This window comes from Octadecabacter temperatus (assembly GCF_001187845.1).
GTDB lineage: Bacteria > Pseudomonadota > Alphaproteobacteria > Rhodobacterales > Rhodobacteraceae > Octadecabacter > Octadecabacter temperatus.
This window is the reverse complement of sequence record NZ_CP012160.1, coordinates 165,810-276,610: the sequence shown is the minus strand read 5'-3', so window position 1 is coordinate 276,610 and position 110,801 is coordinate 165,810. Positions and strand designations below refer to the sequence as shown.

Below are 110,801 nucleotides of genomic sequence, written 5' to 3'. Positions count from 1 at the left end.
CACATGGCGTTCAGGCCACGTGCAAGACCGATTGGTGTGTTCTCACCAATGTTCTTTTCAAACAGCTCACCGTAGTTGCCGCCCGCCATGATAGCGTTCTTAGCCCAGTCAGCTTCGAGGCCGAGCATCGCGCCCAGTTCACCTTCAGTGCCCAAGAGACGGTTGATCTCTGGGTTGTTGGTGCCAGCAGACAGTTCTGCGATGTTTGCAGATGTCACGCCGAGCTCTTCAGCTGTGATCAAAGCGTTCAATGTCCAACGTGTCACGTCAGCCCATTCGTTGTCGCCGTGGCGAACAAGTGGACCGAGTGGCTCTTTGGAGATGATTTCTGGCAGCAGAACGTGGTCGCCAGGTGCTTCGAACGTTGCGCGTGTCGCAGCAAGGCCGGATGCGTCAGTTGTGTAAACGTCACATGCGCCAGCAAGGTACTGCTGCTGAGCTTCTGCGTTCGTTTCGATAGGCACTGGCTCATAGGAGATGTTGTTGGAACGGAAGAAGTCCGCCAAGTTCAGCTCTGTTGTTGTACCTGTCTGAATGCAAACAGTCGCGCCGTCGAGATCCTTAGCGGAAGAAACGCCGAGGTCACGTGGAACCATGAAGCCTTGGCCGTCATAGTAGTTAACGCCTGTGAATTCGAACTTCAGGTCGACGTCACGGGAGAATGTCCACGTTGTGTTACGTGCGAGGAAGTCGATTTCGCCAGATGCGAGCGCTGTGAAGCGAGTCTGACCAGTTGTTGGAACGAATTCCACAGCCATTGGGTCGCCGAGAACAGCAGCCGCAACAGCGCGACATACGCCAACGTCAAAACCTTCCCATACGCCATTGGCGTCTGGAGCAGCAAAACCAACGAGACCAGTCGTCACGCCGCAGTTCAATGTGCCGCGCGCTTTAACATCGTCAAGCGTGCCAGCAGCAGCTGCGCCAGCAGCAAGACCAGCAACGGTCAGTGCGCCGAGGAGTACTGAATTTTTCATTTATATACCTTCCTGAGTTTCCCTGCGTGAGCCACAGAGATTTTTTGTTCTGCCCAGTTGGACAGGGGCGATACACGCGGGCAAGCCTGCGCAATAGATGGAGAGTGCGGGGATTCCTGCAAAGACGTCAAGGGGCCGCCTGACAATTCCCACCAAAAACAACAGGACAATCGGAAAGTCTATCGCAAAATCACGGTCGATTTACCTGCGAGCGTCTATGTTCGCCATTTGGTAGAAATCTGCTGCGTGAAAGAAAGCTGTTCGTTTGATTTCAGCAACTTGTGTCGCATCATCATCGACACCCCATTGCTCTTCCTGCCATTTTTCGTCGATTCGGGACAAATCCCAAGCGTCAGATGCAGTTAAACGACGTTGCGTCACTGCTAGGGCAATTACCAAAGAACCGGACATCGCTATCAAATCATGCAAGGCAGCCAATTCGAACGGTGACGCTGAAAAAAGTGGCGTCGTGAGCGCTTCCAAGGCAGTTTCATTCTGCGTGATTGGCATAATCCCCTGCGTCGGCACTAACCGCCCACCAAAGATCTTGTCTGCCCAATCTATCAACGGATCCCATCCGTTCGCCTGCCGCGCGACCAACTTTTGTGGCGAGTCGGCGCGGTAACACAGCAAATCACTTCCACCATATGCCGCGAGCATCTCTGCGACTTCGTTGAATTGCACGGAAACCTTATCGATCGCAGCGTTGGCTGATCGGGTAAATGACATCACGCTCGGGTCGATTTTCTCGACAACAGCGCGCCATTCCTCCGCCACCGCCTCGCCCATTTCGCGGCTTGGCACCACAAGCGGTGCTTTTGCCGGCGTTTTAACCGGACGCGTGTCGAGCTGGACAGCAAAGCCACCCTCTTGCTCAACGACATTCACATCTGTCCAAAACCGTTTCGCGACCCAGTTACTCATGTCCGTTGCTCACAATAGCCCTTCAAATGGATTGTCCGGCGCATGGGATTCGGCCCAGCCGAAGAAATTCCATGATTTTTCCATGTGCGGCGGCAAGGACGCTTTGATCCAAAGCTCTTTACCCGTCTCAGGGTGTTCGATCCGCAAAGACCGCGCGTGCAGGTGAAGCTTACGGCCGATTTCTTCGCCCATACCGGCACCCCAGCCATCGCCAGGGTTGTCCTGCACCGCCGCTGAGCCGTATTTGCCGTCCCCGATAATTGGATGCCCGATCTCAGCCATGTGCGCGCGAAGCTGGTGCGTGCGGCCTGTTACTGGCGTCATCGCAACCCATGCTGTGCGGTCAGCCAATGAGGTCAGAACGGTATAATCCGTATGCGCACGTTTCGCGCCGAAGGTTTTGTCGACATCTTTGGGGTGAACGCATTTCATGCGTTCGTTGTCACCCTTCGCACCATGTCCGCCTTGTTTAACGAGGCCGTACTTGATCGAACCAAGTTTCGGGATCGGCACGCCCGCGACAAGGGCCCAGTAAATCTTTTCGGTGTTGCGGTGACGGAAGGCTTCGGTCAGTGATTTTGCAGCCATGCGCGTGCGCGCAAGGATCAGAACGCCAGAGGTATCTTTGTCCAAACGGTGAACAAGACGGGGTTTTTCATCGTACCCAAACTTCAGCGCTTCAGCGAAACCATCGACATGGCGCAACTGTTTGCTGCCACCCTGCGTTGGCAGGCCGGCGGGCTTGTTCAACGCGATGACGTGGTCATCTTTGTAGATCACGCAGCCTTGGATCAGTTCGATATCAGCCTTCTTCATATCGCGTGGACGGCTTTCGACTTGGTCGGCATCTGGCAGCGGTGGAATACGCACGCTTTGCCCAACTTCGACCCGCGTGTTGGATTTCACCCGTCCGCCTTCAACACGGATTTCACCCTTGCGGCACATCTTCTCGATGCCACCCTGCTGAAGGTGGGGGAAACGTCGCTTCATCCAGCGATCAAGGCGCTGGTCGCCCTCATCGGGGCCGACAGTCAGAATTTGAACACGGCTCATGCCAGCACTCCTCGCATGATTAAAATTCCCGCGACGAGTGCCGCGATGGATAGAACGACGGATAGGATAACGTAGGTTGCCGCTTGGCCAACCTCGCCACGCTCAAACAGGGTATAGGCCTCGAGCGAAAATGCCGAGAACGTTGTGAAGCCGCCCAAGATACCCGTCATCAAAAACGGGTTAAGGTGGCTCAGCATCTTTTGCCCCAGATAGACGACAGCGACACCCATCAAGAACGAACCAATGATGTTCACAGCCAAGACACCAAGCGGGAAACCACCGCCCGGACGGAACAAGGCCACGCCCACGCCGTAGCGGGCTGCGGCACCGATGGCACCGCCAAGGGCGACTTGAAGGACAGTTGGTATCATCGGGGCGTCATATGCGCTCAACGCACAGAGTCAACCGTTGCGCTTGTCACGTAGCTTGGCGAAATAATCCACGCGCTTCTTTAAATCACGTTCAAACCCGCGATCAACAGGCAGGTAATAGACGCCACGTTTCATGCCATCGGGGAAGTAGTTGGCACCGCTGAACCCGTCTTCAGCGTCATGGTCATAGGCATAGCCATCCCCATATCCGATGTCCTTCATCAGAGACGTTGGCGCATTAAGGATATGTTTGGGCGGCGGTTCCGACCCCGTTTGCGTCGCCGCATTCATCGCCGCCTTATACGCGACATAAACAGCGTTGGATTTCGGGGCGAGAGCGAGATACGTCAGCGCCTGCGCAAGGGCGAGTTCCCCTTCAGGGCTGCCCAGACGTTCGTAGGTTTGCCAAGCTTGCAGGCAAACATGTTGCGCCTGTGGGTCAGCCAATCCGATATCTTCAACAGCCATGCGCGTAATCCGTCGCGCAAGAAAACGTGGGTCTTCGCCGCCCTTCAGCATCCGCGCAAACCAGTAAAGCGCTGCATCTGGGTCGGACCCGCGCACAGACTTATGAAGGGCGGAGATAAGGTTGTAATGCTCGTCACCTGACTTGTCGTAACGCGCTGCGCGTTTCATCAGACGGGTCGTCAGGGCATCGGTGTCGAGCTTGCCGTCCACCTTCCACGCCGCGACCTGTTCAATCAGGTTCAAAAGCGCGCGCCCGTCCCCGTCCGCCATTTCCAACAGATTTTCACGCGCGGGACCATCCAATGGCAGCTTACGGTCAAGCTCAGCCTCGGCGCGTTGCGCCATGCGTTCAAGGTCCGCCAGAGACAAGCGCTCGAGGACCAATACCTGCGAGCGTGACAAAACCGCAGCGTTCAGCTCAAAGCTTGGGTTTTCCGTGGTGGCGCCGACAAGCAAAATGGTGCCGTCCTCCATGTGGGGCAGAAACCCGTCTTGCTGAGCTTTATTAAAACGGTGGATCTCGTCGACGAACAGCAATGTACCCTTACCGTTTTGACGGCGTATCTTAGCGGCCTCGAATACTTTGCGAAGCTCAGGCACACCCGTAAAAATCGCGCTGATCTGGATGAAGTGCAGATCGGTTTCATCCGCGAGCAATCGCGCGATTGTCGTTTTTCCAACACCGGGCGGCCCCCAAAAGATGAGCGACGACAATGATCCGGAAGCCAGCATCACGCCGAGCGGAGCCTCAGGGCCGAGAACCTGCTCTTGGCCGATCACCTCACCCAAATTGCGCGGACGCAGGCGGTCAGCCAACGGGCGCGGTGCAGTTTCGGGAACGGATGCTCCGGTGTCGAAAAGATCAGCCATGCTGCAACGTAGGCTCCTAAACCAAGTGGTACAACGCGAAAGGCCCGCCTGAAACAGACGGGCCTTCGCTAAATCTATTTGGGTCGCTTACGCTTCTGCGGCTTCTTCAGCAGCAACGCGGGCTTTGTCGCCTGCGCCTTTTGCGTCAACGTCGCGGTCTACGAATTCGATGATCGCCATTGGCGCCATGTCACCGTAGCGGAAGCCGGCCTTCATAACGCGCACGTAACCACCTTGGCGGTCTTTGTAGCGTGGGCCCAAGATGTCGAACAATTTCGCGACATACTTGTCTTGCTTCAACTGTGCGTTTGCCTGACGACGTGCGTGCAGATCGCCGCGTTTCGCCAATGTGATCATCTTTTCGATGATTGGGCGCAGTTCTTTTGCCTTAGGCAACGTTGTTTTGATTTGCTCATGTTCGATGAGCGAGCCAGCCATGTTAGCCCACAAAGCCTTACGGTGTTCGTGAGTACGGTTTAGGCGGCGGTAACCTTTTGCGTGACGCATGTGTCTTCTCCAATAATGTGCCCTCTACGGGCTGTTTTGCTTTGTCTGGCACCCGATGCGTGTCGAGTACTCTCATTGGGTCATGTGACCAAGGTCGTTAGCGGGGGGCCATGTAGCCCCCCAGCCGTATTCTTTAGAAGGAGTCTTCGAATTTCTTCGCAAGATCTTCGATGTTGTCCGGTGGCCAGTCCTCAACGTCCATGCCGAGGTGCAGACCCATCCCTGACAGTACTTCTTTGATTTCGTTCAAAGACTTACGGCCAAAGTTCGGTGTACGTAGCATTTCTGCTTCGGTCTTCTGAATGAGATCGCCGATATACACTATATTGTCGTTCTTCAGGCAGTTCGCGGAACGAACAGAAAGCTCAAGCTCATCAACCTTCTTCAACAGAAGCGGATTGAACTCGAGGCCATCGTCGTCGTTCGCAGCTTGTGCGGACTCAGGCTCATCGAAGTTCACGAAGATGGACAGCTGGTCCTGCAGGATGCGTGCAGCGAATGCTACAGCGTCGTCCGGCGTGATAGAACCGTCTGTTTCGACCTTCATGGTCAGCTTGTCATAGTCCAGAACCTGACCTTCACGTGTCGGCTGAACGTCATAAGAGACTTTCTTGACAGGTGAGTAGATCGCATCAATCGCCATCATGCCGATTGGCGCATCTTCTGGCTTGTTCTTGTCTGCTGCAACATAGCCGTTACCGGTGTTTACAGTCAGTTCCATGTACAAGTCAGCGCCATCGTCGAGGTGACAGATGATGTGGTCTTTGTTCAGGATTTCGATGCCCGCGGATTCAGAGATGTCACCAGCAGTAACAACGCCAGGACCCTTAGCTTGCACTTGCAAACGCTTCGGGCCTTCAACTTCCATACGGATCGCAACGCCCTTGAGGTTCAGAACAACGTCAGTGACGTCTTCGCGAACACCAGAGATGCTGGAGAATTCGTGCAGCACGTTGTCGATCTGAACAGCAGTGATGGCAGCACCCTGAAGGGAGCTCATCAAAATGCGGCGCAGTGCGTTACCAAGTGTCAGACCAAAGCCACGCTCAAGCGGTTCGGCAATCACTGTTGCCTGACGCGCAGGATCGTTGCCTGGCTTAACTTCCAATTGAGTTGGCTTAATCAACTCAGCCCAGTTCTTGTGGATCATGTGTCCCTCCATTCTTGTCTGCCTTTCATGTCCAAAAAGGCAAACGCCCGAGGTTAAAATGACGGATTGGGGCCGCAGACGAACTGCGAACCCCAAGGCGTTAGGATAGTTTAGACGCGGCGACGCTTTGGTGGGCGGCAGCCGTTGTGCGCCATTGGTGTAACGTCACGGATAGATGTGATGTTGAGACCAACAGCAGCCAATGCGCGCAATGCGGATTCACGACCGGAGCCAGGACCCTGCACTTCGACTTCCAGCGTCTTAACGCCGTGTTCTTGTGCTTTCTTAGCCGCATCTTCAGCAGCCATCTGTGCTGCATAAGGTGTGGACTTACGTGAGCCCTTGAAGCCCATTGTACCAGCAGACGACCAAGAGATCGCGTTGCCCTGTACGTCGGAAATCAGGATTTTTGTGTTGTTGAACGAAGAATTCACGTGAGCAACGCCAGCGGCGATGTTCTTGGAGACCTTCTTCTTGGTGCGTTTAGGTTCGCGTGCCATCAGTTTAGCCCTCCCTTATTTCTTCTTACCAGCAATGGCCTTTGCAGGGCCTTTGCGAGTACGTGCGTTTGTGGATGTACGCTGACCGCGAACGGGCAGGTTACGACGGTGACGCAGGCCACGGTAAGAACCGAGATCCATAGCGCGCTTGATGTTCATCTGAACTTCGCGGCGCAGGTCGCCTTCTACTGTGTAGTTTGCGTCAATGTGCTCGCGGATCGCGAGAACTTCGGCGTCGGACAATTCGTTAACGCGACGTGTGAGGTCGATCTTAACGGCTTCGCAAATAGCTTTTGCGGAGGTGTTACCGATTCCGGTGATGTAGGTTAAGGCAATAACAGCCCGCTTTGCAGTCGGGATGTTTACGCCGGCAATACGTGCCACGTGTGCAATTCCTTTTCGTTGCGGGTCCGTCATTCCAGACCCTTTTTTCACAACGTAAGGCCGGAGCGTATTGCTGCCGACCTTAAGTCATATCGAGGTGTTTCGCCTAAGAGCGACTCAGGCGCGTTCCTTGTGGGAACGGCGCTGTTTAGGAGGGTTAAGAGAGTGCGTCAACCCCTGTGAGATTTATCCCAGAACGCCAGCAATCTCGGCAGCGACGCCGTCCATCGTTCCCAGACCATCAACAGACCGCAATTTGCCCTTTGCGTGGTAATAACCGATCAGCGGGGATGTCTGTTTGTAGTAGGCCATGAGACGAATCTTGAGCGACTCTTCGTTGTCGTCCGCACGCGCTGTTCCACCAGCTGCAACAGCGTCAGCAGCGCGACCCAAGATGCGCTCAACGAGAACGTCATCATTCACAGCGAGTTCAATTGCGTGTTCTAGCGTCTGGTCAACTTCCTCAAGCAGCGCGCCCAATGCATCAGCCTGTGCCAAAGTGCGTGGGAAGCCATCAAAGATGAAGCCACCGTGATCGCCACCTGCTTCAAGCTGTTCGCGGATCAATCCGATGACGATCTCATCAGTAACCAATTCTCCACGGTCCATAACACCAGCAACCATGTTGCCCATTTCAGTGCCGGATGTACGTGCCGCGCGCAGCATGTCACCAGTACTCAACTGCACCATGCCACGTTCATCAACGAGCTTTTGTGCTTGAGTGCCTTTGCCGGCTCCGGGTGGTCCGAGAAGAATAATATTGATCATTTGCGCTGAGGACTCCGCTTCTTGCCACCACGCTTACCGCGCAGTTGGGATTTTTCGATAAGGCCTTCGTACTGGTGGGCAAGCAGATGGCTTTGGATTTGTTGGATCGTATCCATACCAACGCTCACAATAATCAGCACCGAAGTACCACCAAAGTAGAACGGGATGGAAAACTGGCTACGCAGGATTTCAGGTAGCAAACAAACGAGAGCAAGGTAACCGGAACCAAGCACCAAGATACGTGTCACAACGTAATCAAGGTATTCCTGCGTACGCTTACCTGGGCGAATACCCGGAACGAAACCATTCTGGTTTTTCAGGTTGTCGGCAACTTCATCCGTCTTGAACGCAACTTCACGTGTGTAGAAGTACGTGAAGAACACGATCATCGCTGTGAAGAACACGAAGTATAGCGGCTGGCCGGGGCCAAAGTACGCAAGGATCGTGGACATGATCGGGCCAGATGCCTCACCGCCAGAGAACGTAGACAATGTCGTCGGCAACAGCAGCAACGCGGAAGCAAAGATCGCTGGGATAACACCGGCTGGGTTAACCTTGATCGGCAGGTGGGAAGACCCGCCATCAAACACCTTCATGCCGACCTGACGGCGCGGGTATTGAATGTGGATCTTACGCAGCGAGCGCTCCATGAAGACAACGAATGCAAGGATCGCGATGACCATCGCAAACACCCCAAGGATAAGACCCCAGTTGTTTGTTTCCTGACCTTGGGCAAGGAAGCCTGCCAGTGCGGCTGGAACTTCGGCAATAATACCAACGAAGATGATCAGTGAAATACCGTTACCAATGCCGCGTGCAGTGATTTGCTCACCCAGCCACATCAGGAACATCGTGCCGCCAACAAGCGTAATTACGCAAGCGACCTGGAAATACAGGCCAGGATCGGTGACGAGCCCACCTGCTTCAAGGGACTTTGCCATCCCGAACGCTTGGAACGTCGCCAGCACCACGGTGCCGTAACGGGTGTATTGGTTCAACTTCTTGCGGCCGACTTCGCCCTCTTTCTTGAGGTTCTTCAGCGGTTCCCACATCGCGCCAAGCAACTGCACGATAATGGACGCCGAGATGTAGGGCATAATGCCGAGCGCAAAGATGCCCATGCGGGACAACGCACCCCCCGTGAACATAGACAGGATACCACCGATACCCGCAGCCGCCTCATCCATGAAGGCGCGGAGCTGGTCAGCGTCGATGCCAGGAACCGGAATATATGTCCCGATGCGGTAAACAATGAGAAGACCGAGCGTGAACAAGATGCGCTGACGCAGTTCTTTGGCTTGGCCAAAGGCGCTCCAGCTTGTGTTCGCGGCCATTTGCTCTGCTGCTGATGCCATTGATTTGTTGCCTATCTATTCGGGTGAACCACGCGGGCTCGATCTAATTATGAAAACGCCGCCAGCAAGGGTGACCAAGCGGCGGCGTCTAAGTCGATTAACGATGTAGTGGGCGTTGCCGCCCCTCACAAGGTGTTATTCCGCCGCAGCAGGTGCCTTAACGGTCAATTTTCCGCCAGCTTTCTCAACTGCAGCAACCGCACCAGCGGATGCACCAGTGACTTCAATGCTAACTTTTGTTGTGATTTCGCCCTTAGCAAGAACGCGAATACCGTCGAGCTTGCGGCGGATAAGACCGGACGCAACGAGTGAATCTTCAGTGATCACTTTACCGTCGAGTTTCTTTTCGTCGATGAACTTTTGGATCAGACCAAGGTTCACAACTGCAAATTTCTTGCGGTTCGGCTTGTTGAAGCCGCGCTTTGGCAGACGTTGGTACAAAGGCATTTGGCCGCCCTCGTAGCCGCCAATAGCAACACCGGAACGGGATTTTTGACCTTTGATACCACGGCCACCCATTTTACCGGTGCCGGAACCCGGGCCACGACCAACGCGCTTGCGTGGTTTCGTTGCGCCTGGATTGTCGTGAAGTTCGTTTAGCTTAACCATGTCGCTGTCTCCTTGCCGGAAGACCTATCCCAGCGACGGAATAGGCACGCGGCGTTAATGTGAATCAGTGGACACAAATGTGACCACTGGCGGCGTATAGACCTGCGCGGTTTGCCGGTCAAGCATTGCAACCCAGAAACGAACTAGCAAAAACGCTCTTTCTCTGACACGTTGAAGGCGATCTCCCTAGCATTGGTCAGTACCGTTTTTGATACCGTTACATTCAACACAAGACCGAAAGGTGCCGACCTATTTCGGGTGGATAGACGCATTACGCGGTATTGCTGCGATTTGCATCGCCGTTTTTCACTATACCCGTTTCTATATGCCGAGTGCGGACGTTCCGGTTATACCCGTCGCCGTTGAAAGCGTGCCTTACACAACATTCCTCTGGCCCATCTATCTATACGGAGAAGAAGCTGTTCGGCTGTTCTGGGTCATTTCAGGTTTTGTATTCGCCCATGTCTATTGGTCACGAGGCACGGATTTCAGGCAGTTTGCAGTCGCGCGGTTTGCACGACTGTACCCGCTGCATTTCGTAACGCTGATTATCGTCGCGGCTCTGCAGATCATCAGCCTAAAGGGCACTGGGCATTGGCAAATTGTGGGTAACAACGACCTAAAACACTTTGTTCTTCAGGTTTTCATGCTGGATACCAGTTTAAACCTATCAGACGGGAACAGTTTCAACGCCCCAATCTGGTCGGTCTCTGCCGAGATTTTCGTCTACATTCTGTTTTTCGCAACGCTTCCACTTACAAAGCGCAATCCGTTGATCATGAGTTTACTGTTATCCGCCGCGTCCTACGCCGCCCTAACAGTTCGGCCCGAAGCATTCATTATCGGACAATGGGTGTTTGTGTGTGCGGTATTCTTTTTCGCTGGTTCCGCATGTTTTGCCGCCTTTCGCGCCTTTGGCGGGCAATCCTCAAAGGTCGGGCTTCTTTTAGTCGGGCTGATTGCGTTTGGGTGGTTTGGGTTTGTGAACCAACAACACAATGCCTTTCTGATTTCGGCCTGCTGTAGCGTGGTTCTAGCAATGGCAATGCTAGAAAACCACGTCAGCAGAACCGGCAGCGTCGTGCGGTTTTTGGGCGATATCAGTTACAGTCTTTATCTGGTCCACATTCCGCTTCAGATCTTCGTGTTGATCATCGTGGACGTCGCGTTCGGTGGCGATCGCAGTTTTGCAGGGACTTACTGGGCTTTGCCTGCGTTTTTGGCTGCCAGTATTGGCGTGGCCTATCTTACAAACCGATATTTTGAAAAACCTGCAGCGCGGTGGCTTCGTCTTAGGTTTGCTAAGCCCTAAACGCCGCTATCCGTCCGCACCTTGAACCCCTGCCCGCGAAGGGTGGCGACGATGGCCTCGACGTGCCCGATGTCACGTGCTTCGATCACCACGTCCAGCTCCGCCTGTTTCAACGACACCGATTGCATCATGCGTTGGTGGATAACTTCAACGACGTTGGCGCCCGTTTCACCGATGATGCGCGAAATGTCCGCCAACTGACCCGGAGTGTCATCGATTTCAAATGTTAGGCGGGTGATGCGGCCATCGCGCACCAAACCGCGTAGGATGAGAGTCGACAATAAGCGACTGTCGATATTCCCGCCACAGATCACAAGACCAACCTTTTTGCCCGCATATGCCGCAAGATTGTTCTTGATCACAGCCAGCCCTGCCCCGGGGGCACCTTCGGCAACCAATTTCTCAGCTGACAACAGATCAAACACCGCGTCTTCAATTTCTGCCTCACTCGCCACATCAATTCGATCCACCAAGGATTTGATGATCTCAACATTGGCGGCGGCTGGTGCCTTTACGGCGATCCCTTCCGCAAGGGTCGCGCCCGCGAAATGGTTCGGGGTCCCGTCGACTGCGGATTTCACGGCATCAAAAATTTCCGCCTGCGCGCCAATGATCTGAACATCTGGCTTCACGGACTTCGCCGCGACAGCCATCCCCGCAATCAACCCACCACCGCCAACAGGAACAACGATGACATCAAGGTCCGGCTGGTCCTCGAGCATTTCAAGCGCGACGGTCCCCTGCCCTGCAGCCACCACCGGATCATCGAACGGATGAATGAACGTCAGCCCATCCTTCGCCGCAAGGTCGAGCGTAAATTGCACAGAGTCGTCAAAATCCGTGCCGTGCTGGATTACCGTCGCACCAAAATCTTCAGTGCGTTTGACCTTATTGAAGGGCGTGCCTTCAGGCATAACGATTGTGCTGGCAATGCCAAGGCGAGTCGCGTGATAGGCCACACCCTGCGCGTGGTTCCCAGCGCTACATGCAATCACACCCGCTTGTTTTTGCGCTTCCGTCAGCGTCAGCAGCTTTGCCAAGGCTCCACGGGCCTTGAACGCGTTGGTGTGCTGGAGGTTCTCAAGCTTGAGGTACAGATCAATCCCAAGCTGCATCGACAAACGCGTCGCATGGATGGTCGGCGTGCGAATAGTCGCATCGCGGATCGCGCTGTAGGTTTGCTGGATCAGCTCAGGGGTCAGGGTCACACGGGCCATTTTGGCGCATCCTTTTGCGAAACGGTCCGTGGACTTTCGGTTGTCACCCTGCCCCTGTCAACGCGCGTCAGCCGCGCTTTTGATCCGGATGCAATGATGTCGCCAGAATGTGGTCCGTTTGATGCAGCACATGGCTTGCTTGCCCGACAATTTTGCCATCCGGCTGACCCACAATGTCGTGGTCCTTTTCAGGGTAGTCCAGGTTGGCCAGGAAGTGGCGCATGCAAGCAAGGCGGGCACGTTTCTTGTCGTCAGACTTGATCACGGTCCAAGGCGCATCGGCGGTGTCTGTGTAAAAGAACATCGCCTCTTTCGCTTCAGTATAGTCTTCCCATTTATCAAGGCTCGCTTTGTCGATCGGGCTCAGCTTCCAGCGCTTCAATGGGTCAGTTTCACGTGACTTAAAGCGTTTCGCTTGTTCCTCCTGAGTGACCGAGAACCAGTACTTATAAAGTTTGACGCCGGATCGTGTGAGCATGCGTTCAAATTCTGGCGTCTGGCGCATGAATTCGAGATATTCATGCGGCTCGCAGAACCCCATGACCCGCTCAACGCCGGCACGGTTGTACCAAGAACGGTCATAGAGCACGATTTCACCGGAGCTGGGGAGGTGTTTGATGTATCGCTGGAAGAACCACTGCCCGCGCTCTTCGTCTGTGGGTTTGTTCAGCGCGACAACGCGGGCGTTTCGCGGGTTCATGTGTTCGGTGAACCGCTTGATCGCACCGCCCTTACCAGCCGCATCGCGACCTTCAAACAGCATCACAAACCGCTGACCCGTCTCGGCGGCCCAGTGTTGGACCTTAAGGAGCTCGGCCTGAAGGTCGGCTTTCTGTTTCTCATACTCGCCTCGCTTCATGCGATCTGAGTATGGGTACTTGCCTTTTTCAAAGCCGATGAGCGTCGCGCCGTTCGTTGTATCCGTCATGTGATGCCTCTTTATGTGATGCCTCTTTTGTTCACATACGGTTAATCAAGTTAGCGGAAACACGTCTCTGACTCAGATCAAACTAGGACTAGAATAGAAAACTTCCCCCGAAATGAAGCGTATTGGTTTGCCGTAGGTGCTCGATCTTGAGGTGCTGATCGACTCCCCGTTGCATCGAAAAGCGCGTGGTGTGGTTGATCGGCGAACAAATGGTCGCGTCGTTGATCACGGCTTAGGTCTGCTGGATCAGGCCGGGGGTCAGGGTTATTAAGTGATCCGAAGTTTTCGCGCCGCTTGAACGCCCTCAGTGTCATTCAACAAAGTGGGTCATTCTAGTTTGGCTCAATCGAACAATCACCCAGATTACCAATGCTTTCGAACATGAATATTTGTCCGTAGAGGGCCCGGCCATTGCAGTTCGCTTCATCAGGTAATTCTTCCGACTGAGAATTGGCCAAAACTATCGTACTCCTCTCCGCTTGTAGCGGGAACGCACGAAGCGAAATGGTCAATGCGGCTGAGTCAATTCTTACAAAGCCTGCCCCGCTATCCAAGAACGATGAAATAGTCTCGGTAGTAACGAGGTTGGTCCCAACCAAAGCGGCAACTTGCGATTCGTCCTCCCCGTTGTTTAGGATTCCTACAAAAACGTCAGTTTCCGAAAGCCCTGCAATTGGTTTCTGCGATATGAAAGGTCGGGGCTGTGAGAAGTAGCCCGCTGTGAAATCCGACGTCTCGAAAAAGATCCCTTGTGTCCAGAAAACGACCTGAGCAGGAGCAACAGTGTAGATACCGCGTTGCAGGGCAGGAAATCTCATAGCAGCGAGTTGCAAAAAGAAGACGCCCAGAATTATTGCAAAATAGCCGATGAGACCAAACTTGAGAACTCGTCTAAATTGCATGAGCGTTCTCCCGCTATTTTATCATCTCTCGTAACGCTAAACAAAAAACGCCCCGCCACAAGGCGGAGCGCTTTCAATTCAGTCTCGAAGTTAAGCGTTAGCCCTTCTCTTCGATGATCTCCACCATGTGGGAGATCTTTTCGACCATGCCGCGAATGGAAGGTGTATCTTCCAGTTCACGTGTTTTGTGCATTTTGTTCAAGCCAAGACCGATAAGCGTTTGCTTTTGGTCTGCGGCGCGACGGATCGGGGAACCGATCTGTTTTACAACGATAGTTTTAGCCATGATTAGGCCTCCTCAACTTCAGCTGCTGGCGCGTCGTCGCGCTTAGGCAGGATGTCAGCAACTTTTTTACCGCGACGCTGAGCAACAGAACGAGGGGATGCCTCTTTCTTCAGGCCGTCAATCGTAGCGCGGATCATGTTGTATGGGTTGGACGAGCCGATGGACTTCGCAACGATGTCCTGAATGCCGAGCATTTCGAACACAGCACGCATTGGACCACCTGCGATAATACCAGTACCCTGTGGAGCAGTACGCATAACAACGCGACCAGCGCCGTGGCGACCGTTCATGTCGTGGTGCAATGTGCGGCCTTCTTTAAGCTGCACGCGGATCATCTGACGCTTGGCTTGCTCAGTGGCTTTACGGATCGCTTCAGGAACTTCCTTAGCTTTACCTTTGCCGAAACCGACGCGGCCTTTTTGGTCGCCGACAACTACGAGTGCGGCGAAACCAAAGCGCTTACCACCCTTAACGGTCTTGGACACACGGTTGATCGCGACAAGGCGATCCTGAAATTCTGGTGTTTCTTCGCGACGGTTGCCGCCACGGTTATTCTGTTCACGAGCCATGTGGCCCTCCTTGATTTGGGTGGCGCATCAGCGCCGTTCATATCAATCCTAGTGAGCAATGCCCCTGGATCATCGGAAGGGCCACACGTTGCCGTGCAGCCCTTCTCAAGTCGTTTAGATCTTCAAACCACCTTCACGCGCAGCTTCGGCCAAGGCCTTCACTTTGCCGTGGAACAAGAAACCGCCACGGTCGAAGTAGGCTTCGGTCACGCCGGCCTTCTTCGCTCGTTCTGCGATTGCTGTGCCGATTTTGGCAGCAGCTTCGACGTTGTTCTTGCCAACGACGCCCAGGGACTTCTCGAGAGAAGACGCTGAAGCGAGCGTTACGCCGTTCACATCGTCGATCAGCTGTACGCTGATGTTCTTGGAGGAGCGGTGCACGGAAAGACGCGGACGTCCTGCGTTTACCTTGCGAAGTTTGTTCCGAACGCGCAGGCGGCGTTTGATGAACAATTGACGTTTTGTGTTTGCCATTGTTCTTACCTCTTACCTTCTTTGCGGAAGATATACTCGTCCACATATTTGATGCCCTTGCCTTTGTAAGGCTCAGGCTTGCGCCATTCGCGGATGTTTGCAGCAACTTGGCCAACTTGTTGTTGGTCATTGCCTTCCACGATGATGATCGTTGGCTTTGGAGCTGTGACGGTTACGCCAGCAGGTACTTCAAAGTCCACGTCGTGGGAGTAACCGAGGTTCAGCTTCAGGGTGTTGCCCTGCATCTGAGCACGGTAACCAACGCCGTTGATCTCAAGCTCTTTTTTGAAGCCAGTCGTCACACCCGTCACGAGGTTCTGAACCTGTGTACGGGACATGCCCCACTGCTGCTTTGCACGCTTGGACTTGCCACGCGGCGTTACAGAAACGGTGCCATCTTCAACTGCCAATGTGACATCGTCAGATGCTGTGAAGCTGCGGGTGCCTTTCGGCCCCTTAACTTCTACTGTTTGGCCGGACACAGATGCAGTTACGCCATCTGGAAGTCCAACCGGTTTTTTACCAATACGAGACATCGTTTTCTCCTTAGAATACGGTGCAGAGCACTTCGCCGCCAACATTGGCCGCCCGTGCGTTTGCATCCGACATCACACCCTTTGGGGTGGAGACAATCGACACACCCAAGCCCTGACGGACCTGTGGGATGTCATTAGCGCCCATGTAAACGCGACGGCCAGGTGTAGAAACCCGCTTCACTTCACGAATTACAGCTTCGCCCTCGTAGTACTTGAGGCTGATGTCGAATGCCGGGTGGCCGTCAGCGCCAGTCGTGGCTTCGAAGCCGCGAATGTAACCTTCGTCCGCCAGGACTTCGAGCACCCAGCCGCGCAGTTTGGAAGCGGGTGTTGCCACCACAGACTTACCGCGCAATTGGCCGTTACGGATGCGTGTCAGCATATCACCGATAGGATCGTTCATAATATGTGCTCCTTACCAGCTAGACTTGACCATACCGGGAATTTCGCCATTGGAACCTAGGTCCCGAAGTGCGATCCGGCTGATCTTAAGCTTACGGTAGTACGCGTGCGGACGACCTGTGAGCTGGCAACGGTTGTGCAAACGAACTGGCGCAGAGTTGCGTGGCAGTTTGGCAAGCTTCAGACGAGCAGTGAACCGCTCTTCCATTGTCTTGCTGTCATCATTTGCGATTGCTTTGAGTTCTGCGCGCTTAGCTGCGTACTTTTTTACGAGCTTCTCACGCTTAACTTCGCGGGCGATCATGGATTTCTTAGCCATACTATCTGTCCCCTTTAGCTGTTGAACGGCATGTTGAAATGCTTCAACAGCGCTTTTGCTTCTGCATCGTTTTCTGCAGTTGTGCAGATGACGATATCCATGCCCCAAGCAACGTCGACTTTGTCGAAGTTGATTTCCGGGAATACGATGTGTTCCTTCATGCCCATAGCGTAGTTGCCACGGCCATCGAACGACTTGCCAGAAATGCCGCGGAAGTCGCGGATACGTGGCATGGCGATCGTGGTAAGACGGTCAAGGAATTCAAACATACGGTCGCCACGAAGTGTAACCTTCGCGCCAAGTGGCATGTCTTCACGAACGCGGAAACCAGCGATGGATTTCTTTGCTTTCGTGACAACGGCCAACTGACCAGCAATCGCAGACAGATCTTCCTGAGCTGACTTAGCTTTCTTGGTGTCGTTCACAGCTTCGGAACCACAGCCGATGTTCAGAACAATTTTGTCCAAACGTGGCGTCTGCATAGCGTTCTTGTACTTGAACTCTTCCATCATCGCAGCGCGGATGGTGTCGTTGTACATCGCCTTGAAACGAGGTGTGTAGTTTGCAGTATCGAGCATTAGATCACATCCCCTGTTGTCTTAGCGACGCGAACTTTTTTGTCGCCTTCGATTTTGAAACCGACGCGTGTCGCTTTGCCGTTCTTGTCAACGAACGCGAGGTTGCTGAGCTGAATTGGCATCGCTTTAGGTGTACGACCACCTTGCGTTGTTTGGGATTGCTTAACGTGGCGAACAGCAATGTTCACACCGTCTACAACTGCTTTGCCAGCCTTAGGGTCAACAGACGAGATTTCGCCAGTTTTGCCTTTGTCTTTGCCAGCAAGCACGATGACCTTGTCACCTTTGCGGAGTTTAGCAGCCATTTTACAGCACCTCCGGAGCGAGCGAGATGATCTTCATGAAGTTCTTCGCGCGAAGCTCACGAACCACTGGCCCGAAAATACGGGTGCCAACAGGCTCGTTGCTTGTGTTGAGGATGACAGCAGCGTTGCTGTCAAAACGAATTGCCGTACCGTCATCACGACGGACTTCCTTACGTGTGCGTACGACGACGGCCTTACGGACGTCACCTTTCTTTACGCGACCACGTGGAATGGCCTCTTTCACCGATACGACGATGATATCGCCGACCGATGCGTAACGACGGTGGGAACCGCCGAGGACCTTGATACACTGAACACGGCGAGCGCCGCTGTTGTCAGCCACATCAAGATTGGTCTGCATCTGGATCATTTAGACTTCTCCCGACCTATAGGGTTTTCCCCGATTCTGACCGGGCCCCTAGGGTTTCGTTAAATAGGTTGTGGCTGCTTACGCAGTGATCACTTCCCAGCGTTTGGTTTTAGACTTTGGCGCACATTCTTGGATGCGGACTTGGTCGCCCACGTTGAATGTGTTGGCCTCATCGTGCGCCCGGTATTTTTTGGACTTACGAATTGTCTTCTTAAGAACTGGGTGCGTGAAACGACGTTCTACGGACACAGTTACGGTCTGTTCGTTCTGGTTGCTTGTGACAACACCAGTCAGGATACGCTTAGGCATCTATTAAGCCTCCGTCTTGGCGGCATCAGCCGCTTTTTCGTTCAGGATGGTTTTAACACGGGCTGCGTCACGCTTAACTGTGCGCATACGAGCTGTGTTTTCCATTGCGCCTGTCGCCTGCTGAAAACGCAGGTTGAAGGACTCTTTTTTCAGGTTGGACAGCTCATCACGAAGCTGATCCGGGGTTTTATCCCGTAGTTCTTTCGCGTCCATTGGACGACTCCTTTTGCAACATCATCGGCGAGCGGTTCATACAGAGCGCACAAACGTAACCCGAATCTCCGATGGAGTGGGTAGATTGGGGGCGTATAGGGGGTGTTTAGGTGTGTGGCAACCCCTTGTAGCAACGAGTTTTGCAACGCAAATTCAATTGTCACAGGTAAAAATTCCTGTTTCTCTACAGTAGCACAGGAGACGCGACTATGACCACTTACCTCGCCCAAGAAATGCCGTTCCCAGATACGCTCCCTGAGGGATTTGCTGCACTCACGAATGAGCCTGTTTTTGATCCAGTCAAGCACCTGCAGCTTGAAGCGCCAGCCGAAGTCTATTCACTTGCCGATCTCGGTTATTCTGACACCGAGATCGCCGCCTGCCCCACCTCATTTGGTGCAACATCCGTGTTTCGCATTCTGTCAGACGAAGGTGCTGCAGCATTGTTAGAGGTTGCCCACCTGCTTGAGGCTTTCACCACATCCAATGCGCGGATCGCTCGAAATGTCCGCGGCGGCGCTTATCGGTCCAAATTTCTACGCGATCTTTGCCTGCACCCAGAGGTTACGAAATTCATGTCGGGTATTTGCGGTATTCCGCTGTTGCCCCACACAATCCCGCACCAGCTTGGACACCTGAACTACAACCCAGAGACTGTTGGTGAAAATGTCGACAAATGGCACGTAGATACGCTGCGCATTGATTACGTAATGTTTGTCACAGATCCTAAATCGGTAGAGGGTGGCGAGTTTCAATATTATCGCGGCACCAAAGATGAATTCCTAGCGCGCAAAAAGGCGGGTGAGCCGCTGGACGAATCTAAAGTTGTTTCACCCGATATGCCTGGCCCCGGGTACGCGATCTTGCAGCAAGGCAATATGGTTGTGCACCGCGCTAAAGGCCTTCAAGCAGCAGGCGAGCGGATTACGATGGTGAACGGTTATGTCCCGCGCGACGTGCGTTTTCCCGATTTCTCACGCTTTGATCAACTGTCACTGGTCGATCCAACGCATGTTGTTGGCGCGGAATACTTGCGCCACCGGCAATGGATGATGCGTGAACGACTTGCGGCTGAGATCGCAGGCTTCACATTTCACACAGACACCGATGCAATGGCCGATAACCTTAGTGACATGGCAGATGACATGTCAGACGTCGCGGCACAGCTGCGCGCTGCGGGCCAGGCTGAAATCGAACATTTTGGGGATGGTTGAAGTTACGTGAAGGGCTTAATTGAGAAGTATGACCAAAATCAAATCCCTCTTCGCCACCCGCCTTTATCAATCCACGCTGGGCCCCATCGACCCCGATGAGCTGCGTGCGTCTTGCTATTCCATTGCCGAGGATGACGATGCAGGCAATGAGTGGTGTGAGGCCAATGATTTCCCCGGCTACACGTCCTATGCCTCGCTGACCGATCTGCCGTGGCGGTTTCCGATCTTTCAGCAAGTCGTCAATGCGCTCGACGCCCATGTCGCGGCGTTTGCCGAGGATTTGGAGTTCGATCTAGATGATCGCAAGCTGGTGCTGGAAGATATCTGGATCAACATCCTGCCCGAGGGCGGCATTCATACGTCCCACATACACCCCCATTCCGTCATTTCCGGCACGACCTACGTGAAAATGCCCGAGGGCGCCTCTGCGCTAAAGCTGGAAGACCCGCGCGCACAGATGATGATGGCCGCGCCGTCGCGCAAGAAAGACTGCCGCGAGGAGCTGAAGCAGTTCGTCTACGTGAAGCCCGCCGTTGGCGATGTGTTGCTCTGGGAAAGCTGGCTGCGCCACGAAGTCCCGATGAACATGTCCGAGGACGACCGGATTTCCGTAAGTTTTAATTACAAATGGGAATAGTTTTCCAACGCCCCTGAAACCAACCGTCAACGATTAACCATCATACCCGCCCTGAACTCAGAAGGGGTGCGGTTTTATGGTTCGGATATGGTTGGTGTCTATAATGGTCTGCTCGGCGCAGGCCGCCAGCGCGGAATTGAGCTCCCTCTTCCCACGCGCAACTGCCGCCCCCGAAATCGCCACCCGCGCCAGCCTGTTTGCATCTGATCCGCAGATTGGCTTCTTCGCCCCCCGACCCGAACCGAGCTTGGAAGTTGCGCCAAAGGTCGGAACGGGGAGTGATCCTGTCGACCACCTGCTCAGCCTCATCGCCCGCGCTGAAGCGGGGTCCGCAGGATACGATGCCGTGCAACACGGCGCACGTGTGAAGCCAGCGCATCGGCCCACGGACATGACACTGGGCGAAATCTATCAATGGATCGCCGACACCCCCGGCCAACCGCACGCGATCGGGCGTTACCAGTTCATCCCGAGCACGCTACGGCGCGTGGCTGATGTTCGCGGGTTCGGCCCAGAAACCCCGTTCACTGCTGGCGTGCAAGACGCACTGGCATTGGTGTTGCTGGAAGACGCAGGGCTGTCACGGTTCCAAGCGGGTGAGCTAAGCAGGCGAAGGTTCATGCATAACCTAGCTCAGATATGGGCAGGATTACCGCTCCCCAATGGGCGGTCGTACTACGAAGGGCACGCAGGTAATTCCGCGACCATGACCTGGGCAACGTTTGATGGCGGGATGGCGCGGATTTGGGGAGGTTGAGGCGTCTGTGATTTATTTTGCGGCACCACATCCAGAGTCTTCGAACCCGAATGCCTCGAAGACAAAGCTCCCGATTATTCCACCGCTCTTCAATCGAACGCCAATAAAGTCAGCCTCCAACTGCGGGTTTTGTTCTAGAATAAGCGGTACAACCTCAGGCGAAAACTGATCGCATAGCGCTTTTAGGAATTCATCGGGCACATCTCGAACCCGCGCTCCTCGAATTTCAAACTGCATTTCAATGCCTGTCCCGTGCAGAGAATGCTCTGCAATTCCAGCATCCGCGAGCCTTACTTGTATATCCTGTGCCAGAACGGGCATCGCGCCAATCCAAAGCAAAGTAACGCTCACGAAAATTCTAAACATGTTGTGTTTTCAACGCCCCTAGCACTGCGATCCAAGGTAGGTTGATGTTCGGAAGAAGAAAACCCCCGCCGATTTCTCGGCGGAGGTCTAATTCTTTGAACCGGTGTGGCGCCGCAATTGACTAGGTCAATCGCTTACCGCCACTCCGCGAATTCGCAGATGCGAATATCGCGAATCACCAGTCTTCGCGAAGAACTGTGCGTGTTTTCACAGGCAACTTCATCGCAGCGAGGCGCAGGGCTTCGCGGGCGATGTCTTCGGAGACACCATCAATTTCGAACATGATGCGGCCAGGTTTGACCTTACATGCCCAATAATCAACGGAACCTTTACCCTTACCCATACGAACTTCGACGGGCTTGGATGTGACAGGTACGTCCGGGAAGATGCGGATCCAAACACGACCTTGACGTTTCATGTGACGTGTCATCGCGCGGCGTGCTGCCTCGATCTGACGTGCAGTCACACGTTCCGGTGTCGTCGCCTTGAGACCAAATGTGCCGAAGTTCAGGTCGGAGCCACCTTTGGCTTCGCCCTTGATGCGGCCTTTGTGCATCTTGCGGAATTTAGTGCGTTTTGGCTGAAGCATTGTTTAATCCTTTCAGCGATCACGGCCACCAGGACGTGCGCCGCGCGGGGGCGGACCATCCTGAAGCTCTTGAAGTTTACGATCATGTGCAGACGGATCGTGCTCCATGATTTCACCTTTGAAGATCCAAGTCTTGATCCCGATGATACCATAAGCAGTCTGTGCTTCGACGTGCGCGTAATCGATGTCAGCACGAAGGGTGTGGAGTGGCACACGGCCCTCACGATACCATTCAGTACGCGCAATCTCTGCACCGCCAAGACGGCCAGCGAGGTTAACGCGGATACCGAGGGCACCCATACGCATTGCGTTCTGTACCGCACGCTTCATAGCGCGACGGAAAGAAACACGACGCTCGAGCTGCTGAGAGATACTCTCACCAACCAAGACAGCGTCCAGCTCTGGCTTGCGAACTTCAACGATGTTGAGGTGCAATTCAGATTCTGTCAGCGCGGCAAGCTTTTGGCGAAGCGTCTCGATGTCCGCGCCTTTCTTACCGATGATGACGCCAGGACGTGCAGTGTGAATAGTTACGCGGCACTTCTTGTGCGGACGCTCGATGATGACACGGCTAACACCGGCTTGTTTACATTCTGTCTTGATGAAGTCCTTGATCTTAAGGTCTTCGAGCAGAAGGTTACCGTAGTCTTTCGTGTCAGCGTACCAGCGGCTGTCCCAGGTGCGGTTGACCTGAAGACGCATGCCGATCGGGTTTACTTTGTTACCCATTATGCTTGCTCCTCAACTTGGCGTACCAGGATTGTGATTTCAGCGAACGGCTTGACGATTTTACCGAAACGGCCACGTGCACGAGGACGTCCACGCTTCATTGTCAAGTTTTTGCCCACATAGGCCTCAGCAACGATGAGCTCATCGACGTCGAGGTTGTGGTTGTTCTCTGCGTTGGCAATAGCGGACTGAAGGCATTTCTTCACGTCCAGCGCGATGCGCTTCTTGGAGAACGTCAGGTCCGTAAGGGCCTTGTCCACCTTTTTGCCGCGGATCATACCGGCCAACAGGTTAAGTTTCTGCGGGGACGTCTTCAGCATGCGCAGTTTTGCACGTGCTTCGTTGTCTGCCACGCGGCGGGGATTCTTATCCTTGCTCATGACTTATTTCCGCTTCGCTTTTTTATCAGCCGCATGGCCATAATAAGTCCGAGTTGGTGAGTACTCACCAAACTTCTGACCGATCATGTCTTCGGTGATCGTGATTGGGATATGCTTACGGCCGTTGTAGACACCGAATGTCAAACCAACGAACTGCGGCAAGATTGTCGAACGACGGGACCAAATCTTGATAACGTCATTGCGGCCGGATTCTTTGGCAACTTCGGCTTTCTTAAGCACGTAGCTGTCAACGAATGGACCTTTCCATACTGAACGAGCCATTCTTAACGACCCTTCTTCTTGGCGTGGCGCGACCGGATAATCAGGCGGCTAGACGCTTTGTTCTTGTTGCGAGTTTTCGCACCCTTTGTTGGCTTACCCCAAGGAGTAACCGGGTGACGACCACCGGATGTACGACCCTCACCACCACCGTGTGGGTGATCGACAGGGTTCATAACAACACCACGAACAGATGGGCGCTTACCGTAGTGACGCATACGTCCGGCTTTACCCATGTTCTGGTTGGAGTTGTCAGGGTTGGACACGGCACCAACGGTGGCCATGCATTCCTGACGCACGAGGCGCAATTCACCAGAGCTCAGACGGATCTGAGCGTAACCACCGTCACGACCTACGAACTGTGCGTAGGTTCCAGCTGCACGGGCGATCTGGCCGCCTTTGCCTGGCTTCATTTCGATGTTGTGAATGATTGTACCGATTGGCATGCCAGAGAACGGCATTGCGTTGCCTGGCTTGATGTCTGCCTTAGCAGAAGCAATGACCTTATCGCCAACAGCCAAACGCTGTGGTGCGATGATGTAGGCTTGCTCGCCATCTGTGTACTGAACGAGCGCGATGAATGCGGTGCGGTTCGGGTCATATTCGATCCGAGCTACAACAGCTTCCATGTCGAGCTTGTTACGTTTAAAATCTACGATGCGGTAAAGGCGTTTTGCCCCACCACCACGACGACGTGATGTGATACGTCCGGTGTTGTTCCGTCCGCCCGATTTCGTCAGACCCTCTGTGAGGGCCTTAACTGGGCGACCTTTCCAAAGCTCCGAACGGTCAATCAGCACCAACCCACGTTGGCCAGGCGTCGTCGGTTTATACGACTTGAGTGCCATGTTTGCTACTTCCGTTTGCTTGGCGGACCACTCGCGTGGCCCTGATGTTTATAGGCCCCCGTAGGTGCCCGATGATATGTCTCTGCAGACAACAACAAAGCCCCAGACGAATCTGGGGCTGTGCCGATGGGGTCTGATAGGGGGGATGGGGGTAGAGGTCAAGCGCTTCAACAGCAACGAACTAGCCCACGTTAGTTAAGAACAATCTCATGAAAAGAAGCGTTTTCTAAATTCATGCACAAGTAACCAAGGCCTAAACCGATGAATGGCTCGGTGACAATTAGGGCAAAGCATTTTCAAGTCCCCGACCTTTGTAGTTCCAGTGTGCTCTGGAGCGCACAGAGGGACGTCATGGTGAGCCTCAATTATGGTGTCCTTAAGTGACGCAACCCCAAATGCTGCATCAGGTCGCCATCCACAAGCTTCGCAGAAAAGCGCTCCTTCGCGATGAATAAATCCTTCCTTTGCTTTTCGGATAAGGGCTCCGTCCCGCTCTCTTACACGATGAACCTTTTCAACCATGCCTCCTTCTGGGAAATCTGAACTTCGTTCTTCGGCGACCGTCGAACTCGAAGATGTCAACGATCTTAATGCTTCATATTGAGTGCGTGTCAATTTGTTGAGCTGATAGCGCTTGTAATTCAAGCCGATAACCTGACTTGGAATTAATATCGGGGTGTCCAAAATCAAAAGATCATTTGGGGCAACCGAGACCCATGCCGCCTCGTTCTCATCCTCTAGTGCGCGAGCGATGTCGTCTATATTAGTCAAGGCGCTGTAAACTCCCGCCAGACTATCTTCTTTTTTCAAATCCAAGATATTTCTTGCGCGCCTTAGCCAAACTTGGCGCTCTAACGTGCTAATTCCAAATTCGACGTTCTCAGCAAACCCTACGAGTACATGGCCAGCCTCCGTTCTATCACCGAGCGCGATACAGAAGCGTTTTGACCGATCCGTTTTACTCGGCCTTTGGCGTAGATAGAGGTGGCAGCGCCCATCTTGCCAAACATCTCTAGAGAAATTCCAGTCTTCATGCCCGAAACCGTTTTCGCCAAGATAATCATGCGATTTCCCTAAGCGGCCAGAGTTCGGCTTTCTCCATTCGTGCGTATTTGGAGCCATGCGGTGATATCTATATTCCATAACTCACGATCCCTCTGTTTCACTCAATTGAAAAGGCCCCGCAGGCTTTCTTCACGTCTTTACGTGTGCCGTGGGCGTTGCAATGTTTAACGGATCCGGTGCAAACTTATGAAAACAACTCGAGCAGCCCATGTCTATTTTTCTACGCGAGCCCATCTTTTACGCTGTCATTGCGACGGTTCTTTATGTCCTTTACTCGGGGGCGAGTGCCGCGCTGATGATTACGCCGCTAGTTGCGGTCATCGCGTATGGGGTCAGTTGGGTTCTGATTAAAGGTCTCAAATAAGCCATACCAAAAAAGGCCCCACAGTTCACACTGCGAGGCCTTCTCAATTCTCAAACGTAACCGCAGTCCTTACAGACCGGTGCTCACGACGATTGTGTTGCCTTCTTCGAGCGTCACATAGGCTTTCTTGACGTCTTTGCGTGTGCCGAGTTGGCCGCTCAACACTTGCGATAAGGCGCGGCGTTGCTTAAGACGCGTAAAGCCTAAAACTCAACTTGGATATCGGGGATACGCCATGCCAATGACGCAAGACGATCTTATCGCAGCACGCACCGCTTGGGGTGATGAACTGCTCGCCATCGCAAAAGCCTTTGAGGACGGGGGCATTGATGCCGCGCGGGCCGTGGCAAACGGTGTTTTAGATGAAGCCTATGGCTATGACCTTGGCCCTGTCTTGTTCAAACCCACGCTCAGCGGTGGGCCGCAGACATTCCGCACCACCAAGGCGGGCGCGTTGTCCTATTTCGTGGCACATGATGACACCTACCCCGACGACACGGGCTTTGCGATACGGCCTTGGCGCGATGTTCAGTATAAGGAAGCGGCCAGTTTCATTGAAGGCGATGTCGGCATGTGGATGGGCTCGGCGTTTTTCACCGACAAGGATGGCAACGTCACGCAAGCGGACAAGACGTTTGGCTACAAGAAAGATGCGGACGGCAATGTGAAGGTCGTGCTGCACCACTCATCCCTGCCCTACGCGGCCTAAGGCACCCCAGAGATCAGAAACGACAAAAGCCCGACAACCAAAGGCTTTCTGAAACAAATGTAAAAGCATTCCTTACAGTCCGGTGGAAACGTCGGCCTATGTTGCCTTCCACAAGCGTAACATAATCTGTCTTCACGACTTTAGATATGCCGATCTGGCCGCGCTCCGACACCTACCCCTTCGGATAGCGTCGCTACACCAACGCCTCGTAAACTACCCGCTGTAGAGCACCACCTCCGCTCCTTCGCCCGTCATAACAGAGGTACATTATGATTTAGACGGGAGAAGAAAATGAAAGGTCAAACACTTTTGATGAAAGCACGCGCTGGCCGCATTGCTGCATTGTCACAACGTATCGAGCAGCCACGCAGAGCCAATGTCCGAGGGTTGTCCACATCGTATCGAGGACCGCGCCTAAGCCAAGACGTCGACGTTGTTGACCGGTTGTTTTCCAATTTGGATTTTACATTCAATGCGGGTCGATCCGCCTAACACTTCCGAAATCTACCACTTCGGTCTGAAACTCAGCGTTCCTCAATGAGGCGCTGAGTTTTCGCGTCTTGGGCACGGACAATCCGGCGCAGCGCAAAAGCACGACCTACCCCATTGTATAGGTGACCCACACCAAAGCGCGGTCGGCTATTCTATTGCCACAGGACTTCGTCGTCTCCGCATGCGAAACATTCATCGAACAGAAGCTCAGGAGGAAAGCACATGAACCATCACTCAGATACTGCGGAGACATCGTCGCAGGCTCTGATGTCGGATTCAAAACCCTGTGCCAATCTGCATGTCGGCTTAACTCACCGATATGTGGCTCCGATCCAGTCGCTCAAGATTTTGCAGCTACATGTGACGGGTGCCTCTGTTCCATTGACCTAGTGCCGCGTGGCGTGACACCTTGCCCCCCAGTTAGGATTACATCACAAGCGCACTCCACTCTCAGTTGGCCCGTCGTAGCAATACGGCGGGCCTCATTCGTTTCAACAGCACACCCATCGCCTGACCCAGAAAAGGCCTTCCGTCTCGCATTGGGTTTCTTGTTGTCATTGCGCGCAACGATCCATGCACGGCGTAACCCACGGATTCGCTGAGCGATTCTCAGGCCTTTTCCCCTTACAGAGAATGTAGGTGGCAATCTCACAACCGAATCCTGTCCTTTGGGACAGTTTCCCCAGCGTCAATTCTCGTGTCTTAGTCAGTTCGCCTCTAACTTGTATGGGAGGCCTCTGATGTAATTAGAGGCAGTAATTGTAAGTAAGCCGAGGGGGCGCGTAATGAAGTTTGGAAACAACACACTGAACACTGAAAGAACCTCGAATGTTAGAGGCTTTATCTCGGCTCTCATCCGGCATCGCAATGCTCGTGTTTCAGTTGAGCCGCATGCCGTCGCTGTCGAGCGGTTGTTTGAGCAGTACGACGAAATGGCGAAAAGTAACGATCGCTCTGCGGCCTAATCCGACCTGACCCAATAAGGTCACCCAAATAGTATTGTGTAGAAGGCCCAGCATTACAGCGTGGGCCTTTTTCGTTTTGCAGTTTAGCTGCCGAGGAGCCACACATTGGGAGGGTGCTTTTGATTGCTACCCAGTCCCGCTGCCTGACGATTTTGCAGATACATCCCTGCAAAAGAAAAAAGGCCCCTCGCTTTGCAGCAAGGGGCCTTTCTAATTCTCAACCGTGTATCTTAACCCTTACGGGCCCGATCTATTTAAAGACCTGTAGATACGTCGATTGTGTTGCCTTCTTCGAGCGTCACATAGGCTTTCTTGACGTCTTTACGCGTACCAAGCTGGCCGCGGAAGCGCTTTACCTTACCTTTAGTGATCGTAGTGTTGACCGCTTTGACCTTTACACCGAAGAGAGCTTCAACAGCTTCTTTGATCATTGGCTTGTTGCTGTCGATTGCCACTTCGAAAACGACGGCGTTGTTTTCAGACGCCATTGTTGCTTTCTCGGTGATGATCGGCTTGCGGATCACGTCGTAGTGTTCTGCTTTGGTGGTCATGCTAAACGAGCCTCCAGTGCTTCGACACCAGCCTTGGTCAACACGAGTGTGTCAGACTTCAGGATGTCATAAACGTTCGCGCCCATAACAGGCAGAGCGTTGATGGATGTGATGTTGCGTGCTGCAACGGCGAAATCTTCGTTCACAGTCGCATCGATGATCAAGCAACGCTTCCAACCCAATGCGCCGACCGTTTTGGCCAATGCAGAAGTCTTTGCGTCTTTCACGTCGATGTTGTCCACGATGACCAACTCACCAGCTGCAACTTTTGCAGACAGTGCGTGGCGAAGACCGAGCTTGCGGAACTTCTTAGTCAACTCGTGGCCGTGGCTACGTGGTGTAGGACCTTTGTAGATACCACCACCGCGGAAGATCGGAGCAGAACGAGCACCGTGACGAGCGCCGCCAGTACCTTTCTGACGATAGATCTTCTTTGTGGAGTACTTAACTTCGGACCTTGTCTTCACCTTGTGTGTGCCAGCCTGCGCGTTGTTGCGCTGCCAACGGACCACACGGTGGAGAATGTCCACGCGCGGCTCAAGACCAAAGATTGCGTCGTTAAGATCGACGGAACCAGCGGCTTTGCCGTCAAGTTTGATTGCTTCAGCTTTCATCGGAGGAACCCCCATCTGCTTCTGCTGCGTCCGCTGCTGCCTGTTCGGCTTCTGCGGCTGCGGCTGCTGCTGCTTCTTCTGCGGCGGCTGCTTCGGCTGCTGCTGCTTCTGCCATCTTCTCGGCTTCGGCTGCGGCGGATGCCAATGCTGCTGGGTAGATCACGTTGTCAGACGCTGGCTTCTTAACCGCATCCTTGATTGTGACCCAGTTGCCTTTGGAGCCAGGTACGGCACCCTTAACCATGATCAAGCCACGATCCGTGTCTGTCTTAACGACAACAAGGTTCTGTGTTGTGATCTTGGCGGCACCCATGTGACCAGCCATTTTCTTGCCTTTGAAAACCTTACCGGGATCCTGACACTGACCAGTGGAACCGTGCGAACGGTGAGAGATCGAAACACCGTGTGTCGCGCGCAAACCACCAAAGTTCCAGCGCTTCATCGCACCAGCGAAACCTTTACCGATAGACGTACCAGATACGTCAACGAATTGGCCTTCGAAGTAATGCGAAGCGATGATCTCTTCCCCAACAGGGATGAGGTTCTCTTCTGCAACGCGGAATTCAGCAACCTTACGCTTAGGTTCTACCTTTGCAGCTGCAAAGTGACCGCGCATGGCAGCAGATGTCCGCTTGGCTTTGGCTGTACCAGCGCCGAGTTGAACAGCTGTGTAGCCATCCTTTTCAGCAGTACGTTGTGCCACAACCTGCAGGCTTTCGAGTTGTAGAACGGTGACAGGAATCTGACGGCCGTCCTCTTGAAAAAGGCGGGTCATGCCAACCTTTTTAGCGATTACACCAGAGCGCAACATATCATCCGCTCCTTATACTTTGATCTCGACGTCAACGCCGGCAGCGAGGTCGAGCTTCATCAGCGCGTCCACAGTCTGTGGTGTTGGGTCGACGATATCCAGCAAACGCTTGTGCGTGCGGATTTCGAATTGATCGCGGGATTTCTTATCGATGTGCGGTCCACGAAGAACTGTGAACTTTTCGATTTTGTTTGGAAGCGGGATTGGACCCCGAACCGATGCACCTGTCCGCTTGGCAGTGTTGACGATTTCCTGTGTGGACGCATCCAGCACACGGTAGTCAAACGCCTTGAGACGGATGCGAATATTCTGGCTAGCTGCCATGTTCATCACCCATACTTTGGGGCTTAGATCGGAGAGGACGACCCACGCTCATCGCAGGCCCTCATCGCGTCTTTATATCCCAACAGAAAAGGGCACGCCGTGGCGCACCCGTGTTGGATTTGGGCCGTATAGGGGGAGTCGGCGTTTGTGGCAAGGGCCGAGTTCGCATCGGAACAGGTTTTATTGCCCTGCCCTACACGTGTGTTGTTACCCGCCCCAAAGCCCTAGTTGCGGGTCATAAACTGTGGATTGACCACACCTTTGAAACAGCGTGGGTAATACGGATAGCTGTCGGTCGCAAAGTAAGTGTAGGTCCCGTTGACCAGTGCACCATTGCATTCATCCAAAGTCCCGCTTCCCGCACTGAATTCGAAGTCTTGCTCAAAGGTGCCGTCATGCGCGCCACCTGGAGGCGTTGAGCGTGTGCCGGTCTTCAACTGCCATGACGATGTCGCGGATGTAGGGCTATATCTGATTTCAAAACCGTCGGGCGCATACCCAATCAGCGAACCACCTTGTGAGGCCAAAAGATCAGAGGAGACCGCGTGATAGTGATACAGGCCGGACCGATCGACATGGGCGTTTTGATCATCCATCCCTAAACGTCGCGGGTTGTGCATGGCCTGTTGACGCCAACCGCTAGACGGGTCCTGACTGAAGCCCTGCCGCCCGTTGGGATCATAATAGCCTGCTGTATAAGGTCTGATCGGTACGCCTGTGGCTGACACCCCCACCGTCATCAATCCTGTGGTAACGGTCATCGCCATTCGCGGCGACGTCGGAAAACAAAATGTCAGATCTTGCTCACGAAAGGCATTCGGGTTTGCACGATTAGGAAACCGCCCCATGTCATGGTTCGGTGCACCATTCGAATGGATGCAGGTCATATCCCCGCTTACTGCGGTGGAGACCTCATTCTCGTGGGCTAGTGCGCTGCTTCCACTGATAGCAAACACCATCGCCGCTGATCTGAGTAAGTTCATACTTGGTCTCCAATGGATCGAGTTCTTATTGATACGCATGAGCGGACCAATTCCGTCGATCTATTCCGAAATCATCTGGACCAACCTTACAGCGCCCGCTCAAACGTGGAATAAATTGCCGACGCCATAGGCTAACCCTGCTGCGGCGCCACCAATCAACATCGTTTCAGCGGCCGAGCGCCACCACGGAATAAGGGACCAGTGGCTTTTGAGGGCGCCGATGCCGAAGAACGTCGCCATCGTCATCCAAGCGGAAAGACAAAAGGCATTTTCAAGACCAAATAGAAACGGAAGGACGGGGATCATGCCCGCCGCGAGGAAGGCTAAGAACGTGGTGAGTGCGGCGCGCAATGGTCGCGGATCAATTCCGCCTAACCCGTATTCGCCCTCCATCATGAGCGCGATCCAGTTTTCCCGATCCTGCGTTACTGCGTCTGTCGCTTTATCAAGAACCTCACCATCTAGCCCTTTGCGCGACAAGATTTCACGTACTTCAAGCCATTCACCCTTAGGGTAGTCGCTGATGTGACGTTCTTCGATCGTACGGATACGTTTGTAATTGTCCTGTTCCGCCTTGATCCCTGAATAGTTCGCCGCCGCCATGGAAAAACCGTCAGCTAGGACGTTGGCCAACCCCAAAACGACAACAACAAAAGGGGAAAGCCCGGCCCCTGCGACGCCCGCAACAATCGCGAACGTCGTGACGGTTCCATCAATCGCGCCATAGATCGCGTCACGCAGCACGCCGCGGCCTTGCGGTGCACTAATGCGTTTCGAAATTTCCTGTGGTGTATGGGAATGGTCTGCCATGATGTCCGCCTTTCAGTGCCAGTAAAGCGTATCACCAAAAGAATGCATTGAGATGGATCAAGCAGATGTTCCAACGCAAAAGGCCGCCCCATTTGGAGCGGCCTTTCGTTAGTCGTTTCGATTAATCCGAAGTGGATTAGGCGATGATCTTGGATACAACACCAGCGCCAACAGTGCGGCCGCCTTCGCGGATCGCAAAGCGCAGGCCGTCTTCCATCGCGATTGGTGCGATCAGCTCAACTTCGAACTTCAGGTTGTCGCCTGGCATAACCATTTCAGTGCCGGATGGCAGCTGAACTGTGCCCGTAACGTCTGTTGTACGGAAGTAGAACTGTGGACGGTAGTTCGCGAAGAATGGTGTGTGACGACCGCCTTCTTCTTTCGTGAGGATGTAGGCCTCAGCTTCGAACTTCGTGTGTGGCTGAACAGAACCTGGCTTACACAGGATCTGGCCGCGCTCAACGCCGTCACGGTCAACGCCGCGAAGCAATGCGCCGATGTTGTCGCCAGCTTCGCCGGAATCCAGCAGCTTGCGGAACATTTCAACACCAGTACATGTTGTCTTTGTTGTGTCGCGGATACCGACGATTTCGATTTCGTCGCCAACGTTGATCACGCCACGCTCAATACGGCCAGTTACAACTGTACCACGACCAGAGATCGAGAACACGTCCTCAACTGGCATCAGGAACGGCTGGTCAACAGCACGTGCAGGTGTTGGGATGTACTCGTCAACAGCCGCCATCAGCGCGCGGATGGAGTTTTCACCGATTTCAGCATCGCGGTCTTCCATAGCTGCCAGAGCGGAGCCAGGGATTACTGGGATGTCGTCGCCAGGGTACTCATAAGAGGACAACAGCTCACGGATTTCCATTTCAACCAGTTCGAGCAACTCTTCGTCGTCAACCTGGTCAACTTTGTTCATGTAAACAACCATGTACGGGATACCAACCTGACGGCCGAGCAGGATGTGCTCACGTGTCTGTGGCATTGGGCCGTCTGCTGCGTTCACAACCAAGATCGCGCCGTCCATCTGAGCAGCACCAGTGATCATGTTTTTCACGTAGTCGGCGTGGCCTGGGCAGTCAACGTGCGCGTAGTGACGTGCTTCAGTCTCGTACTCAACGTGCGCTGTGGAGATCGTGATGCCACGTGCTTTTTCTTCTGGCGCGCCATCAATCTGGTCGTACGCTTGGAAATCACCGAAGTACTTCGTGATCGCCGCTGTCAGTGTCGTCTTGCCGTGGTCAACGTGGCCAATTGTGCCGATGTTAACGTGCGGTTTATTACGTTCAAACTTTTCCTTAGCCATGATGGCCTCCTTAATAAGAGCGGGTGGGCTGACGCCCACCCTAAGATTTGTGATGATTTAGGCGAATTTCGCCTGAATTTCTTCAGAGATGTTGCTTGGTACCGGATCGTAGTGGTCAAACTGCATCGAGAACTGCGCGCGGCCCGAAGACATGGAACGCAATGTGTTGATGTAGCCGAACATGTTCGCCAGTGGCACCATTGCTTCGATTGCAATGGCGTGGCCACGTGTATCTTGACCCTGAACCTGACCCCGACGGGATGTCAGGTCACCGATGATACCACCTGTGTATTCGTCAGGCGTGATCACTTCGACCTTCATGATAGGCTCGAGCAATTTCGCCCCAGCTTTACGCATACCTTCACGCATACACATACGTGCAGCGATTTCGAATGCCATGATGGATGAGTCAACGTCGTGGAACTTACCGTCAAGCAGAACCACTTTGAAATCGATCACAGGGAAGCCAGCCAAAGGACCGTTGTCCATAACGGACAGGATGCCTTTTTCCACGCCTGGGATGTATTCCTTAGGAACGGAACCACCGACAATCTTGGATTCGAAAGAGTAGCCTTCGCCAGCGACAGTTGGGATGATTGCCATCTTCACTTCGCCGTACTGACCGGAACCACCAGACTGTTTCTTGTGCGTGTAAGTGTGCTCAACTTCGTGACCAATGGTCTCGCGGTAAGCAACTTGTGGAGCACCGATGTTCGCTTCGACTTTGAATTCACGCTTCATGCGGTCAACAAGGATGTCGAGGTGAAGTTCGCCCATACCCTTCATGATGGTCTGACCTGATTCCAGATCAGTTTCCACGCGGAAGGATGGATCCTCGGCGGAGAGACGCTGGAGCGCGATGCCCATCTTCTCTTGGTCGCCTTTTGTCTTCGGCTCAATCGCGATCTCGATCACAGGATCAGGGAACGTCATTGTTTCGAGGACGACAGGTTCCTGTGGGGAACACAGCGTGTCACCAGTTGTAGTGCCCTTAAGGCCACCCAACGCGATGATGTCACCAGCGAATGCTTCTTCGATCTCTTCGCGATCGTTGGAGTGCATCATCATCATCCGGCCAACACGTTCTTTGTTGCCCTTGGTCGAGTTCATCAGGTTGTCACCCTTTGACAGCGTACCAGAGTAGATACGTGTGAATGTCAGTGTACCAACAAACGGGTCGTTCATGATTTTGAACGCAAGACCAGAGAACGCCATTGAATCGTCAGCACGACGCGCGATGTCACGAACTTCGTCTTCGTCGCCAGGCTTAAAGCCCATGTAGTCAACCACGTCGAGCGGGCTCGGCAGGTAGTCTACAACAGCGTTGAGCAGTGGCTGAACGCCTTTGTTCTTGAACGCAGAGCCGCCAAGGACAGGAACGAAAGACAAGGACAAACATGCCTTACGGATCAGAACGCGCAAAGCAGCTACGTCTGGCTCAGTGCCTTCGAGGTAGGCTTCCATAGCATCGTCGTCCTGCTCAACAGCAGCTTCAACGAGCTTTTCACGCCATTCAGCAGCCAGATCAGCAAGTTCAGCGCGAATTGGCGCTTTGATCCATGATGCACCAAGGTCTTCACCCTGCCACAGCCATTCTTCCATCGTCACGAGGTCAACAAGACCTTCGAGCTCTGTTTCCGCACCAATCGGGAACGCAACTGGCAGCGCGCGCGCACCAGTACGGTCTTCGATCTGACGAACACAGTTGAAGAAGTCAGCGCCGATTTTGTCCATCTTATTGACGAAAACCATACGCGGAACTTTGTAGCGGTCAGCCTGACGCCAAACAGTTTCAGTCTGTGGTTCAACACCAGCGTTGGCGTCGAGAACACAAACCGCGCCATCGAGAACAGCCAAGGAACGCTCAACTTCGATTGTGAAGTCAACGTGGCCTGGTGTGTCGATGATGTTCATGCGGTGCTTAGGAGAGTCGGCTTCTGTGCCGTTCTCAGTGCGCTCCCAGAATGTCGTCGTCGCAGCGGAAGTAATTGTAATACCCCGTTCCTGCTCTTGCTCCATCCAGTCCATAGTCGCAGCGCCATCATGCACTTCGCCAATGTTGTGGGATTTACCCGTGTAGTACAGGATGCGCTCGGAACATGTGGTTTTGCCCGCATCAATGTGAGCAATAATACCAAAGTTCCGGTACAGTTCGAGGGGATAATCGCGTGCCATATTCGGTGCTTCCTCTTACCAGCGGTAGTGGCTGAATGCTTTGTTAGCATCGGCCATCTTGTGTGTGTCTTCGCGTTTCTTAACGGCAGTGCCGCGGCCTTGAACCGCATCCACGAGCTCGCCTGCAAGACGCTCTTCCATTGTCTTTTCGTTGCGGTTTTTCGCAGCAGCGATCAACCAACGAATAGCCAATGCCTCACGGCGCTCAGGGCGAACTTCGACGGGTACCTGGTAGGTAGCACCACCGACGCGACGCGAACGTACTTCGAGGTTTGGTTTGATGTTTTCAAGTGACTCATGGAAGACCTCAAGTGGGGCCTTCTTGAGCTTATCTTCAACGCGATCGAATGCGTTGTAAACGATACGCTCAGCGACGGACTTTTTACCGTCGATCATGAGGTTGTTCATGAACTTGGAGAGAACCTTATCACCGAACTTTGCATCGGGAAGGATCTGGCGCTTTTCAGCGGCGTGACGACGTGACATATGCTGTTTCCCTTACTTCGGCTTCTTGGCGCCGTATTTCGAACGACGCTGCTTACGGTCTTTAACGCCTTGCGTATCAAGAACACCGCGCAGAACGTGGTAGCGAACACCTGGAAGATCTTTTACTCGGCCGCCACGGATCAGAACCACAGAGTGCTCCTGAAGGTTGTGGCTTTCACCGCCGATGTACGAAATAACTTCGAACCCGTTTGTAAGGCGCACTTTGGCAACCTTACGCATCGCGGAGTTCGGCTTTTTCGGTGTCGTTGTATAAACCCGAGTGCAAACGCCGCGCTTTTGCGGGTTGCCTTCTAGGTGGAGTGATTTTGACACTCGACGTTTTGGCTGCCGGGGTTTCCGGATCAACTGCTGAATAGTTGGCATTAGGTTTTGTCCTACTTCCTACACATGTGTAGCGAACCGTGTGGCCCGCCGATTTAAATTCTCAAGCGCCTCTTGCGTCCAAAAAGCGCAAAAAACCCGCTGTCGTAGCCTTACCGGAGCTACGGAGCGGTTGGGTTACAGAGGATCGGACCAATAGTAGGTCGGATCTTGACCACGACGATTATGATACCGAGCAGCAGACATAGCTGTGCCAAGTCCGCGCTCTATAGGATGACTCGTTTTAGCTGTCAACAGCGCCTAGCGGACACGCAAGCCGATGGAGGGTTTGCCGGCTGTTGCGCGTTCCCGATAAATCGTGAAAAGTCCCGTCGTGACGACGATACCAGCCCCAACCATTGTCCAGAAATCCGGCCATTCGTTAAAGAACACCAGTCCAAGGAACAGCGCCACAATAAGGGACGTATAACGGAACGGTGCGACGAACCCGATCTCTCCTAAACGCATCCCCGCAACGGCAGAAATATACCCCACCATTAGGCAAACGGCGGCCCCAAGCAAAAGCAGGCTTTCATGTAGGTTAGGCAGAACCCAAACCTCTTGTTCAATGACGGACCCAACACCGGCCATCAATGTCACACCAATCGCAGCGGACAGCGCGACGCGGCTAGAGGGCACCGCCTTGGACAGTTTGCGAGCAGCCAAATCGCGGAACGTCACTGCGATGACTGCGGCGACCCCGTAAAGTGCATAGATGCTAAACCCGCCCGCTTCGGGGCGAATGATAATCGCAACACCGACAAACCCGATCAAGATCGCAACGATCCGTCGCCATCCAACAGGTTCGCCCAAGAATACAGCGGCCGCCAACGTCACGGTCAGCGGCAGGGCCTGAAGAATCGCCGACAAGTTGGCGATAGGAATGCTGAACAATGCCGTTAGGAAGAATACCGTGCCAACAGCCTCGGCCAATGTGCGCAGGGCGGTAAGCAGTCTGTCTTTGCGGTCAGGCTTGAACCGCAAATGCCCCCAAATCGCCGCCAAAATGAACAACCCGATTGTGATCAGCGCACCACGCATGAAGATTTGCTGAAAGAACGGCAGGTTCGGCGAGGCAAGCTTCATCAAAGCATCATTCACCGTGAACGCAGCCATCGAAGCCATAATAAGAAGCGCCGCGCGCATGTTGTCGGAAAGGGTCATGGGGATGGTGTGGCATGGCACAGCTTACGGTGCGAGTGCATTTGCGACAACTTGGGTCGGTGAAAGACGTCAGCCGATTTCGGTGCCATCGGACGCTTTGCGGGACAAAGCTGCTGTTCACAATGTTGTCTAATTCTTCACATATGAGGGGTTCAAGATGACGAGTGGGTTTAGGATCAAAGATGAAACTCAAAGCTAAGGTGATCGGGGTAGTTCTCGTCGTAGGCTTAGCCTTGGCCGCGACCTACTTCCGATCAACGGACGAGGGAGTCACACCGCTGATGATTGCGTCCCATGAGGGTAACAGTCTTAGTGTAGAACGCCTTATATCCGCAGGTGAGGATTTGGATGAGATAAGTGCCTATGGGTGGACAGCCTTGATGTTCGCTTCGATGCAAGGCAACGAAGACGTTGTACATCTGCTTGTTGACGCTGGCGCTGATCTCGACATCATATCTAGAGAAGTTCCACAAATGGGCTTCCTAGAGAGATGGGGTGGCTACTCAGAGACAACTGCCCTCTATGAAGCGATAATTAACGAGAACTTATCTATCGCTGAATATCTGCTTGATCAGAACGTCTTTGTATCACAGGAGGCATTTACTGTCGCTGGCTCTCGTGGGACGCCCGCATTATTGGAACTAATGGTCAACAAAGGCGCTCAAATAGACCCAGTTTCGACAAGTTTAATTAGTCGAACAGCTTTGACGGAAGCAGCCCGAAGTGGGTAAATAGAGAACATGATTTGGTTGCTAGATAATGGTGCCGATCCCAACCTCCCCCTTCATTATACCTCTAACCTGATGACGGCTACATCGGCGTTACATCCGCAGGCAGTCGCGTTGTTAATAGAGGCTGGCGCGGACGTTGATGCGGAGATCGGAGGTATGCAAGATACGGCACTTCGAACCGCAATCTATAAATCTCAGACCGGCCAACAAGATCAACGTGTTCAGATTGTAGCGATTCTACTCGAAAATGGGGCCAATCCTAACCAGCTTCCTGACGACGAACGGGCACGAACGTTGATCGAGCAAGTGAAACTCGATATCGAAGTAGGAATAGACGGAAGTCTTAACCAAGAACTCCATGCAGACGTTCGAGATAGCTATCGTCGTTCTGTCGCAGCCAATCGCGTAATTTTAGATCTCCTTCAGCCATATGGAGGCATCGAATAGCGTTCAACTTGCACACAAAGCTGGGCGTAGCTTTGGGCTCAAAGCCGACCTTAACCCCAAAATCAAAAAAGGCCCCGCTGTTTCCAGCGAGGCCTTTTCCAATTTCTAGACGTCGATTTTACTCGTCGCGGCTTTCGGTGTTGCCTTCGATGATCGTATCGAATGCGTCACCACCAACAACGTCGTCTGCCATTGCTTCAGGTGCGGCGAGCGCAGCTGCGGCTTCAGCTTCTTCACGACGCGCCTGAATGACAACGTTGTCACGCTCAGTTGCGATACGTGTGACGCGCTGTGTGGCACCACCTGTACCCGCTGGGATCAAGCGACCAACGATGACGTTCTCTTTGAGGCCGACCAGTTTGTCCCGCTTGCCCTGTACGGAGGCTTCCGTAAGAACGCGCGTTGTTTCCTGGAAGGACGCCGCAGAGATGAAGGAACGTGTCTGCAAGGACGCCTTGGTGATACCAAGCAAGATCGGCTCACCCTGTGCTGGACGACCACCGCGGGCAACTGCCTTAGCGTTGGCTTCGTCAAACTCAGCCTTGTCGACGTTTTCACCCTTAAGCAGTGTTGTTTCACCGCTGTCGGAAACTTCCCACTTCTGGAGCATCTGACGAACGATAACCTCGATGTGCTTATCGTTAATCTTAACACCCTGCAGGCGGTAAACGTCCTGAACTTCGTCGATCATGTAATCCGCAAGCGCTTCAACACCCATGATGGCGAGAATGTCATGTGGGGCTGGGTTGCCGTCCATGATGTAATCGCCCTTTTGCACGAAGTCGCCTTCTTGCACTGGGATGTGCTTGCCCTTTGGAACCATGTATTCAACCTTGGTATCCGGATCATCCGCGTTCTCGATCGCGATGCGACGCTTGTTCTTGTAGTCTTTTCCGAAGCGAACATAGCCGTCGTTTTCTGCGATGATTGCGTGGTCTTTAGGGCGACGTGCCTCAAAGAGCTCAGCAACACGTGGCAGACCACCTGTAATATCCTTGGTCTTGGCGCCTTCACGCGGGATACGCGCAACGACGTCACCAGCTGCGATCTGCTGACCATCTTCGATGGACAGAACCGCATCAACGGACATTGGGTAGGTCACTGGGTTACCAGCATCGTTACGAACAGGCTCGCCATCTGCACCAATGATAAGGATTTCTGGCTTCAGCTCGTTGCCCTTAGGCGCGGAACGCCAGTCGGTAACGATCTTCTGGGTCATGCCTGTCGCGTCATCGGTGTCTTCGCGGATTGCGATACCGTTGACGAGGTCAACAAACTTAACTGTACCAGCCTTTTCAGCGATGATCGGCAATGTGTACGGATCCCATTCGAACATTTTGTCGCCACGGGCAATCTTTGCACCGTCTTTGACAAACACTTTGGAACCGTAGCCAACCTTGTGGTTCGCACGCTCTTCACCGTTTTCGTCCATGATCGCGAGGACCATGTTGCGGCCCATGACAACCTGCTCACCGAACTCGTTCTCGAGGATTTGCGCGTTACGCAACTCGACAACACCGTCGACGGAGGATTCAAGGAAGGACTGTTGGCCACCCTGCGCAACACCACCAATGTGGAACGTACGCATTGTCAACTGTGTACCAGGTTCACCGATGGACTGCGCCGCGATGATACCAACAGCTTCGCCGATGTTTACACGTGTACCGCGCGACAGGTCACGACCGTAACACATTGCGCAAACGCCATCTTCGGCTTCACAGGTCAGCGGGCTGCGGATGCGCATCTTAGCAACACCAGCTACTTCGATCATGTCGGCTGTGCGTTCGTCGATCAGCTCACCCGCTTTAACGAGAACCTCGTCCGTACCTGGCTTAAGAACGTCATCAGCAGAGACACGACCAAGAACGCGCTCGGACAATGAGGAAATAACCTCACCATCGTTGACCGCGGCTTCAGCAGTGATTGCCATTTCCGTTCCACAATCCACTTCGCGTACGATGCAATCTTGTGCAACGTCCACCAAACGACGTGTCAGGTAACCAGAGTTCGCAGTCTTCAACGCCGTATCCGACAGACCCTTACGAGCACCGTGGGTAGAGTTGAAGTATTCGAGAACCGTCAGGCCTTCTTTAAAGTTCGAGATGATCGGTGTTTCGATGATCTCGCCGTTCGGCTTGGCCATCAGACCGCGCATACCACCCAGCTGTTTCATCTGCGTAACAGAACCACGCGCACCAGAGTGAGCCATCATGTAAACAGAGTTAGGTTCGTTCTCAGAACCGTCATCCGCACGACCAGTGGTCGAGATGGTTGTCATCATCGCTTCGGTGACTTTGTCGTTCGACTTTGACCAAGCATCGACAACTTTGTTGTACTTTTCGCCCTGAGTGATCAGGCCGTCCATGTACTGCTGTTCGAAGTCTTTAACCTGATCGCGTGTGTCGTTGACCAGTTCCCACTTGGTGTCAGGGATAACCATGTCGTCCTTACCGAACGAGATGCCAGCCTTGAACGCTTCGCGGAAGCCCATGGTCATGATCTGGTCACAGAAGATGACGGACTCTTTCTGACCACAGTAACGGTAGACCGTATCAATGATCTGCTGAACTTCTTTCTTACGCAAAAGACGGTTCACGAGTTCAAACGGTGCTTTGTTGTTCAATGGCAAAAGTGAACCTAGGCGAACACGACCTGGGGTCGTTTCAAAGCGCTGCATGACTTCATTCCCTTCCGCATCGATCTGCGGAATACGGGCTTGAATGTTAGCGTGTAGGTGAACTTCACCTGATGCCAAAGCGTGTTCAACTTCTTCGATGTCGGAGAAGACCATGCCTTCACCCTTCATGCCTTCACGCGCGATTGTCGTGTAGTACAGACCCAAAATCATATCCTGTGAAGGAACGATAATCGGCGCGCCGTTGGCAGGCGACAGAACGTTGTTCGTGGACATCATCAGAACGCGTGCTTCAAGCTGTGCCTCAAGGGACAGCGGCACGTGAACAGCCATTTGGTCACCGTCGAAGTCAGCGTTAAACGCAGAACATACGAGCGGGTGCAGCTGGATAGCCTTACCTTCGATCAGAACCGGTTCGAACGCCTGAATACCAAGACGGTGCAACGTAGGCGCACGGTTCAGCATGACAGGGTGCTCACGGATCACTTCGTCCAAGATGTCCCAAACTTCAGGACGCTCTTTTTCAACGAGCTTCTTGGCTTGCTTCACTGTGGAAGACAGACCCTTCGCTTCGAGGCGGGAGTAGATGAACGGTTTGAACAGTTCGAGCGCCATCTTTTTGGGCAAACCACACTGGTGCAACTTCAGTTCCGGACCGGTCACAATGACCGAACGACCAGAGAAGTCGACGCGCTTACCCAAAAGGTTTTGACGGAAGCGACCTTGCTTACCCTTCAGCATGTCAGACAGTGATTTCAACGGACGCTTGTTGGCGCCAGTGATCACGCGACCACGACGGCCGTTGTCGAACAACGCATCCACAGATTCCTGCAACATACGCTTTTCGTTGCGTACGATGATGTCAGGTGCGCGCAGTTCGATCAGACGCTTAAGACGGTTGTTTCGGTTGATCACACGACGGTACAGATCGTTGAGGTCAGACGTTGCGAAACGACCACCATCCAGCGGCACCAGTGGGCGCAGTTCTGGCGGGATCACAGGCACAACAGTCAGGATCATCCATTCAGGACGGTTACCGGACTCGATGAAGCTTTCAACGATCTTCAAACGCTTGATGATCTTCTTTGGCTTCAATTCGCCAGTCGCAACCTTAAGCTCTTCGCGCAGCTGGTCAGCTTCGCCTTCGAGGTCGATTGCAGCCAGCATTTCGCGGATCGCTTCAGCACCGATGTTCGCTGTGAACGCGTCCATGCCGTAGGCGTCTTGTGCGTCGAGGAATTCTTCCTCGGTCATCAGGGCACCGTATGCGAGGTCTGTAAGACCCGGTTCGATCACAACGTAGTTTTCGAAGTACAAGATGCGCTCAAGGTCACGCAAAGTCATGTCCAGCATCAGGCCGATGCGGGATGGCAGGGACTTCAGGAACCAGATGTGCGCAACAGGCGCAGCCAGCTCGATGTGGCCCATACGCTCACGGCGTACCTTTTGCAGCGTAACTTCAACACCACATTTTTCGCAGACAACGCCGCGATACTTCATGCGCTTATATTTGCCGCAGAGACATTCGTAGTCTTTGATTGGGCCAAAGATACGTGCGCAGAAAAGGCCATCACGCTCAGGCTTGAACGTACGGTAGTTGATGGTTTCCGGCTTTTTGATCTCACCAAAGGACCACGAAAGGATCCGTTCTGGAGAGGCCAAAGAGACCTTGATTTCGTCGAACGTTTTCGCCGGTGTGAGCGGGTTAAACGGGTTGTTTGTCAGTTCCTGGTTCATCTTCAATTCCTTGAATAGGGTGCGTTAAGAGGGTGGTGAGGAATAGGGCCGAGGCCCTATTCGTCGTCCTCCGCGGCATCCAGGAGTTCCATGTTGAGGCCGAGGCCCCGTACTTCTTTCACGAGAACGTTGAACGATTCTGGCACGCCAGCTTCGAAGTTGTCTTCGCCTTTAACGATGCTTTCGTAGACCTTGGTGCGGCCAGCAACGTCATCAGACTTAACAGTCAACATTTCCTGCAATGTGTAAGCGGCGCCGTAAGCTTCGAGAGCCCAGACTTCCATCTCACCAAAGCGCTGACCACCGAACTGTGCCTTACCACCCAGCGGTTGCTGCGTGACGAGGGAGTACGGACCCGTGGAACGGGCGTGGATCTTGTCATCGACAAGGTGGTGCAGCTTAAGCAGGTACTTCACGCCAACAGTAACCTTACGGCTAAACTGTTCGCCTGTGCGACCGTCAAACAAGACAGACTGACCAGACGTGTCGAACCCAGCGCGTGTCAGCGCATCGTTCACGTCAGCTTCTTTCGCGCCGTCAAAAACAGGCGTCGCGATTGGAACACCACGTGTGACGTTACCAGCAGCTTCGATCAGCTCATCGTCCGTCATGTCAGCCACGCCTTCGGAATAAACATCCTCGCCGTAAGCAATCTTCATGGCTTCTTTCACTGGTGAGAGATCACCGTTGCGACGGTATTCACCGAGCGCTTCGTCAATCTCAATGCCGAGACCGCGTGCGGCCCAACCCATGTGAGTTTCCAGAATCTGACCAACGTTCATACGTGATGGAACGCCGAGTGGGTTCAGACAGAAGTCGACTGGTGTACCGTCCTGCAAGAACGGCATGTCTTCCATTGGTACAACCTTGGAAATAACACCTTTGTTGCCGTGACGACCCGCCATCTTATCGCCAGGCTGAAGCTTACGCTTCACCGCAACGAAGACTTTAACCATCTTCATCACGCCTGGTGGCAGATCATCGCCGCGACGTACTTTTTCGACCTTGTCTTCAAAACGTGCATCGAGAAGCTTTTTCTGTGCTTCGTACTGCTCGTTAAGGGCTTCAACGATCTGTGCGTCACCCTCTTCTTTAAGGGCGATCTGCCACCAGTGGCTGCGTGGCAGTTCTTCAAGCATAGCGTCGTCAATTGTCGCGCCTGTCTTGATGCCCTTTGGCCCTTTAGCAACAGTCTTGCCGCCCATCATTGTGCGCAGACGCGCGTAGATGTTGCGATCAAGGATCGTCATCTCATCGTCGCGGTCACGTGCAAGACGTTCGACTTCTTCACGCTCGATCTGAAGCGCACGTTCGTCTTTTTCAACGCCGTGGCGGTTGAACACACGAACTTCAACGACCGTACCAAAATCACCCGGCTTAACGCGCAAGGATGTGTCACGAACGTCAGACGCTTTTTCACCAAAGATGGCGCGCAGAAGCTTTTCTTCCGGCGTCATCGGGCTTTCGCCTTTTGGTGTGATCTTACCAACAAGAATATCACCCGGTTCAACTTCTGCACCGATGTAAACGATACCCGCTTCGTCGAGGTTGCGTAGGGCTTCCTCACCGACGTTTGGAATATCGCGTGTGATTTCTTCTGGGCCGAGCTTCGTATCACGAGCAGCGACTTCGAATTCTTCGATGTGGATTGAAGTAAATACGTCGTCACGTACGATGCGTTCGGAGATCAGAATGGAGTCTTCGTAGTTGTAGCCGTTCCAAGGCATAAACGCGACGACCACGTTTTTACCAAGTGCGAGTTCACCGATGTCCGTGGATGGACCGTCAGCAATAACTTCGCCTTTAAGAACAGTATCACCAACTTTAACCAACGGACGCTGGTTGATGCAGGTGTTTTGGTTGGAACGCTGGAACTTGCGCATGCGGTAGATGTCAACGCCAGGGTCACCAACCGTAAGGTCGGACGTCGCGCGAACAACGATACGTGTCGCATCGACTTGGTCGATGATACCGCCACGTTTCGCCATGATCGCAGCGCCGGAATCCCGAGCAACGACTTCTTCGATACCAGTACCAACCAGCGGAGCCTCAGCCTGAAGCAATGGAACCGCCTGACGCATCATGTTCGAACCCATCAGGGCCCGGTTCGCATCGTCATTTTCAAGGAACGGGATCAAAGACGCAGCTACGGAGACCAGCTGCTTTGGCGACACGTCGATCAAATCGACAGTGCTGTTTTGCGCCAAAGTGTATTCGCCGTTCTGACGTGTCGACACGAGGTCGTTCACGAAAGACATGTCTTCGTTCAGGTTCGCGTTGGCCTGCGCAACAGTGTGGCGCATTTCCTCAGTCGCGGACATGTAGTGCACTTCGTCCGTAACTTTGCCGTCTGTGACAACGCGGTACGGTGTCTCGATGAAGCCATACTTGTTCACACGCGCGAAGGTTGCCAGTGAGTTGATCAGACCAATGTTTGGGCCTTCCGGTGTCTCAATTGGACACATGCGGCCGTAGTGTGTTGGGTGAACGTCACGTACTTCAAAACCAGCACGTTCGCGTGTCAGACCACCTGGCCCAAGCGCGGAAAGGCGACGCTTGTGCGTAACTTCCGAAAGCGGGTTGGTTTGGTCCATAAACTGCGACAGCTGCGAGGAACCGAAGAATTCACGTACCGCAGCAGCGGCTGGCTTCGCGTTGATAAGGTCTTGCGGCATAACCGTGTCGATCTCAACGGAAGACATACGTTCCTTGATGGCGCGCTCCATGCGGAGCAGACCAACGCGGTACTGGTTTTCCATAAGTTCGCCAACGGAACGCACACGACGGTTACCAAGGTGGTCAATATCGTCGATGTCGCCTTTGCCGTCGCGCAGTTCAACCAGCGCTTTGATGCAGGATACGATGTCTTCCTTGCGCAATGTGCGCATGGTGTCTTCGGCATCCAGTGCAAGACGCATGTTCATCTTTACGCGACCAACAGCAGAGAGGTCGTAACGTTCAGAGTCAAAGAACAGGCTGTCGAACAATGTGGACGCGGCATCAACGGTCGGTGGCTCACCCGGGCGCATAACGCGGTAGATGTCCATGAGCGCTGTTTCGCGACCCATGTTCTTGTCTGCCGCCATGGTGTTGCGCATGTACGGGCCAACATTGATGTTATCGATGTCGAGAACCGGAATGGTCTTCACACCAGCGTCGATGAGTTCTTTCAGCGTACCGCCGATCAGCTCGTCTGCTTTGTCGTACTCAAGCGTCAACTCATCACCGGCTTCGACGTAAATCGCACCAGTTTCTTCGTTGATGATGTCGTTCGCTGCGAATTTGCCAACGATCTGCTCGTATGGGACGAGCAATTCGGTGACCTCACCGGCGTCGATCAGTGCCTTAACAGCGCGCGGAGTGACCTTCTTGCCAGCTTCGGCAATCACTTCGCCAGTCTTGGCGTCTACCAGATCGAACAGTGGGCGAGTGCCGCGCACGCGCTCTGGGAAGAACTTGGTTTTCCAAGCCTTCGCTTTTTTGTCGAATGTGTAATCAACGTGGTCGTAGTACGCATTCATGATCGTTTCTTGATCAAGGCCCAGCGCATAGAGCAGTGTTGTTACAGGAAGCTTGCGACGACGGTCGATGCGGCAGAACACAAGGTCTTTCGCGTCGAATTCGAAGTCCAACCAGCTACCGCGGTATGGGATGATGCGGCAAGCGAACAACAATTTGCCCGAGCTGTGCGACTTACCTTTGTCGTGGTCAAAGAACACACCAGGCGAGCGGTGCATCTGGGAGACGATCACCCGCTCGGTGCCGTTCACAACGAACGTACCGTTTGGTGTCATCAAAGGCATATCGCCCATGAATACGTCTTGTTCTTTGATGTCCTTAACGGACTTCGCGCCTGTATCTTCATCGATATCAAACACGATAAGACGGAGCGTAACCTTAAGCGGAGCGGCATATGTCATGTCGCGCTGCTGGCACTCTTCAACGTCGTACTTTGGCTTCTCAAGCTCGTATTTTACGAACTCCAGAACCGATGTTTCATTGAAATCTTTAATCGGGAAAACCGATTGAAAGACGCCCTTGATGCCTTCACCGTCAAGCGGTGTGTCGCTGTCGCCGGAGCGCAGGAACAGGTCATAGGAGGACTTCTGAACCTCGATGAGGTTCGGCATGTCGAGAACTTCGCGAATTTTACCGTAGTATTTGCGCAAGCGTTTCTGGCCGAGGAATGTTTGAGCCATGTGCGTTGTCACCTTTCAAATCTCTATGAACACAACACCGTTGGGCGACGGCGGAGTGCCCCATGAGAACAGATTGAATTCGGCCAATTCTTGGCACCCATCCCACTGGGCACCTCCCGACCATTGAACCAATCTAAATAAAGGCTTTTTGAACAAAGCCCTTATTAAGACGGGTATGGCTGGACCCGCATTTTCAGCGGATCCAGCCAGATTTGGTTAACAGCAGGTTAGGCACTTAAGCGCCCCGCCCCGCTATTCAAGACAGGCTTAGGCTACTTCGACTTCTGCGCCAGCTGCTTCCAGCTTGGCTTTCACGTCTTCTGCTTCTGCTTTGTCTACGCCTTCTTTGATCTTGCCACCGGCTTCGACCAGGTCCTTAGCTTCCTTCAGGCCAAGACCTGTGATGCCGCGAACTTCTTTGATGACGTTGATTTTAGATGCGCCAGCATTCTTGAGAACGACGTCAAATTCAGTCTTCTCTTCTGCAGCCGCGCCGCCAGCGTCGCCGCCGCCAGCCATCATAACAGCGCCACCGGCAGCTGGTTCGATGCCATACTCGTCTTTGAGGATGGTTTTCAGTTCTTGTGCTTCGAGAAGGGTAAGACCTACGATCTCTTCAGCAAGTTTTTTCAGATCAGCCATTTGCTTTTCCATTTCTAAGTTTGTGTTCCAACGACAGGGGCATTCCCTACGTCAGCCATTCAAGTTGCTTATGCAGCTTTCTCTTCGATCGTTGAGAGAACGCTAGCGATGTTAGAAGCAGGCGCGCCAATTGCGCCGGCGATGTTGGAGGCAGGTGCACCGATGCAGCCAACGATAGAGCTGATAAGCTCTTCGCGGGATGGCATTTCGGACACTGCTTTAACACCAGCGACGTCAAGTTCCGTCTCACCCATAGCACCACCAAGGATAACGAGCTTTTCGTTATCTTTAGCGAAACCCTGAGCAACCTTGGCAGCAGCCACAGGATCCTCAGAATAGGTCAGAACGGTCATGCCTGTCAGGTGATCAGCGATGCTTGCGCAAGGCTTACCTTCAAGGGCAATTTTGGCGAGCTTGTTCTTGGCAACGCGTACAGATGCGTCAACTTCACGTGCACGGGCACGCAGGTCTTGCATCTCAGCAACTGTCAGGCCTTCGTAGTGGGCAACCACAACGACGCCAGAGCTTTCAAAGATTTGGCCGAGATCTTCGACCAATTGTTCTTTTTGTGCTCTATCCACAGTTTCACTCCAATTTTGGGAATTTCTTCCCGGCTCAGTGTACCGGATTGCTCCGGCGGTTGGGTCCAGTCTACGGGACGCCCGAACCGCCAAAAGCCGAAGCCCAAGGAAATTTGGTCTACCCGTCTCAGGCAGGAATTAAAGGGATCGGATGATCTCAACCCACCGTCTAGGACGAAACAAAACAGCGCACGACGAATCGCACGCTGGTTTGCAAGAGTTCATGTAGAGGGGTTAGGTCGTTTTGTGAAGAGGGAGAGTTTAACGAAACGACAATTTAGCCAGTGAGAACAGAGAAACTGCAGCCATCGGCGATTATTGAACCTCTTGCACCGCAATCTGTGCCATTTCCATAATCGCATCGCGTGAATTAGCAACCGCAATGAAGCGCGCGTTGTGGCAGAATTTTGCGCCCTTAACGCCGCTGGCCGCTTCCAGCGCCTCGTCGGTCAGACCGGCCCATGCCGCGGGCAAATCTGCGCGCTGATCGAACGTATCGCCAGACAGCTTGATGCCCCCCAACGTCCAGTCTGCGCCACGTGGGATTACAACAAACAAGATATGATCGGCCTCTGCATCATCGAGCGCGGATCGAAAGGGCATGCCCATAGGGAGTTCAAGAATAGGTGACGTTCCGGCCTCGGCAATCGATTGATCCACGATCTGACGTGACCGGAACTTCGCCGCGAGATTGCGGATTTGCGCTTCGACAAAGCTGCGCGCGATGGGCAAGGCGGACATGAAGGCGTCATCATCAGCGGTTGGCGATGGATCATCAAAAACTGGCTTTAGGCTGCCCAGAAGCGACGGCAAGGTCAGAACGGAAAGCGGCCCGGCAACAGATGGCTCCATCGCGCCGTTGTCCAGCAGGTCGATTGGCAAAACAAACTTGGTATCAAACTTTAGATGGATCGCCTCGATATCGTCTGCAGGCACATCCAGCGCCGTCAGGTAATCCCGCCCGTAGTGCGCCCATATCAAACCAAAAGAGCTAAATGGCTGGCCATCGCTACGTTCCGGCCCGGGACGTTGGTGGTGGTCAAAAATCTGCGCCTCACCATCATATGCCCCACCAACATCGTAGATGATCTTGTCAGCCGCAGGCGCGATCATCTTCTTGTCACGGGTGCGGACAAGTTCCGCATCCGGAAACAGATGCGTCAGCACAACGGAGGACAGCAGCTCATCTGCGTGAAAGCCACCGGAATGGGTGACAAGGTGGGTGATCGTCATAGGGGCTCTCCGAAGAATGAAGCTTGGCCGCACAGGGGCGGGTTTAGACAGCCATGTGTCAAAGGTATCGCGACAGTTCAAGACCTAGCAGTCAGGTGAGACGATGACGTGAATACGGTAAAACGAAAAAGGCGCCCCTTTTGGGACGCCTTCCTCAATTCTTTTGGTCGTAAGCCGCTTTCGCGTGCTTAGTTACCAGTCGCGTTGTCGACGTTCAGTGTAACGCTTGGGCCCATTGTAGAAGTCAAAGAGATCTTCTTCATGTATGTGCCCTTGGAGCCAGCAGGCTTAGCCTTCTGAACTGCGCCAACGAATGCCAGAACGTTCTCTTCCAGCTTTGCAGCTGTGAAGGACGCTTTACCAAGACCAGCGTGAACCACACCAGCTTTTTCGACTTTGAACTGAACTTCGCCGCCTTTAGCAGCTTCAACAGCGGCTTTGACGTCCATCGTAACCGTACCGATTTTCGGGTTCGGCATCAGGTTGCGTGGGCCAAGGACCTTACCAAGACGACCAACGATAGGCATCATGTCAGGTGTCGCGATGCAACGATCGAATTCGATCTTGCCGGACTGAACTGTTTCCATCAGGTCTTCTGCGCCAACAATGTCTGCACCAGCCGCTTTGGCTTCGTCAGCTTTGTCGCCACGTGCGAAGACTGCGACGCGCATTGTTTTGCCTGTGCCGTTTGGCAGGGCAATCGTACCGCGGACCATCTGGTCAGCGTGACGTGGGTCAACACCCAGAACAACAGCGATTTCGATTGTCTCGTCGAACTTCGCCTTAGCGTTGTCCTTAACGAGAGCCACGGCCTCAGCCACTGTGACGTCAGATTTGCCAGCGAATGCTTCGCGAGCGGCGGTTGTGCGTTTTCCGAGCTTTGCCATCTTACTTCACCTCAATGCCCATAGAACGGGCAGAACCCATGATGATCTTCATAGCACCTTCGATGTCGTTTGCGTTGAGGTCCTTCATTTTGGCCTCTGCAATCTCACGAACCTGCTTGGATGTCACAGTACCAACAACTTCACGAGAAGGTGTCTTAGCGCCGGACTTAACCTTGGCAGCCTTCTTAAGGAAATAGGACGCTGGTGGCGTCTTGATGTCCATAGAGAAGGATTTGTCTTGGTAGTACGTAATCACAGTCGGGCAAGGCGCACCTGGCTCGAGGTCAGCTGTCTTAGCGTTGAACGCCTTACAGAATTCCATGATGTTGATACCACGTTGGCCCAATGCAGGACCAACAGGTGGGGATGGGTTGGCTTGGCCAGCTGCAACTTGCAGCTTCATAGTGCCAGCGACTTTTTTAGCCATTTGGCTTCTCCTTTTGTCCGGTCACAGGACGCGTTCCTGTCACCTATGTGGATGTGGTCTGGTCTAACGCACGCGTGCGCCTCGCCTCCCACATGGAATGCCGGATGTCCGACAAGTGGTCCCTTTAGACGGGGTTGGGGATTCGTGCAAGGGGGATGGGTGTCTTTGCGCGGTGTCACGGGCCTTTGATATAAACGTGAATAGCCCCCTGACCACCCATGCGCTTAGGCTTGTGGTAACCCAGCACCCACAGGAGCCGTTAACCCCATGTCCTCACTCCCCCTCTCTCGAAGCTTTTTTGCGGCAGCAGTTTCCGCTTTCGTGATGCTAACCGGACCGTCAGCACAGGCGCAGACCACCGATTTGCCCGACTATGTGATTGCGGAATTTGGCACCCCGCCCGCTATCCCAATCGGTGCGTTGGACGCTGATTTGCAATCGGCGGTGAACCGTTTGGTACGTATCAGTCTTGATCAAAACAGTTGGGACCCCAGCGACACGGGCGATTTCACCACACTCATGGCGTCAGAAGACCCGCGTGTGGTCTGGATTTTAACGGATATGCTGCGGTTTACATGGCGCCCCGAATTTGGCGCGCAGTTAATCGATGCATCTACAACGTTGATGGGAATTGATCGGCTTGAAATCCAACATTCATCCGAGCTGATCGATTACATGATGGCGTGGGACATGCCGCCCTACCCTGACTACCTCGATAACAAACGTGCGGTGTTCACCAACTACATCGACGGTTGGGAAGATATCTTCGTCGAGGGCGACATCGATTGGCACCTCGTTCAGTGGGGCGGGGTCAACATCGATGCGCGCCCGTTTGGGCGCACGGATGAGCCATGCAATTGCATTCCTGCAGCCGACGACCCCGAGGTCAGCACCGCGCAAGAGGCCACGTGGTTGTCAGACGATGCGATCGTCTTCGGCATTACGATCAACGGCGAATCCCGCGCTTATCCCCGCCGCATTATGGAAGTCCGCGAAATGGTGAATGACACCCTTGGCGGACGCGACCTTGGTATCCCCTACTGCACGCTGTGCGGCGCGATGCAGGCCTATTTCACCGATGAACTCCCCGTTGGTGTTGAGCGCCCCGTTCTTCGCACGTCCGGTCTGCTCATCCGGTCCAACAAAGTGATGTATGACATCACGTCTGGATCTGTGTTTGATACGTTCCTTGGCCACGCAGTTACCGGACCGCTTGCCGACATTGATTTGCAATTGGATCAGGCAACGGTGATCACAACGGATTGGGGCACGTGGAAAGAAACGCATCCTGACACGACGGTGCTTGTTGAATCCCTCGCACTTGGTCGCGACTTTGATTTCCGAAACGGGCGTGACGCCAATGGGCCGATCTTTCCCGTCGGCGACGTAGACCCTCGCCTACCCGTGCAAGAAGACGTGATCGGCGTATTGACCGCCTCGGGTACACCCGTCGCGTTTCAGCGAAGCACTGCCATGGTCGCGCTGCAGAATGGCCAAACGATCGCGTTCGAAAACGTTCACTTGGAACTAGACGCTGGCGGCATTCGCGCAGTCGGTGATCAAGGTGAAGACGTCGGTAGCCATCAGGCGTTCTGGTTTGCATGGTCACAGTTTCACCCAGAAACCGAACTTTGGGCCCGATAGAGAAAGCCAAAAACGCAAAACGCCGCCCCAGATTTGGGCGGCGTTTCTATCTCTAGTGGTTATAGCTTAAACCCTGTCGGACTTCCGCGACAAACCAAGGCAGACCAATGCAATCGCAGCTGGAACCAGCTGTGGAAGGCCGGTTTTCACAGCGATGGTACCCGCTGCAACCGCGCCAGCAATCGCGACAAAGCCAAGGAAAACGGCAGCGACGTTGAACTGCCATGTCTTGTCTTTGATCAACAATGCCCAAATCAACCCAGCGGCCAAGAATAGATTATACACCCCCTGATTGGCGGCCAACGCGACAGTTGGTTCAAACAACGTAGCGGGGAAAGCGTCAAACACTGACGGCGCACGGGTCGTCCACGCGAAGATTTCCAGCCAAGCAATGTAGAGGTGGAGAAGGGCAATAAGACCTGTAAGGGCCAATCCAATTTTTCTCATATTGTGTGCTCGATCCGATTGTTGGTTTCAAACTTGTTTTTGCGCTTGCTGGAGACACTAACGCAAAACGCCGCCCCAATGACAGGGCGGCGTTCCGAAATTCTGTAAGCCGGCTTAGGCCTGCTTGGTGACCTGAGTGAACTCAAGCTCGACAGGTGTTTCGCGACCAAAGATGGACACGGTAACCTTGAGACGGTTGTTTTCTTCGTCGACTTCTTCGACCAAACCGTCGAAATCTTCGAACGGGCCATCGTTGACTTTGATCTTCTCGCCGATCTCGAAGTGGATGAGCGTACGTGGCGCTTCCTGGCCTTCTTCAACGCGACCAAGGATCTGTTGAACTTCGGCATCGCGCATTGGCATCGGGCGACCCTGCGGGCCCAAGAAACCAGTGACTCGGTTGATAGAGTTGATCAGGTGGTAACCTTCATCAGACATTTCCATCTGAACCAGGACGTAACCCGGCATGAAGCGGCGTTCGGAAGTTACTTTTTTGCCACGACGTACTTCGATGACTTCTTCAGTCGGAACCAGAACCTCGGCAATCTGATCCGCCAAACCCTGCTCTTCAGCAGTTGTGCGAATGGTTTCTGCAATCTTCTTTTCGAAGTTCGACAACACGGAAACCGAATACCAACGCTGTGCCATTTAATCTGTCCTTCTTGATCGAATTGGGCCCGCTGAAGAGTCCCGGAAATAAAAGCGGCGTGCAACTCATCCGTTGCACGCCATCTAAACTTGGGGATTCTTTACCGTGCAAGACGCGACACTTCAAGGGGGTCGCGGTGCGTATCGCTTAGAATGCGTTCAACACACCATCAAGGCCAAGGCGAATGATCATATCCACGAGCGTGAAGAACAACGCCATGACAGCGGCCATGATAAGAACCATGATTGTGGTCAGCGTGACTTCGCGACGGGACGGCCAAACAACTTTGCCGATTTCGGCGCGGGTTTGCTGGATAAACTGCACTGGGTTGGTCTTGGCCATGATCTGTCCTTTGGTGGATATGCCATTCGGATAACTGGATTGGCAGGTAACTGTCTTAGCGCCGTATTTCAACCCTGCTTAGCATGGTTGGGGGGATGCAGGACCGTTACACCGTCCATCGCTTCGATTTGCGCCATTTGTGCACCGTAGCCAGCCTCGGACTCCGCCAGTGTAGAAGCGGCATACAGTTTAAACGCTTTGTTCGTGTCATTAATCGGGAAAAGGCCACGCGCGGTTCCGGCGAGCTTTTCAGTGCGCCCCTCCTGTGCCCAAGCCAGTGTTTGACGGACCGCAGCGGCAGATAACCCTTGGTGAACGCGACTTTCTTTAATCTTCTCGATTTTGCCGCCTGTGCTCCAGCGCAGCATTCTGCGCATAATCAGGCGCAAGGTTGCGTCGTAGTCTTCCTGGCGCCAGACGTAGAAATCCCCCACACCTTCAACCGCGCGCAACCGTGCAACATAGTCCGCCCAATCAACCGCGCGCCAATCGTTACGGGCGCGAAACGTTCGCGGCCCGATGTGGGTGCCTCCAAACAGTGTTTGGCTATATGCGGACGCCATAAATGCCGCCGGATTTCGCACGCCAAGAAACAAATCCACTTTGACAGGCGCGACAGTCTCAATGAATGCTGCAATCCTTTCAGGCGCTGTCGGATAGAGCGGAGAGGTGATCCTCCCCTCGCTTCCACCCAAGACGCCAACAAAATTCTCTTCTGAAAGCACCAACCGCTTGGCACCCTTTGCCAAAAACGCCAGCTGATCGTGCGGACTGCGCCGAGGCGCGATCTTGCGCGATGCGCTCAGCCCAAACATCGCCTGCAAACTGCGGCCCGTCATACGCAAATACGACGGCCCATAGGCAACAAAGCCATCGCTCTTCAATATCTTTCGATTATGATTCAGAATCTTTTGAAGGTGCGTGGAGGCCGTCTTATGCGCACCGATATGCAGGGCAATGGAATTCGGTAAAGATGGCAACTTCGTCTCCCGTTCAGACACGCAGCAAACGCTTGGCTACGTCGGGTGGCTTGGCAGGGGCTGAGGGGCTCGAACCCACGACCTACGGTTTTGGAGACCGTCGCTCTACCAACTGAGCTAAACCCCTAAGCCGAGCGATGATGTAGCGAGGGCCACACCACTTGGCAAGGCAGAAACGCCCCTATTCCTCACCCTTTGATGACTTGATCGTCTGTTCGCTTGATTTCAAACCGCTGCGCACCCCGAAGGTTTGCTTAATGATTTGATCGGCTGTCTTGAACCGAAAGGCAGACCCGCCCCCAGGGAAGACGCTTTTGTACTCGGGTTCTGTAGGGATAACGACGTCCGCTTCGCGCTTTGGCTTCGCCCTACTCGCCTTCACCTGTGCGGGCGTTTGCGGTTTCACCATGCGGGTTGGTTTATCCGACGTATCCGTATCGCGTGGCTGCGGCTGGAACGTTCCCCACGGCGACGCCTCAGGCGCTTGATCTGGCAATCCTAGGTTTTGCGCGGCTTGTGCTGCCTGCTTCTCAGCTTGCACCTCGCGCCCTGACTTCCGAGACTGATGTGCAGATGCGGCCAATCGCGCGCCACGCCCTGACAGAAATCGTCCGGCACCCAAGAATGCAAGAACCCCCGCCAATCCACCGAGAAGCGAAACCATTCCAAATGAATTTTCAGCGGCGTCATGAAGTGCGTCAGCGCGATTGCCCAAGAAAGGTTTAATTACAACTAGGTCCGGCGATCCCGGAATGTTCATCACTAACAACTCTGTCTCGATTGCGCTTAACCAGTCGCTACTACGGCTGAGCGTTCCGTTCACATTCACAGCGATACGGTCGCCATCGCCTTGCGCCTCAAGCTGACGTTGCAAAAAAGGCAGATCATTTGGCCTGACGACAAGCGCAGCCTTAACTTCACGGCCCTGATCATCAGCCAACAGGATAAACCCGCGCTCCAAGCCAACTGGATCAAATTGCCCCTGAGGCAGCGCAGAAAAATACAGACCGCTGACATGAACTTCGTCGTTACTGTAGACGTCCGAAACACTGTTCCATTTTGACAATGGAGTAGGATCAGGCACGCCTTCAGACACCTGATATCCGGCCTCAAAGACATTGAACCGGTAGTTTTCGTATTCTTGGTAAGCGAGGTATCCGACCCAAGCAGCAAGGCCAGCAAACACGATCCATGGCAAACGGAAAATCCAGCGAACGTACCACGGGAACAGGAAGAACTTCAAGATTCCGAAGACGATACGAAAGGGCATAGTAAGAATGCTTGATGTCATAGCTACGTGCCTGCGGCCCTTTTCAATGCGTTCAAATCAGCGCCGCAAGTGACGGCTTCATAGGAAGGTACAAGGTCGATGGACCAAAGTCGTTGTGAAAATTTCTGAAATACTAAACGAGTGCGCAAGGTATAGTTGTGAAGTATATGTTTGGCGGTTGCAGACCATCTTAGCCTGCTGAAGTGCAAAGTAATAGGAAATGCTATGAACAACCCGAAATCACCCTGCTATCCTGTATTTTGGGTTGAAAGTAAGAAGCGTCGCAGCTTTTCAACTTACGGGAAAGTTAATCGTCGCTCTGGCTTTACCACTTTCAGTCAGCTGCCACGGAAAAAGCAATTCACTCGAGGCAAATGCTTCGACGCCTCCGGAGTGCTTTTTCTTTACGACGGGTCAGCTGGCGCACCAAGGTTCAACGGGATGACGAAGACTGTCTTGGAAAACCTGATATTACCCTCGATCCTTGGAAAAGTCATCGAGCATCTGCGATACTTTGGCCCTAAGTTGATTTCGTCAAGCTCAATGGATCTCGAAACTTTCAAATTGGAATTGTTTTCAGCTATCATCGCCCACGGGCGATCAGACTGTGAAGAATTGCAGTTTAACCTTTCGGAAGCCAATAACTTCAAGGCGGCGATCAACGCAGCCGAAAACTGGCAGTTTCACTCTGGGCAAAGGGACGCAGACGGCCACCCCAGACACTTAGAGGATGGGACAAAAAACCCAGAGTACGTCCCTGAGAACAGTTAAGAGACGTTAAACGATTGTGCTATTGAAGAAGGCCCGCGCATATCTGCGCGGGCCTTCTTTGTTTCTAACCGCTAGCGGTCATCCGTTCTCGGCGTTTCTGTGAAACACCTGCCACGGCTGCACGCTGCTAAGTTTGCAAAGCAAACTTAGGCGATGATCTTGGATACAACACCAGCGCCAACAGTGCGGCCGCCTTCGCGGATCGCAAAGCGCAGGCCGTCTTCCATCGCGATTGGTGCGATCAGCTCAACTTCGAACTTCAGGTTGTCGCCTGGCATAACCATTTCAGTGCCGGATGGCAGCTGAACTGTGCCCGTAACGTCTGTTGTACGGAAGTAGAACTGTGGACGGTAGTTCGCGAAGAATGGTGTGTGACGACCGCCTTCTTCTTTCGTGAGGATGTAGGCCTCAGCTTCGAACTTCGTGTGTGGCTGAACAGAACCTGGCTTACACAGGATCTGGCCGCGCTCAACGCCGTCACGGTCAACGCCGCGAAGCAATGCGCCGATGTTGTCGCCAGCTTCGCCGGAATCCAGCAGCTTGCGGAACATTTCAACACCAGTACATGTTGTCTTTGTTGTGTCGCGGATACCGACGATTTCGATTTCGTCGCCAACGTTGATCACGCCACGCTCAATACGGCCAGTTACAACTGTACCACGACCAGAGATCGAGAACACGTCCTCAACTGGCATCAGGAACGGCTGGTCAACAGCACGTGCAGGTGTTGGGATGTACTCGTCAACAGCCGCCATCAGCGCGCGGATGGAGTTTTCACCGATTTCAGCATCGCGGTCTTCCATAGCTGCCAGAGCGGAGCCAGGGATTACTGGGATGTCGTCGCCAGGGTACTCATAAGAGGACAACAGCTCACGGATTTCCATTTCAACCAGTTCGAGCAACTCTTCGTCGTCAACCTGGTCAACTTTGTTCATGTAAACAACCATGTACGGGATACCAACCTGACGGCCGAGCAGGATGTGCTCACGTGTCTGTGGCATTGGGCCGTCTGCTGCGTTCACAACCAAGATCGCGCCGTCCATCTGAGCAGCACCAGTGATCATGTTTTTCACGTAGTCGGCGTGGCCTGGGCAGTCAACGTGCGCGTAGTGACGTGCTTCAGTCTCGTACTCAACGTGCGCTGTGGAGATCGTGATGCCACGTGCTTTTTCTTCTGGCGCGCCATCAATCTGGTCGTACGCTTGGAAATCACCGAAGTACTTCGTGATCGCCGCTGTCAGTGTCGTCTTGCCGTGGTCAACGTGGCCAATTGTGCCGATGTTAACGTGCGGTTTATTACGTTCAAACTTTTCCTTAGCCATGATCGAGGCGCCTTGTCATTCGGGGGCTACTATCAGCCCTGTTCAACATCGCGGGCGATGTATTGCGGAATGACGCAAAGATCAAGAGAAACTTAAGGTGCTAGGGCAGACCGATCGTACCGGCTGGGTTGGTGCTGGCCAACAATTCTGCCGGTGGTTCTTGCTGTGGGGCAACCAATTCCGGGTTGTCTTCAAGAACGTTCCCGACGCGGATCGTTTCATCTGCTTCCAGTATTTCTGGCGTACCACCGAACCATTCGGCATTTTCACGCATTGTGCGCTCAATCGCGCGGGCTGCGTTGAAGGACAGACCTTCCATTTGCTCGTCTGCGGAACGGGTAAAGCCGGACCCAAGGAACGGAACAGTGCAGCAAGGTTCGAACACGGTGATCTGGATCGCTTCGTCATTAAGTTTCGTCTGTGTCGAATCCTCAAAGAAGTTCACGCTGAAGATCAGGACGGATTTCGGGGAATAAACCAGTGGCACGCCCGGATACGCCAAAACATAGGCCTCAACCGCGACGCCGACATGATAGAATTTATCACCGAAGAAGCGTGCCTCGCCAAGTCGGTCAGCAACGGCGGTGGTCATTGCCGCCTGCCATTCGTCATCAGTTACAGTGCGCGAAAAAGGGCCTTGGACGGGCTCGTTTACAACGGCGATGTTGTGGCCAAGACGAAATGCGCCGATCGTGTCAGGTGTTTCCGTCAGATCATCGCGGATCCCACCGCAGGCTGTCAGCAGAGCCAAGCCCATCAAAGCCACAAGAATTCGCATGTCGTTCCCCCTATTGGTCCCCATGCCTAGCGCGTTGAATGCAAGGCTGCAATCTACTGTGGGTCACGCTAGCGGAATTGACGAAACTGCGTCAAGCTACACAGCTTGGCGTTAGGTGAACGTATTATCCCGTGGGAAGCCACGTGGCGCCATACGCCCAGCGCCAGCGCGTTTCGCCGTCCATTCACCAAGTTCGGTTTCCGTGCGTGTACGGCCGGCCGGATCGAGCCAGCTTAGGCCTTCGGCGAGAGTAAATGTCGTGGCATCAGACAAGCCGCCGTCCTTGTATTTCTGCAAGCGTACACCTTTGCCGCGACCCATTTCTGGGAGCTCATCGAGCGGGAACAGCAGCACTTTGCGGTTCTCACCGACGCAAGCGACATGGTCGCCCAGCACATCAGAGCAGACCTTCGCACGCACATCGCCTTTGACGTTGAGAACCTGTTTACCCGCACGAGTTTGCGCGATGACATCGTCTTCGGGCACGACGAAACCGTCCCCAGCAGAAGATGCGAGCAGCAGTTTGTTCCCCGGCTTATGGATAAACAACGCGACGATTTCGGCCTCATTCGGGAGGTCGACCATCAAGCGCAGGGGTTCACCCATGCCGCGCCCGCCCGGAAGGGTCGATGCGCCGACGGTATAGAAGCGGCCATTGCTGCCAAGTACCAGCAGACGGTCGGTTGTTTGGGCGTGGAAAATGAACCGCCCTTCGTCCCCGTCTTTGAATTTCAACTCGCGCGTAAGATCGATGTGACCCGTCATGGCGCGGATCCAACCCATTTTGGAACAAACCACGGTGACAGGTTCTTTGTCGATCATCGCCTCAAGCGGCACATCCTCAACAACGCCAGCCTCGGCAAAAGTCGTGCGGCGCTTACCACCATCAAAGGACGAACCGAACTGCTTGCGCGTTTCGCGCAGTTGATCCGCAACAGTTTTCCATTGCAGGTCATCGCTATCGAGCAGGTCTTCGAGGCCCGCACGTTCCAGCATCAACGCGTCACGCTCTTTAACAAGTTCGATTTCTTCCAAGCGGCGCAAGGAGCGCAGGCGCATGTTCAAAATCGCTTCGGCCTGCACTTCGGTCAGGCCCATTTCACCGCCAGCAACGGGGGAAACGTAGTCTGCTTCGTCCATGGCGCGAACGTGGGTTTTGCCCCAGTCTTCGGCCATCAACGCAGTCTTAGGGCTGTCGTCGTAGCGGATGATGTCGATCACGCGATCAAGGTTCAGGAAGGCAATGATAAAGCCTTCGAGGACCTCAAGGCGGTGGTCGATCTTTTCCATGCGGTGCTGCGAGCGGCGGATCAGAACATCGCGACGGTGATCAAGGAAGGCGCGCAGCACTTCTTTGAGGCTACAGACCTTTGGGGTCAGACCGTCAATCAACACGTTCATGTTCAGGCTGAACCGCGTTTCCAGATCGGTGTTGCGGTACAACATGCCCATCAGGACTTCGACATCGACGTTCTTGGACTTCGGCTCAAGAATGATGCGGATGTCATCAGCGGATTCATCGCGCACGTCCGCAAGGATCGGGACTTTTTTCAGCTCAATCACTTCGGCGAGCTTTTCGATCAGGCGGGATTTGGGTACCTGATATGGAATCTCAGTGATAACGACCTGCCATTGGCCGCGGCCAAGGTCTTCGACTTCGTATTTACAGCGCAGACGGAAGCCACCCTTACCCGTGCGATACGCCTCGGCGATATTTTCCGGTGGTTCAACGATAACACCGCCAGTCGGGAAGTCAGGACCGGGAATGTACTCGAGGATCGTTTCATCACGCGCGTTGGGCGCTTTGATGAGGTGCAGACACGCGCCGATAAGCTCTTCGAGGTTATGGGGTGGGATGTTGGTCGCCATGCCCACCGCGATACCGCTGGACCCATTGGCGAGCAGGTTTGGGAATGCGGCTGGCAGCACGACAGGTTCTTCCAGCGTGCCGTCGTAGTTTTCGCGGTAATCAACCGCGTTCTCGTTCAGCCCCTCAAGCAGAGCCTCGGCCGCTGCTGTCATCCGCGCTTCTGTGTATCGCGCCGCCGCAGGGTTATCGCCGTCGATGTTACCGAAGTTACCTTGGCCATCCACCAGCGGATAGCGCACGTTAAAGTCCTGCGCGAGGCGCGCCATCGCGTCATAAATCGCTGCATCACCATGGGGGTGGTAGTTACCCATAACGTCGCCAGAGATTTTCGCAGACTTACGGAAGCCGCCCTTTGACGCCAATTTCAATTCGCGCATCGCGTAAAGGATACGGCGGTGAACTGGCTTTAGCCCGTCACGCGCGTCCGGCAGTGCGCGGTGCATAATTGTCGACAGCGCATACGTTAGGTAGCGATCCCCGAGCGCGCGGCGCAGGGGTTCTGTCGGGTTCATCTTGGGGTCGAACGTTTCATCACTCATAGATCGTGTGTAACGGGGCCTGTTTTGCGCGACAACGGTGAAATCAGATGCAATCGCGTAAAATTTCCCCGCAACTTACGTTAGAAACCCCCTCCCGAAATCATCACAGATTTGTTAACGTCTCGTTAGTGATTGAGTAAAAACAGAATCTCTGGGGGGTTCTTACAATGAGAAGCTATGTTTGGCTTACCTTCGCCTTTATGGGCTGGGGCTATTACGAAATGTCTGGTGGAACGGATTTCGTTCCAGTTGAGCGGGTCACAGCGGAAGTTGAGGCTGAGGCGCCCGAAATCGTTGCGCGCGCAGATACGACGACGCTGCTGTCTGTTTCTTCATCCAACATTATCGCGCAACCGACATCAACGGCTGTTGAAGTTGCTGTTGCTGACGCCGTGGCGCTTGATGAAGTTGAAGTCGTTGAAGCGGTCGCGCCAGTCGTCGAACCCGTGCTTGATATTCGTCGGGTTGGCGGTTCACGCGTGAACATGCGTATGGGGCCTGGGACCAATTTTGATGTCATCACAACGCTGAACAGCGGTACTGAGCTTGAAGTTTTATCGGTCAACGCCGATGGCTGGGCGAATGTCAGCACTGTTGATCGCGGCATTGAAGGTTGGATGGCAGAACGCCTTCTGACGGATGCCGACCTTTAATGTAGCCTTGCTGCCCCGCGACATGCGGGGCATGAAGACTGCATGAAAAAATCTATTCTTATAACCGGCTGTTCTTCAGGAATCGGCTATGATGCGGCCCACGGTATGCGGGCAGCAGGGTGGCGTGTGTTTGCGTCTTGTCGGCACGCCACTGATTGTGAGCGCCTGATGGCAGAAGGGTTCGAAAGCCCTCTGCTGGATTACAATGACACGAAAACGCTTGAGACGGGCCTTGCCGAAGTGTTGGCAGCCACTGGCGGTACGTTGGATGCCCTGTTCAACAACGGCGGCTTTGGCACGCCGGGCGCGGCTGAGGACCTCCCGCGGGAGGCGTTGCGGGCGAATTTCGAAACCAATGTGTTTGGCGTCCATGACCTGAGCACACGCGTCATTCCGGTGATGCGGGCGCAGGGGCATGGGCGAATCGTCAACCATTCTTCCGTTCTTGGGCTGGTCGCGATGCGCTGGCGGTCAGCTTATAACGCGACAAAGTTCGCGCTTGAGGGTTTGACTGATACGCTGCGGCTTGAGATGGCAGACACGAACATCAAGATCGTGACGATGAACACAGGCCCAGTGACGTCCGACATTCGCAAGAAGTCGATCCCTCACTTTGAGAAGTGGATTGATTGGGAAAACTCACCCCGCCGTGCGCAATATGAAGCGTCGCTTCGTAAGCGCCTTTATGAGGATTCCGGCCCTGATAAGTTTGAATTGCCCGCATCCGCCGTGACCGCAAAGTTGCTTAAGGCTGTTACGCATCCAAACCCAAAGCCGCGGTATTACGTCACAACCCCGACCTATTTGATGGGTTTTCTAAGGAGAATCCTAACGTCTCGGGGATTGGACCGCGTGTTGCGAAAGGGCTGAGGCTTTTAATTCTAGCTACGCCTGTTAGCTGTCTTTCGAACTTACAAGGATAAGACATCATGGAAAAAGACCCGTTCTTCTATGTCATCATTGTTGCCTGCCTCGTTGTGGCGGCCATTCTTGCGTGGGGCTTGTCGACATTCAAAGCCGGCGGAGACGGCAAGCGGTCCAACAAGATCATGCAGCTGCGCATCGCGGCACAATTTGTCGCCGTGGTTTTGATTGTGGGCTTTGCGTACTTCAAAACCCAAGGGGGCAACTAAATGGTCGTCCTAAACAAGATCTACACGCGCACTGGCGATGCTGGCGAAACAGCCTTGGGCAACGGTACCCGCGTGGCAAAGCATTCCCAGCGCGTGAACGCCTATGGCACGGTTGATGAAACCAACGCGACTGTTGGTCTTGCGCGTTTGCACGCGAGCGATGAAATGGATGCGCAACTGGCGATGATCCAGAATGATCTTTTCGACCTTGGCGCAGACCTTTGCCGCCCTGACATGGAAAAGGACGTCGATGCCGAATACCCGCCGTTGCGGGTTACGGATGCGCAGGTCACACGGCTCGAGAACGAAATCGATGTAATGAATGACGTGCTGTCACCGCTGCGCAGCTTCATTTTACCCGGTGGTTCTGCCTTAGCCGCGCATTTGCACCTGTGTCGCACGGTATCCCGTCGCGCTGAACGCCTTTCTGTTGAGCTTGCGAGCGTAGAATCGGTGAACCCAGCGGGAATCAAATACCTGAATCGTCTGTCTGACTGGTTCTTTAATGCCTCGCGCATCGCCAATAATGACGGCAAGGACGACGTTTTGTGGGTTCCAGGCGCTAACAGATAGACGGTGATAGCGCGAACACCATTGACATGGTGAAATTTTTGGGCGTTTTTTCACAAACGCGACGTCAGGACCACTTCTCACGTCGATTATGGCCTGTTTTCCGCACACTGGCTGCGGTATTCGGGACTGAGAATTTTAAGCAGGTGTACAACGCACCAAACTAGGGAGAAACGCTGATGAAGGTCCTCGTACCCGTCAAACGCGTGATCGATTATAACGTGAAAGTTCGTGTTAAAGCGGACGGAAGCGGTGTTGATCTTGCGAACGTCAAAATGTCCATGAACCCGTTTGATGAGATTGCTGTCGAAGAAGCGATCCGTCTGAAGGAAGCAGGCAAAGCTGAAGAAGTTATTGCCGTATCCATCGGTGTTAAGCAGTCACAAGAAACGCTGCGCACAGCGCTGGCGATGGGCGCTGACCGCGCGATCTTGGTTGTCGCAACCGACGACGTGCACAACGACATTGAACCGCTGGCCGTTGCGAAGATCCTGAAAGGGGTCATCGACGAAGAACAGCCAGGTCTGGTTCTTGCTGGTAAGCAGGCGATCGACAACGACATGAACGCGACAGGCCAGATGCTGGCCGCGCTGACAGGTTGGTCGCAAGGTACTTTCGCATCCGAACTGGACGTGGACGGCGACACAGCGACAGTAACACGCGAAGTTGACGGCGGCTTGCAGACCATCAAGGTCAAGATGCCTGCCATCGTTACCGTTGATCTCCGTTTGAACGAGCCACGCTACGCGTCGCTTCCAAACATCATGAAGGCGAAGAAGAAGCCGATGGATGAAAAGACACCGGAAGATTACGGCGTCGATACGGCCCCACGTTTGGCCGTTGTTGGAACAGCCGAACCTGAAACACGCGCCGCTGGTATCATCGTCAAATCTGTCGATGAACTGGTTGAGAAACTCAAAGAAGCGGGGGCTGTATAATGGCTGTTCTTCTGATTGCTGAAGTTGTGAATGGTGAGCTGTCTGTCGACGGCACAGCAAAGGCCCTTACAGCTGCGAAAGCACTGGGCGATGTAACCGTTCTTTGTGCCGGTTCTGGTTGCCAAGGTGCTGCGGCTGAAGCCGCAAAGCTTGACGGTGTGTCCAAGGTTCTATGCGCGTCTGACGATGCTTACGGCCACGACCTGGCGGAACCAATGGCTGATCTGATTGTTGGTTTGGCTGGCGATTACTCACACATTGCGGCGCCTTCTACGGCTGCATCCAAGAACATCCTGCCACGTGTGGCGGCGATGATGGACGTGATGATCATTTCTGAAGTTGTTGCTGTGGTTGACGCTGATACATTCACGCGCCCGATCTACGCTGGTAACGCGCTGCAGACTGTTAAGTCGTCTGACGCAACCAAGGTTATGACGATCCGTACAGCGACATTCGATGCCGCTGAAATGGGTGGTTCTGCATCCGTTGAAGAAATCGCGGCTGCGGGTAACGCGGGCCTTTCTGAGTGGGTTGAAGACAAGGTGGCAACATCTGATCGTCCGGAACTGACATCTGCGGGTGTGGTTGTGTCTGGTGGTCGTGGTGTTGGCTCTGAGGATGACTTCAAACTCATCGAAGGTTTGGCTGACAAACTGGGTGCCGCTGTTGGCGCATCCCGTGCGGCGGTTGATTCCGGTTACGCACCGAACGACTGGCAGGTTGGCCAGACGGGTAAAGTCGTAGCGCCTGACCTTTATGTTGCTGTCGGTATTTCCGGCGCGATCCAGCACCTTGCTGGTATGAAGGACTCAAAGGTCATCGTTGCGATTAACAAAGACGAAGAAGCGCCAATCTTTCAGGTGGCCGACTTCGGACTTGTCGCCGACTTGTTTGATGCTGTACCTGAGCTGACTGAAAAGCTTGGCTAATAGCGCGAATTTATTAATGGAAAGGCCCGCCAATTTGGCGGGCCTTTTCTGTTTGAGCACCCCTTAAGCTCCAAGCCCAAAAAGCAACGGTGCACGCAGCGCCTTTGCCGCGGCCTCATGCGCCTCAACGCCAAGCATGTCCTGTGCCGCGAGCGCCTCAAGCGGTGGAAACACCATGCCACGTAGCTCCCCCCGTTTGGCGATCACTTCGATAATGTCACTGACGTAAGGACGCAGCGCTTCAACCATTGGGCGCGTCACAAACGCCGGATGATTTGATGGATGAATACCAACACTGGGGTCCTGCGGTGCCCGTGTAGCGAACCACAACAGAAATGTCGGACCTGTGCATTTCGCAACAAGCGCCTTCATGCGGTGTACCCATGTTTTGCAAAGCTGACCACGCACGATGATGAATCGTTGATCGTCAATTGCGCGTAGTCGCGTAATCAAGTGCCCTGTGAATGCGATCTCAGCGAAATCCAATTCGGGATAGAGCGCGATCAACCGTTCTGTTGGCGCGATAAAGCGATCATTGCGCCTAGGATGCACCCTATAGAACGGATTGCTGAGATTGGTTGCCGCCGGAATTTGAATTACCGTTGCGGCCGCATCATGGCACAACGACTCGATCGCCGCCTCATGCAAAAAGACATCGGGGCCTGCCGACTGATTGCCAAGGTTTATACAAACTTCCCCGATCGCTGTTTCGATCAATTCAGGAAACGGTTTCGGAATGTATCTGCCAAATGTCTCGGATCCACCGAGGAAGGCAATATAGCGGCCATCGGTCGGCCTTCGCGGCCCTCTGAATAATAGTTTTGATAATCCATAGCTGCACGGTGCGGAACGCATTGCGCCCCCTAGAATCGCTTCGGTTTTCATGGGTCCCACCCTTCTTAAATTTCACTCACCGCTGCCCACTTTCTGCCCGTTGTGTTGCTAAATCCCTAAATCAAGCATTCGACTAAACTTGTGTTGAATTGCAGCGCTTGAGAGTGCCCATGCACCCGCCTATGGTGGCGCCAACTAACAAAGGGCTGAACGCATGGGCATTGAACGGATTGGCATCGTAGGTGCAGGGCAAATGGGCAATGGAATTGCCCACGTCTGCGGATTGGCTGGATATGACGTGCTGCTGACTGACATCAGCGAAGACGCTCTTTCTGCTGCGCTTAAAAGCGTCGGCAAGAATATGGATCGTCAGGTATCTAAAGAACTCATTACCGAGACAGAAAAGAACGAGGGACTGCGCCGTATCAACACCACGCTTTCGCTGACCGACCTCGGACCAACGGATTTAATTATCGAAGCCGCGACCGAGCGCGAGACTATCAAGCAAGCGATTTTCGATGATCTACTTCCCCACCTGACACCAGACACGATCCTAACTTCGAACACATCCTCCATTTCTATCACACGGCTTGCATCGCGCACTGACCGCCCTGAAAAGTTCATGGGATTCCACTTCATGAACCCAGTTCCGATCATGCAATTGGTCGAACTGATACGTGGGATCGCAACAGATGTGCCTACCTATGACGCCTGTAAGGGTGTGGTTGATCGCCTTGGTAAGACATCAGCCACGGCTGAAGATTTCCCCGCCTTTATCGTTAACCGCATTCTGATGCCGATGATCAACGAGGCGGTTTATGCGCTGTACGAGGGCGTCGGGAATGTTGAATCCATCGACACATCACTTAAGCTTGGTGCGAACCACCCAATGGGGCCGCTTGAGCTCGCGGATTTCATTGGTCTGGATACCTGCCTTGCGATCATGAATGTGCTGCATGAAGGGTTAGCGGATACCAAGTACCGCCCCTGCCCGCTTTTGACGAAGTATGTGGAAGCCGGATGGTTGGGTCGCAAGACCAAACGAGGGTTCTACGACTATCGCGGTGAAACGCCCGTTCCGACCCGCTAAACCGTTATTCCTTCAGCGCAAGCGTGTGTTCACGTAGCCACGCCATAAATGCGCGTGGGTCTTTACTACGTTCAGCGACCTCTTCCGGCGGAATTGGTGTCCCGATGACAGGCTTTTGCGGCTTGTCGAACGCGTGCGCAACTTCATGGATCAACAGACCTTGGCGCAAAGTCGCGCTCAGCTGGTTTGCAATCTGGTAGGCGCGTGAATTGCTACCTGGGAAGAAGCACGGAACGACTGTCGCGCCAGAACGACGGATCATCTTAGCTGTAAAGACGTTCCATTCTTCTTCAATCGCGGGACCCCACATCGTTTCAGATGCTGCAACCACACCTGACGGGAACAAGGCGATCAAACCGCCATTGCCGAGGTGCTCCATAGATTTGGCGCGCATTTCGATCATCTTTTCTTGCGCATCTTCTTGGTGCAGAAACGGAACCGGAATCATGTAACTGGATGCCGCTTCGTCGATACCCGTCAGTAGCGAGCGAGTAAGAATACGGTAATCATTGCGACGGCGGCCGATCAGGTCGGCCAATACCATCCCATCAACCAACCCATGAGGGTGGTTGGCGACAAACATCACGGGGCCTGTTTCTGGGATGTTGTCCAACTGGTCTTCTGGGGTTTGAATCTCAATCCCCATCACCTTCATCGTTGCGGGCCAAAAAGCCTGCCCCTTTGGTTGGCCCATCTTTTCAAACGCACGGATGCGACGCACGACGGTAATCTTACCCGTCACCCATTCCATCGCCTTGATAAACCAACGCTTGGTATTGCTATCAAACGTCTCTGAATAGGTCAGCGAAGCGCGGTCGTACACACGGGGTGCATCGGCCTCGTCGTTGGACGTCTTTGATCTTGTCGACATGTCGGTCAAACGCTGCTTCCTAGCATATCAGGAAAAGGGGTTAGTCCCCTTCTCCGAACTTATCGGCCACCAATGCGTCCAGCGCATCCATGAGCTGATCGGCCTGAGGGCCTTTAGTTTCAACTTCAATAGAGGTTCCGCTGGAAGCTGCCAACATCAAAAGCCCCATGATGCTATCACCGTCTGCTGACATTCCGTCCTTGGAAACTTCGGCTTGCGCATCAAATTGTTCGCTGGTTTCGACAAATTTTGCCGAAGCGCGGGCGTGCAAGCCTTTGATATTGATGATGTTCAATGTGCGTTGCGCCATATCAGCCTCTAATTGTCCTGCTCGACGACGTGACTGTCGATGTATTTGCGGCCCGCGTCCATCGCCGAAGACACGGCATCAACCACGGACTTACGTCGCGACTTTGCGAGTTTCACAAGCATCGGAAGGTTCGCACCATATAGAATCCGTCGATTTTGCGGACTACAGGCACGTAACGACAAGTTGGACGGAGAGCCGCCGAAAAGATCTGTCACGATAACAACGCCGCTGCCCGTATCGACGGAATCCGCGGCGTCACATATCTCGTCTTGCTTCGCGGCGCGGTCGTCCTCTGGGCCAATCGCGATGGCTTTCATCCCTGCTTGCGTGCCGACAACGTGCTCAACCGCCGACAGATATTCTGCCGCCAGGCCACCATGCGCCACGATAACAATTCCGATCAAATCTGCTATTTTATGATCCGCCCTGCTGGACCGCGCCCAAGTAGGCCCGATCAATTTCTCGATGTCGCTTAGACACCTGCCAACCCTGTTTCGCAAGGGCCAACGCAACCTCTTCCGTTACGAAGACCGACCGGTGTTGCCCTCCGGTACACCCAAACCCGATGCTCAAATGTGATTTCCCTTCGTCGCGAAACGCTGGAAGCAACATTAGGAGCAAATCCGTTACTTTGTTGGAAAACTCGTCAAAGCGTGGGTCGGTCTGAATATGTTTGCCAACGGCGGGGTCCAACCCTGTCATTTTGCGAAGCGCAGGCTCCCAGTATGGGTTTTTCAGAAATCGGCAATCAAAGGTCATATCGACACCCTTCGGCGCGCCGCGTTTGTAGGAAAATGACTGAACACTGACCCCGAACAAGGAACCGCCGTCTTCACCAAACCACTCAGTTAGGCTCGCCTTGAGGTCATGAGGCGACAGATCAGAGGTGTCCAATAAGAACTCGGCCTTTTCGCGCAACGGCAAAAGCAACTCGGCTTCTTTTCTGATGCCTTGAATGGCGGGCTCATCTGGTGCCAGCGGGTGACGGCGACGGGTTTCGGAATAGCGCCGCACGAGCGTATCTTCGTTGGCTTCAAGAAACAAAAGTTGCGCTTCGACGTCATCCCGACCACGCAATTGTGCCAGCAAATCCTTCACGCCATCGATCGAGAAATCACGGTTTCGTACATCAAGCCCAATCGCCAAAGGTCGGTTAAGCTCGCCGTGCGTAAGTCGGGGAAGCAACGACATCGGAACGTTATCAATCGCTTCAAAGCCAAGATCTTCGAGGACATTAATTGCCGTTGAACGACCGGCGCCGGACGGACCGCTCACGACGATCAGCTTTTGCGGCTTCGGCATGTCGGTACTCATATGTTTCTCCAGTTGCGCGGATTAGGTCGCTAGACCATGCACCATATAATGCGCGATGGCATGGGCAAAATGCTTGATCGCGGGGGTGTGAAGCAGCGCGACTTCATGGCCAAGCAGTATGACCGTCTTTGGATCGGGAATGCGATCCGCCTCGGGCATGCCTAGATCGACGATCAAGTGCAATGGTTTAGGCCCCGACGGAGCGGCGTTCATTATGCCAACACCACGGGCCTCAATCCGGCCAGATATGGCCGGAGGGCAGCTAGCGATTAGGCCTTGTTGGCTTGCACTCAGCCACGTGATGTCATCGGCTAAAAGCGTGGCGTTGAGCGACAAAAATTCCAGCGCGAGCGCGGACTTACCAGACCCAGACGGGCCGCAAATCGCGACGGCTTTGTTGTTAAAGACAACTGTGCTTGCATGGAGTTGCAACTGGCCATCCGACCCAGTCTTGGGCGACTCCGACAACATCTAAACGGGCAAGCCGACCACGAAGCGTGCGCCAAGCGGCTCTGATCCGATGTCAGCATCGGTCGGGCGAATATTTTCGGCCCAAATCACACCGCCATGCGCTTCAACGATTTGCTTGGAAATCGCAAGGCCAAGGCCAGAGTTGTCACCAAATTGCATTTCAGGGCGTTCCGAGTAGAAGCGTTGGAACACCTTTTGAAGCGCCCCGTCAGGGATACCCGGTCCAGTATCCTCGACAACAACAAGTACCCGATTTTCGCGTTTACGAACCCAAACACGGATCGCATCGCCGTCTTCACAAAACGAGATCGCGTTAGAGATAAGATTGACGAAGACCTGCGCCAAACGCCCCTCTAGGCCCATGATCTGTATCGGGGTCTTGGGGAGATCGGATATAAAGTCGACCTTCTTCTCTTTGGCTTGATTGCCAAGGAACTCGGTCAAATGACTAAGTGTCTTGATCAGATCGAAGGACTCTTCTTCCTCTTTGACCAGTTCTGAATCCAAACGTGATGCATTCGAGATGTCGCTAACTAAACGATCCAATCGCTGCACGTCATGCTCGATGACTTCCAGCATTCGTTGGCGATGGTCTTCGCGTTTAACGTTGCGCAGCGTGCCGACGGCAGACCGCAATGATGCCAGAGGGTTCTTGATCTCGTGGGCCACATCTGCTGCGAATTGCTCATTACCCTCGATACGTTCGAACAGCGCAGACACCATACCGCGCATTGCACCAGACAAGCGGCCGATTTCATCGGGTCGCCCGGTCAGGTCAGGAATATGAATACTGTGGGGCGACATTTTGCGGGCGTTGCGATCACGACCCAACTCAACGGCTTTCGCAAGGTCTGATAGAGGGTGGGCGATAGTTGAGGCCAAGGCAAGGCTTAGAGCAATCGATACGAGCATGCCGATTACAAACATCTGTATCAGTTGCTCACGGTCACGGCTGACTAGATCGTCCAATTCACCGGGCGCCGAAACCAAGGCGATCACACCAACCGGAGAGCCACCTTGCTGCACCACAGGCGTGAGCACTTTGAAATAGGATCGCCCCCTTTGGTCGACTTGCGTTTCGATCCACGTACCGATCTCAAGGGTTTGAGGTACGGCATTTTGGAGTTCTTCAGTCAGATCCAGTTCGACTTCTTCGTTAGGGCGTCGTCCCAAGAGTTGCGACATTTTCGTGAGAAAGTTGCTCAAGGCGGAGGTAACAAAAATCCCACGGCTTTCGAGTTCAAGACCGGGAACTGGCGTATTACCTGGCGACGGATCTGACCATTGTTCAACGAGCGCACCACTACGGTCGAGCAGATAAACATCCACCCCACCGCGAAGGTCCAGATTCTGAAGCGTTATCCGGGCGTCAGCACCATCACCACTCATTAAGTTTACGGGCGCATTGACGGGAAGCTGCGCTTCAAACACATCGGCAATCAGCTCTACCTCGCTGACCAATGCGCTGCCGCGTTGAAACGCGAGATTGTCGCGTGCTGGATTTAAGTAAAGCACGCCCGCTACAAGCACGATCAAGCCAACCAAGTTGTACATGATGATTTTCCGCGCCAGCGGGGATTTGCGTAGATGAATAACGCCGCGACGTTTGCGTCGTTGGGTCATGAAGTCTTCGGTTCGCGGCGCAACGAAGTCATCACCCAAGACAACGCCACCCGTCCCGTGCGCGGCATCACGCACGGACTTTAGATCACGAACATCAATCTTGGGGGCAACCGTCATTTAGGTTTCACCTGTTGGCCGTCTTTACTCTTCGTTGTACCGGTACCCGATACCATAAAGTGTCTCGATTGCCGAAAACTCATCATCCGCAGTGCGCATCTTTTTGCGCAGACGTTTGATGTGGCTGTCAATTGTGCGGTCATCAACGTAGACCTGATCGTCATACGCGACGTCCATCAACTGATCGCGAGACTTCACAAAGCCAGGGCGCTGGGCCAATGCTTGCAAGAGCAAGAATTCGGTGACTGTCAGGGAAACATCGTTGCCCTTCCATTTCACAGCGTGGCGCAGTGGGTCCATCGTCAACTCACCGCGTTCGAGGGTTTTGTTGTCTTCTGTCTCTTCAATCTCTTCGCCGGAAATCGCATCCTGACGGCGCAACAGCGCACGGATACGTTCCACCAAGAGGCGCTGGCTGAATGGCTTCTTGATGTAGTCGTCCGCGCCCATGCGCAGTCCTAGGACTTCATCAATTTCATCATCTTTGGATGTCAGGAAAATAACTGGCATCGTTGTTTTCTGGCGAAGGCGCTGCAGCAAATCCATGCCGTCCATACGCGGCATCTTGATGTCCAGAACGGCAAGTTCCGGCATACGCTTATTGAACGCTTCCAGTGCCTGCTGGCCATCTGCATAAGTTTCCACGTCAAAGCCTTCGGCTTCGAGGGTGATCTGTACTGAAGTGAGAATATTTCGATCGTCATCGACAAGTGCGATTCGTGACATGTGACTGCCTCTCTAACTGCTCGTGTTTTTAATTGCCTGTTTTTTCTTAGTTTTGCCCCACTTAGCCCAAGCGAATCAATCCAAAACTGAAAAAGGCCGTCAAACTTCACCTCTTTGTACCCTTAAAAAGAGTAACCAATGACTAAAATGTCTCACTTATGGTGTTTGGAGCGCATCTCGGTCGGCGATGAACCGCGATGATGGCGCTAACGTTGATTTGGTTGCGCTAACTGTGACAAAGGCGCCTGTTCACGTGTGAAACCGTCATGTTAGGTCAGGATTGTAAGGCATTTTGCCCCAACAATCTTAGGAGAGAGACTATGGACCACGGCACGGTCAACCCATCCATGAAGCTGCCTGATCAAGGCATCAACGGGTTGGGTCAGGTCTATTATAACTACTCCGAAGACGACCTGATTGCCGAAGCGTTGAAGCGTGACGAAGGCCAGCTTGGTAAAGGCGGCGCGTTTCTCGTGACAACGGGGAAGTTCACGGGTCGTTCACCAAAGGACAAACACGTTGTTCGCAGCGCAACGACTGAACACACCATCTGGTGGGAAAACAACGCTGCGATGGAACCTGCTGCGTTTGACCAGCTTTATGACGACATGATCGCGCACATGGGTGGCAAAGACTACTTCGTGCAAGATTTGTTTGGTGGCGCTGACCCAGCGCACCGCTTGGACGTTCGCTTCGTCACTGAAATGGCGTGGCACGGTCTGTTCATCCGTCACTTGATGCGTCGCCCTGAGGCGTCCGAGCTTCCTGGCTTCACGCCGGATTGGACGGTCATCAACTGCCCAAGTTTCCTTGCGGACCCAGCACGTCACGGATGCCGTTCTGAAACGGTCATCACGATGAACTTCGACCGCAAAATAATCCTGATCGCAGGCACCGAGTACGCAGGCGAGAACAAGAAATCGATTTTCACGCTGCTGAACTACTTGCTGCCTGAAAAAGACATCATGCCGATGCACTGTTCGGCCAACCACGCCAAAGACAACCCTGTCGACAGCGCTGTGTTCTTTGGCCTGTCCGGCACCGGCAAAACAACACTGTCCGCTGACCCGAACCGCACATTGATCGGCGACGATGAGCATGGTTGGTCAGATCGCGGTATCTTCAACTTTGAGGGCGGCTGTTACGCTAAAACCATCGGTCTGAACCCTGAAGCCGAGCCTGAAATCTACGCGACAACTGAGATGAGCGGCACTGTGATCGAAAACATGGTGTTCGATCCAGAAACGCTGGAGCTCGACTTTGAAGACGACAGTCTGACAGCGAACATGCGTTGTGCATACCCGCTGAATTACATCTCCAACGCGTCTGAAACAGCGCTTGGTGGTCACCCTAAGAATATCATCATGCTGACGTGTGATGCCTTTGGTGTCCTTCCTCCGATTGCGCGTCTTAGCCCAGCGCAGGCAATGTACCACTTCCTGAGCGGTTTCACGTCCAAGGTTGCAGGTACTGAGCGCGGTGTTACCGAGCCTGAGCCGACGTTTTCAACCTGTTTCGGTGCGCCGTTCATGCCGCGCCGTCCTGAGGTCTACGGCAACTTGCTGCGCTCCAAGATAGCGACGCATGGCGCAACATGCTGGCTGGTGAATACCGGCTGGACGGGTGGTGCTTACGGCACGGGCAACCGTATGCCGATCAAAGCGACACGTGCTTTGCTGACGTCTGCGCTGAACGGGACTTTGGTCGAAGGCCAATTCCGCAAGGATGCGAACTTCGGTTTTGATGTGCCTGTGGCTTGCCTCGGTGTGGATGACGTTCTTCTGAACCCACGCGACACATGGGCGGATAGCGCTGCGTATGACGCACAGGCGTCAAAGCTTGTTGATATGTTTGCAGATAACTTTGAACAGTACCTTCCGTTCATTGATGAGGATGTCAAAGCTGCTGCAATCGGCTAATCTGACTGCATGAAAATGCAATCTACATTTATTGTAAGCGCCCTGAGCATTGCTTGGGGCGTTTGCGCATCCGCTGCTGAGGACGACTTCGTTTCTCCAATGCTTGGGCTTTTTGAAGCGGGGGTCCTGTGCGCTCAAGAGGGTGGAACCGTTCGGCTGGCGCCCGATACCCTGGCTGGAACCACATACGTCGTCGAAGATGCCCCACAATTTGTGAGCACTAACCGCCTTGTTCCGGGTGTATTGGGGATTGGGTTTGGTGTTCGCTCAGGTCTTGCTTCGGCCATTGGGCAGGACGGTGTTCTGATGACCGTCACACACCCCCCATTGGATGACAGCGGCACCACACAGCAAAGCTTTACGACTGTTGTTGGCTCTCGTGATGATCCAAATATCACGTTCTACCAGTTCGACTATCCCTATGAACTTGCTTTGGGCGAATGGACAATGACGGCCACATATGGCGCCGTTACGTTGTATGAGACGACGTTTACGGTCGTACCACCCAGCGCGCTTCCTGAACTGGCTGGCGTATGCGGTTATCTCGACTTGCTAAGTTAACCGAGTATCGCACGTCGCAACAAGTTTAGCCCTGCGATTGCAAGTACCACCAAGGTCACCGTGCGGAAGGTCTGTTGCGCGATCCGGTCCTGTAGTTTGAAGCCGAGCCATACGCCAAGCAACGCGCACGGCAGTATCGCCAATGTAAGCGGCAGGGTTTCTGCACGAAGCACCCCGGTTTGAATATGCGCACCTGCAAGCGCGATTGCCCCAAGGCCGTAGATCACGCCCTGAGCCCGTATTTGTTCCTGTTTATTGGTGTCGATCGCGGTCAAGTAGGCGACCGTCGGCGGTCCCCATACACCTGACAAACCACCCGTAAATCCAGCAAGCGCCCCTGCTGCCAATTCAACGCGTGTCGATTTTTTGAATGACTTAGGGCGTAACCCCAACAGCTGCGTTGCAGTGAAAACGGTCACCAAGATACCGATGAAACCGTAAAGGATCTGTGGTTCGAGCAGTCGCACAAATTGCGCGCTGGCGACCAAAAACACCAAGCCGCACAGCAAGAAAACTCTGAACTCACGAATGGTTTGCAGAGCGCTCTGCACGCCTTGGCGTAGGGACTGCCAGACGTTTGTTATGAGCGTTGGTAAGATCAATGCTGCCAGTGCAGTTTCAGGCGGCAAAACGAGCGTCATTCCCGAAATCAGAATCATCGGCATAGCAAAGCCAACGATACCCTTCACCAGCCCTGCACAAAGGGCTACGGACAGTACAAATACCAATGTACTAAGGCTTTCAAATCCAAAGAGTTGTTCCATACTCACCACATATACCTTGCTAAGAGGGCTCGCACGGGCAAAACGATCGAGTTCTTTTCGTTCGTAGGGTAAGTTTCTGGTGAATTATTATTGCGCTGCAACTGCGAAAACTATATTGCTGCATCTGCAAACTAAAGGAGTCGACCATGCCTCGTGACGACCAAGGCCAAAAGCTAATCCTCGCTGACCTGCTTTCAGCAACTGCAGAGACAATCGCGCCATTGCGGGCATTGCTCGAAACCGCGAAGGACTGTGTTCGTGAAAAGGTGATGGTTGATGGCCGCGCATCTGGTGCATTGGTCGAGGCCGAGCAAACCGCCGCCCACGGGTTGGCATGGCTTGCGACCTATGTCGAAGCTCTGGCGCAAATGCAAACTTGGGCGGAAAAGCTGCAGGCCGACGGCAAGTTTGGCGAAGTTGACCAGCTGATCCACCAGATCGCGTTCGGGGAATACCTCTGGCAGATTTACGGCGGCATCCCGATGAACCAAGGTGAGATTTTGCGCCTGCAAGACATCGGCCTGACGCAAGATCAGATGCGTGAGATGATGGTCCCTGCGGTTCAAACCCTGACACAAGGCGGCAACACACAAGCTGCGCGTTTGCGTCTTGTTGCGTTGATGCAAGAACGTAGCGCTGAGGTGTCTGTCGGCACGACTGGCCTTGATGAAGAGCTTGAAATGATCCGCGACCAGTTCCGCCGCTATGCGATTGAGAAGGTCGAGCCGTTTGCCCACGAATGGCACCTAAAGGACGAACTGATCCCAATGGAGGTGATCGACGAGTTGGCCGAAATGGGTGTGTTCGGTCTGACGATCCCTGAAGAGTACGGTGGCTTTGGTCTTTCGAAGGCATCCATGTGCGTGGTCTCCGAAGAACTGTCGCGCGGCTATATCGGTGTTGGCTCGCTTGGGACACGTTCTGAGATTGCAGCGGAACTGATCATCGCGGGCGGCACCGAAGAGCAGAAACAAAAGTGGCTTCCTGCTTTGGCGAGTGCTGAAAAGTTGCCAACAGCCGTGTTCACAGAACCGAATACTGGCTCTGACCTTGGTAGCCTGCGCACCCGCGCTGTTAAGGATGGTGACGACTACACCGTCACCGGCAACAAGACATGGATCACCCATGCAAGCCGCACCCATGTGATGACATTACTGGCCCGCACGGACCCTGACACGTCGAACTACAAAGGCCTGTCAATGTTCTTGGCCGAAAAGACACCAGGCGACGATGCCAACCCGTTCCCGACCGAGGGAATGACAGGTGGCGAGATTGAAGTTCTCGGATACCGTGGCATGAAGGAATACGAACTGGCGTTTGATGGTTTCAAGGTAAAGGGTGAAAACCTGCTTGGCGGCGAAGAGGGCAAAGGTTTCAAACAACTGATGGAGACATTTGAGTCTGCACGCATCCAAACCGCCGCGCGCGCAATTGGTGTTGCCTGCTCAGCGCTGGACGTTGGCATGCAATACGCCCAAGATCGCAAACAGTTCGGCAAGTCGTTGATCGAATTTCCACGTGTAGCCAACAAGCTGGCGATGATGGCGGTTGAGATCATGGTTGCCCGTCAGCTGACGTATTTCAGTGCCTTTGAGAAAGATGAAGGCCGTCGTTGTGACGTTGAGGCGGGCATGGCGAAGCTGCTTGGTGCACGTGTCGCATGGGCCGCTGCGGACAACGCATTGCAGATCCACGGCGGCAATGGATTTGCGCTCGAATACAAAGTCAGCCGTATCCTGTGTGACGCGCGTATCTTGAACATCTTTGAAGGTGCTGGCGAAATTCAAGCGCAGGTTATTGCGCGACGCATTCTGTAAAGTAGTGGGGCCGAGCGGCGTGATCGCTCGGCCCCAACCGTCCTATTTGAACGGGATCAAAACGCATGGCATGTCACGTAAGTTCGGGAGGTCATCGACCCTGTATCCCGTGCAGTCGCTTAAGGCTGCCTCTGACGCTTCGCGCGGCGAGCCGTAGTTCCACACCACCGAATAAGCACCGTCTTCGCTGATCGCCATTGCGCGGTAATTGCCCCAATCTGGGTTCGGGTTATTGAAGTGATTTGCCGCTTCAGGTGAGAGAGCGACTTGACCTTGCGCAAGTGGAACGTACCCATTTGGCAGCAACTCAGCGTAGATCATGCAGACTGGCCCTTGTTTCAAGCACTCCTGAATGGCGACCTCTCGCGCAGCCTCAATCGAGTTGGAGCCCGTCACATAGCCATAGCCAAAATCTTTGGTAATCGCGAATGCGCCAAAAAATGTGTCCTCGACGAGAAAGCCGTCTTCAAACGCCTGAATAGTCCCGTCTGGAAGGGTCAAACCGGATAGCTGGTTTAGAACGGCATCTGGTGGATAGGTGATAACCTGCTGAACTGGTTCAGTAAATTCCACCAGCGTAACAGTCGGGCCAGCAACAGGCAGAGAAAGGGACAGGCTTAATGCAAATTCAACGATCATAAGGTTCTCCAAATATAGGTGTAGAAAACCACGTCCGGATGCATCCGTAAAGTTTCTCCCCTTTTTACGGGCAATGTGAGGAATTATATACAGGGCATGTTTAGATTTTTCGCCGCCTTGCTGCCCGTTTTCTTTGTCTCCGCCTGTTTCCCAGATGAGAGCATTTCAGGATTTGTCGAGCCAACCGCCGAATACCATTTGGTCGAAATTGATGGTGTTCCCTTCAACGCGATCGCGACGATTAGCTTTCCCGAAGCAGGAAAGGTCGAAGGGCAAGCGCCATGCAATCGGTACTTTGCAGAACAGACAGCACCCTACCCTTGGTTTGGGTTAGACGGCATAGGTGCGACACGCATGGCATGTGAAAACCTTTCCGCAGAAACTGTCTTCTTCGCAGCACTTGAAGAAATGATGTTGGCTGAAGCGTCCGGTGACACGTTAATCTTATCCAACACTGATGGCCGCGAAATGGTATTCGTGGCGCGTTAAGCGAGGCGTTTCATCGTGTCAATTAGGCGCTGACGTGCTTCTGGGATTTGACGGTCCCCCAGTGATCTGGCGAGGTGGTTGTTCAGGAAATGCCCCGTGGTGCGCAACGCCCTGACAATCTCGCCGATGTCGGCGTCGCCTTTACCCAACAACACATGCGGAAGCGGCAAAAGTCTGTCCGCCCAATCCCCTGCCGCCAAACGCGACACCGCGCGCCCCGTGCGCGGTGAGACGTAAAACAAGTCATCGTTCAGGCCGGACACCGCGCAGGCGGATAGGTCCATGCCGAACCCCATTTCTTCAAGCAGGGCGACTTCCCATTGCAGGTAAGCAAGCGGCCAAACGTCGTTCTGACCGAGCAGATCAAGTAATGCAATTGTGCGAGCGTAAAGCGGTGCGTGCTTTTCGCGATCCGGCAAGACGAACGACAGTATTCCCGTCACAGCATTCAACCCTGCCAGCGCGAGGCGATCTTGCATCACCTGCGCAGCGCGGCTGCGTACGGGTTCTACGGTGAAGCTGCCCAAGTGGTCCTCAAGCCGCGCCTTCCATGACACGGAAAGCTGCGCACCGGGTTGCAGCATGGGTGCGATCTTACGGCTGGTGCCACCGCGAACAATGCCCGCCGTGAGCCCACGATCAGGTGTGAACACCTCAATAATTGCGGAGTTTTCGCCGTGTTTGCGGACCTTCAACAAAGCCCCTTCATCGCGCCATTCAATCATGGCGCCACCCTATGCCAAGGACGGATCATCAAGCAAATGGCGGCCCTGTTTGTCCTCAACCTCAAGCACCCAAAGATCAGGATCAAAGCTGGCCTGCTTGTTGAGCGAGGCATCGACGTCTTCTTCAGCACCTTCGGCCAGAACCACCCATTCACGCTCACCTGACATCAGATCAAACTGGCGTTGAAACGCTTTTGCTTGGCCGTCCAATGTATTGAGTTTGACCAGAACCGATCCAGCCGTTGCGTCGCCCTTTCGGGTCACAAACACAGGAATTTCAACAAGCCGCAATCGCGTCAGATAGGCGGAGACCCAAACATCTGATGTAAGGCGTGCGCTCATTCGTTTCCGTCTTTGAAGTTCAGGCCCATTTCCGAATACCGCTCGGAGTCTTCAAGCCAGTTGGGGCGTACTTTGACCTGAATGAACAGGTGCACTTTGCGGCCCAGGAATTCGACGAGTTCTTCGCGGGCGGCTTTGCCAACGGCCTTGATGGTCTCACCACGGCTACCCAGAACGATACCTTTGTGGCCATCGCGCATGACGTAAACCAACTGATCGACTTTACAGGATCCGTCTTTGCGTTCTTCCCAATTCTCAGTCTCAACAGTCAACTGATAGGGGAGTTCTTGGTGCAAACGCAGTGTCAATTTTTCGCGGGTAATTTCCGCAGCGATCATGCGCATCGGTAGGTCGGCGATCTGGTCTTCGGGGTAAAGCCAAGGTTCAACAGGCATCAGCCCTGCAAGCCATTCGCGCAAGGCCTTGGTGCCGTGGCCCTTTTCTGCGGAAATCATGAACGTTTCCGCAAAATCAAAACGGTCGTTCAACTCTTTTGCCAGCCCCAACAGAACCTCGGATTCAACGCGGTCGATCTTGTTGATTGCAAGCGCGACAGTGCGCCCTTTGCCGACGTCGTTCAGACGTTCCAAAATCGCCTCGACACCCTTGGTGATACCACGGTGCGCTTCGATCATCAGCACAACAACGTCAGCGTCAGAAACACCGCTCCACGCGGCAGCGACCATTGCGCGGTCAAGGCGGCGCTTGGGTGAAAACAGTCCCGGTGTGTCCACGAACACGATCTGGCTATCGCCCTCAATCGCGACGCCGCGAATACGGGCGCGGGTCGTTTGCACCTTATGGGTCACGATAGACACCTTCGCGCCGACCATTCTGTTCAGTAACGTTGATTTACCCGCGTTAGGTTCACCAATGAGGGCGACAAAACCGGCGCGTTGTTGGGTTGCTTCGCTCACTTGGATTCTCCTTGCACGCGGTCCAATAGGGCTTTGGCTGCGGCTTGTTCTGCTTGGCGTTTGCTGGGTGCTTGGGCTTGTTCGGTTGCGCCTGATTGCAGGCGGGCTTCGATGGTAAATATCGGAGCGTGGTCTGGGCCGCTGCGGGCGATTTCAACATAGGATGGGGGCGCTTCGCCCTGCCCTTGTGCGAACTCTTGCAGCGCGGTTTTCGCGTCACGCGCGTCTTTTTCAACGTTGTGAATGCGGTCACCCCACATCGCGACAACACGATCACGGGCAACCTCAAAACCAGCATCAACATAGATAGCGGCAATCACGGCTTCCATCGCATCCGCCAACAGCGCCTCTTTGCGGCGGCCACCCGTCAGCATTTCGGAACGACCAAGCTTCAGCACAGCGCCAAGGTCAATCTGGCGGGCAACATCAGCGCAGGTTTCTTTTCGCACAAGCGCGTTGAAACGCGGCGCGAGAAGACCTTCAGCCGCATTCACATCAGCATTCAATAAAGCCTCGGACATGACCAAGCCAAGAACGCGGTCCCCAAGGAATTCGAGGCGCTGGTTGTCGTCACGATGGGGTGACGACATGGACGAATGGGTCACGGCGCGGATCAAGTAGTCAGGCGTGGCAAAGACGTGGCCGAGCCTGTCTTGAAATTCGCGAAGTGGACCGGACAGTTTCACTCGACCGCCTTGAAGTAGCGATCAGAACGCCACGTCCAGAACGCCAATAGCGAACGGCCAGACGAGGAGAACATGATGCGATCAGCACGGCCGACGATGTCTTCATATGGAACGAAGCCGACGCCACGCGAAATTTGTGGGACACGACTGTCAGACGAGTTATCGCGGTTGTCACCCATGAAGAAATACTGGCCTTCTGGGACGGTAAAAATACCAGTGTTGTCGAGGTCGCGATCACCGATGTTCAGCACTGTGTACTGCGTCCCTTCGGGGAGCGTTTCGGTAAAGCGTTGTTTCAGACATTCTGCACCAAGGCCGACAGCACCATTGGCACAGCGCGGCAAGTTCCCAGCGCTGCCTTGGTGTTCCATCGTTTCAGTAAACAGGCCAGCCTCTGTTTGTGGAATTTCAGTACCGTTGAGGATGATCACACCCTCCTGCACCTGAATCGTATCGCCTGGCAGGCCGATGACACGTTTGATAAAGTCGCGACCCGTTACAGGGTGGCGGAACACGACGACATCGCCGCGCTCGGGCTCTGATCCCATCAGCCGGTCATTACCGCCTTTGAACACGCCACAGAAATCTTCAGCGTCCACATCGATGCCAAAACGCGGGATGATGATCGACGGGCAAGACGCGTAGGAATAGCCGTAGGCCATCTTGTTCACGAAGAGGAAATCGCCGATCAGCAACGTTTCTTTCATCGAACCTGATGGAATCCAAAATGGTTGAAACAGGAACGTACGGAAGACGCCTGCGATAAGCAGTGCGTAAACTACTGTTTTTACTGTTTCTTTAATGGATGCCCACACAGCGGAACCTAACATTTTTGCGTCATTGAAAGTGGGGGTTATGTGAGGGTCCGCGCCGCGTTAGTCAACCCGCAGTATCCTTGTTTGTAAGGGGTCTGGCCTCAATCACGACGAAGGCCTGCGCCCAAGGGTGATCGTCGGTCAGGGTTACGTGGATAATCGCCTCGTGGCCCTCCGGCGTCATCGTCTCAAGCCGTTCTTTTGCCCATCCGGTCACCGCCATCACTGGCTGGCCCGTGCGCAGGTTCGTAACGGCCATGTCTTTCCATAAGATGCCCATTCGAAGCCCCGTGCCCAGTGCCTTGGAACACGCCTCTTTGGCGGCCCAGCGCTTGGCATAGGTGCCTGCAATGTCTTTGCGGTTTTCGGCTTTGCGCTGCTCGATGTCCGTGAACACACGATTGCGAAAACGGTCACCGAAACGGTCAAGCGTCCCTTGTATACGTTCGATATTCGCGAGGTCAGTGCCGATGCCTAGGATCATGGAGTGAGCTTTGTTGTAAGGAGTTTCAGCGATGCCGCACCGAATAGCACACCAAAGGTAAGGTCGAACACCCGTTTAAGTCGCGCGTATCCGGCGGCGATTGGTGCTGACGAAAACAGGACAGCGTAGCCAAGAAAAACAAAGGCTGACGTTGAAATGAGCGCGCCGAAAAGCAGGACAACTGAGCTGGGCTGTGCGTCAGACGGCAAAGCGATTGCGTAGATCGCGCCCCACCCCAAGACTGCCTTTGGATTCGTTAGGTGCAACGCGAGCCCTTTACCGAATGCGCCAATGCGTGTTGCCTTTTGCGGCTTCAATGCTTGGCCCTGCCACGCGGAACGCAGCGATTTCAGAGCAAGGTACAAAAGATAGATCGCGCCAGCGTATCGCACCAAATTGAACAACCAAGCGTTGGACATCATGATTGCGGAAAACCCGAGTGCCGCGGCGATCCCCCAAATTGCGGACCCAAGCACAACGCCCGATGCCAATCTCAGCCCCATGCCACGCCCGTGCGCCATTGAGGTGCCTGATATCGTGAGTGTCGCTGGGCCGGGGCTGCCGCCGCCGATTGCCCAGCCGAGCAAGAGAAATGGCAACGGAAAGAGAAGATCACTCATTCCCGAGTTCCTGTGTAACGGCCACTTTGCCAGTAGATTGGTTTATTGAAATCTGCAGCAAAGCCGAGTTCTGAAAGCTCTGCTCGGGCAGATAAATGATCGCCGGAATTTGCAAAGTAAGGCCAGCTGCGGGATCATAACTTGCCTCCAACTCATTGAAAAACATGCCCGCATAACCCAGTTCGTCGTCTAGGCCGACTGTTGTGCAAACCCTTCCTGCCATCTCATCTACAGGAGGGTGCAGAACCAACAGATAGTATGACGCTGCGGCAGGTTCGATTACGTCCAGCAATGCAACGCGAACAGCGCCGTTTGCAAACGTTGCAATGTTGTCCTCCCACGGCTCAACAATACTGTCGGCCCGCGCCTGCCAATCACAGGGAAATGCAGTTTGCGCGGCGACTGGGGAGGCCAAAAGCATGGCGGAAATCATGAAAACTAGGCGCATTAGGGTTCTCCGGCAGTCTCAATATCATAGACCTTGATTCTATCCACCCCGCCACACAAGGCCACAAGCCGCCCCCCCAAGCGCCTGATGGCGTGGGTCATCTGCATATGACGCAAGCGCTGCGCGATCTACGTAGGTTCCGTGAAAGCCGTAATTCACCTCAGGCGAGCTGTCTTCAACATCAATGTTGGGCCCGTGGTCAAACGCAACGAACCCGTCGATCTTTCCGATCAATTCTTGCAACCCGACCATTATGTCCGCCAGTTCTGCGCGATCCGCATCATCAGGCAACGACAGATAGACCGCATGCAAGATCATGCTTCACGCGCCTCATCCATCAGGCGGCGCATTTCGGCCATAGCGGGCTGTAGTCCTCGGAAAATGGATTCACCAATCAGGAAATGCCCAATGTTGAGCTCCATGACTTCGGGAAATGCGGCGACGGGTTTGACGGTGTCATAAGTCAGCCCGTGACCTGCATGAACCTCAAGTCCGAGCGAATGCGCGAGCGCGGCCATGTCGCGCATCTTTTCGAGTTCGATATCACGGGTTTTAAAGTCGCCCTCGGCGTGTGCATCGCAATATGCTCCGGTGTGAAGCTCAATGACTTGCGCGCCAATACGGTGCGCGGCTTCGATTTGGCGTTGGTCCGCGGCGATAAAGATCGAAACACGGCAGCCAGCATCACGTAGTGGTGCGATGAAGTGGGCGAGTTGGTTTTCTTCGCGTGCGACTTCTAGGCCGCCCTCAGTCGTGCGTTCCTCACGCTTTTCAGGGACGATGCAAACAGCATGGGGCTTATGACGCAACGCGATCTTTTGCATCTCGTCCGTTGCCGCCATTTCAAAGTTAAGCGGAACTGTCAGTGCCTCCATCAGCGCATCAATATCTGCGTCCCCGATATGGCGGCGGTCTTCGCGTAGGTGCGCGGTAATTCCGTCAGCACCGGCATCCTCGGCCAGCTTCGCGGCACGCACTGGATCGGGCGTATCGCCACCGCGCGCGTTGCGCACTGTCGCGACGTGGTCGATGTTCACACCTAAACGCAATTTGGACATAAAAAACCCCTTCTACTGGCCTCACTCTAGCGGTGGAATTATTCGCCGTCAGCCGGATTCTTTAGCTGGCTAAGTTTTGCCCGCAAAGCCTTACGACGGCTGTTCTGATAGGCGCGGATCAAAGGCACGCAAAGGTAGTAAGCGATTGTCGCCGCGATAATTCCGGGAAGGATTCCGCCAACCAAATAGGGGTAAAAAACCTCTGTGCCAAAATCCGACAGGCCACGCCAGTCCGCTTTTTGGCCAGTGAACATCGCTTTGAAATTTTGCCAAAGATCGCGGCCTGCGCGGTTGAACTTACAACCAATTCCGCAAAAATCTTTGCCCCCGGGGGAATTTAGCAACGTGCGATCAAGCCGTGTCCCAAGCAACCAATGCCCCGTCGTGAGAGACGCGTAAGCAATAGGGATATAGGTCAGGGGGTTCCCAAAGAACGTCGCCATAAGTGACGCGAGGATATTCCCCCGCATGATCATCGCGATAAGCGCGGCGATAAAAAAGTGAAGGCCGTAAAATGGGCAGAAAGTCGTAAAGACACCGGCCCAAATACCACGCGCGATCTTTTCGGGCGTATCCGGCAAGCGGCGCACGCGGTGTTTGACGTATTGCGCAGCACGTCCCCAGCCGCCACGCGGCCAGAAAAACTCGTACACCACGCGCCAGAGAGGGCGTCTGTCTCTGCGTCTAAAGACCACCTGATCCCCTTTGGCTTTCGCCAGTTATCGTTGTCGTTGTACCTGCCCTGCTCGGTCAGGGTCGCGATGCCGCGCAATTTCGGCAACGTTCGTATCAGCCTCAAGCGCGGTCATAACTATGTGCATATGTTCTACATCGCGCAGGTCAACCTCGATCAGCAACCTGAAATAATCTGGTTTGCGATCGATGAACACCAGATCAGATATGTTTGCATCATTTTCACCAATAAGCGTGCAGATTCTCCCTAGAACGCCTGCATCATTGGTGATGGTCATTTCCAACGTAATTGTGTTGGTCGCCGAATGCGTACCTTCTTGCCAGTGCAGATCGATCCAGCGCTCTGGCTGGTCTTCAAAATCGGCGAGAACCTCGCAGTCGATCGCATGGACAACGACGCCTTGACCACGGGACGTAATACCAACAATGCGTTCCCCCGGAATAGGCTGACAGCACTGCGCAAGACGCCGCGTTTGCCCTGCTTCAAGCCCGATGACGGCGCGGCGCGATTCAATCTCGACACCGTCAGAAATTGCGAGTTCAGGGTAGATTGCGGACACAACCGCACGGGACGTGATCTCGGCGGATCCGACAAGATCGAGCAGATCATCGACAGACAATATGCCAAGCGCCTTTGCGGCGGTTTTCAGGGCTTTGTCGGTGGCTTTCTTTTGGACGTTTTCAAACCCGACCCGCACCAGCTCTCGGCCCAGTTGGATAAAGCGCGCGCGGTCTTCTTCACGTAGCGCACGGCGAATTGCCGTTTTGGCGCGGCCAGTGACCGCAATATCGATCCAAGTCGCCTGTGGCGTTTGCCCGTCCGCGGTAATGACCTCAACCGATTGACCGTTTTTCACTCGGGTCCAAAGTGGAACGCGCAACCCGTCAATTTTAGCGCCAACGCAGGCGTGCCCAATCCGTGTATGGATGGCGTAGGCAAAGTCGATTGGCGTCGCACCGCGCGGCAGTTTGATAACGTCGCCCTTGGGCGTAAAGCAGAACACTTGGTCCTGATACATTTCCAACTTAACCAGATCGAGGAATTCAGAGTGATCGTGATCCTCATCAAGGCGCTCGGTCAGTTGCGCGATCCAACGGGCAGGATCAACCGCGAACCGGTTCTCAACGCGCTCACCCTCACGGTATGACCAGTGTGCAGCCACGCCTGCTTCAGCGACTTCATGCATTTCAACAGTGCGAATTTGAACTTCGACCCGTTTGCCGTCACGACCTGAAACGGTGGTGTGAATAGAACGGTAGCCGTTAGATTTAGGTTGACTGATGTAGTCTTTGAAACGACCCGGTACCGCGCGCCAACGTTGGTGAATGGCACCCAATGCGGCGTAACACTCGGCTTCGGAATGCGTGATGACACGGAAACCATAAATGTCGGAAAGACGGGAAAACCCCTGCTCTTTTTCCTGCATCTTGCGCCAGATCGAATAGGGCTTTTTGGCACGCCCATAGATATCGGCGCTGATGCCCGCCTTATCCAGCTCGAATTCCATATCCGTCTGGATTTTTTCGACAACGTCGCCAGTTTCCCGCTGCAATGTGATAAAACGGCGGATGATCGAATTGCGCCCTTCAGGATTCAGAACGCGAAACGCGAGATCTTCAAGTTCTTCGCGCATCCACTGCATACCCATACGGCCCGCGAGCGGCGCATAGATATCCATGGTTTCACGGGCCTTCTGCGCCTGCTTGTCGTCGCGCATGGACTTGATCGTGCGCATGTTATGCAGACGGTCTGCGAGTTTGACTAGCGTCACCCGCAAATCACGTGACGTCGCCATGAACAGCTTGCGGAAATTTTCCGCCTGCTTGGTTTCATGGGAACTTACCTGAAGGTTCGTGAGCTTGGTAACACCGTCCACAAGGTCAGCGATCTCACGCCCGAAACGTTCCTCGACAACAGCGAACGTCGCGCCAGTGTCTTCGATCGTGTCATGCAAGAGCGCTGTGATGATCGTCGCATCATCCATCTGCTGTTCAGCAAGAATGCAGGCAACGGCAATGGGGTGGGTGAAATATGCTTCACCGGAATGGCGAAACTGGCCCTCATGGGACTCGGCCCCAAATACAAAAGCATCGGCAATAAGCGCTGCGTTCGTTTTGGGGTTGTAGGCGCGGACCCTCGCGATCAGATCGTCAGAAGTAATGATCAGATCATTAGAAGTGACCATTTTGGTCCGCCGCCTTATTCATGCACGGGTTATTTTTGACCCTGAGCTTCCATCAATGCGCGAAGAAGTTTTTCTTCGGACAGATCGTCTTCTGCAGGCTTGTCAGCCTCAGGAGATCCACCACCCATAAGAAGCGCCATGCTGTCTTCTTCTGGCTCATCGACTTCGATCTGTGTCTGGTTCGCTTCGATCATGCGCTCACGCAGATCATCTGCTGTCTGTGTTTCTTCAGCGATTTCACGCAGGGAAACGACAGGGTTTTTGTCGTTATCACGGCTGACGGTCAAAGCACCACCAGCGGAAATTTCACGCGCACGGTGCGCCGCGAGCATTACCAGCTCAAAGCGGTTCGGAACCTTGTCAACGCAGTCTTCAACGGTCACGCGGGCCATAGGGCACTCCAATCAGTCGGAAAATAGGTGTTCAGAAACGGCTATCTAGTCGCTTGACAGCTATATGACAACCCGATTCCCGCCTTAAAGCGCTAGGATTTCATCACGTTCGGAGGCGGGCAGCTGGTCGAGCATCTCTGTCGTGGTTTGGCCAAGCACTGGATGGTGCCAATCTGGCGCGACATCGGCCATCGGCACAAGGACGAAAGCGCGGTCCTGAACACGTGGATGTGGTAAGATCAAATTGTCTGGCGTTTGCACCTTTTGCTCTTCAATTGGCAGGCGTCGCCAATGGTTGAACCCCTCCAAATCAGGCAACACAAGGTCGCCCGCGGCAATTAGATCCAAATCAAGGGTTCGCTCCCCCCAACGGGCCAAGCGTTCACGACCAAAGTCCGTTTCTATCGAAAGTAGCAAGGAAAGCACCTTATTAGCGGGCTTTTCCGTTCGAAAAGAGCAAGCGGCATTGATGAAATCTGGCCCTGCCCCAACAGGAAAAGCAGGGGTTTGATACAGCTTGCTTGCACGCAGTTCGTCAAAGACACGACCAAGAGCCTCGATCGCAGCAAGTACCGTCGAACGGGAATCTCCCGCATGCGATGGCGCATTCGAACCAACCGCAATTACCATTTTTTTGCCGACATTTAGCGGTAACACTTGCGACACGTCACAATTCCCTTACATTTGAACCAGCTTTGCCGGAACAAAACCACTCACATAGTTCCCACCGGTCCGGCGGATTTGAAAGGACTAATTGTCATGTTTTATCGTGACGAGCGCCTTGCGCTCTTCATTGATGGATCGAATTTGTATGCGGCAGCGAAATCATTGGGTTTCGATATCGACTACAAATTGCTTCGTCAGGAATTCATGCGTCGTGGCAAAATGCTGCGCGCATTTTATTACACCGCCCTCCTCGAGAACGATGAGTACTCTCCGATTCGCCCACTGGTGGATTGGCTGAATTACAACGGGTTCACGATGGTGACCAAGCCCGCCAAGGAATTCACGGATTCCATGGGGCGTCGCAAAATCAAAGGCAACATGGACATTGAATTAGCTGTGGATGCGATGGAACTTGCGCCGCATGTAGATCACATCGTGATCTTTTCCGGCGACGGTGACTTCCGCCCGTTGATTGAGTCCCTGCAGCGCAGTGGTGTGCGGGTTTCGGTTGTTTCAACAATCCGTAGCCAACCGCCAATGATTGCGGATGAATTGCGTCGACAGTGCGATAACTTCATCGAATTAGATGAGTTGCGCGATGTCATCGGCCGCCCAACCAGAGAGCCCAGAGAAGAACCTGTGCCCGAAGCGGCAGTCGAAGAAGAGTAATGATTGAGGGCGTCCTTCGGGGCGCCCTTTTTCGTTAACGCGCTCCGAATCCCGTGACGAAGTGCTTAACCGCTGCATGGACGCTCTACATAAAATTCAGTAGGACAGGTCAAAGCCCTTCAAAGCGAGCAATACGCCATGACCAAAGCCCCTCTTACGCTATATCTTGCCGCACCACGCGGGTTTTGCGCGGGTGTGGATCGTGCGATCAAGATTGTCGAACTCGCTCTCGAAAAATGGGGCGCGCCCGTCTACGTGCGCCATGAAATCGTGCACAATAAATTCGTTGTGGATGACCTGAAAGGAAAGGGCGCGGTTTTCGTTGAGGAGCTTGAAGATTGTCCTGATGATCGCCCCGTGATCTTCAGCGCGCACGGTGTTCCGAAATCTGTACCCGCCGCCGCAAGCGCGCGTGAAATGGTTTATGTCGATGCGACCTGCCCACTCGTTTCCAAGGTCCATATCGAAGCCCAGCGTCATGCAGACAACGGGTTACAAATGATCATGATTGGGCATGCAGGCCACCCTGAAACAGTCGGCACGATGGGGCAATTGCCCGATGGTGAAGTGTTGCTTGTTGAAACCGTTGAAGACGTTGCAGGTGTTGACGTTCGCGACCCCGAACAGCTGGCATTCGTGACGCAAACAACGCTGTCCGTAGATGACACAGCTGACATCGTTGAAGCCCTGAACACGCGGTTCCCAGCGATCGTCGGGCCGCACAAAGAAGACATTTGCTACGCGACAACCAACCGCCAAGAAGCCGTTAAGGCAATGGCGCCAATGGCGGATGCGATGCTGGTTGTTGGTGCGCCAAATTCATCCAACTCACAACGCTTGGTCGAGGTCGGCCGCAAAGCGGGTTGCGATTATTCGCAATTGGTTATGCGCGGCAAGGACATTGATTGGCGCGCGTTGGATGGCATCAAAAGCATCGGCATCACGGCGGGTGCATCCGCGCCTGAGGTTTTGATCAACGAAGTGATCGATGCATTCAAAGCGCGGTACGATGTGACCGTTGAACAGGTCGAGACCGCCGTTGAGAACGTTGAATTCAAAGTACCGCGCGTTCTGCGTGAGCCAACAACCAAACGCGCCACATGACAGATCCTAAGACCATCGCGTTTTATGACGGCGCTGCGGACCAGTACGACAACTGCTTTGACAGCGGAGCTGCGAGCACGGCGTTAAAGGACTTTATGGCGCTGCTCCCAGACGGTGGAGCCGTGCTGGACCTTGGGTGCGGGCCTGCGCGAGCATCGGTTCAAATGCGAAAGGTCGGCTTAAAGCCCGACCCTGTGGACGCGTCGCAAGGGATGATTGATTTGGCTAATGAAACCCATGACATCGGCGCGCGCCTTTTGACGTTTGATGAAATTGATATGGTCGATGCCTATGATGGCGTTTGGGCGAATTTCTCATTGCTGCACGCCCCCAAGCCGGACCTGCCGAAACATTTTGCAGCGATCGCAACTGCGCTTCGCACCGGCGGGGTTTTCCACATTGGGATGAAAACCGGTACCGGTGAGAAACGCGATCATATTGAGCGTTTGTATACGTTTGTGACGGTCGAAGAATTGCACGGCTTAATGAAAGATGCAGGCTTTGAAATTATCTTCTTTGAAGAAGGCAGCGACGTTGGCTTTGCTGGAACAAACGATCCGTTCGTTAACATGAGAGCGCGTAAAATTGCCTGATCTATACGCTTACACAGATGGTGCCTGCAGCGGTAACCCCGGCCCTGGTGGATGGGGTGCGGTTCTGATCGCACGCGAGGGTGATGCCGTTGTCAAAGAACGTGAGTTGAAGGGTGGCGAAGCGCATACGACCAACAATCGTATGGAGCTTTTGGCGGCCATCAATGCGCTTGAGACCCTGTCGACCGCCAGCACGCTGACCGTTGTGACCGACAGCTCCTACGTCAAAGACGGGATCACCAAGTGGATTTACGGCTGGAAGGCAAAGGGCTGGAAAAAGAAGGGTGGCGAGATCAAAAACATTGATCTCTGGCAACGTCTGGACGAAGCGCGATTGCGTCATGATGTGACGTGGGAGTGGGTTAAAGGGCACGCTGGGCACCCTGAAAATGAAAGGGCGGATGAGTTGGCCCGCGCGGGAATGGCTCCGTTCAAAGGCTAGCGGATTGCGTTTGCAGCGACCGGGGGCGCACCTTCGGTGCGCAAGAAAGAGAGTATTTAGGAGCCAAAGAAGATCAGATCAGGCGCGACGGTGGCGTCCAGCCTTGGAGCACATCGCCTGCTGAGGCCGCCTTTTTACCGGCTCTTTGGAGCGTGAGGATTTGAACTGCGCCGTCGGATGTTCCGATATGGAGACCACCGTTTGTGCTGACTTCACCGATTGCGAGGGGCACGGATGACGGGCCGGCGTGGAGGAACTTAATGCGCTCACCGTCTGCTTCTGACCATGCACCTGGGAACGGGGACAGCCCGTTGATTTGTCGGGTGATTTGCAATGACGTTTCGGTCCAATCAACACGTGCTTCGGCTTTGTCGATTTTTGCGGCATAGGTGACGCCATCTTCCGGCTGGGTTTCTGGAGTTAGGCTGCTCAGCATGTTCAGTGCGTCCACAATTGCCGATGCGCCCAGCCCGCTTAAGCGGTCGTGAAGCGCGCCTGTCGTTTCGGTTTCGCCGATGTCGGCCTCGCGGCGCAATAGAACGGCGCCGGCATCAAGGCCCGCTTCCATTTGCATGATGCACACGCCGGTTTTCGCGTCACCGGCCATGATTGCACGGTGAATTGGGGCTGCCCCACGCCAGCGTGGAAGCAAAGATGCGTGGATGTTTAGGCAGCCATTCGTAGGTGCGTCCAAAATGGCCTGAGGCAGGATCAAACCATAAGCGACCACGACGGCGATGTCGGCGTTAAGTGCCGTGAAGTCGGCCAGAGCGTCATCGGTTCTGAGGGACACAGGGTGGCGCACCTGAAGGCCAAGTGCTTCGGCACGAGACTGCACCGAGCTTGGGCGATCTTTCTTACCACGACCCGCGGGGCGGGGCGGTTGCGAATAGACGGCACAAACTACATGGCCAGCCTCAACTAATGCATCCAAAATCGGCACCGAAAAATCAGGTGTTCCCATGAAAACAATCCGCATGTGGTCCCTTCTCTAGCGCAGCTTCTGCGCCTTTTTGATAAGCATATCGCGTTTGGTGCGGCTCAGGTTGTCAAAGTACATCTTTCCGTTCAGATGGTCGATCTGATGCTGCACGCTGGTCGCCCAAAGGCCCACAAAGTCTTGGCTTTCATCGACACCATCTTCATTCATAAAGCGCACCGTCACGGCGCGTGGACGTTCAAAAGACGCAGCCACGCCAGGCAAGTTCGGGGATGCTTCCTCATGGAGGCGCATCTCGGCGCTTGAATGCAGAACCGTCGGGTTGGCCATGCGCACGGCTTGGCCGCGTTTGTCGGATGCATCGACGATTGCAAGGCGCAGCGACACGCCGAGTTGAGGCGCTGCAAGGCCCACACCCGGCATAGCGTTCATCGCTTCGATCATTTCATCCCACAGGGCGCGGATGTCGTCGGTAATTTCAGGGACTTCGGCGGCAGCAGTACGCAGGACCTTGGCGGGCCACGGGATGAACGGTCTGTGGGACATGTGCGGCCTTTGGTTTATTGAATTGCGGATCGACTGCGGATGCTACGCGTTGCCTCTGGCGATTTCGCGTTTCAGTTTTTGCATTTTGCGGGTGATCATCTGGCGCTTTAGCGGCTTGAGGTAATCGATGAAAAGCTTGCCATTAAGGTGGTCAATTTCGTGCTGCACGCAGGTTGCCCATAGCCCGTTAAAGTCTTGTTGAACGGTTTTGCCATCGAGATCTGTCCATTCGACTTTGACAGATGCTGGGCGTTCCACCTCGGCGTATTGATCAGGAATGGACAGGCAACCTTCGTCGTAGACGTTGGTTTCCTCTGATGAGGACAGCACGCGTGGGTTGATCAACACCATTGGTTCAGGTGTCGCCATTTCGTCCTTTACGCAATCCATCACGAGCATCCGGTGCAAGATACCAATCTGCGGCGCGGCGAGGCCGATACCAGGCGCATCATACATGGTTTCAAGCATGTCGTCAGCCAATGCACGCACGCCTTTGTCAACGTCTGCAACAGGATCAGCCGTGGATTTCAGGCGCGGGTCGGGGTGGATCAGGATCGGGCGTAATGTCATGGCGTCCATGTAAGACGAACAAGGGTCGCTTGCAATATGGCGCAACCCTGCAGAAGGGCTTGCGTCCGCCAACCATAGAGATAGCTTGCTAAAAAAGGAGTACCTTCATGAGTTTTGACACCCCCATCAACCGTCGCGGCACCCATAGCGTGAAATGGGACATGATGGAGCAGATTTACGGTGTGGATGCCGAGAGCGGCATTGCGATGTGGGTTGCTGATATGGAATTCCAGCCGCCTGCTTGTGTGCAGAACGCAGTGCAAGCGATGCATGATCACGGGGTGTATGGATATTACGGTGATGAGGCGTCTTATCTCGCATCGATCCAATGGTGGATGGACACACGGCACGGCTGGAAGATTGATCCGTCTTGGATTTTCACGACTCATGGTCTCGTGAATGGTACAGGGATGTGTGTGGATGCGTTTACCGCGCCCGGCGATGGGGTTGTGTTGTTCACACCGGTTTATCATGCCTTTGCGAAAGTGATTAATGCCGCAGGGCGCGAAGTTGTTGAATGCCTTTTGACCAACGATAATGGTCGTTACGAGTTCGACTTTGACGCCTATGACGCACAGATGACCGGCAATGAGCGCATGGTCATTCTGTGTTCGCCTCACAACCCTGGTGGTCGGGTTTGGACCCGTGGCGAATTGCAGGCGGTTGCCGCATTCGCAAAACGCCACAGTCTGATTCTGGTGTCGGATGAGATCCACCATGACCTCACCTTCCCCGGTCACAAGCATATCCCAATGGCCCATATTGAGGGGATCGAAGACCGCCTAATCACGATGACGGCAACCACAAAGACCTTCAACATTGCAGGATCACACAGCGGCAACGTCATCATCGAAGATCCAGACCTGCGCGGCGCATTTGGAGCGCGTATGGCCGCGCTGGGCATGTCACCCAACAGTTTTGGTCTGTTTATGGCTGAGGCCGCCTATTCGCCTGAAGGGGCCGCTTGGGTCGATGAGCTGAGCGCCTATTTGGATGAAAATCGCAAACTGTTTGATGCTGGGGTGAATGCAATTCCGGGGCTAGCGTCTATGCCGCTTGAAGCCACGTACCTCGCATGGGTCGATTTCAGTGGGACAGGCATGTCACGGGAAGAGTTTACAGATCGTGTTCAATCGGATGCAAAGATTGCCGTGAACCATGGGCCGACGTTTGGTACCGGTGGCGATAACTTCTTGCGATTCAACATCGCAGCGCCGCGCGCACAGGTTCAAGAAGCCGTTGACCGGCTTGCCAAAGCATTCTGCGACTTACAGTAGTTTAGCGGCCTAACAATGCGATCGGCGCATCGTTGATACGTTCAAAATCAAGCGGTGCGCCGTCGTTTGCTGCGGTGTTGCGCTTGTATTCGTAAACCATTTGGTCGCCCTCTTCAGCGGCAGCTACGATCAAGCATTGGCTGACATGGTGCCCACCATCATAGACATCAACAAGGCCGCGCAATTTCGGCGCATCCTCAACCCCGAGCGCAAAGCCCGTGGCGGTCATACGTTCAATTCTGTAGCTTTCGCCATTCGCCTCAACCCGCAGGCGGGTCTTCTTTTTCGCAGCTTTGGACTGCGCAGCATGAAGCTCATTCCAGATCGATTGTGGCAGTGATTCCAACATAGTATTCCCCATCCAATGACTATCAGAATGGCGGAATAATAGTTTCGGTCAAGTTAACCTTCCGCTGCGTTGCGGCAATTGGATCAGGCTTTGGCTTTCGGCCTTAGAACATGGGGTTTGGCCGCATCGTACAAGGCTGAGTCAGGAAAGCCATTGTCATCCGCCAGCGCTGGCCCCAATAGAATCAGTGCCGTACGGGTGATTTTGGCGTCGCGGGCCTTGGCGCGGATCGTGGAGAGCGTCCCGCGAATGATAAGTTGGTCCGGCCAACCCACGCGGTAAATCACGGCGGCAGGACAATCCGCCCCATAGTGCGGGATCAACTGGCGCTCAATTTCACGCAAAGCACGGATACCAAGGTGAATCGCAAGGGTCGTGCCCGTACGCCCGAAATTGTCGAGGGTTTCGCCTGAGGGCATGCCTGTAGACTTCATCGACATGCGCGTCAGCACGATGGACTGCGCAACTTCCGGCACGGTAAGTTCTTGACCAAGTGCCGCTGCAGCAGCGGTATAAGCTGGAACGCCGGGAATGATTTCGTAGTCAATTCCGTCAGCTTTCAGGCGGCGGATTTGTTCCGCAATCGCACCGTAAAGTGACGGATCACCAGAATGCACACGGGCAACGTCTTGGCCTTTGGCATGGGCTTTGACGATCTCGGCATGGGTTTCGTCGAGGTGCATCGGTGCTGTATCCATGACCAAGGCACCCTCTGGCGCGATGGAAACCACTTCTTCCGGAACGAGGCTACCTGCGAACAGGCAGACAGGACATGCCTTAATAAGACGGGCGGCCTTGAGGGTCAGGAGTTCAGGATCACCCGGTCCTGCACCGATGAAATAGACGGTCATTGGTTTGCCTCTTCTGGGATATAAGGGTCGTCGCGTTTTGCGGTTAGGTCTCCGTCAATCTTGCGAGCGTAGCCGCGCGGCGTGAACATGCGTGGGCCTTCGCCAAGCTGCGCAAGCCGTGAGTTTGAGGACCCGATAAGAACCACAGTCAGCATATCAACCTCGTCCACCTCAAGCTCATCAAGACGACGGTAGCGCACCAGTTCGGTCGGGCGGCCGAGGTTGGAGGCCAACATAACAGGTGTGTCAGCGGGGCGATGTTGTAGCAAAATATCACGCGCCTCAGCCAGTAAGGTACGGCGGGTTTTGGACACGGGGTTGTAGAAGGCGATCACGAAATCACCCTGCGCGGCGGCGTTCAGGCGGCGGATGATGTCATCGCGTGGCGTCAAAAGATCAGACAGGCTGATGGTACAGAAGTCATGGCCAAGGGGCGCGCCAGCGCGGGCGGCGGCACCTTGCAGGGCAGATACGCCGGGAGAGCAAACGACTTCGACACGGCGGGCAGCATCACTGACACCTTCTTCGTTCTCGGCGCGATCCAGCAATTCAAATACCAAAGCACCCATCGCATAGATGCCTGCATCCCCAGAGCACACGAGGGCAACGTTCTTACCAAGTGCCGCTTGTTCGAGTGCATAGCGGCAACGCGCTTCTTCGCCCCCCAACGGAAAATCAGAACGCGTTTTACCTGCAGCCAGCGGGCCAAGCAGATCGATATACAAACCGTACCCCACCAATTCCTCAGCATCGGCGACAAGGCGGGACACTTCCGGCGTGCGCCAGGCCGCCTGCCCAGGGCCAATACCGACGACGGAAAGTTTGCCGCGGGAGCGGCCCGCGAGAGTAGTGATTGGCTCGGGGGTGCGCGCAATCGCGCAAGTCGCCGTTAGGGTTTTGGTCTTCTCAACCGCCAGCTTCGCATCTGCACCGGAGGCAGCCAGCGCCGCCCCTTCGGAAACGCCGTGACATCCAACCTCAGCGAAAACGACATCGGACGGGTTCGCGAGACGGGGGGCCTCGGCTTCCAGCTCAGCCGCGGTGAACACACGCAATGGAACGCCAAGGCGATTGGCGGCTTGGATGATTGCAGGTTCGTCTGCCTTTAGGTCGATTGAGGCCACGCAAGCGATCGCACCTTTGGCGATGTTATGTGCCTGAAGCGTGTCTTCTACGAGTTTCCAAAGGTCCTCGGGGTCCGCATTGCGCGCGCAACCTAGTCCCAGTGCAAAGGTTTGCGGATGGTAGACAAGGCGAGATTCACTACCTGTATCATTGACCTCAGTCACGCAAAGCTCGACGTCGCTTCCTTCGGGAAGGGCGGTGTCAAAAATCGGTGTGCCAGTCCATTTAACACCACCGCCAGACAGCAGATTTGCCATCACTGATTTGGCGTTTTGCGGGTTCTGCAGGCGGTAGCCAAGCGGGGGTTCATCAAGTGCAACACCGAGCGCGACATCGCCAGCGGTTGTCACTGCGGCAGTACCAGCCAGAGCGTCTGCGATCTGCTTTGCCAAACGGTTCGCCCCGCGGTGCCCACCCAGAAGCGGAACGACCACTTTACCGTCATCGGATACAGACACGACAGGCGGCTCTGTTGTTTTGTCGTTGAGTTGGGACGCCACGCCACGGATCAAAATACCCGACGCACAAACGCCGATGATTGGCGTTCCAGCAGCGAACAGATCGCGCGTGTGATCCAGCGCATTGTCGAAGAACGCATCGGCCTTTTCCACACGGTCCTTGCGGCCATGAACGGCACAATCCAGCACCTTTGCGATGGCGTGCGCGGTTGGTTCGCCGGATTTGGAAAGCGCTAGAATTACAGGTTTTACAGCCACGGGTCAGCCCCTTTGGTGAGCAATATCATTGAAAAATACGGCGCCTTTTCAGGCGCTTGTGAGAGGGGAACGACAACCTGCTCGGGCAAGGTTGCACGCTCAACGTAGGTGGCGCTGCCCGTGAGACCGAGGTCATCGAGGACGGCGCGAATTTTCGGTAAATGCCGCCCGACCTTCATGATGGCAACGGCCTCGGCGCCCGCGATGCGGTCACGCAAAGTGGCTTCATCCATAGGACCCGGAAGGACGGTAAGGCGTTCGTTGCGGGCCACAAGCGGGCGGCCGGATTCAGCGGCGCAGGCAGTGATGGAGGTGACACCGGGGATAACTTTTACGGTGAATTTGTTCGTTAACCGCGCGTTAAGATACATGAAGGATCCGTAAAAAAACGGATCGCCTTCGCATAAAGTAACGACATTTTCGCCTGTTTCCAGCACCTTAGCGATCTCGGCCGCACCTTTGTCGTAGGCGGCCTGCGCGGGTTCGCGGGCGGTGGTCATTGGCACGTCCATGCGGATTTCGCGTACGCCTTCGCCGATCAGGTCCGCCGCGATTGCGCGTGCAAAGCTGTCGCCACCTGCGAGCGTTGGATAGGCGATTGTCGTCGCCCCTTCTATAAGCCGTGCGGCTTTCAAAGTGATTAACTCGGGATCACCAGGGCCGAGACCTACGCCGTACAAGGTACCAGTCATCGCTTTATCAAGCTCCATTGGGTGACGGGCATTGCTGGACGCCAGCCGGTGAGTTTTCCAATTGGTTCGGCGCGGTGGGTTTGGATTTTCACGAGGTCACCGCCGAAGGTTTTGTGCAGCTCAATCAGGGTTGCTTCGGATTCCAATGTTACCGCGTTGGCGACAAGACGACCGAGCGGACGCAGGGCGGACCAAGCGGCCTCAACCGTTTCGCGGGACAAGCCGCCGCCAATGAATACCGCGTCAGGTGCGTCAAGGTTTGTCAGTGCGTAAGGTACTGTTCCGTCGATCAATTCCAGCTTTGGTGCGCCAAGCGCGAGGGCGTTTTGGGCCGCCATGTCGCGGCGATCTGCGCGGGGTTCGATGCCGATTGCGCGGGCGTATCTGGCGGCGCGCATCCATTCGATTGCAACACTTCCGCAGCCTGTTCCGATGTCCCACAACAGCGCGCCCCGCATGGGCATGAGCTTGGCGAGAGTCGCCGCGCGGACCTCTTGTTTGGTCATGGTGCCATCGGAAACGAACAGACTATCGGCAAGACCAGGAACGCGCGGAAGCAGGGCTGCGTCCGGTTCCGCGACACAGTCGATGCAGAGGGTATTGAAGGCCGGAACCTCGTGCGCCCAGTCTTCGGCGGCGCCGTCAAAACGTTCTTCGCGGTCCCCACCCATTGCAGCGAGAACGGTCATTTTCGATTTACCGAACCCACGATCCGTTAGAAATTTTGCGATCTGATTTGGCGTTTCAGCGCCCGTTGTCAGAACGATAAGCTTCTGATCTGGTTGGATAAAGGCGATCATCTGCTCGACAGGGCGGCCATGTACGGTGAGGGTTTCGACGTCTGCCAAAGACCACCCCATGCGCGCGCTTGCGAGTTGGAATGCGCTGAGCTGCGGATGATAAACGAGTTGATCGGCAGGGATTGTACGTCCAATGCGTGCGCCGACGGAAAACCAAAGCGGGTCGCCTGTTACGAGGACAACGGCGCGTTTTCCCTTAAGGTTTTCAAGGGTTTCGATCATCGCATCAAAGGGCGACGGCCAAGCGATACGTTCTGCAGTTGGATTGGCGGATAGAGTGTGGTGACGGTTCCCACCTACGATGACTTCAGCGGCTTTGACCACGGCGCGGGTTGCTGGTGTGAGGCCGTCCATGCCGTCTTCACCGATGCCGACGATGTGCAACCAAGGTGCCGTTTTAGGCGCGTTAACCATTGGGCTGCTCTCCGAAATACGACGTATAGAACCCGTATATATTCTGTATATATCCTGTATATACGGCTGCATTCTTTGCGTTGTTAATCATTTGCAATCTCCGGCAGGCCTGCCGCCAGCGCATTGACGGCGGCTGAGGCCATTGCGGAACCACCTTTACGTCCGCGCAGCGTGATGAAATCGACACCTCGCGGATTGGCTGCGAGTTCGGCTTTAGATTCGGCGGCACCGACGAACCCTACTGGAAACCCGAGGATTGCAGCGGGCTTTGGAAAACCTTGATCGATCAGGTCCAGCAGATGAAAAAGCGCGGTGGGCGCGTTGCCAACTGCGACAACGGCACCTTCGATATGAGGTTCCCAGAATTCTACGGCCGCCGCGGAGCGCGTGTTCCCGATTTGCTGCGCGTGATCGGGTGTTCGCGGATCGTTGAGGGTGACGATGACCTCGTTATTATTCGGCAGGTAGCGACGGATGATGCCCGCGCCGACCATTTCGCAATCACATAGGATTGGTGCGCCGGATTGCAGCGCGTGGTGACCTGCGAAAACCACATCATTGGTGAACGCCAAGCGGTCCGCGATTTCGACCATGCCGCAGGAATGGATCAGGCGGGTGATAATCGGGTGCAAAGCCGTTGGGAACCGTTCAAGACGCGCCTCTGCCTGCACAGTCGCGAAGGACTGTGCGTAGATCGCGGAAGGGTTGGTCTCGTATGGGCGCATGGCAGTTCTTTTGGTCAGCGGAGGAGCCTCCGGCGGGGATATCTAGAAAACAAAAGCAAATAGGGTTTAGGCTTTGGCTTTGCGGGCGGATTCTGGGCCGTGCGGGTGGTCGGCGTGTGGGTAGACGGCGTGGTGATGATCGTGATCGTGGCCATGGTGGTGGTGGTCATGGTCGTGATCGTGGTGGTGATGGTGGTCGTGGGTTGCCGTCAGGCGGCACATGCCGGTGCAGAAGGTGTCGCATTGCTTGCAATCGGCCACGTTGGAGCCGGGGGCGGATGCGCCTTGGCCTTCGACGTGGTGGTGATGGGATTCTTGGATTGCGCCGACTTCAGTTTCAAAGCCCAACACTTGGGTGCGGTACTTGCAAAGCACGCAGGTCGGGGGTGGCGTGTCCGAGAAGGCCGGATGGTTGCGCTGTTCGGGTTTGATGTGGCGGTGTTCGCCGTTGTCGAAAGCGAGAACCTGTTCGCGGTAGCCACAGACGCCGCAGTTTGGTGGCGGGGCCGCGTTGGTTTGTTCAATGATGCGTTCAGCAAAGGTTTCGAGGACCTTTGGGTGATCGCCTAAGTAGCCAGCTTTGACGAACTGAATGTCGGGGTTTTGCGCGGCGACTTGATCGGTGAAGCCATAGATGCGGTCGATCAGGATGCCGGAGAACAGGAAGTATGGTGCGACGATGATGCGTTTGTAGCCGAGCTTGGCCGCGTGAGTCAGGCATGGTTCAACCAATGGGAAAGTGACACCGGAGTAGCCGACTTCGAGCCAGCCGAAGCCAATGCCTTCTTGCAGCATGCGCGCAATTTTGGCGACGTTGCCGTTCGCGTCAGGGTCAGACGCACCGCGTCCGATAACGACGAGGCAGGTGTCGTGGAGATCGACGTGCTGGACCTTGTTTGCGGCATCGACTGCCTCTTGGATACGACCAGCGGCGGCGGCGATCATTTTGGGATCAACGCCCAGTTCGCGGCCGTATGAGATTTCGACACCATGCTTGGCGGCGTAGGTATTCAGCACCGTTGGAATGTCATTCTTCGAATGCATCGCGGCGAAAAGCATACCGGGGACGGCGAGGATGCGTTCGCACCCTGCTTCGCGCAGTTTGTCGAGGCCATCACGGATGACGGGGTTGGCGAATTCAAGGTAGCCGTATTCGGTTTGCCAATCATCGGGCAAGTAGGCTGGCAGTTTGTCCGCGAGGGTTGCGAATTCATCGACGGCGGATTGCGAACGCGAGCCGTGGCCGCAGATCATGACGCCAGTTTTCGGAGACGTGTTCATGCTGGGACCTCTTCTTCGTCGCTATCTTTCGCTTCGTCTTCGACCTGATCTGCGTCTTTCTTTTTGCGCCCACCAAGCAGGGCAATTCCTGCCGCGATTGCGATGCCACCCAAGGCGATCCAATGACCGTGGCCTCCAACATCAGCCAAGTGACCGATGTGTGCGAACGCAGGTGATCCAGCGAGGGTAATGAGAATAGCAAGGGGCAGGCGCATGTCAGTCTCCGTCTATTGGTCCCATAGATCAGAGAGCCGCGTTTGCGGTTCGGACGATTTGCACGGCGGGTCCCCGTTTTGGGTCAACCTTTGGCGCAACAACCTCTCTGACCCTTTCGGGTGTCGTCGGGGGTGTTGGTACCCTGCGCAAGACGTCTCCGCAATGAGGTATGCGGCGTGAGGCAGCGCGAAACCGACCTGTGCAATTGCGCACCATCGCTGCGCTGTGATGTCGGTTGGTGATTTGCTGCGCAAACGTTAGCAATGGCCCAACAGATAATAGGAGAGACCGATGGGCCAGCTGGTTGACGGAAAATGGCATGACGTTTGGTATGATACGAAATCCACAGGCGGCGCGTTCAAACGCACCACCGCCGCGTTTCGCAATTGGATCACGGCGGATGGATCTGCGGGGTCGTCTGGTGAAGGTGGATTTGCGGCTGCTTCGGGGCGCTTTCATTTATATGTATCTTACGCCTGCCCCTGGGCGCATCGTGCGTTGGTTTTCAGGGCCTTAAAGGGGCTGGAGGCGCATATTTCGGTGAGCGCGGTGCATCCTGATATGCTGTCAGATGGTTGGACGTTTGAGACGGATGATCACGGCGCGACGGGTGATACGCTGTATGGTTTGCCATTCGCGCGCGACATTTATTTGAAGGCGGACCCTGAGGTTTCCGGGCGCGTGACGGTTCCGATTCTTTGGGACAAGGAACGCGAAACGATTGTCAGCAACGAGAGCTCCGAGATCATCCGCATGTTCAATTCTGCCTTTGACGGGATCACAGGCAACACCGAGGACTACTGGCCTGAAGCGATGCGCGAGGACATCGAAGGGGTGAATACGCGCGTTTATGACACAGTGAACAACGGGGTCTACAAGTCCGGATTCGCCACAACGCAGGCCGCATATGATGCAGCGGTCGGCCCGTTATTCGAATCATTGGACTGGCTTGAGGGGCGGCTAGGCCAAGGGCGCTTTCTGATGGGGGACACCCTGACGGAGGCGGATTGGCGGCTTTGGACGACCTTGGTGCGGTTCGATCCGGTCTATCACTTGCACTTCAAATGTAACCGCAAACGCATCGTCGATTACACGAACCTTTGGGGATTTACGCGTGAGTTGTATCAGGTTGCAGGCATTGCCGAGACGGTGAACATGGACCACATCGTGCGCCACTATCACTACAGCCACGAGACGATTAACCCGAACCGGATCATTCCGGTGAACCCTGATCTGGATTTTGAGGCACCGCACGGGCGCGCGTAGAGACGGGTTGCGGCGGGCGCCGGTTTGCGATTTTAGTTTGCGGCAATCAATTGAGAGGCCGCCATGACAACTTGGATCACTATTTGCGACACCTGTAAGCGCACCGGCTGGGAAGAAACCGGCATGGAAAAGACCGACGGCGAGGCGCTGGCCGAAATGGTTGAAGCCGCCGCTGCGGATGCGGAGGCTGTGAAAACCCGCCGTGTGTCGTGCACGATGGGCTGTGATCGCGCGTGCAACATTACGGTGCAGTCGCAAGACAAGATCAACTATTCGCTCGGGACGTTTGAAGCGACGGTTGAGGACGCAGAAGCGATTGTTGAATATGCCGCGAAGCATGCCGCAAGTGAGACCGGACAGGTGCCATATCGCGAGTGGCCACAGGGCGTGAAGGGACATTTCGTGTCCCGCCATCAGCCGCTTCCGGAATGAGCGAAAAGCGTGATCATGGTGGGGGCCTCGACGCGGCGGTTGCTGAATACGGTGGCACGCGCGCCGATTGGCTGGACCTGAGCACGGGGATCAATCCGGTGCCGTATCCTGTTGGCGAAATTGATCCAGAAGCGTGGACCGCCCTGCCCGACCAAGGCGCGATGGATCGGTTGTTGGCGGCAGCACGGGCGTTTTGGAATGTGCCGGAGGGGGCGGAGATTGTGGCGGCAAATGGGGCTTCGGCGTTGATTTCGAAGATGCCCTATCTGACCAGCCATTTCGGTGGCGCTTACATTCCACGCCCCACTTATAACGAGCATCAGGCTGCGGTTGAGGCATCGCCAGATTGGATCATGTCCGATGATCCTGAAGACGCGCAGATGCATGTATATGTTCACCCCAACAACCCGACTGGCGAGACTTGGAAAGCTGAACGGATGGGCGGACGTGTCCGCACCGTAATCGACGAGAGTTTTTGCGATGTGATGCCGGAACAAAGCCATATCGGCTTGGCTGAGGATCACGGGATAATCGTCCTAAAAAGTTTTGGTAAGTTTTGGGGATTGGCGGGATTGCGGCTTGGGTTTGCGATTGGCGCACCCGCCACGCTGAACCCTGTTGAGCGAACGAAGTCTCTGTATGGCAAAGAAGAGACAACGGCATGCGCCACTTTGGCAGAGCATCTGGGGCCGTGGGCGGTTGCGGGCCCTGCACTGGAAATCGGCGCACGCGCGTTGGAGGATGTGGCTTGGGCTGAGGCGACGCGGGAGCGGTTGGCGATGGATGTGGCACGGCTTGATGAATTGATGACGCAAGTTGGTGCAACAGTCGTCGGCGGCACGGACTTGTTCCGTTTGTATGAGTTCGCGGACGCGGCGGCCGTGCAGGATCATCTGGCGCGAGGCCATGTTTGGAGCAGGATTTTCCCGTATTCAAAGACATGGCTTCGTCTCGGGTTGCCGCACCCTGATCGTTGGGACCAGCTTGAGGCGGCCGTTGAGGGATTGCGTTAATGGCATTGGTTTTGGCCATGTTGTTGGATGCTGCCTTTGGGGAACCCAAATGGCTTTGGGATCGTGTCACGCACCCTGCCATTTTGATGGGACGTGCAGTGGGTTGGCTGGATCAACGGCTGAATGATCGTACGCGACGGGCTGGTCTTATTGCTGTGGCCGTTCTCACGACTGTGGCCTTGATGCTTGGCCTGATCCTTTGGGCCATTCCCGGAATTTGGGTCGAGGTTATTGTCGGCGCGATGCTGCTGGCGCAGCGATCATTGGTGCAGCATGTCCAAGCGGTTGGAGATGCGTTGCGGATATCGGTGAGTGATGGGCGACACACGGTCGCGATGATTGTCGGGCGCGATGTGCGCGATATGGATGGGCCCGCAGTGGCGCGGAGTGCGATTGAAAGCGGCGCAGAGAACCTGAGCGACGGGGTAATTGCGCCCGTGTTTTGGTTCGCTGTGGCGGGGCTGCCGGGTTTGTTGGTCTACAAGGTCGTGAACACGGCAGACAGTATGATCGGGTATCGCACTGAGAAGTACGAAGCGTTTGGTTGGGCTGCGGCAAAGCTAGATGATGTGTTGAATTGGCTTCCAGCACGATTAACGGCGATCTTGATATGGTGTATTGCCCCGACCAGAGCGCCACTTGCCAATATTAGGCGCGATGCAGCGTTGCACCGGTCCCCGAATGCGGGCTGGCCCGAAGCAGCGATGGCCCCTGCGCTTGGCGTGTCTTTGTCTGGGCCGCGCAGCTACGAAGGTGAGATGCAAGATTTTGCGTGGGTCCACCCAGAAGGGCGTAAGGATGCTGGCCCTGCGGACATTGATGCAGCGGTCGGAATTTTATGGAAAGCATGGGGATTGGCGTTGGTGCTGGCGCTATGTGTGTCAACGCTAAGCGGCCTGAAATGGTGGCTCATGGCTGCCGTTTATGTGATCTCAAACGCGTTCTAATCCCCTTGTGGCCCCCAATGGCACCGCTAGTCTAGGCCTGAAAAATTTGGAGTGATTATGTTTAAGCCCCTCACGTTTGCCCTATGCGTTTTGGCTGCCCCCGTTGCGGCTCAGCAATGCGGTGGGTCGTTTAGCAGTTTCCTCAATGGCTTGGTCGATGAGGCCGCGTCCCACGGAGTTGATCGAGCAACTGCGCAAGGGTTTCTTTCGGGGGCGCAGCAGGACCAAGCCGTGTTGAACGCGGATCGGTCGCAGGGGTTTTTCCAGCGTGATTTTATCGACTTCTCACGCCGTCTTATTTCAAACAACAGGATTCAAAACGGGCAAAGTCAGGCCCAACGGCAAGACGCCATATTTGATCGCATTGAAGCCGAGTTCGGGATTCCACGTGGTGTGCTTTTGGCATTCTGGGCGTTCGAGACAGATTTCGGCGCGATCCAAGGGGATTTCAACACGCGCAATGCGTTGGTGACTTTGGCGCATGATTGCCGGCGCCCTGAACTGTTCCGCCCTCAGGTTTTCGCGGCGATGGAGTTGTATGCGCGTGGCGATTTCGACCCTGCGCGTACGACAGGTGCTTGGGCGGGTGAGATCGGCATGGTGCAGATGTTGCCTGGTGACATTATTGAGAACGGGCGTGACGGCGATGGCGACGGGCAGGTAAGCCTGAAAACCTCCGCGCCAGATGCGTTACTGTCGGGTGCCTCCGTGCTGGCGTCACTCGGATGGCAACCCAACCAGCCGTGGCTGCAAGAGGTGACTGTGCCGAGTGAAATGGACTGGGCGCTGTCGGGCATCGAGACCAAACGCCCCGCGTCCGATTGGGCCGCGATGGGGGTTTCGGCACGTAACGGGACATTGGCGAACCTGCCTGCGTCATTGATCTTGCCGATGGGCCGCAAGGGGCCTGCGTTCCTCGCCTATCCGAATTTTGACGTCTATTTCGAATGGAACCAATCCTTCGTTTATGTTCTGACGGCGGCCTATTTTGGCACACGTTTGCAAGGGGCGCCCGTTTACAATGCGGGCAATCCGGATGCGGGATTGTCTGGCGATCAGATTAGGGTTTTGCAGCAAAAGCTGCAGGCACGTGGCCATGATGTTGGCGGTGCCGATGGCATTCTTGGCGCGCGTTCAAGGATCGCAATTCAGGCAGAGCAAACGCGATTGGGAATGCCAGCGGATGCGTGGCCGACTGCGGCATTGCTCAACGCGCTTTAGCGGATTTCACGCACCGGAAAACGCAGGCCATCGACGGTGAGCAACACGAGCCGATCACCGGATGTTACGAACCTATCGCAGCGTTCAGTGCCGGTTACGAAGACAACACAAAGCGTGGCGTCGTCAGCGAACTGGTGTGTGCCTTCCCAAACGCCACCGCCGTTTTCCGCAGGATAGGTCCATGAATAGGATCCATCAGCAGCATACCTGCTGACGCCGCCGTCAAAATATTCAAGGTCGCGGTCAAGGATGATACTCGCAAGCGACTCGTTGCTTGGGACAGTGTCGCTATCGCGAAGTGCAAATTCTTGCGAGATGGCTGGCGTTGCGAACGCAACGAGGAGGGCAACTAATTTCATGTGCGTAGCGTGTCACAAGCCGTGCCTTATGTCGCGTCACGTGTGCGTTATGCCACCAGTGTTGTCGCAGCCTTGAGGTCAACCGAGACCAGCTGGCTGACGCCCTGTTCACCCATGGTCACACCGAACAGACGGTCCATGCGGGACATGGTAACGGCGTGGTGCGTGATGATCAGGAAGCGCGTGTTGGTGCGGCGCGTCATTTCATCCAAAAGGTCACAGAAACGCGTAACATTGGCGTCATCAAGCGGCGCGTCGACCTCGTCCAGTACACAGATCGGTGCAGGATTGGCGAGGAAGACGGCGAAGATCAGCGCCATCGCAGTCAAGGTTTGTTCACCACCGGACAGCAAGGACAGCGTGCTGAGTTTCTTGCCAGGTGGTTGGCACATTATCTCAAGGCCTGCTTCGAGCGGGTCGTCAGATTCAACGAGAACGAGCTTGGCTTCGCCACCGCCAAACAGGTGCTTAAACAGGGTGCCGAATGACTCATTCACTTGTTCGAACGCCGTCAGCAGACGTTCGCGACCTTCCTTGTTGAGGGAGGCAATGCCGGTGCGCAGGGCGCGGATCGCGTCTTCTAGGTCGGTCTTTTCCTTCACCAGAAGATCATGCTCTTCTTGCACTTCTTTGGCGTCTTCTTCGGCACGCAGGTTCACCGCGCCCAGCGCATCGCGCTGACGTTTCAGGCGGTTCACATCGTTTTCGATTGCTTCTGAGGACGGCATTTTGTCCGGATCAACATCCAACTGTTCAAGGAGGTTCTCTGGGGTTGTTTCTAGCGCTTCTTGAATACGCTCGACCGCGTACTGTGTGGTTTCTTTGGCCGCATCTGCGCGGGCCTCAGAACGTGCACGGGCTTCGCGGGCTTCGGATGCTGTACGTTCGGCGTCACGCTCGGACATTGTCGCATCGCGCAGCGCAGTTTCGGACAGAGCGAGCTTATCTGAAGACTCTTTGCGACGCGCTTCGGCCTCATCGATTGCATCGGCAAGCTCATCGCGTTTGGCGGCAATTTCATTGGGCGCAGTCATCGCCTCTTTCAGCTCTTCCTCGGACGTTTCCTTGCGCTCTTGCAGTTCAGCTGAGCGCTTGTTGGCCGTCTCAAGGCGGTGCTTCCAGCCGCTGACTTCTTTGGTGATTTCCTGACCGCGCTTGGTGCGGGCTTCGCCTTCGCGACGGACCTCATCGTAGCTGGAGCGTTTGGACATCATCGTCATACGCGCGGCTTCGACGGTCATTTTGATGTCTTCGACTTGGCCACGGGCCTCATCAAGATTGCCGAGGGATTTGTACGTGGCTTCCGCCTCGCTCAGCGCCTTGCGCGCGCTCATGGCTTCTTCTTCGTGACGTGCCACTGCAAGGCCGCTGGATTCCAGTTTGCCGTCCGCCAAATTGCGGTCCGCTTCGGCACGCGACAGCGCGCGGTTTGCGTCGGCAACAGCGCCATCGGCAGCGCGGCGGGCATCGCGGGCGGCTTGGTCTGCTTGCGCCAGTTCGGCAAGACGCCCAGTCAGCATTTCATGGGCTTGGCGCATACCATCGGCCTTGGCCGTCGCATCGTTGAGGTCCTTTTTCAGGCCCTCCAAACGGTTGATTTGCTCAAGGCGCAAGGCGGCGGCAGAGGGAGCGTCTTCGGCAGCGGCGCGAAATCCGTCCCAGCGCCACAAATCGCCTTCGATCGACACAAGGCGCTGACCCGGCGCGAGGTCTTTTTGCAGGCGCGGACCATCAGCGGCATCAATAAGGCCGACCTGCCCCATGCGGCGCACCAGAACCTCGGGGACTGACACAAAATTGGTGAGGGCCTTCACGCCAGACGGCAGGCTTTGGGGTTGCGGGTAGCTTGGCAGCGGCACCCAACCAGAGCCCATATCGGGCGTAACAGCGGGCGCCTTTAGGTCGTCAGACAGCGCGGCACCGAGGGCCTTTTCGTAACCGGAATCAACGCGCAACTGGTCAAGGATTTGCGAGCCCTCAGAACTGTCGCGATCCACCAGTTTGGACAGCGCACCTGTTTCAGCCCGCAATGCATTGGCTTCACCTTCCGCCTCAGACCGCAGGGCGCGGGCATCGGCTTCACGGGCTTGGGTATCGGCACGCGCGGCTTCTGCTTCGGCAAGCACGACTTCGGCTTTGTCAGCGGTGGCGCGGGCTTGGCTTTCAGCAGCTTTCGCAGCGTCAAAATCAAGTGCTGCTTTTTCAAGGGCGGCCGTGGCTTCGGTGCGGGCCAAGATCGCGCGCTGGGCCTCGGCTTCGTTCTTTTCCAATGTCTTGCGGTAGTCATCAATCAGACGTTGGGCGGATTGGTGACGCGCAGCGAGACGGGCAACATCTTCGGTCAGTTGCGCAAGGTCAGCTTCACGATCTGCGAGGATTTGGGCGCCATCGGTTGACGCAACACGTGCGTCTTCTAGGCGTTCGTCATGGCCGACGCTGGCTTTAGCGATCTCACGACCTTCCCATTCCAGCCGCTCAATCGTTTCGCCCGCATCTTTGTTCAGTCCCGCTTCACGTTCCATATCAAGCGCGAGTTGCTCAATCCGGTTCGTAAGCGTTTCAATGGTCTGTTTGGCGCGGGCTTCTTGGTCGGCAAGCGTGTCGCGCTGCACGTGAAGTCGTTGCAATACGGCAGCTGCAATCGCTTCTTCTTCGCGCAAC

The 110,801-nt window shown here is 54.5% G+C and carries 130 protein-coding genes, 1 tRNA gene and 1 pseudogene (2 of these 132 cut by a window edge); 34 read left to right on the top strand and 98 right to left on the bottom strand.

The genetic code is table 11. From position 1 onward, the window contains the following. From OSB_RS01530 to rplO, 12 genes are all read right to left on the bottom strand, one after another. Positions 1–977 carry the 5' portion of an amino acid ABC transporter substrate-binding protein gene (locus tag OSB_RS01530; protein WP_049833322.1) on the bottom strand. 40 nt of this gene lie to the left of the window's left edge, so only the first 977 of its 1,017 coding nucleotides appear in the window; its start codon is at positions 975–977; the stop codon falls past the left edge of the window. Between the two features lie 201 nt (positions 978–1,178). Beyond that, positions 1,179–1,901: an ATP12 family chaperone protein gene (locus OSB_RS01525; protein WP_049833321.1), complete on the bottom strand. Its 723-nt coding sequence runs from the start codon at positions 1,899–1,901 to the stop codon at positions 1,179–1,181. Positions 1,902–1,910: 9 nt separating this feature from the next. Beyond that, positions 1,911–2,954: an RluA family pseudouridine synthase gene (locus tag OSB_RS01520; RefSeq protein ID WP_049833320.1), complete on the bottom strand. Its 1,044-nt coding sequence runs from the start codon at positions 2,952–2,954 to the stop codon at positions 1,911–1,913. Next, positions 2,951–3,325, bottom strand: a complete 375-nt coding sequence (crcB, locus tag OSB_RS01515; RefSeq protein WP_049833319.1) for a fluoride efflux transporter CrcB — start codon at positions 3,323–3,325, stop codon at positions 2,951–2,953. The genes OSB_RS01520 and crcB overlap by 4 nt, the downstream gene beginning before the upstream one ends. Positions 3,326–3,355: 30 nt before the next feature. Then, positions 3,356–4,663 carry a replication-associated recombination protein A gene (locus OSB_RS01510; RefSeq protein WP_049833318.1) on the bottom strand — a complete coding sequence of 436 codons (1,308 nt, stop codon included), beginning with the start codon at positions 4,661–4,663 and terminating at the stop codon, positions 3,356–3,358. An 87-nt stretch (positions 4,664–4,750) separates the two neighbouring features. Then, on the bottom strand, positions 4,751–5,170 hold the full coding sequence (rplQ, locus tag OSB_RS01505; RefSeq protein ID WP_049833317.1) for a 50S ribosomal protein L17: 420 nt from the start codon (positions 5,168–5,170) through the stop codon (positions 4,751–4,753). A gap of 133 nt (positions 5,171–5,303) precedes the next feature. After that, positions 5,304–6,320 carry a DNA-directed RNA polymerase subunit alpha gene (locus OSB_RS01500; protein ID WP_049833316.1) on the bottom strand — a complete coding sequence of 339 codons (1,017 nt, stop codon included), beginning with the start codon at positions 6,318–6,320 and terminating at the stop codon, positions 5,304–5,306. Positions 6,321–6,430: 110 nt separating this feature from the next. Beyond that, a complete protein-coding gene (gene rpsK, locus OSB_RS01495; RefSeq protein ID WP_049833315.1) occupies positions 6,431–6,820 on the bottom strand; it encodes a 30S ribosomal protein S11 in 390 nt (129 codons plus the stop codon). A 15-nt stretch (positions 6,821–6,835) separates the two neighbouring features. After that, entirely contained in the window at positions 6,836–7,204 is a 369-nt protein-coding gene (rpsM, locus tag OSB_RS01490) for a 30S ribosomal protein S13 (RefSeq protein WP_049836001.1), read from the bottom strand. A gap of 186 nt (positions 7,205–7,390) precedes the next feature. Then, the gene (locus OSB_RS01485; RefSeq protein ID WP_049836000.1) at positions 7,391–7,969 is read right to left on the bottom strand and encodes an adenylate kinase; all 579 of its coding nucleotides are present in this window, start codon (positions 7,967–7,969) and stop codon (positions 7,391–7,393) included. Then, positions 7,969–9,327: a preprotein translocase subunit SecY gene (secY, locus tag OSB_RS01480; RefSeq protein ID WP_234967405.1), complete on the bottom strand. Its 1,359-nt coding sequence runs from the start codon at positions 9,325–9,327 to the stop codon at positions 7,969–7,971. The genes OSB_RS01485 and secY overlap by 1 nt, the downstream gene beginning before the upstream one ends. A 135-nt stretch (positions 9,328–9,462) precedes the next feature. Then, positions 9,463–9,936, bottom strand: a complete 474-nt coding sequence (gene rplO, locus OSB_RS01475) for a 50S ribosomal protein L15 (protein ID WP_049833314.1) — start codon at positions 9,934–9,936, stop codon at positions 9,463–9,465. Positions 9,937–10,177: 241 nt separating this feature from the next. Here rplO and OSB_RS01470 point away from each other — a divergent pair, with 241 nt between their 5' ends. Beyond that, positions 10,178–11,248, top strand: a complete 1,071-nt coding sequence (locus tag OSB_RS01470; protein WP_049833313.1) for an acyltransferase family protein — start codon at positions 10,178–10,180, stop codon at positions 11,246–11,248. Here OSB_RS01470 and OSB_RS01465 read toward each other — a convergent pair. The 14 genes from OSB_RS01465 to rpmC all read right to left on the bottom strand — a co-directional run bounded on the left by OSB_RS01465 (position 11,245) and on the right by rpmC (position 18,656). After that, on the bottom strand, positions 11,245–12,465 hold the full coding sequence (locus OSB_RS01465) for a threonine ammonia-lyase (RefSeq protein WP_169750359.1): 1,221 nt from the start codon (positions 12,463–12,465) through the stop codon (positions 11,245–11,247). The two genes, OSB_RS01470 and OSB_RS01465, sit on opposite strands and share 4 nt — an antisense overlap. A gap of 67 nt (positions 12,466–12,532) precedes the next feature. Then, positions 12,533–13,393 (bottom strand): polyphosphate kinase 2, encoded by an 861-nt coding sequence (ppk2, locus tag OSB_RS01460; RefSeq protein WP_049833312.1) that lies wholly within the window; start codon positions 13,391–13,393, stop codon positions 12,533–12,535. Positions 13,394–13,725: 332 nt separating this feature from the next. Then, on the bottom strand, positions 13,726–14,295 hold the full coding sequence (locus tag OSB_RS01455) for a hypothetical protein (protein ID WP_049833311.1): 570 nt from the start codon (positions 14,293–14,295) through the stop codon (positions 13,726–13,728). 97 nt (positions 14,296–14,392) lie between these two features. After that, positions 14,393–14,581 carry a 50S ribosomal protein L30 gene (gene rpmD, locus OSB_RS01450; RefSeq protein ID WP_049833310.1) on the bottom strand — a complete coding sequence of 63 codons (189 nt, stop codon included), beginning with the start codon at positions 14,579–14,581 and terminating at the stop codon, positions 14,393–14,395. A 2-nt stretch (positions 14,582–14,583) separates the two neighbouring features. Next, positions 14,584–15,150, bottom strand: coding sequence for a 30S ribosomal protein S5 (gene rpsE / locus OSB_RS01445; RefSeq protein ID WP_049833309.1), 567 nt, complete (start codon positions 15,148–15,150; stop codon positions 14,584–14,586). Between the two features lie 114 nt (positions 15,151–15,264). Next, a complete protein-coding gene (rplR, locus tag OSB_RS01440) occupies positions 15,265–15,624 on the bottom strand; it encodes a 50S ribosomal protein L18 (RefSeq protein ID WP_049833308.1) in 360 nt (119 codons plus the stop codon). 5 nt (positions 15,625–15,629) lie between these two features. Beyond that, positions 15,630–16,160 (bottom strand): 50S ribosomal protein L6, encoded by a 531-nt coding sequence (gene rplF / locus OSB_RS01435; protein WP_049833307.1) that lies wholly within the window; start codon positions 16,158–16,160, stop codon positions 15,630–15,632. A 10-nt stretch (positions 16,161–16,170) separates the two neighbouring features. Next, a complete protein-coding gene (gene rpsH, locus OSB_RS01430) occupies positions 16,171–16,563 on the bottom strand; it encodes a 30S ribosomal protein S8 (protein WP_049833306.1) in 393 nt (130 codons plus the stop codon). A 12-nt stretch (positions 16,564–16,575) separates the two neighbouring features. Continuing rightward, positions 16,576–16,881: a 30S ribosomal protein S14 gene (gene rpsN, locus OSB_RS01425; protein ID WP_049833305.1), complete on the bottom strand. Its 306-nt coding sequence runs from the start codon at positions 16,879–16,881 to the stop codon at positions 16,576–16,578. 14 nt (positions 16,882–16,895) lie between these two features. Continuing rightward, positions 16,896–17,459 (bottom strand): 50S ribosomal protein L5, encoded by a 564-nt coding sequence (rplE, locus tag OSB_RS01420; RefSeq protein WP_049833304.1) that lies wholly within the window; start codon positions 17,457–17,459, stop codon positions 16,896–16,898. Then, positions 17,459–17,764, bottom strand: coding sequence for a 50S ribosomal protein L24 (rplX, locus tag OSB_RS01415; RefSeq protein WP_049833303.1), 306 nt, complete (start codon positions 17,762–17,764; stop codon positions 17,459–17,461). The genes rplE and rplX overlap by 1 nt, the downstream gene beginning before the upstream one ends. Before the next feature lies 1 nt (position 17,765). Next, complete coding sequence (gene rplN / locus OSB_RS01410) at positions 17,766–18,134, bottom strand: 50S ribosomal protein L14 (protein WP_049833302.1); 369 nt, start codon at positions 18,132–18,134, stop codon at positions 17,766–17,768. A gap of 78 nt (positions 18,135–18,212) precedes the next feature. Further along, the gene (gene rpsQ / locus OSB_RS01405) at positions 18,213–18,443 is read right to left on the bottom strand and encodes a 30S ribosomal protein S17 (protein ID WP_049833301.1); all 231 of its coding nucleotides are present in this window, start codon (positions 18,441–18,443) and stop codon (positions 18,213–18,215) included. A gap of 3 nt (positions 18,444–18,446) precedes the next feature. Further along, the gene (gene rpmC, locus OSB_RS01400; protein WP_049833300.1) at positions 18,447–18,656 is read right to left on the bottom strand and encodes a 50S ribosomal protein L29; all 210 of its coding nucleotides are present in this window, start codon (positions 18,654–18,656) and stop codon (positions 18,447–18,449) included. A gap of 209 nt (positions 18,657–18,865) precedes the next feature. On the opposite strand from rpmC, the gene OSB_RS01395 reads away from it, so the two are divergent. The 3 genes from OSB_RS01395 to OSB_RS01385 all read left to right on the top strand — a co-directional run bounded on the left by OSB_RS01395 (position 18,866) and on the right by OSB_RS01385 (position 21,264). After that, positions 18,866–19,870, top strand: a complete 1,005-nt coding sequence (locus OSB_RS01395; protein WP_049833299.1) for a hypothetical protein — start codon at positions 18,866–18,868, stop codon at positions 19,868–19,870. Between the two features lie 28 nt (positions 19,871–19,898). Then, positions 19,899–20,507, top strand: a complete 609-nt coding sequence (locus OSB_RS01390; RefSeq protein ID WP_049833298.1) for a TIGR02466 family protein — start codon at positions 19,899–19,901, stop codon at positions 20,505–20,507. A 76-nt stretch (positions 20,508–20,583) separates the two neighbouring features. Then, positions 20,584–21,264, top strand: coding sequence for a lysozyme family protein (locus OSB_RS01385; RefSeq protein ID WP_049833297.1), 681 nt, complete (start codon positions 20,584–20,586; stop codon positions 21,262–21,264). Positions 21,265–21,276: 12 nt separating this feature from the next. Here OSB_RS01385 and OSB_RS01380 read toward each other — a convergent pair whose 3' ends face one another. The 8 genes and pseudogenes from OSB_RS01380 to OSB_RS16410 all read right to left on the bottom strand — a co-directional run. Beyond that, positions 21,277–21,630, bottom strand: coding sequence for a hypothetical protein (locus OSB_RS01380; RefSeq protein ID WP_074202271.1), 354 nt, complete (start codon positions 21,628–21,630; stop codon positions 21,277–21,279). A gap of 175 nt (positions 21,631–21,805) precedes the next feature. Next, complete coding sequence (gene rplP / locus OSB_RS01375; protein WP_049833295.1) at positions 21,806–22,219, bottom strand: 50S ribosomal protein L16; 414 nt, start codon at positions 22,217–22,219, stop codon at positions 21,806–21,808. Positions 22,220–22,231: 12 nt separating this feature from the next. Next, on the bottom strand, positions 22,232–22,948 hold the full coding sequence (gene rpsC, locus OSB_RS01370) for a 30S ribosomal protein S3 (RefSeq protein WP_049833294.1): 717 nt from the start codon (positions 22,946–22,948) through the stop codon (positions 22,232–22,234). Further along, positions 22,948–23,328, bottom strand: coding sequence for a 50S ribosomal protein L22 (gene rplV / locus OSB_RS01365; RefSeq protein ID WP_049833293.1), 381 nt, complete (start codon positions 23,326–23,328; stop codon positions 22,948–22,950). The genes rpsC and rplV overlap by 1 nt, the downstream gene beginning before the upstream one ends. A 3-nt stretch (positions 23,329–23,331) precedes the next feature. Beyond that, positions 23,332–23,610, bottom strand: a complete 279-nt coding sequence (rpsS, locus tag OSB_RS01360) for a 30S ribosomal protein S19 (RefSeq protein ID WP_049833292.1) — start codon at positions 23,608–23,610, stop codon at positions 23,332–23,334. A gap of 2 nt (positions 23,611–23,612) precedes the next feature. After that, positions 23,613–24,455 (bottom strand): 50S ribosomal protein L2, encoded by an 843-nt coding sequence (gene rplB, locus OSB_RS01355; RefSeq protein WP_049833291.1) that lies wholly within the window; start codon positions 24,453–24,455, stop codon positions 23,613–23,615. A 207-nt stretch (positions 24,456–24,662) separates the two neighbouring features. Beyond that, a complete protein-coding gene (locus OSB_RS01350) occupies positions 24,663–25,598 on the bottom strand; it encodes an HNH endonuclease (RefSeq protein ID WP_049833290.1) in 936 nt (311 codons plus the stop codon). A 355-nt stretch (positions 25,599–25,953) separates the two neighbouring features. After that, positions 25,954–26,040 (bottom strand): annotated as a pseudogene (locus tag OSB_RS16410) (50S ribosomal protein L23); the annotation flags it as partial. Positions 26,041–26,119: 79 nt separating this feature from the next. Between OSB_RS16410 and OSB_RS01345 the strand changes: the two are divergent. The 4 genes from OSB_RS01345 (at position 26,120) to OSB_RS16565 (ending at position 28,050) form a co-directional block, all read left to right on the top strand. Further along, positions 26,120–26,593, top strand: coding sequence for a phosphoribosyl-AMP cyclohydrolase (locus OSB_RS01345; RefSeq protein WP_049833289.1), 474 nt, complete (start codon positions 26,120–26,122; stop codon positions 26,591–26,593). Between the two features lie 291 nt (positions 26,594–26,884). After that, positions 26,885–27,085, top strand: a complete 201-nt coding sequence (locus tag OSB_RS01340) for a hypothetical protein (RefSeq protein WP_049833288.1) — start codon at positions 26,885–26,887, stop codon at positions 27,083–27,085. A 222-nt stretch (positions 27,086–27,307) separates the two neighbouring features. Beyond that, complete coding sequence (locus OSB_RS16660; RefSeq protein WP_158454098.1) at positions 27,308–27,475, top strand: hypothetical protein; 168 nt, start codon at positions 27,308–27,310, stop codon at positions 27,473–27,475. Between the two features lie 395 nt (positions 27,476–27,870). Continuing rightward, positions 27,871–28,050: a hypothetical protein gene (locus OSB_RS16565; RefSeq protein WP_143831315.1), complete on the top strand. Its 180-nt coding sequence runs from the start codon at positions 27,871–27,873 to the stop codon at positions 28,048–28,050. Positions 28,051–28,304: 254 nt separating this feature from the next. On the opposite strand, the gene OSB_RS01335 is transcribed toward OSB_RS16565, so the two are convergent. The 11 genes from OSB_RS01335 to OSB_RS01285 all read right to left on the bottom strand — a co-directional run bounded on the left by OSB_RS01335 (position 28,305) and on the right by OSB_RS01285 (position 37,661). Beyond that, positions 28,305–28,601, bottom strand: coding sequence for a 50S ribosomal protein L23 (locus tag OSB_RS01335; RefSeq protein ID WP_049833287.1), 297 nt, complete (start codon positions 28,599–28,601; stop codon positions 28,305–28,307). Continuing rightward, on the bottom strand, positions 28,598–29,215 hold the full coding sequence (rplD, locus tag OSB_RS01330) for a 50S ribosomal protein L4 (RefSeq protein ID WP_049833286.1): 618 nt from the start codon (positions 29,213–29,215) through the stop codon (positions 28,598–28,600). The genes OSB_RS01335 and rplD overlap by 4 nt, the downstream gene beginning before the upstream one ends. Beyond that, the gene (rplC, locus tag OSB_RS01325) at positions 29,205–30,026 is read right to left on the bottom strand and encodes a 50S ribosomal protein L3 (protein WP_049833285.1); all 822 of its coding nucleotides are present in this window, start codon (positions 30,024–30,026) and stop codon (positions 29,205–29,207) included. The genes rplD and rplC overlap by 11 nt, the downstream gene beginning before the upstream one ends. A gap of 12 nt (positions 30,027–30,038) precedes the next feature. Beyond that, positions 30,039–30,350: a 30S ribosomal protein S10 gene (gene rpsJ / locus OSB_RS01320; protein WP_049833284.1), complete on the bottom strand. Its 312-nt coding sequence runs from the start codon at positions 30,348–30,350 to the stop codon at positions 30,039–30,041. A gap of 224 nt (positions 30,351–30,574) precedes the next feature. Further along, positions 30,575–31,333, bottom strand: a complete 759-nt coding sequence (locus OSB_RS01315) for a YHYH protein (RefSeq protein WP_049833283.1) — start codon at positions 31,331–31,333, stop codon at positions 30,575–30,577. Between the two features lie 99 nt (positions 31,334–31,432). Continuing rightward, a complete protein-coding gene (locus OSB_RS01310; protein WP_049833282.1) occupies positions 31,433–32,143 on the bottom strand; it encodes a VIT1/CCC1 transporter family protein in 711 nt (236 codons plus the stop codon). 136 nt (positions 32,144–32,279) lie between these two features. Further along, on the bottom strand, positions 32,280–33,455 hold the full coding sequence (tuf, locus tag OSB_RS01305) for an elongation factor Tu (protein WP_049833262.1): 1,176 nt from the start codon (positions 33,453–33,455) through the stop codon (positions 32,280–32,282). A gap of 57 nt (positions 33,456–33,512) precedes the next feature. After that, positions 33,513–35,630 carry an elongation factor G gene (fusA, locus tag OSB_RS01300; protein ID WP_049833281.1) on the bottom strand — a complete coding sequence of 706 codons (2,118 nt, stop codon included), beginning with the start codon at positions 35,628–35,630 and terminating at the stop codon, positions 33,513–33,515. A gap of 15 nt (positions 35,631–35,645) precedes the next feature. After that, complete coding sequence (rpsG, locus tag OSB_RS01295) at positions 35,646–36,116, bottom strand: 30S ribosomal protein S7 (protein WP_049833280.1); 471 nt, start codon at positions 36,114–36,116, stop codon at positions 35,646–35,648. A 12-nt stretch (positions 36,117–36,128) separates the two neighbouring features. Then, positions 36,129–36,500, bottom strand: coding sequence for a 30S ribosomal protein S12 (rpsL, locus tag OSB_RS01290; protein ID WP_049833279.1), 372 nt, complete (start codon positions 36,498–36,500; stop codon positions 36,129–36,131). A gap of 258 nt (positions 36,501–36,758) precedes the next feature. Further along, positions 36,759–37,661: a DMT family transporter gene (locus tag OSB_RS01285; protein WP_049833278.1), complete on the bottom strand. Its 903-nt coding sequence runs from the start codon at positions 37,659–37,661 to the stop codon at positions 36,759–36,761. A gap of 4 nt (positions 37,662–37,665) precedes the next feature. Here OSB_RS01285 and OSB_RS16905 point away from each other — a divergent pair, with 4 nt between their 5' ends. Genes OSB_RS16905 through OSB_RS01275 form a run of 3 tightly spaced genes read left to right on the top strand, consistent with a single transcriptional unit; the run spans position 37,666 to position 38,839 of the window. Then, positions 37,666–37,794 (top strand): hypothetical protein, encoded by a 129-nt coding sequence (locus OSB_RS16905; RefSeq protein WP_268794157.1) that lies wholly within the window; start codon positions 37,666–37,668, stop codon positions 37,792–37,794. 49 nt (positions 37,795–37,843) lie between these two features. After that, positions 37,844–38,392, top strand: a complete 549-nt coding sequence (locus tag OSB_RS01280) for an ankyrin repeat domain-containing protein (RefSeq protein WP_049833277.1) — start codon at positions 37,844–37,846, stop codon at positions 38,390–38,392. Between the two features lie 9 nt (positions 38,393–38,401). Then, the gene (locus OSB_RS01275) at positions 38,402–38,839 is read left to right on the top strand and encodes an ankyrin repeat domain-containing protein (protein WP_049833276.1); all 438 of its coding nucleotides are present in this window, start codon (positions 38,402–38,404) and stop codon (positions 38,837–38,839) included. Between the two features lie 118 nt (positions 38,840–38,957). Here the strand turns inward: OSB_RS01275 and rpoC are convergent, their stop codons facing one another. From rpoC to rplK, 7 genes are all read right to left on the bottom strand, one after another. Beyond that, a complete protein-coding gene (gene rpoC, locus OSB_RS01270) occupies positions 38,958–43,211 on the bottom strand; it encodes a DNA-directed RNA polymerase subunit beta' (protein WP_049833275.1) in 4,254 nt (1,417 codons plus the stop codon). A gap of 56 nt (positions 43,212–43,267) precedes the next feature. After that, positions 43,268–47,410, bottom strand: coding sequence for a DNA-directed RNA polymerase subunit beta (gene rpoB, locus OSB_RS01265; protein WP_049833274.1), 4,143 nt, complete (start codon positions 47,408–47,410; stop codon positions 43,268–43,270). Positions 47,411–47,677: 267 nt separating this feature from the next. Next, positions 47,678–48,052, bottom strand: a complete 375-nt coding sequence (rplL, locus tag OSB_RS01260) for a 50S ribosomal protein L7/L12 (RefSeq protein ID WP_049833273.1) — start codon at positions 48,050–48,052, stop codon at positions 47,678–47,680. Between the two features lie 68 nt (positions 48,053–48,120). Further along, complete coding sequence (gene rplJ / locus OSB_RS01255; protein WP_049833272.1) at positions 48,121–48,633, bottom strand: 50S ribosomal protein L10; 513 nt, start codon at positions 48,631–48,633, stop codon at positions 48,121–48,123. A gap of 315 nt (positions 48,634–48,948) precedes the next feature. Beyond that, the gene (locus OSB_RS01250; protein WP_049833271.1) at positions 48,949–49,866 is read right to left on the bottom strand and encodes an MYG1 family protein; all 918 of its coding nucleotides are present in this window, start codon (positions 49,864–49,866) and stop codon (positions 48,949–48,951) included. A gap of 188 nt (positions 49,867–50,054) precedes the next feature. Then, a complete protein-coding gene (gene rplA, locus OSB_RS01245; RefSeq protein ID WP_049833270.1) occupies positions 50,055–50,753 on the bottom strand; it encodes a 50S ribosomal protein L1 in 699 nt (232 codons plus the stop codon). A 1-nt stretch (position 50,754) separates the two neighbouring features. Beyond that, positions 50,755–51,180 carry a 50S ribosomal protein L11 gene (gene rplK / locus OSB_RS01240; protein ID WP_049833269.1) on the bottom strand — a complete coding sequence of 142 codons (426 nt, stop codon included), beginning with the start codon at positions 51,178–51,180 and terminating at the stop codon, positions 50,755–50,757. Positions 51,181–51,447: 267 nt separating this feature from the next. Here rplK and OSB_RS01235 point away from each other — a divergent pair, with 267 nt between their 5' ends. After that, the gene (locus OSB_RS01235) at positions 51,448–52,824 is read left to right on the top strand and encodes a DUF3179 domain-containing (seleno)protein (protein ID WP_049833268.1); all 1,377 of its coding nucleotides are present in this window, start codon (positions 51,448–51,450) and stop codon (positions 52,822–52,824) included. 66 nt (positions 52,825–52,890) lie between these two features. Here OSB_RS01235 and OSB_RS01230 read toward each other — a convergent pair whose 3' ends face one another. The 6 genes from OSB_RS01230 to OSB_RS01205 all read right to left on the bottom strand — a co-directional run bounded on the left by OSB_RS01230 (position 52,891) and on the right by OSB_RS01205 (position 56,512). Continuing rightward, complete coding sequence (locus tag OSB_RS01230) at positions 52,891–53,271, bottom strand: DUF1304 domain-containing protein (protein ID WP_049833267.1); 381 nt, start codon at positions 53,269–53,271, stop codon at positions 52,891–52,893. Between the two features lie 114 nt (positions 53,272–53,385). Continuing rightward, positions 53,386–53,919 (bottom strand): transcription termination/antitermination protein NusG, encoded by a 534-nt coding sequence (nusG, locus tag OSB_RS01225; RefSeq protein WP_049833266.1) that lies wholly within the window; start codon positions 53,917–53,919, stop codon positions 53,386–53,388. A gap of 148 nt (positions 53,920–54,067) precedes the next feature. Continuing rightward, complete coding sequence (gene secE, locus OSB_RS01220; RefSeq protein ID WP_049833265.1) at positions 54,068–54,262, bottom strand: preprotein translocase subunit SecE; 195 nt, start codon at positions 54,260–54,262, stop codon at positions 54,068–54,070. Positions 54,263–54,330: 68 nt separating this feature from the next. Next, positions 54,331–55,146 carry a hypothetical protein gene (locus OSB_RS01215; protein WP_074202273.1) on the bottom strand — a complete coding sequence of 272 codons (816 nt, stop codon included), beginning with the start codon at positions 55,144–55,146 and terminating at the stop codon, positions 54,331–54,333. 147 nt (positions 55,147–55,293) lie between these two features. Continuing rightward, a tRNA-Trp gene (locus OSB_RS01210) sits at positions 55,294–55,369 on the bottom strand. A gap of 54 nt (positions 55,370–55,423) precedes the next feature. Then, complete coding sequence (locus OSB_RS01205) at positions 55,424–56,512, bottom strand: YtpI family protein (protein ID WP_234967406.1); 1,089 nt, start codon at positions 56,510–56,512, stop codon at positions 55,424–55,426. Positions 56,513–56,737: 225 nt separating this feature from the next. Between OSB_RS01205 and OSB_RS01200 the strand changes: the two genes are divergently transcribed. Further along, complete coding sequence (locus tag OSB_RS01200; protein WP_049833263.1) at positions 56,738–57,283, top strand: hypothetical protein; 546 nt, start codon at positions 56,738–56,740, stop codon at positions 57,281–57,283. Between the two features lie 146 nt (positions 57,284–57,429). Here the strand turns inward: OSB_RS01200 and tuf (OSB_RS01195) are convergent, their stop codons facing one another. From tuf (OSB_RS01195) to parC, 3 genes are all read right to left on the bottom strand, one after another. Then, positions 57,430–58,605, bottom strand: a complete 1,176-nt coding sequence (tuf, locus tag OSB_RS01195) for an elongation factor Tu (RefSeq protein WP_049833262.1) — start codon at positions 58,603–58,605, stop codon at positions 57,430–57,432. Between the two features lie 100 nt (positions 58,606–58,705). Continuing rightward, complete coding sequence (locus OSB_RS01190) at positions 58,706–59,383, bottom strand: hypothetical protein (protein ID WP_049833261.1); 678 nt, start codon at positions 59,381–59,383, stop codon at positions 58,706–58,708. A 111-nt stretch (positions 59,384–59,494) separates the two neighbouring features. Beyond that, a complete protein-coding gene (gene parC / locus OSB_RS01185) occupies positions 59,495–61,792 on the bottom strand; it encodes a DNA topoisomerase IV subunit A (RefSeq protein WP_049833260.1) in 2,298 nt (765 codons plus the stop codon). A gap of 167 nt (positions 61,793–61,959) precedes the next feature. Between parC and OSB_RS01180 the strand changes: the two genes are divergently transcribed. The 6 genes from OSB_RS01180 (at position 61,960) to OSB_RS01155 (ending at position 66,015) form a co-directional block, all read left to right on the top strand. Continuing rightward, complete coding sequence (locus OSB_RS01180) at positions 61,960–62,445, top strand: SH3 domain-containing protein (protein ID WP_049833259.1); 486 nt, start codon at positions 61,960–61,962, stop codon at positions 62,443–62,445. 42 nt (positions 62,446–62,487) lie between these two features. Next, the gene (locus OSB_RS01175; RefSeq protein WP_049833258.1) at positions 62,488–63,315 is read left to right on the top strand and encodes an SDR family NAD(P)-dependent oxidoreductase; all 828 of its coding nucleotides are present in this window, start codon (positions 62,488–62,490) and stop codon (positions 63,313–63,315) included. A 59-nt stretch (positions 63,316–63,374) separates the two neighbouring features. Further along, a complete protein-coding gene (locus tag OSB_RS01170) occupies positions 63,375–63,578 on the top strand; it encodes a twin transmembrane helix small protein (RefSeq protein ID WP_049833257.1) in 204 nt (67 codons plus the stop codon). Further along, on the top strand, positions 63,579–64,151 hold the full coding sequence (locus OSB_RS01165) for a cob(I)yrinic acid a,c-diamide adenosyltransferase (protein WP_049833256.1): 573 nt from the start codon (positions 63,579–63,581) through the stop codon (positions 64,149–64,151). It begins immediately after the preceding gene. 176 nt (positions 64,152–64,327) lie between these two features. Next, the gene (locus tag OSB_RS01160; protein WP_049833255.1) at positions 64,328–65,086 is read left to right on the top strand and encodes an electron transfer flavoprotein subunit beta/FixA family protein; all 759 of its coding nucleotides are present in this window, start codon (positions 64,328–64,330) and stop codon (positions 65,084–65,086) included. Then, on the top strand, positions 65,086–66,015 hold the full coding sequence (locus tag OSB_RS01155) for an electron transfer flavoprotein subunit alpha/FixB family protein (RefSeq protein ID WP_049833254.1): 930 nt from the start codon (positions 65,086–65,088) through the stop codon (positions 66,013–66,015). The genes OSB_RS01160 and OSB_RS01155 overlap by 1 nt, the downstream gene beginning before the upstream one ends. A 63-nt stretch (positions 66,016–66,078) precedes the next feature. On the opposite strand, the gene OSB_RS01150 is transcribed toward OSB_RS01155, so the two are convergent. Continuing rightward, positions 66,079–66,900 (bottom strand): DUF6473 family protein, encoded by an 822-nt coding sequence (locus OSB_RS01150; protein WP_049833253.1) that lies wholly within the window; start codon positions 66,898–66,900, stop codon positions 66,079–66,081. A gap of 163 nt (positions 66,901–67,063) precedes the next feature. Between OSB_RS01150 and OSB_RS01145 the strand changes: the two genes are divergently transcribed. Next, a complete protein-coding gene (locus OSB_RS01145; RefSeq protein ID WP_049833252.1) occupies positions 67,064–67,939 on the top strand; it encodes a 3-hydroxybutyryl-CoA dehydrogenase in 876 nt (291 codons plus the stop codon). Positions 67,940–67,943: 4 nt separating this feature from the next. On the opposite strand, the gene OSB_RS01140 is transcribed toward OSB_RS01145, so the two are convergent. Genes OSB_RS01140 through OSB_RS01110 form a run of 7 tightly spaced genes read right to left on the bottom strand, consistent with a single transcriptional unit; the run spans position 67,944 to position 73,371 of the window. Beyond that, positions 67,944–68,810: a lysophospholipid acyltransferase family protein gene (locus OSB_RS01140; RefSeq protein ID WP_049835996.1), complete on the bottom strand. Its 867-nt coding sequence runs from the start codon at positions 68,808–68,810 to the stop codon at positions 67,944–67,946. 40 nt (positions 68,811–68,850) lie between these two features. Next, on the bottom strand, positions 68,851–69,120 hold the full coding sequence (locus OSB_RS01135; protein ID WP_049833251.1) for an HPr family phosphocarrier protein: 270 nt from the start codon (positions 69,118–69,120) through the stop codon (positions 68,851–68,853). Positions 69,121–69,128: 8 nt separating this feature from the next. Then, positions 69,129–69,524: a PTS sugar transporter subunit IIA gene (locus tag OSB_RS01130; RefSeq protein WP_049833250.1), complete on the bottom strand. Its 396-nt coding sequence runs from the start codon at positions 69,522–69,524 to the stop codon at positions 69,129–69,131. Between the two features lie 10 nt (positions 69,525–69,534). Beyond that, complete coding sequence (gene rapZ / locus OSB_RS01125; protein ID WP_049833249.1) at positions 69,535–70,434, bottom strand: RNase adapter RapZ; 900 nt, start codon at positions 70,432–70,434, stop codon at positions 69,535–69,537. A gap of 21 nt (positions 70,435–70,455) precedes the next feature. After that, positions 70,456–70,866 (bottom strand): HPr kinase/phosphorylase, encoded by a 411-nt coding sequence (locus tag OSB_RS01120; RefSeq protein WP_234967407.1) that lies wholly within the window; start codon positions 70,864–70,866, stop codon positions 70,456–70,458. 39 nt (positions 70,867–70,905) lie between these two features. Next, entirely contained in the window at positions 70,906–72,645 is a 1,740-nt protein-coding gene (locus tag OSB_RS01115; protein ID WP_049833247.1) for a sensor N-terminal transmembrane domain-containing protein, read from the bottom strand. A gap of 24 nt (positions 72,646–72,669) precedes the next feature. Further along, entirely contained in the window at positions 72,670–73,371 is a 702-nt protein-coding gene (locus OSB_RS01110; RefSeq protein WP_049833246.1) for a response regulator transcription factor, read from the bottom strand. 320 nt (positions 73,372–73,691) lie between these two features. On the opposite strand from OSB_RS01110, the gene OSB_RS01105 reads away from it, so the two are divergent. Next, on the top strand, positions 73,692–75,290 hold the full coding sequence (locus OSB_RS01105; RefSeq protein WP_049833245.1) for a phosphoenolpyruvate carboxykinase: 1,599 nt from the start codon (positions 73,692–73,694) through the stop codon (positions 75,288–75,290). Between the two features lie 9 nt (positions 75,291–75,299). Continuing rightward, positions 75,300–75,851 (top strand): DUF3859 domain-containing protein, encoded by a 552-nt coding sequence (locus OSB_RS01100; protein WP_049833244.1) that lies wholly within the window; start codon positions 75,300–75,302, stop codon positions 75,849–75,851. Here OSB_RS01100 and OSB_RS01095 read toward each other — a convergent pair. Next, a complete protein-coding gene (locus OSB_RS01095) occupies positions 75,848–76,615 on the bottom strand; it encodes a sulfite exporter TauE/SafE family protein (protein WP_049833243.1) in 768 nt (255 codons plus the stop codon). The genes OSB_RS01100 and OSB_RS01095 overlap by 4 nt on opposite strands. Before the next feature lie 146 nt (positions 76,616–76,761). On the opposite strand from OSB_RS01095, the gene OSB_RS01090 reads away from it, so the two are divergent. Further along, positions 76,762–78,432, top strand: a complete 1,671-nt coding sequence (locus OSB_RS01090; protein ID WP_049833242.1) for an acyl-CoA dehydrogenase family protein — start codon at positions 76,762–76,764, stop codon at positions 78,430–78,432. Positions 78,433–78,474: 42 nt separating this feature from the next. On the opposite strand, the gene OSB_RS01085 is transcribed toward OSB_RS01090, so the two are convergent. Next, on the bottom strand, positions 78,475–79,071 hold the full coding sequence (locus OSB_RS01085) for a hypothetical protein (RefSeq protein WP_049833241.1): 597 nt from the start codon (positions 79,069–79,071) through the stop codon (positions 78,475–78,477). A 96-nt stretch (positions 79,072–79,167) separates the two neighbouring features. Between OSB_RS01085 and OSB_RS01080 the strand changes: the two genes are divergently transcribed. After that, positions 79,168–79,560: an META domain-containing protein gene (locus OSB_RS01080; RefSeq protein WP_049833240.1), complete on the top strand. Its 393-nt coding sequence runs from the start codon at positions 79,168–79,170 to the stop codon at positions 79,558–79,560. Here OSB_RS01080 and recO read toward each other — a convergent pair. From recO to folK, 14 genes are all read right to left on the bottom strand, one after another. Next, positions 79,557–80,285, bottom strand: coding sequence for a DNA repair protein RecO (gene recO / locus OSB_RS01075; protein WP_049833239.1), 729 nt, complete (start codon positions 80,283–80,285; stop codon positions 79,557–79,559). The two genes, OSB_RS01080 and recO, sit on opposite strands and share 4 nt — an antisense overlap. A gap of 9 nt (positions 80,286–80,294) precedes the next feature. Further along, positions 80,295–80,627, bottom strand: a complete 333-nt coding sequence (locus OSB_RS01070; RefSeq protein ID WP_049833238.1) for a DUF1491 family protein — start codon at positions 80,625–80,627, stop codon at positions 80,295–80,297. Then, the gene (gene era, locus OSB_RS01065; RefSeq protein WP_049833237.1) at positions 80,624–81,544 is read right to left on the bottom strand and encodes a GTPase Era; all 921 of its coding nucleotides are present in this window, start codon (positions 81,542–81,544) and stop codon (positions 80,624–80,626) included. The genes OSB_RS01070 and era overlap by 4 nt, the downstream gene beginning before the upstream one ends. Then, the gene (rnc, locus tag OSB_RS01060; RefSeq protein ID WP_049833236.1) at positions 81,541–82,230 is read right to left on the bottom strand and encodes a ribonuclease III; all 690 of its coding nucleotides are present in this window, start codon (positions 82,228–82,230) and stop codon (positions 81,541–81,543) included. The genes era and rnc overlap by 4 nt, the downstream gene beginning before the upstream one ends. Continuing rightward, positions 82,227–83,060 (bottom strand): signal peptidase I, encoded by an 834-nt coding sequence (gene lepB / locus OSB_RS01055; protein WP_200802544.1) that lies wholly within the window; start codon positions 83,058–83,060, stop codon positions 82,227–82,229. Before lepB ends, rnc begins: the two co-directional genes overlap by 4 nt. Before the next feature lie 49 nt (positions 83,061–83,109). Further along, positions 83,110–83,529 (bottom strand): holo-ACP synthase, encoded by a 420-nt coding sequence (acpS, locus tag OSB_RS01050; RefSeq protein WP_049833235.1) that lies wholly within the window; start codon positions 83,527–83,529, stop codon positions 83,110–83,112. Further along, positions 83,526–84,149, bottom strand: coding sequence for a LysE family translocator (locus tag OSB_RS01045; RefSeq protein WP_049833234.1), 624 nt, complete (start codon positions 84,147–84,149; stop codon positions 83,526–83,528). Before OSB_RS01045 ends, acpS begins: the two co-directional genes overlap by 4 nt. Further along, positions 84,142–84,597, bottom strand: coding sequence for a hypothetical protein (locus OSB_RS01040; protein WP_049833233.1), 456 nt, complete (start codon positions 84,595–84,597; stop codon positions 84,142–84,144). Before OSB_RS01040 ends, OSB_RS01045 begins: the two co-directional genes overlap by 8 nt. Before the next feature lie 39 nt (positions 84,598–84,636). Then, positions 84,637–84,915, bottom strand: coding sequence for a Dabb family protein (locus OSB_RS01035; RefSeq protein ID WP_234967408.1), 279 nt, complete (start codon positions 84,913–84,915; stop codon positions 84,637–84,639). Further along, on the bottom strand, positions 84,912–85,655 hold the full coding sequence (locus OSB_RS01030; RefSeq protein ID WP_049833232.1) for a pyridoxine 5'-phosphate synthase: 744 nt from the start codon (positions 85,653–85,655) through the stop codon (positions 84,912–84,914). Before OSB_RS01030 ends, OSB_RS01035 begins: the two co-directional genes overlap by 4 nt. A 38-nt stretch (positions 85,656–85,693) precedes the next feature. Beyond that, on the bottom strand, positions 85,694–86,350 hold the full coding sequence (locus OSB_RS01025) for a DUF2062 domain-containing protein (protein ID WP_049833231.1): 657 nt from the start codon (positions 86,348–86,350) through the stop codon (positions 85,694–85,696). A gap of 24 nt (positions 86,351–86,374) precedes the next feature. Further along, complete coding sequence (locus tag OSB_RS01020) at positions 86,375–88,513, bottom strand: RelA/SpoT family protein (RefSeq protein ID WP_049835994.1); 2,139 nt, start codon at positions 88,511–88,513, stop codon at positions 86,375–86,377. A gap of 50 nt (positions 88,514–88,563) precedes the next feature. Further along, positions 88,564–88,926, bottom strand: a complete 363-nt coding sequence (rpoZ, locus tag OSB_RS01015; protein ID WP_049833230.1) for a DNA-directed RNA polymerase subunit omega — start codon at positions 88,924–88,926, stop codon at positions 88,564–88,566. Between the two features lie 84 nt (positions 88,927–89,010). Beyond that, positions 89,011–89,556: a 2-amino-4-hydroxy-6-hydroxymethyldihydropteridine diphosphokinase gene (gene folK, locus OSB_RS01010; RefSeq protein ID WP_049835993.1), complete on the bottom strand. Its 546-nt coding sequence runs from the start codon at positions 89,554–89,556 to the stop codon at positions 89,011–89,013. A 129-nt stretch (positions 89,557–89,685) separates the two neighbouring features. On the opposite strand from folK, the gene OSB_RS01005 reads away from it, so the two are divergent. From OSB_RS01005 to rnhA, 4 genes are all read left to right on the top strand, one after another. Beyond that, on the top strand, positions 89,686–90,261 hold the full coding sequence (locus OSB_RS01005; protein WP_049833229.1) for a LabA-like NYN domain-containing protein: 576 nt from the start codon (positions 89,686–89,688) through the stop codon (positions 90,259–90,261). Between the two features lie 138 nt (positions 90,262–90,399). Next, complete coding sequence (ispH, locus tag OSB_RS01000; protein ID WP_049833228.1) at positions 90,400–91,365, top strand: 4-hydroxy-3-methylbut-2-enyl diphosphate reductase; 966 nt, start codon at positions 90,400–90,402, stop codon at positions 91,363–91,365. Then, a complete protein-coding gene (locus OSB_RS00995; RefSeq protein ID WP_049833227.1) occupies positions 91,362–91,958 on the top strand; it encodes a class I SAM-dependent DNA methyltransferase in 597 nt (198 codons plus the stop codon). The genes ispH and OSB_RS00995 overlap by 4 nt, the downstream gene beginning before the upstream one ends. Then, on the top strand, positions 91,951–92,400 hold the full coding sequence (gene rnhA / locus OSB_RS00990) for a ribonuclease HI (RefSeq protein ID WP_049833226.1): 450 nt from the start codon (positions 91,951–91,953) through the stop codon (positions 92,398–92,400). The genes OSB_RS00995 and rnhA overlap by 8 nt, the downstream gene beginning before the upstream one ends. A gap of 73 nt (positions 92,401–92,473) precedes the next feature. On the opposite strand, the gene fmt is transcribed toward rnhA, so the two are convergent. From fmt to def (OSB_RS00975), 3 genes are read right to left on the bottom strand one after another with little or no spacing between them, the layout of a single operon-like run. Then, positions 92,474–93,379: a methionyl-tRNA formyltransferase gene (gene fmt, locus OSB_RS00985; RefSeq protein ID WP_049833225.1), complete on the bottom strand. Its 906-nt coding sequence runs from the start codon at positions 93,377–93,379 to the stop codon at positions 92,474–92,476. Positions 93,380–93,391: 12 nt separating this feature from the next. Further along, a complete protein-coding gene (def, locus tag OSB_RS00980) occupies positions 93,392–93,886 on the bottom strand; it encodes a peptide deformylase (protein ID WP_049833224.1) in 495 nt (164 codons plus the stop codon). Positions 93,887–93,928: 42 nt separating this feature from the next. Continuing rightward, complete coding sequence (gene def / locus OSB_RS00975) at positions 93,929–94,456, bottom strand: peptide deformylase (protein ID WP_049833223.1); 528 nt, start codon at positions 94,454–94,456, stop codon at positions 93,929–93,931. A gap of 107 nt (positions 94,457–94,563) precedes the next feature. Between def (OSB_RS00975) and OSB_RS00970 the strand changes: the two genes are divergently transcribed. Next, on the top strand, positions 94,564–95,733 hold the full coding sequence (locus OSB_RS00970; protein ID WP_049833222.1) for a MalY/PatB family protein: 1,170 nt from the start codon (positions 94,564–94,566) through the stop codon (positions 95,731–95,733). 1 nt (position 95,734) lies between these two features. Here the strand turns inward: OSB_RS00970 and OSB_RS00965 are convergent, their stop codons facing one another. From OSB_RS00965 to OSB_RS00930, 8 genes are all read right to left on the bottom strand, one after another. Further along, a complete protein-coding gene (locus OSB_RS00965) occupies positions 95,735–96,082 on the bottom strand; it encodes a hypothetical protein (RefSeq protein WP_049833221.1) in 348 nt (115 codons plus the stop codon). A gap of 83 nt (positions 96,083–96,165) precedes the next feature. Next, the gene (cobM, locus tag OSB_RS00960; RefSeq protein ID WP_049833220.1) at positions 96,166–96,933 is read right to left on the bottom strand and encodes a precorrin-4 C(11)-methyltransferase; all 768 of its coding nucleotides are present in this window, start codon (positions 96,931–96,933) and stop codon (positions 96,166–96,168) included. Then, positions 96,930–98,774, bottom strand: a complete 1,845-nt coding sequence (gene cobJ, locus OSB_RS00955; protein WP_049833219.1) for a precorrin-3B C(17)-methyltransferase — start codon at positions 98,772–98,774, stop codon at positions 96,930–96,932. The genes cobM and cobJ overlap by 4 nt, the downstream gene beginning before the upstream one ends. Continuing rightward, complete coding sequence (gene cobI, locus OSB_RS00950; protein ID WP_049833218.1) at positions 98,765–99,466, bottom strand: precorrin-2 C(20)-methyltransferase; 702 nt, start codon at positions 99,464–99,466, stop codon at positions 98,765–98,767. The genes cobJ and cobI overlap by 10 nt, the downstream gene beginning before the upstream one ends. After that, complete coding sequence (locus OSB_RS00945; protein WP_049833217.1) at positions 99,463–100,680, bottom strand: bifunctional cobalt-precorrin-7 (C(5))-methyltransferase/cobalt-precorrin-6B (C(15))-methyltransferase; 1,218 nt, start codon at positions 100,678–100,680, stop codon at positions 99,463–99,465. The genes cobI and OSB_RS00945 overlap by 4 nt, the downstream gene beginning before the upstream one ends. An 83-nt stretch (positions 100,681–100,763) precedes the next feature. Then, a complete protein-coding gene (locus OSB_RS00940; protein WP_049833216.1) occupies positions 100,764–101,405 on the bottom strand; it encodes a precorrin-8X methylmutase in 642 nt (213 codons plus the stop codon). Positions 101,406–101,471: 66 nt separating this feature from the next. Beyond that, positions 101,472–102,686 (bottom strand): sirohydrochlorin chelatase, encoded by a 1,215-nt coding sequence (locus tag OSB_RS00935; RefSeq protein ID WP_049833215.1) that lies wholly within the window; start codon positions 102,684–102,686, stop codon positions 101,472–101,474. Then, positions 102,683–102,901 (bottom strand): DUF6732 family protein, encoded by a 219-nt coding sequence (locus OSB_RS00930; RefSeq protein ID WP_049833214.1) that lies wholly within the window; start codon positions 102,899–102,901, stop codon positions 102,683–102,685. Before OSB_RS00930 ends, OSB_RS00935 begins: the two co-directional genes overlap by 4 nt. A 292-nt stretch (positions 102,902–103,193) precedes the next feature. On the opposite strand from OSB_RS00930, the gene OSB_RS00925 reads away from it, so the two are divergent. From OSB_RS00925 to OSB_RS00905, 5 genes are all read left to right on the top strand, one after another. Then, a complete protein-coding gene (locus OSB_RS00925; protein WP_049833213.1) occupies positions 103,194–104,168 on the top strand; it encodes a glutathione S-transferase family protein in 975 nt (324 codons plus the stop codon). 63 nt (positions 104,169–104,231) lie between these two features. Then, entirely contained in the window at positions 104,232–104,600 is a 369-nt protein-coding gene (locus OSB_RS00920) for a DUF1636 family protein (protein WP_049833212.1), read from the top strand. After that, positions 104,597–105,613, top strand: a complete 1,017-nt coding sequence (locus OSB_RS00915) for a threonine-phosphate decarboxylase (protein WP_049833211.1) — start codon at positions 104,597–104,599, stop codon at positions 105,611–105,613. Before OSB_RS00920 ends, OSB_RS00915 begins: the two co-directional genes overlap by 4 nt. Further along, positions 105,613–106,560 carry an adenosylcobinamide-phosphate synthase CbiB gene (gene cbiB, locus OSB_RS00910; RefSeq protein ID WP_049833210.1) on the top strand — a complete coding sequence of 316 codons (948 nt, stop codon included), beginning with the start codon at positions 105,613–105,615 and terminating at the stop codon, positions 106,558–106,560. Before OSB_RS00915 ends, cbiB begins: the two co-directional genes overlap by 1 nt. Positions 106,561–106,617: 57 nt before the next feature. Then, the gene (locus tag OSB_RS00905) at positions 106,618–107,781 is read left to right on the top strand and encodes a lytic murein transglycosylase (protein WP_049833209.1); all 1,164 of its coding nucleotides are present in this window, start codon (positions 106,618–106,620) and stop codon (positions 107,779–107,781) included. Here the strand turns inward: OSB_RS00905 and OSB_RS00900 are convergent. Together OSB_RS00900 and smc are read right to left on the bottom strand one after the other, a co-directional pair. Then, complete coding sequence (locus OSB_RS00900; RefSeq protein ID WP_049833208.1) at positions 107,778–108,140, bottom strand: hypothetical protein; 363 nt, start codon at positions 108,138–108,140, stop codon at positions 107,778–107,780. The genes OSB_RS00905 and OSB_RS00900 overlap by 4 nt on opposite strands. Before the next feature lie 47 nt (positions 108,141–108,187). Beyond that, positions 108,188–110,801 carry the 3' portion of a chromosome segregation protein SMC gene (gene smc, locus OSB_RS00895; protein ID WP_049833207.1) on the bottom strand. 842 nt of this gene lie beyond the right edge of the window, so 2,614 of the gene's 3,456 nt are visible here — the last part of the coding sequence; the start codon falls outside the window, past its right edge; its stop codon occupies positions 108,188–108,190.

Coding starts and splice junctions, on each gene's coding strand:
- OSB_RS01525 (WP_049833321.1), bottom strand. CDS start 1,901: ATGAGTAACTGGGTCGCGAAACGGTTTTGGACAGATGTGAATGTCGTT.
- OSB_RS01520 (WP_049833320.1), bottom strand. CDS start 2,954: ATGAGCCGTGTTCAAATTCTGACTGTCGGCCCCGATGAGGGCGACCAG.
- crcB (WP_049833319.1), bottom strand. CDS start 3,325: ATGATACCAACTGTCCTTCAAGTCGCCCTTGGCGGTGCCATCGGTGCC.
- OSB_RS01510 (WP_049833318.1), bottom strand. CDS start 4,663: ATGGCTGATCTTTTCGACACCGGAGCATCCGTTCCCGAAACTGCACCG.
- rplQ (WP_049833317.1), bottom strand. CDS start 5,170: ATGCGTCACGCAAAAGGTTACCGCCGCCTAAACCGTACTCACGAACAC.
- OSB_RS01500 (WP_049833316.1), bottom strand. CDS start 6,320: ATGATCCACAAGAACTGGGCTGAGTTGATTAAGCCAACTCAATTGGAA.
- rpsK (WP_049833315.1), bottom strand. CDS start 6,820: ATGGCACGCGAACCTAAACGCACCAAGAAGAAGGTCTCCAAGAACATC.
- secY (WP_234967405.1), bottom strand. CDS start 9,327: ATGGCATCAGCAGCAGAGCAAATGGCCGCGAACACAAGCTGGAGCGCC.
- rplO (WP_049833314.1), bottom strand. CDS start 9,936: ATGGTTAAGCTAAACGAACTTCACGACAATCCAGGCGCAACGAAACCA.
- OSB_RS01465 (WP_169750359.1), bottom strand. CDS start 12,465: ATGGCCCGTGTGACCCTGACCCCTGAGCTGATCCAGCAAACCTACAGC.
- ppk2 (WP_049833312.1), bottom strand. CDS start 13,393: ATGACGGATACAACGAACGGCGCGACGCTCATCGGCTTTGAAAAAGGC.
- OSB_RS01455 (WP_049833311.1), bottom strand. CDS start 14,295: ATGCAATTTAGACGAGTTCTCAAGTTTGGTCTCATCGGCTATTTTGCA.
- rpmD (WP_049833310.1), bottom strand. CDS start 14,581: ATGGCTAAAACTATCGTTGTAAAACAGATCGGTTCCCCGATCCGTCGC.
- rpsE (WP_049833309.1), bottom strand. CDS start 15,150: ATGGCTCGTGAACAGAATAACCGTGGCGGCAACCGTCGCGAAGAAACA.
- rplR (WP_049833308.1), bottom strand. CDS start 15,624: ATGGCAAACACAAAACGTCAATTGTTCATCAAACGCCGCCTGCGCGTT.
- rplF (WP_049833307.1), bottom strand. CDS start 16,160: ATGTCTCGTATTGGTAAAAAACCGGTTGGACTTCCAGATGGCGTAACT.
- rpsH (WP_049833306.1), bottom strand. CDS start 16,563: ATGAACGATCCTATCGGTGATATGCTGACACGCATCCGTAACGGCCAA.
- rpsN (WP_049833305.1), bottom strand. CDS start 16,881: ATGGCTAAGAAATCCATGATCGCCCGCGAAGTTAAGCGTGAGAAGCTC.
- rplE (WP_049833304.1), bottom strand. CDS start 17,459: ATGCTCGATACTGCAAACTACACACCTCGTTTCAAGGCGATGTACAAC.
- rplX (WP_049833303.1), bottom strand. CDS start 17,764: ATGGCTGCTAAACTCCGCAAAGGTGACAAGGTCATCGTGCTTGCTGGC.
- rplN (WP_049833302.1), bottom strand. CDS start 18,134: ATGATCCAGATGCAGACCAATCTTGATGTGGCTGACAACAGCGGCGCT.
- rpsQ (WP_049833301.1), bottom strand. CDS start 18,443: ATGCCTAAGCGTATCCTGACTGGTGTTGTCACAAGCAACCAGAACGAA.
- rpmC (WP_049833300.1), bottom strand. CDS start 18,656: ATGGACGCGAAAGAACTACGGGATAAAACCCCGGATCAGCTTCGTGAT.
- OSB_RS01395 (WP_049833299.1), top strand. CDS start 18,866: ATGACCACTTACCTCGCCCAAGAAATGCCGTTCCCAGATACGCTCCCT.
- OSB_RS01390 (WP_049833298.1), top strand. CDS start 19,899: ATGACCAAAATCAAATCCCTCTTCGCCACCCGCCTTTATCAATCCACG.
- OSB_RS01385 (WP_049833297.1), top strand. CDS start 20,584: ATGGTTCGGATATGGTTGGTGTCTATAATGGTCTGCTCGGCGCAGGCC.
- OSB_RS01380 (WP_074202271.1), bottom strand. CDS start 21,630: ATGTTTAGAATTTTCGTGAGCGTTACTTTGCTTTGGATTGGCGCGATG.
- rplP (WP_049833295.1), bottom strand. CDS start 22,219: ATGCTTCAGCCAAAACGCACTAAATTCCGCAAGATGCACAAAGGCCGC.
- rpsC (WP_049833294.1), bottom strand. CDS start 22,948: ATGGGTAACAAAGTAAACCCGATCGGCATGCGTCTTCAGGTCAACCGC.
- rplV (WP_049833293.1), bottom strand. CDS start 23,328: ATGAGCAAGGATAAGAATCCCCGCCGCGTGGCAGACAACGAAGCACGT.
- rpsS (WP_049833292.1), bottom strand. CDS start 23,610: ATGGCTCGTTCAGTATGGAAAGGTCCATTCGTTGACAGCTACGTGCTT.
- rplB (WP_049833291.1), bottom strand. CDS start 24,455: ATGGCACTCAAGTCGTATAAACCGACGACGCCTGGCCAACGTGGGTTG.
- OSB_RS01350 (WP_049833290.1), bottom strand. CDS start 25,598: ATGGAATATAGATATCACCGCATGGCTCCAAATACGCACGAATGGAGA.
- OSB_RS01345 (WP_049833289.1), top strand. CDS start 26,120: ATGCCAATGACGCAAGACGATCTTATCGCAGCACGCACCGCTTGGGGT.
- OSB_RS01340 (WP_049833288.1), top strand. CDS start 26,885: ATGAAAGGTCAAACACTTTTGATGAAAGCACGCGCTGGCCGCATTGCT.
- OSB_RS16660 (WP_158454098.1), top strand. CDS start 27,308: ATGAACCATCACTCAGATACTGCGGAGACATCGTCGCAGGCTCTGATG.
- OSB_RS16565 (WP_143831315.1), top strand. CDS start 27,871: ATGAAGTTTGGAAACAACACACTGAACACTGAAAGAACCTCGAATGTT.
- OSB_RS01335 (WP_049833287.1), bottom strand. CDS start 28,601: ATGACCACCAAAGCAGAACACTACGACGTGATCCGCAAGCCGATCATC.
- rplD (WP_049833286.1), bottom strand. CDS start 29,215: ATGAAAGCTGAAGCAATCAAACTTGACGGCAAAGCCGCTGGTTCCGTC.
- rplC (WP_049833285.1), bottom strand. CDS start 30,026: ATGTTGCGCTCTGGTGTAATCGCTAAAAAGGTTGGCATGACCCGCCTT.
- rpsJ (WP_049833284.1), bottom strand. CDS start 30,350: ATGGCAGCTAGCCAGAATATTCGCATCCGTCTCAAGGCGTTTGACTAC.
- OSB_RS01315 (WP_049833283.1), bottom strand. CDS start 31,333: ATGAACTTACTCAGATCAGCGGCGATGGTGTTTGCTATCAGTGGAAGC.
- OSB_RS01310 (WP_049833282.1), bottom strand. CDS start 32,143: ATGGCAGACCATTCCCATACACCACAGGAAATTTCGAAACGCATTAGT.
- tuf (WP_049833262.1), bottom strand. CDS start 33,455: ATGGCTAAGGAAAAGTTTGAACGTAATAAACCGCACGTTAACATCGGC.
- fusA (WP_049833281.1), bottom strand. CDS start 35,630: ATGGCACGCGATTATCCCCTCGAACTGTACCGGAACTTTGGTATTATT.
- rpsG (WP_049833280.1), bottom strand. CDS start 36,116: ATGTCACGTCGTCACGCCGCTGAAAAGCGCCAGATCCTTCCCGATGCA.
- rpsL (WP_049833279.1), bottom strand. CDS start 36,500: ATGCCAACTATTCAGCAGTTGATCCGGAAACCCCGGCAGCCAAAACGT.
- OSB_RS01285 (WP_049833278.1), bottom strand. CDS start 37,661: ATGACCCTTTCCGACAACATGCGCGCGGCGCTTCTTATTATGGCTTCG.
- OSB_RS16905 (WP_268794157.1), top strand. CDS start 37,666: ATGGTGTGGCATGGCACAGCTTACGGTGCGAGTGCATTTGCGACAACT.
- OSB_RS01280 (WP_049833277.1), top strand. CDS start 37,844: ATGAAACTCAAAGCTAAGGTGATCGGGGTAGTTCTCGTCGTAGGCTTA.
- OSB_RS01275 (WP_049833276.1), top strand. CDS start 38,402: ATGATTTGGTTGCTAGATAATGGTGCCGATCCCAACCTCCCCCTTCAT.
- rpoC (WP_049833275.1), bottom strand. CDS start 43,211: ATGAACCAGGAACTGACAAACAACCCGTTTAACCCGCTCACACCGGCG.
- rpoB (WP_049833274.1), bottom strand. CDS start 47,410: ATGGCTCAAACATTCCTCGGCCAGAAACGCTTGCGCAAATACTACGGT.
- rplL (WP_049833273.1), bottom strand. CDS start 48,052: ATGGCTGATCTGAAAAAACTTGCTGAAGAGATCGTAGGTCTTACCCTT.
- OSB_RS01250 (WP_049833271.1), bottom strand. CDS start 49,866: ATGACGATCACCCACCTTGTCACCCATTCCGGTGGCTTTCACGCAGAT.
- rplA (WP_049833270.1), bottom strand. CDS start 50,753: ATGGCAAAGCTCGGAAAACGCACAACCGCCGCTCGCGAAGCATTCGCT.
- rplK (WP_049833269.1), bottom strand. CDS start 51,180: ATGGCTAAAAAAGTCGCTGGCACTATGAAGCTGCAAGTTGCAGCTGGC.
- OSB_RS01235 (WP_049833268.1), top strand. CDS start 51,448: ATGTCCTCACTCCCCCTCTCTCGAAGCTTTTTTGCGGCAGCAGTTTCC.
- OSB_RS01230 (WP_049833267.1), bottom strand. CDS start 53,271: ATGAGAAAAATTGGATTGGCCCTTACAGGTCTTATTGCCCTTCTCCAC.
- nusG (WP_049833266.1), bottom strand. CDS start 53,919: ATGGCACAGCGTTGGTATTCGGTTTCCGTGTTGTCGAACTTCGAAAAG.
- secE (WP_049833265.1), bottom strand. CDS start 54,262: ATGGCCAAGACCAACCCAGTGCAGTTTATCCAGCAAACCCGCGCCGAA.
- OSB_RS01205 (WP_234967406.1), bottom strand. CDS start 56,512: ATGCCCTTTCGTATCGTCTTCGGAATCTTGAAGTTCTTCCTGTTCCCG.
- OSB_RS01200 (WP_049833263.1), top strand. CDS start 56,738: ATGAACAACCCGAAATCACCCTGCTATCCTGTATTTTGGGTTGAAAGT.
- tuf (WP_049833262.1), bottom strand. CDS start 58,605: ATGGCTAAGGAAAAGTTTGAACGTAATAAACCGCACGTTAACATCGGC.
- OSB_RS01190 (WP_049833261.1), bottom strand. CDS start 59,383: ATGCGAATTCTTGTGGCTTTGATGGGCTTGGCTCTGCTGACAGCCTGC.
- parC (WP_049833260.1), bottom strand. CDS start 61,792: ATGAGTGATGAAACGTTCGACCCCAAGATGAACCCGACAGAACCCCTG.
- OSB_RS01180 (WP_049833259.1), top strand. CDS start 61,960: ATGAGAAGCTATGTTTGGCTTACCTTCGCCTTTATGGGCTGGGGCTAT.
- OSB_RS01175 (WP_049833258.1), top strand. CDS start 62,488: ATGAAAAAATCTATTCTTATAACCGGCTGTTCTTCAGGAATCGGCTAT.
- OSB_RS01170 (WP_049833257.1), top strand. CDS start 63,375: ATGGAAAAAGACCCGTTCTTCTATGTCATCATTGTTGCCTGCCTCGTT.
- OSB_RS01165 (WP_049833256.1), top strand. CDS start 63,579: ATGGTCGTCCTAAACAAGATCTACACGCGCACTGGCGATGCTGGCGAA.
- OSB_RS01160 (WP_049833255.1), top strand. CDS start 64,328: ATGAAGGTCCTCGTACCCGTCAAACGCGTGATCGATTATAACGTGAAA.
- OSB_RS01155 (WP_049833254.1), top strand. CDS start 65,086: ATGGCTGTTCTTCTGATTGCTGAAGTTGTGAATGGTGAGCTGTCTGTC.
- OSB_RS01150 (WP_049833253.1), bottom strand. CDS start 66,900: ATGAAAACCGAAGCGATTCTAGGGGGCGCAATGCGTTCCGCACCGTGC.
- OSB_RS01145 (WP_049833252.1), top strand. CDS start 67,064: ATGGGCATTGAACGGATTGGCATCGTAGGTGCAGGGCAAATGGGCAAT.
- OSB_RS01140 (WP_049835996.1), bottom strand. CDS start 68,810: ATGTCGACAAGATCAAAGACGTCCAACGACGAGGCCGATGCACCCCGT.
- OSB_RS01135 (WP_049833251.1), bottom strand. CDS start 69,120: ATGGCGCAACGCACATTGAACATCATCAATATCAAAGGCTTGCACGCC.
- rapZ (WP_049833249.1), bottom strand. CDS start 70,434: ATGAGTACCGACATGCCGAAGCCGCAAAAGCTGATCGTCGTGAGCGGT.
- OSB_RS01115 (WP_049833247.1), bottom strand. CDS start 72,645: ATGACGGTTGCCCCCAAGATTGATGTTCGTGATCTAAAGTCCGTGCGT.
- OSB_RS01110 (WP_049833246.1), bottom strand. CDS start 73,371: ATGTCACGAATCGCACTTGTCGATGACGATCGAAATATTCTCACTTCA.
- OSB_RS01105 (WP_049833245.1), top strand. CDS start 73,692: ATGGACCACGGCACGGTCAACCCATCCATGAAGCTGCCTGATCAAGGC.
- OSB_RS01100 (WP_049833244.1), top strand. CDS start 75,300: ATGAAAATGCAATCTACATTTATTGTAAGCGCCCTGAGCATTGCTTGG.
- OSB_RS01095 (WP_049833243.1), bottom strand. CDS start 76,615: ATGGAACAACTCTTTGGATTTGAAAGCCTTAGTACATTGGTATTTGTA.
- OSB_RS01090 (WP_049833242.1), top strand. CDS start 76,762: ATGCCTCGTGACGACCAAGGCCAAAAGCTAATCCTCGCTGACCTGCTT.
- OSB_RS01085 (WP_049833241.1), bottom strand. CDS start 79,071: ATGATCGTTGAATTTGCATTAAGCCTGTCCCTTTCTCTGCCTGTTGCT.
- OSB_RS01080 (WP_049833240.1), top strand. CDS start 79,168: ATGTTTAGATTTTTCGCCGCCTTGCTGCCCGTTTTCTTTGTCTCCGCC.
- recO (WP_049833239.1), bottom strand. CDS start 80,285: ATGATTGAATGGCGCGATGAAGGGGCTTTGTTGAAGGTCCGCAAACAC.
- OSB_RS01070 (WP_049833238.1), bottom strand. CDS start 80,627: ATGAGCGCACGCCTTACATCAGATGTTTGGGTCTCCGCCTATCTGACG.
- lepB (WP_200802544.1), bottom strand. CDS start 83,060: ATGTTAGGTTCCGCTGTGTGGGCATCCATTAAAGAAACAGTAAAAACA.
- acpS (WP_049833235.1), bottom strand. CDS start 83,529: ATGATCCTAGGCATCGGCACTGACCTCGCGAATATCGAACGTATACAA.
- OSB_RS01045 (WP_049833234.1), bottom strand. CDS start 84,149: ATGAGTGATCTTCTCTTTCCGTTGCCATTTCTCTTGCTCGGCTGGGCA.
- OSB_RS01040 (WP_049833233.1), bottom strand. CDS start 84,597: ATGCGCCTAGTTTTCATGATTTCCGCCATGCTTTTGGCCTCCCCAGTC.
- OSB_RS01035 (WP_234967408.1), bottom strand. CDS start 84,915: ATGATCTTGCATGCGGTCTATCTGTCGTTGCCTGATGATGCGGATCGC.
- OSB_RS01030 (WP_049833232.1), bottom strand. CDS start 85,655: ATGTCCAAATTGCGTTTAGGTGTGAACATCGACCACGTCGCGACAGTG.
- rpoZ (WP_049833230.1), bottom strand. CDS start 88,926: ATGGCCCGCGTGACCGTTGAAGACTGCGTTGACAAGGTTCCGAACCGC.
- folK (WP_049835993.1), bottom strand. CDS start 89,556: ATGGTAATTGCGGTTGGTTCGAATGCGCCATCGCATGCGGGAGATTCC.
- OSB_RS01005 (WP_049833229.1), top strand. CDS start 89,686: ATGTTTTATCGTGACGAGCGCCTTGCGCTCTTCATTGATGGATCGAAT.
- ispH (WP_049833228.1), top strand. CDS start 90,400: ATGACCAAAGCCCCTCTTACGCTATATCTTGCCGCACCACGCGGGTTT.
- OSB_RS00995 (WP_049833227.1), top strand. CDS start 91,362: ATGACAGATCCTAAGACCATCGCGTTTTATGACGGCGCTGCGGACCAG.
- fmt (WP_049833225.1), bottom strand. CDS start 93,379: ATGCGGATTGTTTTCATGGGAACACCTGATTTTTCGGTGCCGATTTTG.
- def (WP_049833224.1), bottom strand. CDS start 93,886: ATGTCCCACAGACCGTTCATCCCGTGGCCCGCCAAGGTCCTGCGTACT.
- def (WP_049833223.1), bottom strand. CDS start 94,456: ATGACATTACGCCCGATCCTGATCCACCCCGACCCGCGCCTGAAATCC.
- OSB_RS00970 (WP_049833222.1), top strand. CDS start 94,564: ATGAGTTTTGACACCCCCATCAACCGTCGCGGCACCCATAGCGTGAAA.
- OSB_RS00965 (WP_049833221.1), bottom strand. CDS start 96,082: ATGTTGGAATCACTGCCACAATCGATCTGGAATGAGCTTCATGCTGCG.
- cobM (WP_049833220.1), bottom strand. CDS start 96,933: ATGACCGTCTATTTCATCGGTGCAGGACCGGGTGATCCTGAACTCCTG.
- cobI (WP_049833218.1), bottom strand. CDS start 99,466: ATGACTGGTACCTTGTACGGCGTAGGTCTCGGCCCTGGTGATCCCGAG.
- OSB_RS00945 (WP_049833217.1), bottom strand. CDS start 100,680: ATGGTTAACGCGCCTAAAACGGCACCTTGGTTGCACATCGTCGGCATC.
- OSB_RS00940 (WP_049833216.1), bottom strand. CDS start 101,405: ATGCGCCCATACGAGACCAACCCTTCCGCGATCTACGCACAGTCCTTC.
- OSB_RS00935 (WP_049833215.1), bottom strand. CDS start 102,686: ATGAACACGTCTCCGAAAACTGGCGTCATGATCTGCGGCCACGGCTCG.
- OSB_RS00930 (WP_049833214.1), bottom strand. CDS start 102,901: ATGCGCCTGCCCCTTGCTATTCTCATTACCCTCGCTGGATCACCTGCG.
- OSB_RS00925 (WP_049833213.1), top strand. CDS start 103,194: ATGGGCCAGCTGGTTGACGGAAAATGGCATGACGTTTGGTATGATACG.
- OSB_RS00920 (WP_049833212.1), top strand. CDS start 104,232: ATGACAACTTGGATCACTATTTGCGACACCTGTAAGCGCACCGGCTGG.
- OSB_RS00915 (WP_049833211.1), top strand. CDS start 104,597: ATGAGCGAAAAGCGTGATCATGGTGGGGGCCTCGACGCGGCGGTTGCT.
- cbiB (WP_049833210.1), top strand. CDS start 105,613: ATGGCATTGGTTTTGGCCATGTTGTTGGATGCTGCCTTTGGGGAACCC.
- OSB_RS00905 (WP_049833209.1), top strand. CDS start 106,618: ATGTTTAAGCCCCTCACGTTTGCCCTATGCGTTTTGGCTGCCCCCGTT.
- OSB_RS00900 (WP_049833208.1), bottom strand. CDS start 108,140: ATGAAATTAGTTGCCCTCCTCGTTGCGTTCGCAACGCCAGCCATCTCG.